Raw genomic sequence first — 113331 nt, forward strand, 5'->3', positions numbered from 1 at the left:
CGAGCGCGGGCTTGAAGGCGGCGTAGATGTCCTGCACCAGGGCGACGTTGGCCAGGCTGGCCTCGACGACGCCGCCGGTCTGCAGGCCCTTGATGATCGCGGCCGGGTTGGCGAGCGTCTGGTCGACGATCAGGTTGGAGATGGTGCGAAGGGTGGAGTCGAACACCATCGAACCGGGATTGTTGGACGGCGCGTACGAGGTCGGTACGGCGGGCGCGCCCGGCGGCAGGAAGTTCGCCGGCACGTTCTGCCCGGCCCTGAAGGTCGGATCCAGCAGTTCGGGGAACTGCTGGTCGGCGGCGCCCCACTTCTCCTGGCCGGGGAGCAGGTTGTTGTAGGTGCCGTCGACGGTGCGCAGACCGACGCTGAGGTTGTAGGACGGAACGGAGCCGGCCTGACCGGCCGCGCCCACGCCGTAGAGCGGCGCGGCGTTCGGATCGAGCGGGTTGGCGATGTAGGCGGCGTGCTTCTCCGCGACCTTGATCTGCGCAAGAATGAAATCGAGATCGCTTCTGATATAGGCAACCATGACGCCCTCACCTGCTACGCCCTGCCGTCGGCGGGCTGCTGAAATTCTTGCCGGGCCGTCCGAACCGGATGACCCCTTATGCGCGCAGGCTAGTTTTTTCCTGGGATGACGGGCGAGGGTCCAAGGTCGGACGACGTGGCCGGACTGAGGTCGGACGGCTTCCCGGACCATGGTCGTAGGACCAAGGTCGGATCACGGGCGTTTCGTTCAACACCGTCGCCAAGCTCTTGATCGACGCTGGTAACGCCTGCGCGGCCTTCCATGACGAGACAGTGCACGGCATTACCGCCAAGTCGATCCGGGCGGACGAAATCTGGTCGTTCAGCTATGCCAAGCAGAAGAACGTCAAGTTCGCCAAGGCCGCCCCAGAAGGCGCTGGCGACGTGTGGACGTGGACGGCAATCGATGCAGATTCCAAGCTGATCGTTTCCTGGCATGTTGGCGACCGCAGCCAGCACACTGGCATTGCGTTCGTGGGGGACTTGAAGGCCCGGCTTGCCAACCGCGTCCAGCTCACCTCGGACGGCCATAAGGCGTATTTGAAGGCCGTGGCGGAAGCGGACTTTGATGCTGACTACGCGATGCTGAACAAGATTTTCGCGACCGATTATGCTGGCGCTGGCCGCTATAGCCCGCCCAGGTGCATCGGCGCGATCAAGATGGGTAACCCCGATCCGGACCTGATCAACACGTCCTTTGCCGAGCACCAGAATCTCACCATGCGCATGTCAATGCGCCGGTTCACTCGCCTGAGCATGGCTGCTCCGACCAATGTCGCGACGTGAAGATTCTTCTTGCCAACCCGGAGCCGTCCACACATGACCCGAAGCCGACGTTGACCGGTTAGGCGTGAATCTCACGACTCCGGGATCGGCACATCGAACGTGTTGAGGGTGACCGACACCATGCAATAGAGTCCGATAAGATAGGACAACTCCGCAGCGCCGTGTTCGCCGAATTGCTCCACCGCGGCTCTATAGGTCAACTCCGGCAATACTCCGCCTGATACGAGCGCCGATGCGAAGTCATAGGCAACGGCTTCTTGTTTTGTGAGATCGACTGGACGCTGGCCCGCTACGATGGTCGCGAGCTTTTCGTCGGATAAGCCTTTCCTCTCGGCTACGATGACGTGGGCGTAAAGTTCGTATGCGGATCTGAAATGCGCTCCCGTCACTAGGATCGCGACCTCCCTGACCGCTGGCGGTAAACTCGGGTTGAACGCCATCGCCTTGGTCAATTCCCAAACAGGTTTGCCGAACTTGGGCTCTCGTAGCCAAGGATTCCAGGGGCCTAATAACGTGCCATCATCGCGGATGTTCACGAATCCCTGGAAGCTCTTGGCTATTCCCTCCTTCATGTCGGCTGCCAAGACCTTCTGTTCATCGCTGAGCCTATCGGGCGGAATGAGGGGCAATCGCATCGCTCTGTTCTCCACTTCGGAACCGTTTGATCGGATAAGTTACAATTTGCGCCCAATCGAACGCTCTAAGTTCAACTAAGCCGCTGCCTTAGAGTTAAATAGTCAGTGCTATGGACTTACTTTTCGTCGGAAGGCGCGCTGGCCCTTGTCGGCGAACGCTAGACTCGGTGGAGTGCGCAAGGCTATCCGCGCGCATCGCTACGAGGAAGCGTTGCTTTGGGCTGAAAAAGCGCTACGCGACCAGCCGAACGCCCCTGACGCAGCGATGGCGGTCGCGCTAGGTAGCGCGTTGGTTGGCGACCTCGAAAAAGCGAAGCGCGCGATGAAGCGTGTGCTTGAGATCGCACCAGGCCGGCGCGTCTCCACAGTCGTGGGTCCGGGACGTCATGGTCGATTTACGGATGCAATGCGAAAGGCGGGAATGCCCGAATGAACTCCCGGCCGGCTAGCAGCGATCGTCGCCGCGGACGTCAGGGCTCTCGTCGATCACCGGCCGTTAAATAGCCGCTTAAGCCTGGCGGTCGAGCAAATCTTTGCCTGCAGTGCACGAGTCTGGAAGTGGCCCGAAGCGTCCCTCGACGATGTCCGCTCAAATGTCGGGCATTCGGGGTGAAGCAGAAATGTTCTGCCCGATCGGAGCATCGCCGGTTTTGGCCCAACTGAGACATTGGCCGCCGAGATTCTCTGTGATGCACAACGCGGCCCTACAACGGTGTGGTAGGGTGCAATCCTCGGACTGAGGGAGCACGCGTGAGGCGACGGGAGTTCATTGCGCTAGTTGGTAGCACCGGAGCCATGACATATTGGCCGCGCTTGTCGCGAGCCCAGCGCACAGAGCCGGTGCGCCGCGTCGGCGTGCTCATGAACTTGGCCGCGGATGATTTAGAAGCCCGCGCTCGGATTTCTGCGTTACAACGAAGCCTTCATGAGCTGGGTTGGTTTGAGCTGCGGAACATCGCTTTCGAGATCAAGTATGCAGACGGGAGGATTGACATTTTACCCCGTCTCGCTTCGGAGCTCGTGGCCGCTAACGTCGACGTCATTGTCGGGGCCGGAACGCCGGCCGTTCGCGCCCTGAAAATGCAAACTAATAGTGTGCCCATAGTCATCGGCGCTGGTGGTGATCCCGTCGGTGCCGGGCTCGTTTCCAGTTTGGCGCGCCCGGGCGGAAACATCACCGGGTTCAGCTTGCAGTCAACGGAAGTAGTCAAGAAGCGCCTCCAACTGAGCGGGGAAATAGTTCCCGGCCTTACCCGCCTTGCATTTCTGTGGGATCCCAACAACGCTAGCATCGCCTTGCAGTTAAAGGAGACGGAGGCTGCAGGGCGCGCAGTAGGCGTCGAAGTCCAGTCAGTCGAAATTACCACTGTCGCTCAAATAGAGGCAGGCATGCTGGCGGCAGCGAAGGCTCGTGCCGATGCCATTTTCGCGTCAAGTGATGCAATTCAAACAACCCACCGGGCGCATGTCGCCGCCCTTGCCATACAGCACAAGCTGCCGCTGAGCGCTGAATTCAAGATCGTCGCGAGCGCTGGAGCGTTGTTCACCTACGGGCCGTCTGTTGCTGATCTCTGGCGACGCGCCGGCGGATATGTGGATCGCATCCTAAAGGGCGAGCAGCCCGGTCAACTGCCCGTGCAGCAGCCTACGACATTCGAGCTCGTGATCAACCTCAGGACCGCGAAGGCGCTCGGCCTCACCGTACCGCCCACGGTGCTCGCCCGCGCCGACGAGGTGATCGAGTAACAGCCCTTCCGCTCTCATGCGTTGTTGCAGAAGGGCGGGACCGGTTTTGGCCCCAAGCAGCTCTGTGGGATGTCTGCTATTCCGCCGCTGTCAGAGGATAAGCAGAGATCCGGCGAACGGGCCAAAACTGACGCGATTGACCCACATCGGACATGGCTCGCAAAGCCAGATCGACAGTATGCTCGAATTGAGCTGGGTGCATAAGGAGCTTGCTCCTTACTGTAATACGCCCTCGATGCATCCTGTGCTGATGATCAGGATGTGATCGTGTTACGTGTTCGTCATCCGGTCCGACGACTGCTATGCGCCGAGGTTCTGGTAGTAAGCAGGGAGCTGTGCGAGGCCACCACCTCGGGCGGCAAGGAACAAAAGCTTGCTCTCGAAACTCGGCTGATGGAAAGCATTCAAGCTGCTCGCGAAAGAACTGTCGGCCGACGGTGGCCGCGATACTGCCATAGCAGGGACCCAATCGGGCTCATTCCGCCATCAAGCTGTTGGCCGGTTGACTCGACCAGCTACTTCCCGGGAGGGCGGCAGCAGATTTCCTCATAAGTGCGGTCGTGCCAGCGGTACATCGAGTATTTGAAGCCCTGGACGTCGCCCTTGCCGTCGAAGGTGATTGGTCCGAGCACGGTCTCGTATGTACCTTCGTGTAATGCCTTCACCAGCGCATCGAGCCCAGACGAGGCAGCCCTCCTGGCAGCCGCGGCAAAGACTTGGATCGCAGCGTAGGCATAGAGGGTATAGCCCTCCGGGCTAAAGCCCTCGGCCTCGAACCTCTTCACCACCTCAGACGCCGACGCCAGCTTGCGCGGCTCCGGGCCGAAGGTCACCAACGTCCCCTCTGCGGCAGAACCAGCGAGGTCCCAGTATTCCTGATTAAACGAGCCGGAGGTCACCATCATCGTAGCGGTCAGACCATACCCGCGCGCTTGGCGTACAAACAGGCCGCTCTCGGTGAAGTAGCCGCCGAAGTAGATCAGACCGATGCCGGCGTCCTTCATCTTCTTGATCAGCTCGCTGAACTCCCTATCACCCTGCCTGACGGCCTCTGACATCGTCTCCCGGACACCGCGCTCGTTTAGCCTCCTCCTAAACTCGTCGGCAATGCCTTTGCCGTATGCGCTCTGATCATGAACAATAGCGATCCTGTCCGCCAGCTTATGGTCGACGACGTAGTCAGCGGCAAACGCGCCTTGCACGTCGTCGCGCCCGCAGACGCGGAAGACGTTCGCAAAGCCCTGGTCGGTGAGCCGCGGGTTGGTCGAACCTGGGCTGATCATCAACACGCCCTTGTCGTGGTAAACCCGCGAGGCCGGGATCGAGGCGCTCGAACAATAATGCCCATCGACGAAAACGATCCCCTGCCTAGCGAGTTCATTCGCGACCTCCACCGCCATCTTGGGGTCGCAGCCCGCGTCGTCGGCGATCACGAGGGTGAGCTTCTGGCCATTGATGCCGCCGCTCTCGTTGACATCCCGCACAGCCAGTTCGGCGCCGCGTCGCAGCTCTTCACCAAACGTCGCGTACTGTGCGGTCATTGGGGAGACGCTCAACGGCCCGGCAACTGCGATTCTCATTTCAGCCCCTGCAACACCGCTGCCCGAGGCGGCGGCGATGGCAAGAAGGGCCAGACCGATGAGAGAGCGGCCGAATAATGCTGAGACGCGCATTTTTCCTCCCTGTTTCATACCGTATGCTTGTCGCCTATCCGGTTTTCCGGAACTATAGCTTAAAAGTAGGGCCCGATGATTTCGTCCTGATTCCTGTTCTCGCAAACGCGACCGAGGGGCTGGCGCGAAGGACAAGACCATGCCGGGACTTGTTAGCGTACGCTGGCGGCTGCTGGTCGCATTCCTCGGCATCAGTGCTTTTGCCGTGCTCGCCGCGGCGGCCTCCATGTGGGCCTTCCTCGAACTCGGCCGGGTCGTTGAGCGGACTACCGAGGAGCGCGCCCCGGCCGCGCTCGCATTGTTGGAGCTGTCGCGCCAAGCCGAGCGGATCGCCACCGCCGCCTCGGCGCTTCTTGCAGCACCGAACGAAGCCGGTCGCGCGAAGGTTGCCGCCGATATTCGCACCCAGCTTGCCAGCCTGGAGGCGATCCTGGCCAAACTGCGTGACACCAGTGCGCCGGCCGTGTTCGGCCCTATTGAGGTCGCGGGGGCGGCGCTCGGCAGCAACCTCGACGCGCTCGACAAGCTCGTGGCCGAGAGGCTCGCGACCGCCCAGACGAAAGCGAAACTCCTTAGCCGGCTCTCGACCACAGTGGTTGGCACGCACCGGCTGGTAGCTCCGGGCATTCTCGTGCTCGACTCCCAAATCGCGGCATGGCGCCGCACGGAAGCTGCGGGTTCTGCTGAGAACCTCGCCCGTACGGTTGCTGGTGTGATTCCGATGCAGAAGGCCCAGCTCGAGATCGCGGCAGCCAATGACAGCCTTCTTAAGGCCGCTGACGCCCCCTCTTTGACGGACCTGTCGCTGCTCGCCTTGTCGCTCAAACGCTCGCTATCCGCGCTCGGGGCGATTGCGACCGAATTCGAGCCCTCACTTCGGGATCGCTTCCTTGACCGAGTGCACGAACTCGGCGCACTCGCCGACGGACCGGAGGGCTTGCCCGCAGCTCGCGAGCGCGAACTCCAGGCGCTTGGCCGGGGCGAGCGGATGCTGGCCGAGAACGCTGCCCTTTCGCGTGGTCTAACCGAGGCGGTAGATCAACTCGTGGCCGGCGCTAAAGCGGACATTGCGGCCGCCAGCGCCGAATCTAGGCGTGTCCGCCAACTGAGCACCGCTGTGCTTGGCGCGATCGTGCTAGCCAGCCTTCTGAGCTCAGCGTTGATCGTCTGGCTCTACGTCGATCGCCAGCTGATCGGCCGGCTGAAGGCTCTCGCCGGCACCATGCTCCAGATCGCTGGCGGCGAGCTCAAGGTACCCCTACCCGCGGCTGGAGAGGACGAGATCGGCCGCATGGCAGACGCGCTCCGCGTGTTCCGCGATACGGCCGTGGAGGTTGAGGAGCAGCGGCTGCGTGAGCGTCAAGTGGTCCTGGATACGATCGACTACGGCGTACTCATCCTCGACCCCGAGTTGCGGGTGAGGATGTACAACCGCGCTTTCCGCGATGTCTGGGAGCTCTCCGATACGGTCCTCCGGGTGCGCCCTACCCTGGAAGAGCTGCTGCTGGGCTACGTCGTCCGCGGCCTGCATGGCGTGCCCGAGGAGGAGTGGGCGAATTATGTTGCCCGTCGCGTGGCTGAGGTGCGCGCGGCATCATCGCCACCGCAAGAATGGCATCGCCCCGACGGGCGCGTGCTCCAGTATGAGGTCGTGCCTCTCCCAGATGGCGGGCGGATGCTCACCTACTTCGACTTGACGCGTCTCAAGCGCGCTGAGGAGGCATTGGTTCATGCGCAGAAGATGGCGGCCCTTGGGCAACTCACCGCCGGCATCGCGCACGAGATCAAAAACCCCTTGAATTTCGTCAACAACTTTGCCGATCTCTCGGTCGAGCTGCTGGACGAGCTCAAAGGATCAACGGCGCAGACAATCGGGCCGCCGGATTCCAACAAACGGGCGGAGATTGTCGAGACGATCGGAATGCTGACGGGGAATCTAAAGAAGATCGTCGAGCACGGTCGTCGCGCCGACGGCATCGTCCGAAGCATGCTGCAGCACTCACGTGGCAGCAGCGACGATTGGCAAGCGACTGACCTCAATGCGCTCGTCGAAGAGGCCTTGAATCTTGCCTATCACGGAGCGCGTGCCCAGGACCAGAGCTTCAGCGTCGCAATGGAGCGCGATTTCGACCGCAATCTCGCGTTGGTCGAGGTGGTACCGCAGGAGCTGACTCGCGTGCTCCTTAACCTCATAGGCAATGGCCTCTATGCCACTAGTAAGCGGAGCCGCGAGGGCGACGGCTCTTACCTCCCAACACTGAAGATCACAACCCGCGGGTTCGGCGAAAGCATCGAAGTCCGGGTACGCGACAATGGCATCGGCATTCCGCCGGAAAACAGGGAAAAACTGTTCCAGCCTTTCTTCACGACCAAGCCGACCGGCGAGGGCACCGGCCTCGGCCTGTCGATCAGCTACGAGATCGTAACGCAACAGCACGGCGGCACCATCACGGTCGATAGCGAAGTCGGCGACTTCACCGAGTTCACTGTGCGGCTACCGTGCCGGCGGCATGCGGTGGCGGGAAGGATGGGATGAGCTTTGGATGTCTGCAGTTGGCCGATACTGTTGAAAAAGTCGAAAATAACGCCACGGCAAAAACCGCGCTTAAGTCAGCTCAGAGCGAGCACCAACAAGAAAAGCCTTCGTAATAAAGCTAGGAAGATCACCGAGCGGTCCTGACTAGATTGGAGTGGTCCCTTACCTCCAGCGGCGTTAAGGCGCATCAGTAGCCCTTAATAATTGGGCCTGCTCAACGCAGAGGACTTTTTCAACAGAATCGGGGTCTAAGCGGAAATGTTCTGCTCAATTAGAGCATTGCGGTTCTTGACCCACAACGGACCTCGCGCGGTGAACAGCGTCGGCCCCCGTGCGCGTTCTGTGGCCCACCATATCAACCCACTTTCACCGAGGATGATCACGCCCAAACCCATCCGGGTATGCCGATGGTGACGACCCGCGCGCCGGGCGCCGGCGCTTATTGAATTGCGGACCCTGTCAGGTGACGTGCACCGCCGTGCTCGCCATAACCACCAAGAGGGCGATGAAGCCAGCGGCCGTTCCGAAGAGCGGAACGACGCAGGCACCAGTGTTGCTCATCGAGTTGATGGTGTAGCCCCTGTGGGGCTGCCCGATGCAACCGCTGGCGAATTGGCTTGGAGTCCGGTTCGGGCGGTGCCTTCGTTCCGGGTGACGATCCGTTTAACATCTTCCTTCAGGAGGTAGACAGAGACGGCGAGCAGCACGAGATCCTTCAGAAGGAAGGCCGAATTATTCGTCATCGCTGGAAAGCCTCCGGCGCCAGCATCCCACGCGTCCGGAACGAACGGAAATGCCGTGAAGGTAGCGATGAAGGTGAAGGTCGAACCGAGGGCGCCGAGCATGCCCGCTTTGTTGTTCCAGAAACCCAGAAGCAGCAACGTGCCGAAGGTCCATTCTGAGGTGCCGAGAAGAATAGCGGTGCCGCGAATGCCCAAAACCGGAATCGTCCAGGAGATAAGCGGGCCGTGGGTAATTATGGGCAGCAGTCCTCTGATCTCCGATTCGAACCATTTATCGTACCCGAACCATGCGAAGATAATCACCATTGCGGCGCGGAGCAGGTGATAATCGAGCTTCAGGAGGCCCGTGCGGGCGAGAAGCTGAGCGATAGCGTTCATTGGATTTTTCCTCAACGAGAAGGCCAAGCAATCCCCGGGATCGCACTCCGAAGCCAAGATCGCATCCGGCTGATGACAACCAATGTCATCATAAGCGTGCGACTGAGATTGATAATGCTTTATGGGCTCAATTATATGCTCCATCGTCTCGCCCGGAGGACTCGGTGAACTGAGCGGCGGTGCCTGACCCAATCACCATCGTCACCCAGAGGTAGAAAAGCAGAACTAAAGGAGCAATGCTTGGAATTGCTCTTACTTGCTCCCAAGTGCTCAATAAATTCAGAGCACAAGTCCGATGTTGGCAGCCGAAGTATGCGCCGGCGGTCGGCATGTCGGCTTTTGGGGGAGACCTGACGCAAGGCCTGAGAGGCGTCGACCGCCGCTGTTGACCCAAGGCGGACATAGGGTCGCAGCGTCTTGGCGAAGATTATTTACCCTTTCTCATTCGTTGGACTGTCGCAAGGTGCTAGGCTTGATGCATTGCACGGGGCAGGGATATGCATCGGCGCGAGTTCGTCACGCTCCTTGGTGGTACGGCGGCTACGTGGCCGATCATTGCGCGCGCTCAGCAGCCTGAGCGGATGAAACGCATCGGCGTGCTTATGGCAATTCGTGAAAACGATCCCCTTCGGCAAAGTTATGCCGACGCACTCGACGATGGACTTCGTGCGGCGGGATGGATCGACGGCAAGAATATCCAATTGGATTATCGTTGGGCCGGTGCTGATGTCGGTCGAATCAAGCAGGCAGCCAAGGAGGTAATGGCTGGCAATCCTAACGTGGTCATCGCCCACACCTCACCGGCAACTATCGCGTTGAAGAGCGAGACGTCGGCCACGCCGATCCTGTTTGTGACTGTAACCGAGCCGTTGGCCCAGGGGTTCGTGAAGAGCCTTGCTAAGCCCGGCGGCAATGTTACAGGATTTTCCAATTTCGAATTTTCCATGGGCGGAAAATGGCTGCAGATTCTCAAGGAGATATTTCCCGACGTCAAACGTGCCAACGTTCTGTTCAATCCTGATACTGCGCCGGGTGCGGGCCAGATCTTTCTTCGTTCGATCGAAGCCGCCGCGAAAGCTCACGCCATCGAGGTCAGTGCGGCTCCCGTCCGCAGCGTCTCGGACATCGAGGCCATCTTCACTTCCAGCAGTCGCTCGCAAGAGGCAGGCGCCATCATCCCGCCCGATATCTTCTTGGTCGTGAACCGGGCCAGCATCATTGAACATGCGGCTCGCTACCGCGTGCCGACCATTTACCAGTACGACTACTTCGCTCGAAACGGCGGATTGGTATCCTACGGGGTAGATGTGCCGGACTTGTTTCGGCGCGTCGCAGGCTATGTCGATCGTGTCCTCAATGGAGCGACGCCAGCAGACCTTCCCGTCCAGTCGCCGGTCAAATTCCAGCTTGTCGTCAACCTCAAGACCGCCACGTCACTCGGCCTCACAGTGCCGCCCACGCTGCTCGCCCAAGCTGACGATGTGATCGAATAGGGCTGCTATTTGCCGCACCGCATGAGTCCGGTTTTCGCCAAAACCGGCCGATGACATTGGGGCAGAGCATGTCCGCTCTGCCCGGGTACATCAGACGTCAACTTGTTCCGCTATCGCGAGCGCGTCATCGACCTCGATGCCAAGGTAACGGTTGCTCGCTCGAGCGTGTATACTAGCGGTCGAGCGCAACAGCGCCAACGATGCTAGCGCGGATCGGGTTCCAGCGGGCGCTGAACCGGCACAAGGTTCGCGAGTTCAATCCAGACAGGGAAGACCACCATTGGGGCAAGCGCAAGCTGAAGAGAGACCAATGACCGTGGGGCTGGTTTATTCCAGCCGCTAATGTTTCGTGAATTGTTGTTCCAAGGCTCCGTAGAAATACTTGTTCTATGGATATCATGGTTTTGATTGCGGGCGGTGTTGGCCTGCTCGCGCTAGGCACGACGTTTGCAATCGTGGTGTATTTGGACGCTCGAGCCGAGCGGCGGCGCCAACAGGAGTAAGCCGCCTCAGTTGGGTCTCATTTCGAACATTGGCATTTGCGAACTAGGACACGGCCGATTGTGACGCAGGATCCGGCCTTCGAAATGCGGCTCCAGCAGGTCAGTCCACTCACCTGTTGGGGCCGATTCATTTCGGGCACGCCGCGCTATTCACTAAGGGATGGAGATCGTGATCCGATAAGCAGCAACAAACTCATTTGTCGCCGTTCTGAGAGTCGCCAGGCGGACGTTCTCCACGGGACCGCGCTTTGTCCACTGGCTGCTCCTGCCCCTTTTCGTCTCGCACGATGCCCTGCTGAGCCGCACTCCGGTTCTCCGGCTTCGGCATGCCCGCCTGTCCGCCGTGCTTTCCGCCCATGTCCTGTCGGCCCTCGAGATCATTTTCTCTCGGCATTGACAACTCCTGTTGGAGCCGTGCCAACCACGGGGCCCCAGGTTTCGTTCCTAGGCTGGGCGAGTTCCCGCCCCGGGCCGCAATAGGACCCAAAAGGCTTCCCTGGCGTTGTTGGCGACCGCCGCCAGTGGCCAAAGGCCCGCCACTATGCTGACTGCCGCAGAATGCCAAAGGCTCGCAAACGAATACAGCAATCTTGCGGAAGAAACGGATATCCCCCCGAAGCGCGCGGTCTTGCTGATCCACATCGCGCAAAGCTTTAGACGTCTCGCAACTCAGCTTGATCGATTGGCCGCTCAGATAAGGGATGGGGGCAAATAGGGCCTGTGTTCAGTATCGCGCGTAGGCGACGCCCGACAAAAACGCGATCAGCAGCGAGGCCAATGGCGTCACACGAGCGACGCGGCTGACTGCGTCGACCGGCATACCGGCACGTCGACCGGCCTCGACGGCATCACCGACCCGATCGACGGCGTCCTTCACCGCGCTCGACATTTCCGCGACGGCGGACCGCGCGCGGCTCGGTTCGGCCCAAGGTAGTGGGAACGTGTCTTCCTCTACGACGCGGACCGGATGCCTCAAGCACCTTTGGCTAGCGCGCGCCAAAAAAGTTATCGACGACTTTATTACCAAGAGAGAGCTTTCCGAAAAGGATTAAGGCCGCCTCTCGGACATTCAATTTGACGTCCGTGATGTCCGCCTTCGAGGGCTAAAGCGGACATGGCCATCATCCTGACTGATGCCGCCTTTTGAACCCGTTGCGGACGTTGGCGGTATTGGGCCGGCGACTCGTTTGCGGTTTGAGAATCAGTGTTCTGTCAGCCCTACCTGTCGAAGAATGTCGCTATAGCAGGCGCGATCCGCCGCTTGAATCAATGTGATGCGCTGCACCTCTGGCGTTAACCATCCGGCGGTTTCTCGTACTGGGCAGCGGACGCTTAATGCTCGTTTAACATTTTCGCACAAAAGATAACGATCAGCGCGGAGATCAATACGCAGAGAGATTACCGGCAGAAATTCATCCTCTAGGGTGATTGCTTGAGAACACCTCTCATCATCGCGCTGGTCGCGACCCTGGTCGGCTGTAGTCGTCAACCACCGCACCAAGCGGCCGTGGAATCGTGCACCGACAAACACGGCTTCGCCTGCTCCAATAGGACGGCTGCCGATCGGCCGGTCAAACTCGCGTCATCCAAAACCAATCGCCGAACAAAACCGGCCAAGTTTACCATTGCGGCAGCCTCTAAAAAGCAGCCGGCTCATCGTGCCCGTGACAGGGCGCGGGCACATCTCGCTACCAAGGCGACAATCACCACCGCCGCAAAGGCAGAGCCTCCGGCAACCGGCGTCCCGCTCCCGCCCCCTTCATTGAAGACGGAACTCGAGAGCAAAGGCAGCCTCCCCGCCGCAGGTCCCGGTACGACTGGGCTAAGCGTCGCGGATCCGCGGTCCACCGTGGGGCCTGCTCCGAATTCCAATAGCAGGACAATACAGGAGCAGGTGGCGGCCGCGACGGCGGTTGCAGAGCGAATGACGGTCTCGGCCGCAACAGCGGCGCGTGACGGGGCGGACCCGATTGCAGGTGCGTCGCCTGACACACAGCCCCTGGTTGCCGTTGTAATCGTTCGACCCGAGATCCCGTCGGTATTCGCCCTCACTGAAAAAAACGTTGCCATCGATGACAGGTATTCCGCATCGAGAGTCGATATCATGATCGCGATCGTGGCAGCAGGAGGTCCCGTGGTTCAACTCAGCGCAGGGCACACGGCGGCGATCGATCGGCTGGTCAATGGCGAGGTGCCGGCTGCGGTCGCGGCCCTGGTGTCCGTGGACGCAGCAGATGCGTTTCCTGAAATAAAAGGCTTCAAGATTCTTCAACTCCCGCTCTCGTCGCGTTATTTGACGCCTCGACCTTAGCCGACGTACCGGTTGCACGAGGAGGCACGTTGCCGTTCGAGCACCTGCCGGTTCCTGTATGGCCGACCGCGTGCAACAGTACGCAAGGCCTGCGTTATCGGCCTGGTGATTCCCGTGTCGTTGCTCATCCGCGCCGACGAGGTGATCGAGTAACTCGCTCTTAGTTGAGACGCATGGGTCCACACCTGGCCCGAGCCGACCTCGCGCAGTGCTTCATCGCACTCCGCTTCCGGGCGTTGCCAGACCTTGAGAAAGCATTGGCGACGTCTGGCAGTGACCCGGCAGCTGACTCTGGATGCAAGCCTGAAGTAGACAGGGCGCTCTAGCAGCCGTCGTCTCCTTCCACGACGGTCGACAGGAAGCTGGTACGAGCCAGATCACATGCAATCGGTTTCGAGAACGAGGTGCCAAACCATCTACTCGTCAACGAACCATCGTTGGTGACCCAGGGGATTGGCGGCAGTTGCGGCAGATAAGATGCATACGGCATCACTTTCGCAAGCGTCACTCTGACCAGATATTTTGCCAGAAACGCCTCGTTCATTCCGCCGTCCAGTCCGCTGTAGATCGGGGCTGCCGGCACGTTGTCATTGAGCAATCGCGCGAATTCGCGTTCGTCGGTGCGTTGCTTCTCAAGCGCCCGCCGCGCAATTTTGGAATCCACGACAAACGCGGGGCATTTATCGGTGGGACTGAACACGAGAGGATACGGCGAATTTGGTGGAGCTTGCGCATCGAACACATAGCGTCGATTGCACACGTCCACCTTAGGTTCGAGATGCGTCGTCTCAAAGTGATCGTTGCCGACTTTGAGCATTTTCCAGAAGGAGAGGTTCGGGCTATTTCGGTGCTGCGCCAGGTTTGCCGGCGTCAGGCGGAATGGATAAGCCTGGACCTGAAAGGACGGTCGGCCGCCGAGGAATGAGTCCCGCGCTAGCGAATAGATCTCGCTTATCTGTTCGTCGGTCATGGCATAGCAACCGCTCGATGAGCAGTCGCCATGGATCATGAGTAAGCTTCCGTCGCGATTGTTTGCCTTGTCGAAGCTGTTGGGAAAGCCGACGTTGATCGCAAGATGGTAATCGGAGTTGGGATTCATCAGCTCGGGAGTAATCGTATAGAACCCCTCTGGAGCCTGACGGTCACCCTCCTTCAGTTTCGGCCCGAGATCCCCCGACCACCGACAGATCGGGTACACCTTGAGGATTTTGAAAAGGCCGGTGGTGTCCTGTTTCCAGACTTCGAGCTCCGCCTCTTGCTTGAAGACGCGCACAAGGATAGGCGAGTATTTTGGCATCTTCTTTTGTCGGAGCAGCGAGAGCAACTCGGGTGGTAGCTCCTTTGTTGCCTTGGCCGGCAAGCGGTTGCTGTTTTCGCCAAGGCAGGTGGCCGGCGACAACGCCGCGAAAAAAGCTGCAGTCAGCACAAGCGCACGGAGTGCCGTGGCGCCGATCATGACCCTACCTCGGGCGTGGAATCTGCTCATTTGGGTAGCGTGTAGTCAGTGGGTTCGTAAGGCAAGCCCAGATGGACGCAGTCACCGGAGAAGTTCGAGCCTATCGTCGGCCCTGGGGATGCCAAGACGCTCGGTCTCGTCGTCCGCTTCTGGACGATACTTTTGAAAAAGTCGAAAATAGCGCCACGGCAAGAACCGCACTTAAATCAGCTCAGAGCGAGCGCCAACAAGAAAAGCCTTCCTAATAAAGCTGGGAAGATCACCCAGCGGTCCTGATTAGATTGGCGTGGTCCCCCACCTCGAGCCGCGTTAAGGCGCATCAGTAGCCCTTAAAGAATGGGCCTGCTCGCCGAAGGACTTTTCCAACAGAATCGGCCCTTCCCGGACGTCGTTCAATGTCTGCTCCCACGCCGCTGTTAGGATTAAAGCGGACATCGCAGATCAAGGTGAAGAACCGCGAACACCCCCGCCTAGATCGGGTGTCGTCGGCTGGCAAAAGCCGGATGGGTCGCGGACGCTGGCAGCTCCGTCGCCGGGGTCGCTTCGATGTGCCCATGCTCCAGCGCCGCAACCGTCATCGGCGATACTGCCCGTTCGCGCCGTTTCGGGCAGCGATGGCCAACAGTATCTCAGCTAAGGGCTTGGAGTATGAGTAGAACGGAAAATGGCTGGCAGGTAACGTGTGGGTATGGGTTTGACTGCCCAGGGCGCTATCGACGGCGGCGATCATGAAGTCCTGGCTCTCGATTGGAATCGCCCATCTTCCAGGCATCGAATGTAATGGCGCGGCACTCGGCCGAAGCGTTCTGCCGTGATGCGCGCCGGTACCGTCAGCACCCCAGCGGGCTCATCGCAGGTCTCACCGGCAAGGGTAGACGAGAAGTCGGCTTCGCTTGCATCGGCACAAAACGCACTCCTCATCAGGGCGCGATATTCGGCATTGTCCGATCGGGGATCAATACGGAGGGCGCCCACCGCTTGTGGATCTGCCAGGAACATGGACGCTACCAGAGAGCCGGCCATGGTTGCATGCTGGACGAGATCGATCGCCATCATGCCCGGTGATTGGAGAAAGGCGGAGATATACACGATCGAGCGCAGCTGGTCCGGGATAGCTTCGGCAACGGCCGTGACGGTCAGACCGCCGAGTGATTGCCCAACGAGAACAATCGGCCTGCCGGTCTCTTGCGCCGTTTGCTCGGCAAGCGCAACAACCGCCCGTGTGCGCTCCTCCTGTGAGACGGCGGCGTTGGGAGAAGGTTCAGTGGCGAAGGCTAAGACATCAAGAGGCCGCTTGTGGTAGGCGATCGGGACCTTGGCGGAAGCGCCTGAACCAGGTAGATCGAGCGACCTAGCCACATGACCTTGAGCTTCGAGAAGTGGTATTACCCGCTGCCAAATTGATCCATCGACCCACGCGCCGTGAACTAAAATAAAGGCCGGTTTCGGGCTAGGCATTGCATGCATCTCCGTCTGAGTGGATGTGCACGAGACGATGCGCGAAGCCGTCGGCCTTCATCAAGTCTGTTTTCCATACTGGACAGACAAGCGCGATTTGAGAAAGGTGCGCGCCAAACTCACGGTGTGCACGAGAAATGGGAATGACGGCGGTTTGGAGCGAGGGACGGAAGTCCGGGTGCACAATCGCGCGAATTATCGAAGATGTCCCACGCGTTTCTTCAGGGAAGTCGTCGGTACAAGACTGCGACAATCGAGCCCCCGCCCTCCAGTTGAAGGCTCCCGAAGAACTGAAGGCCGACTACGACTTCGTCGTGTGCGGCTCAGGATCGTCCGGATCGGTCGTTGCGGGTCGCTTGTCAGCCGATCCCTCGGTCAATGTATTATTACTTGAGGCCGGCGGCACTGATGACGTTCCCGCTGTCATGGACGCCAGTCTATGGCTCTCCAACCTTGGCAGCGAGCGCGACTGGAATTTCGTTGCACAGCCGAATCCGCATCTGAACGGCCGTGCGATCCTGCAAAACATGGGCAAGGTGCTCGGCGGTGGCTCAAGCATTAATCTTATGGGATGGGTGCGCGGACACAAAAACGACTGGGACTACTTCGCCGCCGAGGCGCGCGACCCGGCCTGGAGTCATCAATCGATACTCGATCTGTACAGACGGATCGAAGACTGGCATGGCACACCGGAGGCCGACTATCGTGGCAGCGGCGGCCCCGTGTTCATCCGTCCCGCTCGCGCCAGTCCCGTAAGTCTCGCGTTCGTCGAAGGCGCGCGTGCGGTCGGCATGCCCACCTTTGAAACCTTGAATGGCCGGCTGATGGAAAGTCAGGGAGGCTGCTCGAGAGCGGAACGAATAAACCGCGCAGGCAAACGTCAATCCATCTTTCGCTCTTATGTCGCTCCCCACCTCGCCCGCACCAATCTTACGGTGGTCACGCACGCGCTTGTCACACGCGTGATCCTGGACGGACGGCGGGCCGTGGGCATCGAAATAATTCGAAACGGCAAGGTGCATCGGATCTCCGCCGGACGTGAGATCATCCTGTCGATGGGCGCAATTCACACGCCGAAGGTTCTGATGCAGTCCGGCATTGGTGATGAGTCCGAACTGCGGCGTCTCAATATTCCCGTAGTGCAGCATCTACCGGGCGTCGGACAGAACTTCCAGGATCACTTTCTTCTCGAAGGATGCGTATGGGAAGCCCGCAGGCCGCTGGAGATGCAGGCCGCCGAGGGTGAAGCCCTCTTCTTTTGGAAGAGCGATCCCCATCTCGAAACCCCGGACATACAGGCGCTTCAGCTTGAGGGCGCCCGCACCAATCCTCAGACATCCGGCGTCACGCTCCCGACGAACGCCTGGACGATTTACCCGGGCATCGTGCGGCCGAAAAGTCGGGGACGGCTGCGTCTTACAGGCCCGGGTCCAAACGATCCGATGCAGATCGAGGCCAACACATTGTCCCATCCGGACGACATGAAAGCCATGATGACCGCGGTGGAGATCTGCCGAGGAATCGCGCATTCGGCGCCACTCCGTTCGTTCGTCAAACGCGAAGTTATCCCGGGCAGTCTCAAAGGGCGCGGCCTGGAGCAGTTTCTGCGCAATTCGGTGGTCAGCTATTGGCATCAGAGCTGCACCGCCAAAATGGGAACGGACGACATGTCGGTCGTTGACGGCCGCCTAAGGGTCTACGGCATTGATAATCTACGCATTGCCGACGCCTCCATCATGCCCCGTGTCACGACAGGAAACACGATGGCTCCCTGTGTCGTGATCGGAGAACGAGCCAGCGATATTCTGGCGGAGCAGTCATGATGTATTCATGAGGTCGCTCCTCACACGAGGATTTTATCAGGCGGCTCTGCCGGTTTGATGAGATATCGAGGACTAACGCTAGGAGTCTGCCCGTATGCAAAACCGCGATGCAATATCACGCATCCGCACAGCGAGTGCTGCTCTAGCTGTGCTGTTCCTTCCAATCGATGAACGCGTGATCGCCGCCGATGTAAACCAAGAGTACGTGGCCCTCAAGCAGGCGGCGCTGGACGGCAAGGATCTTCGTATGACGCTTGCTCTGTCAGAATGCCTCCTTCACGGCACGTGGCAGGCCGGTCCAGCGGTGACGGGAGGAATGCGTTTCGACGCTTATATGATTCAAGCTGACCAGACCATCGCGCTTTCGACCACGCATTTCACCATCAGAGCAGACAAGACCCGGTCACCGAGTTTCTGTCGTTCCGGGTCCGTCCAACTGGAGCGGTAGAGGCGCACACGACTTTCCTCGATCCAAAGACCTTCGGGATTCTTCGGGAGTCTACCTTTGACTGCGCCATCGGTAAGGGTGCGGTATTTCATTGGTGAGCGTGATGGTTTGTTAGGCGGGCTCCATGCGTGATGGCTATGGAGGCCGCCGATTTGCAACGACATTCTGATTGCAAACTCGCCATAACCCGAGCATAGCCGGGGGTGGACAGCCTGGGGTTATCTCTCCGTTTGAAACATTTCGCTCTTAGGAATGACGACGATGCTCGCGGAGGGCAGGACGCGCCTGCTCGCCTATCATTTCGCCTGGCCGGGGATCGGCCAAGTGACGAAGCAAGGCGATGGCTTCCGCTACTATCCGGAGGGAATGACTCTGATCCCGACCTGAGGTCCGGAAGACAGAAGCCCGTCGGCGCGTTACCGGAAACGGAATGACATCAGCCATTGGTAGTGTCCTCGCGGTGTCTGCTGTGCCGCCTCAACCAAGCTGCCCTTGCGAATGCGTGTGACGGGAAGCGGTCGGCGTCGTCGTGCCAGACCGCGTACATGCCGTCCTCGTGGCGAATGATCGGGTCCGGAGACTCCATCGCCGGAAGGCCTTCCAGGGCACTTGGAGCCAAAACCCGTTTTTGCCGCTCGGAACGCAAAAGAAGTGCCCTATTCCACGCGGGTCTCTTTCATGCCGTTTTCTTTCGCTCGGTCGCCCGTCTAGCCCTGTCGGCGCAGGACGGTGAGCAGAAGCGGGTAGCGCTCGACACGCGGCGGCCCTTTCGCCACTTCGGGATGGCGTTGGAACAGGCCTCGCACTTGCGCTTGACGGCAGGCTCCATGCCCGCCTCGGACATGATCGCCCGGGTCTCTTCGCGCTCCCGATAGCGGCGCTCGCAGGAGGTGGAGCAACAGCGCAAGCCGAGGCTCTCGAATTCCTTCTGGCAGCCGGCGCAATGGATCTTGAAGCCGGAGGCCGTGGCCTTCATTGGTGCCGTCGGTAGATATCCGGGATTGCCGCCGGCCACGACACGCCAAGCCCCCCTCTCCCTGGGCTGGCCACCATGAGGCCCATTGCCGGCGTCGCACCAGTCCTTGCAGCGCTGGTTACAAAACCGGCCGACCACGGCCTTGCGGAAGAAGGTCAGCCAGCGCTCGCTCGAGCGATACGGGCAATTGCTGCGGACGCACGTCAAGCCGGCGCTGGGCAATGTGCCGTTGCAGAAATTGCGGGCACCGGAGATCGACGCGCTATACGCCAAAATGGCGGAGGCCAAACAGATATCGCCGCGCACACAGCACCATGTTCACACTGTTTTCGGCGCTTGCTTGTCGACCGCCCACCGCAAAGGCCTGATAGCCGCCAACCCGATGGTGCGGGTCGAGCAGATCCCCAGCCCAGAAGGGCACGTCTATGAGACGGAGGAAGTGCCGGAGCCAGATGCAGACGACATCGCGAAGGCCTGACCGACTCCGAACTGGCGGAACTCGTTGCTGGTTTGAAGTCGACAAGCCAATTCCCAATCGTCGCGGGCCGAACTGCTTGGCTTCGGCAGAATCCGGTTTCATGACCTGCGGGGCATCCACAGCACGGCCCTCCTCGACGCCGGCATTCCGGTGCACACGGTCGCCCAGCGGATCGGCGACGATTCCCGCCGCAGCAAGCGCCAACGGCTAAAGCAGGCGGACGAGAAGCTAGCCGGCACCATCGCGGGATTGGCGGCCGGATTCCTCGGATCAAAAGCCATTGGGTAGCAAAATGGTAGCAGGAGCAGCCACCGGCCGCCGTATGCTTCGCTAAATGATTGATTTAATGGCAGGAGTGGCAGGGCTCGAACCTGCGACCCCCGGTTTTGGAGACCGGTGCTCTACCAATTGAGCTACACTCCTGCGGGGAACCGGCGTCGCCGCCGGTTCGCGCCGTTTCAAGCACAGGGCATGGCCGGATTGCAAGGGCGAAGCGGTTAACGTCCTGTTCAACGCAAAGCTTATGCGCCAGACTTTGGCTCCCACCGACCGACGGCACTCCGCCGCAAGAAACAAGAGCACCGGGAGAGATCATGAACGCTCAAACTGCCACCAAGCACGCCGCCAGCCCGAAGACCCCGTCCCTCCCCCTCGCCAAGCCCGAAGCGATCGGACTTTCGAGCACGCGGCTGCAGGCGCTCTCCGACACCCTCAAGCGCGAGGTCGACAAGGCAAACGCACCGGGCGCGACCTTGCTGGTGGCCCGCCGCGGCCAGATCGGCTGGTTCGACGCCATCGGCCGGCAGAACCCGATGGCCGGCGCGCCGATGGCGCATGACACGATCTTCCGCATCTTCTCGATGACGAAGCCGATCGTCTCGGTTGGCATCATGATGCTGCTCGAGGACGGCCACTTCCTGCTCAACGATCCCGTCGCGAAATTCATACCTGAATTCGCCGAGACCAAGGTCGGCGTCGAGCACAACGGCAATCTCGAACTCGTCCCGGCAACACGGCAGATGACGATCCAGGACCTGCTCCGCCATACGTCCGGCCTGACCTACGACCACACCGGCAACGGCCTCGTGCAACGGCTCTACCAGCAATCGCGCCTGCGAAGCCGCAAGATCGCCAACGCCGAGCACGCCACCATGCTCGCCAGCATGCCGCTGATCTGCCAGCCCGGCGCCGAGTGGAACTACAGCCGCTCCACCGACATCCTCGGCCGCATCATCGAGGTCGTCAGCGGCAAGACGCTCGGCGCCTTCCTGACCGAGCGCATCCTCGGGCCGTTGCAGATGAAGGAGACCGCGTTTCACACCGCGGAGGAAAACGCCGGCCGGCTTGCGGAAGCGTTCGCGGCCGATCCCTGGAGCGGGGAGAAGGTCCAGCTCTTCAACATGCTGGAGAAGCCGGCGATGGAATCCGGCGGCGGCGGGCTGGTGTCGACCACGATGGACTACGCGCGCTTCGCGCAGATGCTGCTCAACGGCGGCGCGCTCGACGGCGTCAGGATCATCGGGCGCAAGACGGTGCAGTTCATGGCGTCGGATCACCTCGGAGCCGACGTGAAGATCCAGGGCACGCTGGTTCCCCCCGGCCACAGTTTCGGACTCGGCTTTGCCGTGCGCATGCAGCAGGGCATTGCGCCGTTCTCGGGCTCGGTCGGCCAGTTCTTCTGGAGCGGCATGGCCGGCACCTTCTTCTGGATCGACCCGGCCGAAGACCTGATCGCGGTCTTCATGATGCAGGGCCCCGGCCAGCGCGAATATTTCCGCTCGCTGCTGAGAAACGGGGTCTACGCAGCGGTCGGGTGAGAACCGGGCCGATCGTTCCCCGTCATGGCCGGGACGAGCCCGGCCATGACGGCAACCCGACCTCAACTAACCGTCGCGCCGCCGTCGATCACCACCGTCTGGCCGGTCATGAAGTCACCGGCCTTCGAGCCCATCAGCACCGCGCAGCCGGCGATCTCGTCCGGGATGCCGATGCGCTGCAGCGGCGAGCGCGAGGTCGAGGCCTTCAGATTCTCCGGGTTGTCCCACAGCGCCTTGGCAAAGTCGGTCTTGATCAGGCCCGGCGCAATGCAGTTCACGCGGATATTGTGCTTGCCGTACTCGCAAGCGAGGTTGCGCGCGAGCTGCATGTCGGCGGCCTTCGAGATCGCGTAGGCGCCGAGAATGGTCGAGCCCTTCAGCCCGCCGATCGATGACACGATGATGATCGAGCCGTCCTTGCGCTCGATCATCTGCGGCACCACCATCGAGATCAGCCAGTTGTTGGCGACGATGTTGTTGTCGAGAATTTTCCGGAACTGGTCGTCGGAGATGCCGCCGAGCGGGCCGTAATACGGGTTTGACGCGGCGTTGCAGACCAGTACGTCGATCTTGCCGAAGGCGCGGTTGCTCTCGTCGACCAGGTTCTGCAGGTTTTCCTTCGACGAGATGTTGGCCGCGATCGCGACCGCCGTGCCCTTGCCGAATCTGTCGTTGATCTCGCTCGCCACCTGTTCGCAGACGTCGGCCTTGCGCGAGGAGATAACGACCTTGGCGCCATGCTCGGCCATCCGTTCGGCGATCGCGCGCCCAATGCCGCGCGTCGAGCCGGTAATGACGGCGACTTTTCCCTTCATGTCGAACAAGGTCATGTTTCTCTCCCGGATTGAGTTCGTGTTTGGTGCTGAGCTAAGCAGCGTTGGCCTCTCGCCACAACTGCGTCACGCGAGCTTCACTTCCGGCCCCGCCGGCTGATGCATCGCCGCGTGCCTTGGATCGGCGATCCACGGCTGCTGGTTCACCATCGGCAACCGCCAGGTCGACAGGCCGGGCGCCGTTATATGATCAAGCCGCGTTACCGAGACATTGTCGATGTCGAACGACAGGCCCCGGTCGGGCTGACCGCCGAGCGCCAGGCCCACCGCGGCCTTGATCACGCCGCCATGGCCGACCGCGATCACATCCTTGCCCGCCTCGGCCGCACTGATCCGCACGATCGCGCGGCAGACCCGGGTGTAGAGATCCATGAAACTCTCGCCGCCGGGCGCCGGTTCATTGACGTCGGCAAACCAGGATGTGCCGACCGGACGGCTGGCAAGAAACGCGGCGCGATTCATGCCCTGCCACTCCCCGAGATGCTGCTCCGCGAAGGCCGCGTCCCTGATCATGCTCGCAGGCTTCGGAAAGCCGGCAGCCCAGATCGCTTCCGCAGTCTGATGCGTGCGCTTCAGATTGCTCGCATACCACACCGCGTTACGCGGCAGGATCTTTGCGACCGCCTCGAACACCTCGGTATCGCCGGTATCGCACTCGATATCCTTCTGGCCGTAGATGTTGCCGCCGTCGCTGCGCACCGGCGCGTGGCGTACCCACCACCATCGCGTCACGGTCACCTTGGGTTTGTCTGGGTTGGACATCGCAAACACCCTTCACTACTGTCGCTCGTCGCTGTACGTCAGAGCGCGCACCGTCTCAAGTGCCCCAGACGTTTGAAATTTTGTTTGAATTCCGTCGCGCGGCAGGTGCGCTGCGGACAAGCTGACCAGGGAGAAGCTCATGGGCCGCCTCGAAGGCAAATCTGTCATCATCACGGGCGCTGGAAGCGGCATCGGCCGCGCGGCCTCGTTGCTGTTCACAAAGGAAGGCGCAAAGCTGATCGCAGTCGATCGCACGGAAGGCGTCAATGAAACCGCAAAGCTCGTGCGCGATGCCGGCGGCACCGTCGAAGCGGTGACCGCTGACGCAGGCTCCGAGGCTGACGTGAAGGCCTTCGTCGGCAAGGCGCTGTCGGCCTACGGCAAGCTCGACGCGATCTGGGCCAATGCCGGCGTCAGCGGCGGGCTCGTGCCGCTCGCCGACCAGACCGTGGAGCACTGGCAGGAGGTGCTGCGCATCAATCTGATCGGGCCGTTCCTGGCGATCAAGCATTCGATCCCGCACATGACCAGGCAGGGCGCCGGCTCGATCATCTGCACCGCCTCGGTCGCAGGCCTGAAGTCGGGCGCGAGCGGACACCCTTACGGCGCGAGCAAGGCCGGCGTGATCAGCCTGGTGCAGATCACCGCCTACTCGCTCTCGGGTACCGGCGTGCGCATCAATGCGGTCTGCCCGGGGCTGATCGAGACCGGAATGACCAAGCCGGTGTTCGACCGTGCCAAGGAGCGCGGCACCTCCGACAAGATCGGCCAACTCAATCCGCTGAAGCGCGCCGGCCAACCGCACGAGCTCGCCGCGATGGGACTGTTCCTCGCCAGCGACGAAGCCTCCTATGTCAACGGCCAGGCGATCCCGGTCGACGGCGGCCTCACCGCGTCGATGCCGTACACCGGCAAGCCGATTTAGGTGCCGTAACTCCACGGTCTCAGCCACGACGTCATTGCGAGGAGCGAAGCGACGCTCCAACCGCGTCACTGGAGCGAAGCGAAGCAATCCATCGAGCAGCAGATGCGGGGCGATGGATTGCCACGGCGCTATCGCGTCTTCGCAGTGACGGGGTGAAATTCCGGTTTTGAGTGTCAAACAACGTCGAGAATGTGAGTCCGCGTTCTCGCGACATGATTTGTGTCCGAGCTTTGCGTCATCTTCCGCCCTCTCATCTTGGAGGGCGCAGGGAAAGCCGGGCGCCGATCGCACCCATGGGCCCGGTGCAACAAAAAGCACCGGGGTAGGACCACAGGTGAAACCGGAAACGACCCGGCTTTCCCTGCGCGATGGTTTACGGCTTATACGTGATCTCCTCGGTGAGACCGGGCTTTGTTGCCACCGTCATCAGCAAGAAGCGTTGGCCTCTCGCGGACTTAACACCAGCCACTGGGGCGTCAGGACCACACGACTTCGCCGTCCGCCTTGGCACGTTCGTCTCGTGTGCCGCCGCGTCCACCGCATCTCACCGCAACGTTCGTGACGATCGCGAAGCGCCCCTCAATCGGGTGAGACGGGCGGATTCTTACACCGAGTTGCGTTTCTGAAAAACAGAAATATTGTTTGCGACAAGGCTTGCGCCGTCGGTCAAATCAGTGCCAAGGACCCAACGCGAGGCGGCCATGCGTGGCCGCACCCTCAACCCGGCTGATCCAGCGCCCGCTCGTCCGTCGCATTCGCGGCCCTGCCATGCTCAACCGGGGTCGGCCTCGGCGACGGCCGGCTGAACGACCTTGTTGCTGGCGACAATCGTCTCGAGCCGCGCGATATTCTCCAGCAGGCGATGGCTCGTCAGGACGAGGAAGTAATAGCCGAATTGGGGGTTCTGAAAGTAGATTTCGAGCAGCTTCTCGTAAGTGATCGTCAGCACGTGGCCATCCTCCGTGCATTCGACCGTCGCGGTGCGCCGGTTGTCCGGCGAAAGGAAGCCGAGCTCGCCCATCAGGCGCCCGGGCGGAAGGGTGACTCCGATTTCGGTGACCAGAAAGCTCCCGGTGACCGTGAGGAACATTTCATTGGCTGCATCGCCTTTTTTGAACAGGGTATCGCCCTTGCGATATCTTCGCTGGGTCATGAACGGCTTGAGCCATTCCATCGACATGTCGCCCTCGGTCGCGGTGCGCGCCTTCTTGACGAGAGTGAGCATCTGGCGAAGGCGAACCGCGTTGATCGGAAGCAACAGAAGGTACAGCAGGAAGGTCTTGACGTCTCCGGCGAGCGCGCCGAAGCCGACGAAGAAGGCGCAGCCGGCCATGTTCGCGACGCGCAGCGGCACCATGGTATGCGTGAGCAGCGTGGCGACGAAGAAAATCGCGCCGACCAGGGCAAACATATTGGCCAGCGTGATATTGGCCAGCACGAGTTCCAGAAGGCGGTTGAACAGGGCGTCGTAGGTAATGTTGTTGGGGTCAAGACCAAGCTGAACCAGGATCTTCGCGACCCTGAGATTGTCGGCCGCCGCGTCGAGAATGCGATTAAGCGCGGTGGACAGATCTGCGCTGCTGACGTTCATCGGATCACCCGTAGCGCCCGGAGAAGACTTCAGACCAAGGACTCGGCCAGCCCCAGATAAGGTGCAAACAGAAAGCCGGCAACTGCCTCCCGGGCATCGCTTCGCTCATCGGGCTACAAACTCACAACCCGTCCGGCGGCAGTCCGGGCCCCGTTGCCGCCGGGCGGAGCTTGTCTCGCATGCGCTCGCGGTAGAAGGCATAGAGGCCCGATAGCACGATAATCGCGGCGCCCGCGAGCATAGGGCGATCAGGGGTGTCACCGAAGGCGAGATAGCCGAGCAGCATCGCCCAGAGCAGCGCGAAATAGCGGAATGGCGCGACGGCCGAAATGTCGCCCGTTCGCAGCGCCACGATGATGCATTGATAGCCGATCAGGATCAGCACCGCCGCGAGCGCGAGCAGACCGAGGGCATGGCCGGATGGTGCCGTCCATCCGCCGAGCGGAACAAGAACAAAGGCGCCTGCCATCGTCACCGTCACGGTTGTCAGCAGCGTGATAAACAGCGTCGGCAATTGCTTCGGAATGCGCCGGGTCGCCAGATCGCGTACCGCGCAGAACCCGACCGAGGCCAGGGCCAGCAGCCCGGCCTGGCTGAAGCCTTCCGCGCCTGGCCGCACGATGACGAGAACGCCGATGAAGCCGGCCGCGATGGCAAGCCAGCGCCGCCAGCCGACCGGCTCGCCGAACACAAGCGCCGCGCCGAGCGTGATGACGAGCGGCAGCGCCTGGAAGATCGCCGACGCATTCGCAAGGGGGATCTGCGAGATCGCCGCGACATAACTCAGCGTGCCGCCGATCTCGCCGATGACGCGCAGGGCCACCGGCCCGATCAGCAGCGAACGGAAGCTTCGGAGCGCCTTGCGATGAGCGGCGAGCACAGCGACCAGCACCATTGCGAACAGGCCACGGACGAGGAGAATCTCCCCGACATTGAGCTCCGACGACACCGCCTTGGTGATGGCGTCGTTCATGGTGAAGCTGGCCATGGCCGCAGCCATGAACAGGCTGCCGCGAAGATTCGGCGATAAGTTCAAAATGAAGTCGTCCGATCAGGACAGGGGAGGACGTTGACCGGACTGGCTTTGCCAAGGCCGCGCGCTGAACTCAAGTCACAGATGGCTACAATTGCACATCCTCAATCAAAAGGAAGCGGCGCGACCCTGATGGATCGCGCCGCTCGTATCTCACATTGCGCCGGCCTTCTGGGCGTATTCCCACGACGCCTTCGACAGCGGCACGGTGCGCTTGGCCGACTCGATGGCCTTGGCGTTCGCGGCGGTGCCGTCGCGGATCCGCCCTGCAATACCCTGCGTGATGCCAGCGAGGCGGAAGAGATTGTAGGAGAAGTACCAGTTCAGGTCCGGCACCGGCATGTTGGTGACGTCGCAGTAGGTCTGCGCCGCCTCCTCCATGCTCGGAATGTTGAGCGACTTGAGATGGGCGCCCGCCAGGCCCGGCATGGTCCACTGCATCAAAAGATAGGTGAAGTCCGCCATGGGATCGCCGAGCGTCGACAGCTCCCAGTCAAGCACCGCCTGAACGCGCGGCTCGGTCAAGTGGAAGATCATGTTGTCGAGGCGATAGTCGCCATGCACGATCGAGACGCGCTGCTGCTCCGGCACCGTCTTCGGCAGCCACTCGGCCAGCTTCTCGAATTCCGGAATGTGCTGCGTCTCGGAGGCGCGATACTGCTTGGTCCAGCGATCGACCTGGCGTGCAAAATAGTTGCCGGGCTTGCCAAAATCGGAAAGCCCGATCTTGTCAGGGGCGAGCATGTGCAGCTTCGCCAGCGTCTCGATCTTGCTGTTGAAGATCTTCCGCCGCGCCTCGGGCGCCTGGCTCGGCAGCGTCGGATCCCAGAACACCCGCCCCTCCTCCATCGACATGATGTAGAAGGCAGAGCCGACCACCGCATCGTCGGTGCAGAGCGCATAGGCTTTCGCGACCGGAAAATCCTGCTTGCCGAGCGCCGCGATGACGCGGAACTCGCGATCGACTGCGTGCGCCGACGGCAATAATTTGCCGAACGGCCTGCGCCGCATCACGTAATTGCGGCCAGGTGTTTCGAGCTTGTAGGTGGGGTTGGACTGACCGCCCTTGAATTGCAGAACCTTGAGCGGGCCTTGATAGCCCTCAACGTGTTCCTTCATCCAGGCATCAAGATTCGCCTCGTTGATACGATGGCGTTCCTCGACTTCCCTTGTGCCGGAGAATTCCTCGTCTTTCCTGACGCCGTCCGTCACGATGACGCTCCCTCAACTCATTCTTGGGGAGCGCCATCTGGCGTTCCCGCTACTGACTCTTGTTTGCATACTTCCGAAGTTCAAGTCTGGCAATGGCGCGATTGTGCACCTCGTCCGGACCGTCGGCGAGCCGCAGCGTGCGGATGTGGGCGTAGTCCTTCGCCAGCCCGGCATCGTCGGAGACACCGCCGCCACCATAGGCCTGGATCGCCTGGTCGATGATCTTCAGCGCCATGTTGGGAGCCGCGACCTTGATCATCGCGATCTCGGCCTGCGCGGTCTTGTTGCCGACCTTGTCCATCATGTCGGCGGCCTTGAGGCACAGCAGGCGATTCATCTCGATGTCGGTGCGCGCTTCGCCGATGCGCTGCTCCCACACCGAATGCTCGATGATCTTCTTGCCGAATGCGGTGCGCGAGGCGAGCCGCTTCACCATCTTCTCCAGCGCCTCCTCGGCCTTGCCGATGGTCCGCATGCAGTGATGAATGCGGCCTGGCCCCAACCGGCCCTGCGCGATCTCGAAGCCGCGGCCCTCGCCGAGCAGGATGTTCTCCTTTGGCACGCGGACGTTTTCGAGAAGCACCTGGGCGTGTCCGTGCGGCGCATCGTCGAAGCCGAACACCGGCAGCATCTTCTCGACCTTGATGCCGGGCGTATCGAGCGGCACCAGGATCTGCGACTGCTGCTGATGCTTGGCTGCGGCCGGATCGGTCTTGCCCATCAGGATCGCGATCTTGCAGCGGGGATCGCCGACGCCGGACGACCACCATTTGCGGCCGTTGATGACATAGTGATCGCCGTCACGCTCGATGCGGGTCTCGATGTTGGTGGCGTCGGACGAAGCGACCGCGGGCTCGGTCATCAGGAAGGCGGAGCGGATCTCGCCGTCCATCAGCGGCCGCAGCCACTTTCGCTTCTGCTCCTTGGTGCCGTAGCGGATGAACACTTCCATGTTGCCGGTATCGGGGGCGGAGCAGTTGAAGACTTCCGACGCCCAGGAGATATGGCCCATCTCTTCCGACAGCAGCGCGTATTCGAGGTTGCTCAATCCCGCACCGTGGAATTCGTCGTCCTCGTGCGACGACGGCGGCATGAACATGTTCCAGAGGCCTTCTGCCTTCGCCTTTTTCTTCAGCTCCTCGAGGATCGGAATCACCTTCCAGCGCGGGCCCTCCGCATCCTGCTTCTCGTAGATCGGCACCGCGGGACGGACATGCGTGTTCATGAAGGCCTGAACGCGCCCGAGCCACTCCTTCTGCCTCGCCGACATCGTGAAATCCATGGGACGCTCCTCGTTTCCTAGACTTGGGCCGCACTGTCCACCTCGCGCTCACGCGCCGCAAGGGCCGTTTGCGCGTGAGCGACCGTGGTGTGCCAGAACGCCGCCCGCATCGACTGCGGATTGACATTTCCAGCGGTTCAAACGATAGTTTCATACAATTGTTTGAAATGCAACCGCAGCAACGGGGGGGTGACCCATGTCGAGCGATCAGACCCGGTCCGCCATTCTCGCCGCCGCCGAGCGGCTCTATGCCGAACGCGGGTTCGGCGACGTCACGCTGCGCGACATTGTCGCGGAGGCCAACGTCAATCTCGCCGCGGTGAACTACCATTTCGGTTCCAAGGACGAGTTGATCGCGGAACTGTTCGTTACCCGCAGCATCCAGACCAATCGCGAACGCCTCAATGAATTGAAGGCGGCGGAGGACAAAGGCGGCGGCCGCGCCGCGATCGAGGACATCATCCGCGCCCTGGTCGGCCCGCCGCTGCGCGGCTGCCTCGGCCCCGACCGCGAAGGCTCGACCGCCGCGCGCTTCATGATCCGCGCCTCGATCGAGTCGGTGCCGCCGATCCGCCGCATCAAGAACCGCGAGGTCGACCACCTGCGCAAATTCGCCGCCGCGATGCGCCGCGCGATGCCTGGCCGCGATGACACCGAGCTCTATTGGGGCCTGCACTTCGCGCTCGCGATGGCCCATCACACCATCCGCGAAAAGGAGCGGCTGATCCGCCTGTCGGACGGCAAATGCGACCTCGACGACGTCGCCGGGATCATCGACCGCGTGGTCGCGGTCTCGGTGGTGGCACTGACCGGCGGGGAAGTTGCGAGCAAGTCGCCTGCCCGGCCGGCAGTCGCGCATGGTCGGCTCACGCGACAGGACCTGTAGGCTGCGCTCGCGGCGCGGCACGCGCGCTCAATCGATGAAGTGGTACTTGTTCGGGACTCTGAAGGTCATCTCGGCGTGCCCCCACGAGATCGCTCTTCTGATCGCCGATATCGGCGACCGCTTTATGACCGTCAGAGGAGCGCGCAGCGCGTCTCGAAGGATGCCCGGCCACAAGCGGGGCCGTCGCCCTTCGAGGCCGCTGGAGGAGCGGCCGGGTGATGGTAGAAACGCCGCGCGCAACTGTGAGCGCTACAGGATTCCCTGCGCCTTCAGCCCTTCGACCTTGGCGCCGTCATAGCCGATCGTCGCCAGCACGTCCTTGGTGTCGGCGCCGAGCAGCGGCGGGGCGCGGTATTCCGTGATCGGGGTGCCCGAGAAGGTCAGCGCGTTGCGGATCAGCGAGAGCTCGGGCTCGAAGGGATGATCGACCTTGACCCGCATGCCGCGCGACTGGACGTGCGGGTCGTTGAACACCTGAGAGAAATCGTTGATCGGACCAGACGGGACGCCGGCCTTCTCGAGTTCCTCCAGCCAGTAGGCAACCGGCTTTTTGAGGAACAGGCCGGCGAAGATCGCCATGATCTCCTTGCCATGCACGACACGGTCGTTGTTCTTGATGAACCGTTTGTCGTTCGCGAGCTCCGGCTCGCCGAGCACCGAGCAAGTGCGCTGGAACTGGCCGTCATTGCCGACCACCAGCATCAGTTCGCCGTCGGTGCAGCGGAACACCCCGGCCGGCATGCCGCCATTGCCCCAGGTGCCGCGGCGCGGCGGGGTCTTGCCGTTGACGAGAAAAATCTGGGCGTAGTGCGACAGCGCGGCGATCACCGTGTCGAACAGGCAGACGTCGACATGCTGCCCCTCCCCGCCATTGGCTTTGCGGTGATAGAGCGCGGCGAGGATGCCGATCGAGGCATTCATGCCGGTCATGTAGTCGACGATCGAGGGGCCAACCTTCATTGGTCCCGCGCCAGGCTCGCCGTCGAGATGGCCGGTTACGCTCATCAACCCGCCCATCGCCTGCAGGATCGCGTCATAACCGGCGCGCGGCGCATAGGGGCCGGTCTGGCCGAAGCCCGTCACCGAGCAATAGATGATGCCGGGGTTGAGCTTCCTGATGGTTTCGTAATCGAGCCCGTAGCGCTTGAGGTCGCCGACCTTGTAGTTCTCCATCATCACGTCGACCGACTTGGCGAGTTCGCGGATGATCGCCTGCCCCTCCGGCTTGGCGATATTGACCGTGACCGACTTCTTGTTGCGGTTGGCGCAGAGATAGAACGAGTTGTTGTTGTTCTGCTTGCCGTCGGGATCGGTGAGGTAAGGCGGGCCGAAGGCGCGGGCATCGTCGCCGCCGCCGGGGCGCTCGATCTTGATCACCTCGGCGCCGAGATCCGCGAGCATCTGGGCCGACAGCGGACCCGCAAGCACGCGCGTCAGGTCGAGAATCTTGATGCCCGAGAGTGGCAGAGCCGACATGAAATCTTCCTCCGAGATTCTTGGGTATTGGTGGCGCCGGATCATATCCGCGCGCGGCAGAGCTTCGCGATACACCATTTTGGCGGAGCGAGCACTGCATTGTCGGCATGAAGCCATCCGCCTGCGGCCTATGTGGGACGGCCGGGCGGGCTTGGCGGGGAACCTAGCCGACGGCGGCCGCAACCGGCAAGGCCGGGGGCGCGGGCGAAGCGCGCAGGCGGTGGCTGAGGTAGCGCAGCATCGGCCGCTCGACCAGGTAATGGATGGCGCAGCCGACCGCGACCGACACCAGCACGCCGGCGACGAAGAACATGAATGGCGACCAAGCGCCGTCGATCAGGCGCGCCCAGACGTCACGAAACGGACGCAGCACCAGGGTGTGGCTGAGATAGATGCTGTAGGACGCGTTGCCCAAAACCGTCAGCCAGCCTGTCGCAGCGGAATCCTCGAGCCGCGGACAGAGCACGAGGCCGCCGACGATCAGCATCGCCGGCAGGCCCGCCGAAAACACTGCGGGCCAGTTGAACTCGGGATAGCCGAGCGCGACGCCGGCGAGCACGAAGACGACGGCGGTCGGCCGCGAGAGGCGCCAGCCGCTCTGGTAGATCATACCGAGTTGGATGCCGAGGATGAATTCGAGAATGATGCCGTCGGTCCAGGTGAACAGCATCGGCGTGGAGATATCGAGATTGCGTCCGAGGATGGCAAGCGTCAGGAAGCCGATGGTAAGGATCGCCATGCCGGTGCGGCGCGGCCACAGGATCGCGAATGCAAACGCCGCATAGAAGAACATCTCGTAATCAAGTGTCCAGCCCTGCCCCAGGATCGGACGCAGATCGTCGGCCGTGCGCAGCACGGGAATGAAGAGGTAGGAGCTGACGATGTAGCGCCATTTGTCGGCGGGAAGCTCGAGCGAATGCGGCGACATCAGTACACCCGCGACCATCACCGTCGTAAGCAGCCAGTACAGCGGCACGATGCGGACGAGGCGGCGAGCCAGAAACGATGTCCACGCGCCGGGCTCCCCAAAGCTCCTGGTCGTCAGGATCATGATGAACCCTGAGATCACGAAGAAGATGTGGATTCCGAACGACCACGGAACATGTGCAAACCATGACGACGCGGCACCGACCTTCTCGCGCAGCCATTCGGTGTGAAAATTGAGATGAAGGATCACGACCATCATCGCCGCGATGCCGCGCAACCACTGGACCGATGGAAGGATGACGCTGGAAGGACCGCGGCGGTCCGGATGCGGTTTCTGCACGGACCGCGCCTCCCTGCGACGGCGTCGCAATTTCTGTCGATTGATCCTGGCGAGCCGCAACCTATCCGCGCTGCGACAATTCGCCAACGCGGACCATCTCTTAACGTTAAGGCGTCAATCTTGATCGGGCCGTCGCCTTTGGCCGGCCGGATCAGCCCGAAACCAGCGCCGGCAGCGCCGCGAGTCCGTGCACGCGATGATCGGGCGCGAGGCCGAGTTCGTCCATCTGCATGCGCAGGGCCTTGAACATGGTGAGCGGCGGCACGAGATCGCTCTTGCGGCAGGCCTCCGCCATCGCTTCCGGCGACACCCGCTCGATCCAGACCGAATTCAAGCCAAACGACTTCGCGCCAATGGCATCCCACGGATTGGAGGATACGAACATGACCTCGGCGGGCCTGACGCCGAGGCGCTCTTCGATCAGCGTATAGGTCTGCGGGTTCGGCTTGAAGACCCGTTTCGAGTCGATGCTGATGGTTGCGTCGAGGATCGAATCCAGACCGGTGTTGCGAACGAGAGTGTTCAGCATGTCCGAGCTGCCATTCGACAGAATGGCGCGCTTGTACTGTTTCAGATCGGCCAGCGCCTGCCTCGCATCCGGATAGAGATCGAGGTGCACGTACTTGTCCATGATACGGTCGAACACGCCGGCGTCGTATTTGAGCCCAAGAATCTTCAACGTGAAGGCAAGCGAGTCCCGGGTGACGACGGAGAAATCCTCATAGCGGCCCATCAGGGTGCGCAACCAGGTGTATTCCAGCTGCTTGAGCCGCCAGATCTGCGTGATCATGTCGCCGTGGCCGGGAAATGCCGCGTCGGTGATCGAGGCGACCGACTGGACGTCGTAGAGGGTGCCGTAGGCGTCGAAGACAACTGCTTTGATGGTCATTGGATGAGCTCCCGTTCGGACGATGGGTTTGCGGTCAGTTGGCGCGAAGGCGGTCGGAATTCGGTTGGCTCAATTTGGCTCGACTCTGCCTTCGCGGCGAGTTCATCCCCGGTTGCAGCCGCGGTACGGGGCAAACCGGTTTACGAAGTCAGCGTCAAGCGGCAAAATAAATAATCGTGATGATGAGTATGATGGAACAGGGCCGGCCGTAGCATGTGAGCTTCGTCAGCCCGAGCTTCGACTGCCTCGGATCGGCGGCGATGGAAGGGCTCGGCATCGAGGTGCCGGCTCGTACGGGCGGCGCAGCAATTCCCGCGTGGTCAGCAAGCTTGCGAACTATCTGGCGAACAACCTCGCCGACCCCGCGGCGGCCGCCGCTGCAATCGGCTCAGCCTGAACGCAGGCCGTCAAGGCTTTGGCCATAGCGTCTGAATGCGTTTGATTGTATCGCCGGTGAGAGTTTTGATCGGTGGGACCTTGTCACCGCCCCTCACCTCCAGCTTGTCCGTCTCCGGGTCATCGCGCTTTCCGCTGCGGAGCGCGGGATTTGCCTCGTACAAATCTCCCGCGCCGTGCGTATGGGCCGTCAAACCGACCGCATGGATGAATTCATGAACGGTCCAGCAGCCGAGAACGCCATTGCCGACCCGCCGAGGAAAATCATCTGACTGCGGATTGGGTCTCATCAGGATGACGGCTTTTCGTACCTGTATTTTCACCTGGTCCTTTATGCCGAAATCCCAGACCTGCTTTTCCGTAATGCCCTGCGCAAACGGCTCAGTAGCGAAATCGAGGTTTACGTTTCGCCCGGCTATCGGAAACGTAAACTGCTCCAGCGCCTCCACCCAAATGTCCGCACCGCCGAATTGGAATGATCCCGCTTCGGGTTGTTCCGTCGGCTTGGCCAGCGCAAGGCCGACGTTGAGCTTCAGATTGTTGAAGAGATCGGTGAAGTCCTTGACGGCCTTCGGAACGACGTTGGACCAGATGGGCGAGCTCGTCACGCTCTTACCCTGAAACACCGTCAGGATCCGACGCTTGCTTGTGATGCCGTCGTACCACGGCACATCGGGCCCTGCCACGACTTCACCCGAGTCCTTTCTGATTCCATCGGCAAGCACTGCTGACGACCATGGCTGGCTGATCCAGTTTCTGCATCTCCCGGTCGAGAGAGGCGATGGTCATCTTGCCAACGATGTTATCGGCCTGAGTCTGGTAGCTGAAATTGATGATGCTTCGCTTCTTCTTGTAAGACAGGACCGCAGCGGCAGTGGATGGACCATAGGTCTTGGTGGAGAGCTCGCCGGCACTGATCTCCGCGTCGTCAAGCGCCTTGAGGGCTATCTGAATTTTGGCAACGTGCTCTCCGCGGGCACCGGGAACGACATGCGCGGGATCACTGACCAGGCAGGCCTGAAGTTTCGCATCGTTCTTGAACAGCGTGGACTGTAACGCCATGGCGCGTTCCTCCTCGGTGCGGTCACGGACTTTACGAAAGGCGCCTCCCCCGAGACCTGGCGCAACGCAAAAGCATTTTGGACAAATCGTGAAACAGAAGCTTCAAGTCTCGCAGAAACCCTGGTTTCCCGCAAGCTGGAGCCCAAAGGTGCATGGGTAAGGCCGGGCGGATTGATGATTTCGTCGCCGGTCTAAATGGAGGACGGACCTACGCAGTTGGGCCAACCTTGCGCCCTCATCTGACGTTGTGGCGCCAAAATGCCGTAGTAGCATCAGCCACCCGACCAATCAGACAAGATTTCGAGATGTGAAGCCGTGCCGAGATGAATTGATCTCAACATAGTGAGGAAGACAATGAGAACCGGAAGCTCAATCCTGACGTTCGCTCTATTCTCATCCCTATGCATGCCCGCCTTGGCACAAGAGGCTGCGGCTCCTCCGCTCGTCAAACAGCTCAACAACGGCAACTGGCTGCCGCAGAAGGAAGCCGAGGACCTGCGCGACGAGTTGTTCTACCAGCGCGCCATTCACGCCTATATGACGATGCTGCCCGCGCTCAACACCATCGGGATGAAGGATGGATCGGAGGCGGCCTTCGGCAAGGGCTACAACGTCCTGCCGATCTGGAAGGACCGGATGGACGCGCGCACCTGGGTGCCGACGCCCAATGCCGACGTCATCTACTCCATGAGCTATCTCGACCTGAAGGAGACCGGGCCGCTCGTCGTCGCCGCGCCGGCGAACGTCATCGGGATGTTCACCGACTTCTTCCAACGCACGATCACCGACGTTGGCCTGATCGGACCGGATCGTGCGCGCGGTGGCCTCTATCTTCTGCTGCCGCCGGACTATGGCGGCGATATCCCGCAGGGCTACTTCGCGTTCAAATCGCAAACCTACAATGTCCTGCTCTTCTTCCGCACCGTCATGAAGAAAGGCGAGAACGCGCCGGATCCGAAGGAAGCCGTCGCGGCCGCCGAGCAGACCCGCGTCTATCCGCTGTGGACGCCGGAGAAGGACGTCAAGCCGATGCAGTTTCCGAACGCAAGCGGCAAGCGCATCAACATGATGTATCCGGTCGACAATGCGTTCTGGACCAAGCTCAAGGCGTTCATCGACTACGAACCGGCCTCCGCCATCGATCCCGAGCTGCGCGGCGTGCTGGCCTCGATCGGGATGATCAAGGGACAGCCGTTCAACCCGAACCAGAAGCAGCAGGCGCTGCTGCAAAAGGCGGTCGAGACCGCGCCCAGGATGATCCTGGCGATGCGGCAGCTCGGCCGGCCGGACGAGCGGGACAGGTACTACAGGGACAGGCAGTATCTGAACACGTGGGCCGCCGGCACAGCGGAGTGGCTGCAGGACGGCTATCTCGATGTGAACCAGCGCGCGAGCTACTTCCAGATCGCGTTTTCGACGGCGTCCGCGATGGTCATGAGGACGCTGGGCGCCGGCTCAAAGTATCCGTTCACGCTGCGCGATGCGAATGGCGACTTCCTCATGGGCTCGAATACCTACAGACTGCACCTGCCGCCAAATCCGCCGGCCGCGCTGTTCTGGGCCGTCACCGCCTACAACGTCACCGACGGAACGATGGTCGAAGCGCCGCAGCTCCTGCCCTCGATCAACAGCCTCGGCAAGGTGGCGACGAACAGCGACGGGTCGATCGATATCTGGTTCGGTCCCGCGAAACCCGCCGAAGCCGCCGATACGAACTTCATTCAGACTGTCAACGGGCGGAATTTCCTGGCGGCCGTGCGCCTTTACGGCACCGGCGTCGAGTTCTTCGACCAGACCTGGAAACCAGACGACGTCGTGAAGGTGAAGTGATGTTGCGCGGGGTCGTGGCTCAATTGAGAACTGCGATCCCGGACGTCTCAATCAAAAAGGGGAGTGCGCAATGAGGACGACATCGACCAATGATCTTGTTTCCACGCGACGCGACGCGCTGAAGAGTGGCATTGGCGCGGCATCACTCGCTGTGTCGGCCGGCAGAGCGGCTGTTCCGGTCGCGGTGTCGACAGCATCGGTCGCCGTCACGACCACGACGGCCCAGGCTCAGCAGGCCATTGCCACGACGTCCGACGTGACGGAGCCGGCAACGGGCATAGTGATGTTCCCGGACTATGCAAAGGCGGTCGCGCAGATGGCCTACATCTGGGGCTGGCCCATCATCAACATGATCAACCGCAGGGCCGCCATCACGCAAGCACCGCAGCCTGGTCATCTCAACGGTGTGCTGCCTGCCGCCCCGCGCGGCCAGATTGCGATGCTCGCCGACTACATCGAGCCTTCCGAGACCTTCGTGACTTGTCCCAATCAGGACGTGGTTTATGGCCTTGGCTTCTTCTCACTCGATGAGGAGCCGGTGGTGATCCAGGTGCCGGATTTCGGCGGCCGCTTCTGGGTCTATGCCCTCTATGATGCGCGCACCGACCAGTTCGGCGAGCTCGGCAAGCCCTACAACACGCGGCCGGGATTTTATCTGCTTGCAGGCCCGAACTGGAAGGGCCTCAAGCCATACGGCATCAGCGAAGTGGTCCGGTGCTCCACTTCGCTGGCCAACGCCATTCCGCGCGTCTTCCAGGACGATACGCCGGAGGACAAGAAGGCGATCCAGCCGGTCATCAACCAGATTGTCGCTTACCCGCTGAAGGATTTCACCGGCAAGATGAAGACGATCGAATGGAGCAAGGCGCCAACCATCCAAGGGCCGAAATCGACCGGCGAGGAAACGAAGTGGGTAATCCCGGAGAAGTTCTTCGATCAGTTCGGCGAAGCCCTCGACATCGTCGATCCCCTGCCCGGCGAGCAAGCCATGTACGGCCAGTTCCGCTTGCTGCTCGATGCAGCCGCTAAGGACCCCGAACTGAAGAAGGTGCTGGTCGCGAGCGCTATCGACACGGAAGACAAGATCATCAAGGCGTTCTTCCAGTGGAAGCACAATGGTCGTCCGGCGGGTAACGGATGGAATCGCTCGACCAACAATGCGCAGTTTGGCATCGACTACTTCAATCGCACGGGCACGGCGAAGTCGAATATGTTCGACAACAGGCCGACGGAGACGCAATATTTCTACACCGACAATGATGGCGCAGGTGGTGAGCTCACTGGCGGCGGCAGCTACGAGATCACGTTCCCGGCGGGGCAAGAGCCGCCGGTCAATGGCTTCTGGTCGTTGACGCTCTACAACGACAAGCACCTCTTCCACGCGAATGATCTCAAGCGTTATTCTCTCGGCACCAAGAACAAGAACCTCAAGCGCGACGCCGACGGCTCGCTCACGCTCTACGTCGGCGCCAAATCGCCCGGAGGAGACAAGCAAGCGAACTGGCTGCCGGCGCCGGATGGGCATTTCTCGCTCTACATCCGCGCCTACTGGGGCAAGGAGGGCATCCTCGACGGCTCATGGCAGCCGCCGGTCATCAAGAAAGTGACGTGACGCGCCGCGGCCGCAATTCACACGTGGTCCAGCGAACTTGCGAATGATCTGACGGACAGTCTCGCCCAGACCGGCGTTTCGCCCTGGGCCTCGGCTAACAAATTTGCCCGCTATTAACTTTTGTGAGTGTCCGCGTGCGGGACGTGGCGTAAGTCGCTTTGCATCAGCGAGTGGATTGGCTCGCCGGGTCTGGGGGCGCCGAAATGACCGCTTCGTCCGAAAAGATCTCTCCTCTCCGCAGGCACGCTGCCGATGCGCTTCGTCGCGCGCGTAGACTTCCGATCGGTCCCGCCAGAAACGATCTGCGGCAACTCGCGCTTGGCCTGCGATGGCTCGAAAGAAACGGTTATACAGCCAAGGTCGAAGCCCGGATCGAAGCGATTGCAAAGTGACCCGCCGCGGCGCTTCGGAACGGCAGGTCCGCAAGTGAGATAGTTTGGCCGGCACGGTTGGCGCGAGTAAGGCTACTCGAGGCCTCGGCTTCAGTCTGAAAGGCCAGGATTCGGCCGGTGCGTATCTGTCCCTCGATGTCGATACAAGTACCTCGGTTTCGCCGGGCGAACTGTTTAGCGAGTGCCCGTTCGACCGACGTCGGCAAGTCCCTGGACCTGTCGCACTTTGGCTCGCCGGACGTCCCGGCCGGAACCGAAGGAACCGCGCAGCGGGTTGGGTCTTATCCCACGCAATCGTCGGGCCATAAAATCAGGGAGAAACAATCCATGCGCCAGCAACTCACGCTCGCCGCTATGGCGTTGCTGATCGGGACGTCATCGTCATGGGCTCAAGGGCATATGGGTAGTCCGCAGGAGCAGCAGGCCTGCAGGCGAGACGCACAGCGCTTCTGCCGGCAGCAAATGGCCGATGACAACGCGGTTCAGCAATGCTTGCAGCAAAATCGCGCGAAGCTGAGCAAGAGCTGCTCGAAGGTATTCCAGAGCCACGGGATGTAGTCGCGTCCTCAAGGAGACGACGGAATCGCTGCGCTGCAGCCACCAGCCGGTACTGTTGAATGACTGCGAAGCATGAACTCGCGCGGCACCAGCGCAGATTGTTCTATTGCGGCGAAGGTGTTATGATAAGGAATTCTACCATTAATAGCAAAATCGACTCGACCTGCAACTCTTGCTGGTGTAGTTATCTCAGGTAGAAAAAACCCGACCAAGGGGGCAACCTGGTCGGGTCTCTTCGACGCCAGCTACTTAGGAGTCTTCCCCCTCTGAGAAAGGGGGTCTTCAGGCTTAAGAGCCGCCAGCACCGGGGGTTAGGGCGGTTTCGATCTTGCCGAAGTTGGTAATCAACTGCGAACCGACACCCTTAACAGCTCCGATGATGGCGATTGCGATGCCAGCGGCAATCAAGCCGTATTCGATCGCGGTAGCGCCGGATTCGTCGGCAATGAACTTAGTGAGAACGTTACGCAACTTGCTATCTCCCTGTGGTTTGCGTTGGGCAACCCAACCGTGCACAATATATAAATTGGAATCTAAGGTTGTATTACCGCAAACGCCAACCTTCCTAAAAGTTGTTAACCTTTATTATTTCAATCCTGAGTAGGCAATCCATTGGATGCACGAGCCCGATCCGACGAGAGGCCATGAAGCTCGATTGGAAAGCTCGAAATGCCGACTGAGGCCGAAGGCGTTCGCGCCCTGTCCCAGGCGGACGCGCTCCCAGCCTGTGGGATGAGGAGCCTTCGCTGCAAGTGCGTCCGGGGTCCATGAACAACCCGCAGAAGAAGGCGCCATCACCTGCCCTCCTCACCGCCCCCTGCCTGTTCTGGTGCCGGAGTTATCCACAGAACATCCACCGGTGGCCCGCAACAGATTGGCAACCAAGCAAGAACCTGACACGAAACCGCCACCCCCGCGTCACTCTTCTCCAGCCAGCCGCCGAGGGGCCAACGGGCAAAAAAGATGAAGAGCCTCAACCTCCCGACGCCCTTAAGCTTCGCAAGGCTCCGATGCCGGACATTCTCAACCGCTGCGGTTCATGACCGCCGCCAAAAGGTCGCCCGACGCGCATGGCAGTGCACGCCGGGCCAAGGTTCACTTGAACTGGAATCGCCAGGATCGGCCGGCTCAGGGTGAACGCTGGACGGGCGATTGGTGGGAAACTTGATTTGGGTCAAGCTCTAGGAACTTTTTCACGGCCCGACAACGAGAGCCGCACATGCGGCAGGCGCGGCGCTGACGCACGGCCTGACTTCCGTTGGAATCGGTCGACCGTCCCCAGCCATGGGCTACCGGATGACGGTCCAGCGTCCTATCTTGGAACGAAACCCCAAAGCCCGAATAGTTTCAGTTTGCGTGGAGTGGAGTGATGCGTCGCTCGCGTTCGATGTTCCATTCTTTGATGATGTTGGCGATCGAGGCAAACCAGGTGGTTGGTCTCCGCACGATGAAGCTCATGCGCGGCGGTAGAGGTGCCCGGCGCGAAGCCGAGCTGATGGTCCGAGAGAAAATGGATGCGGCTTTGGATGCAACCGCCAGAGTCATGGCGGGCGCTTCCGGCGATGCGATCGTTCGCCGATACCGGCGGCGCGTGGCGGCAAACGCCAAGCGGCTCAAAAAACCAGTATCGATCCGAAAGCGGAGCCGACGCCGCAGATAATCTTGCGGGGCGAGACTTTCGAGCGTGGCAATGAGGTGGCCGGCCGGCCAGCGGAACCGGCGAGCCGGATCGTTCAAAGTTTCCGGCGACAGCGCTCAAGCCACCAGTGCGGACCGCACCCTCCCCTTGGAGGCTATCTGCTCGCACGCCACTACTCCGCCGCGACTCAGGATTTGGTTCTCCCTCGGGTCTGGTGGCTTGTCGAGTGGAGACCGCGCTATGCGTGGAACGGCCATGCAATTCGTGCGCGTCGTCAGTCGCGTCGAGCAAATGGAAATATGGAACGCGAACAGAAACGGCTTTTCGTTCGTAATCAGCTATGAGAGCCACGGCGGCTCCGGCCTTCAGGGACGAACCGGCTACGTGGCGTCGTGGCGCCCGATCAATCGCAACAGGTCCGCGATCAGGGTTGGCGGCTCGCCCTTCAAAACGCTCGCTGAAGCCGAAGAAGCCTGCGAGGCCATGCTTGGCCACCTGACGGCAAACGGGCCCATACCGGGAGAAGAGCGATGAGAGTCCTTGCCGCGACGCTTACTTTGCTTGTTTCGAATGCCGCCGCCGCTCAACAGTGCCAGACTTGCTCAACGGCCGACGCCTGCATAAAGGCATATGTCAAGTCCACGTCGGACGCCCAAAGCGCGACCAAGCAGGCAATCCGGGATTGGAAGCAGAATCTGGACAGAAAGGCCTCTGCTGAATTGTCCAGCAGAGGCGCACTCGCGTTGCAAGACGCCATGGAAGCGCAAGTCCGTGCGGAGCTTGAACGTCTGAAGGAGTGCCTGGCCAACATCAGGTAGCCGCCCGGCGACACGTAACACACAACGGCGGATTCGCAATCGCCGGCCACAATGCCGGTCCGCCGACGCCGCCAGGCCGCACCCGCAAGACTAATTGCTATCTTCAACAGAAGCCGGCGCTCTGCTTCGTACCTCCTCGCTTTTGGGGGTGGGGGCTCCTGTGGATCTATTTCGGGCTGAAAAGGTTGCGACTCTCGAGGACCAATCTGACAAAAAGTGCCATGCCTGCACTGGAAAACTCATTCTTGTCAGAACGATCGTTGAATCCGATAGCGGCGCTTTACTTCATATGTTCGAGTGCGAATGCGGCGCGCGCACCTGGTCCGACTAAGCGATGACAGGCGGCCCGCCCGGATCAAACCGGGCAGGCTTTGATTTTGTTGGCAATCGAGCCTGAGGGGTCGTCGCTTCCGGGTACGCCGGCGGCGTTCGCCTGCCCCTGACAAACGCCAGACATAAAGTCCACTGAAACCCGGCGGCACAGCAGGGCAAGGCCCCGCTGCTTACTGCGCGGTCAGCCCACCGTCGACCACCATTGCCGATCCGGTCATGAAGCCCGCATCGTCGGACGCCAGGAACACAATGGCGAGCGCGATGTCCTCGGCGACGCCAAGCCGGCCAATCGGGTGCGCCTTCATCGCAACATTGCGAGCACTCTCAACATCTTTGCCGGCCCGCGCGGCCCGCACCGCGAAGGTCTGCGCGCCCATATCCGTCTCGATCACGCCGGGATGGACCGAGTTGACACGAATTTTCCACCCCTTGCCGGCAAAGGAAAGGGCAGCCGACTTGGTGAACAGCGTCACGCCACCCTTTGTCATCGAGTAGAGTGAGTCGAGCTGCGAGCCCACGATACCGGCGACCGACGAAAGGTTCACGATTGCCGAGCCGTGCCGGCTCGAGCTGCCGCTCTCGGCGAGCGCGGGAGCACACACCTTCGTGCCGAGCCAGACGCCCGTCATGTTGACGGCGACGAGGCGATTCCAATCCTCCATGGTGGCGTCCATCAGGTCCTTGCCCAGGAACATGCCGGCGTTGTTCACGAGAATGTCGAGTTTGCCGAACTGTTTGGTTGCTTCAGCAACAGCAGCCGCCCAGGCGGCCTCCGTGGTTACGTCAAGAGCGAGCGCGAACGCCTTGCCGCCCGCGTTGGATATTTCGCTGGCTGTCTGCCGCAGGCTATCGGCCAGCACGTCACCGATGATGACCGTGGCACCTGCCGCGGCCATCTTGCGCGCCGTTTCGGCGCCGATGCCGCGCGCGGCACCTGAGATCAATGCGACCTTTCCATCCAAACGGTTCATGTCGGCCCTCCTCCCCGCTCGCCGCGTGCAAGCGCATCGTATCACATAGATCGCGCCGATATGCCGGGACCGTCTTCAGTGCGTCCGAGGATTGTGTCATCGCGCGCACAAGGCGGTGCGCGCCAAGCCGCAGGCGCCTGGCGCGGCGCGGCAAGTGGCCGTTCAGGATGTGCAGCCGGCGCGCGGCGATCTCCTCGCGCTTATGCTCGTTGGGCTCGGCACAGGCGCGCATATCCTACATGAACGCGCGCGACCTTGGACGGAAGTTCGGGCTGCCTGGATGTATCGATCGCGGCTTGGTCCTACGACCGTCACCGTTCGCGCTTCGCCCGCATCGCGGCGGCGAATGTCCTGCCCTCGTTCACCCACATATCGAGCGGCAGGTCGTTGAGGTGCTTAACGTAGATGCGATGGGTGTCACACAGCCCGTCGTCATCGAACGCAAAATACCAATAGCTTTTCCCATGCCGGTACAGCTTCAGGCAGGGGTCGCCGATCAGGTGGACGACCGTCTTTGTGTTGAACATCGTCAGTTGTTGCTTCGTTCGATAACCCGGACGCCCGCGTCACGGGCGGTCGTGGTGTTGCCACTTGCAGCGACAGGAAGCCGCCTAAGTAATACGTGATTTCAAATTGGACATTGACCGCCTGCCCCTCTTCGAACCGCACGAGGTCAACCCTGGAAGCCATCTCGACATCGAAGCCGCACCGATTGGGCGACTTCCGGTGTCTTCGGACCTCGAACCAAGCAATTGGAAAAGGTGTGCCGTAGCCCGCAGGCTGCACGATCCCAGCAGTCAGTGATATAGCAACGACCCGGCGCAAATCTCTTGGGAATTTTCGCCATTTATTTGTTGTTTCGCGCCAGTCGGCAGCATGTGAGACTGGAGAACGGCGCGGTCACCGCGTTGGTACACAAAGGCGGTGCGCGATGTGGCGCGACGCCGTCGTCCGACATCGTCGAAGTCGGTGTCCCTTCCGACCCTTAGTGCACCCCGTTTTCGGCGCAATCGGACGAAGTCTTCAAAAGGGCCAGGAGCGAGCATTAATGGTCGATAAGTGGCGAAGACCGCCCGAAAGCGATCTTCGCTTGGGAAGGAAAAGCCTTCCGTCAGACGTCAACCTGGATGGAAATGTTGGAGCGTACCCAATCCGATTGCCCGGCCTTCAGCCGCTTGGCTTGAAATTCTGCGAAAGCTGGATCGGCACCAATTGAGGCCAGGGTGCGCCCATAAGCCTCTATACTATCGAAACGAGCGACGAAGGCGTAGTTTCCGACCTCGCCACCGATCACTGACCAATAGCTAACGTCGGCCCCGTGTTTCCTCCAAAGCACCGCACCGTCCTTTGCAAGCTGTAAGACGGTCGCAAGATCGCTACCGGGCTTTGGATGCGAAACGAACTGCATAACAACTGCAGGCATCTTCCCCTCCATTGATAAATTATGCGCCAAACAACCTGATAGGTCATCTAACGCCAAGGAGGGTTTCAAACGGGGCCGCCTCAGGCTTGATCTGGATCAATCCTTGTTCCAGCTTGGCTGGCAACTCGCGAGTTGGACGAGCAGCAAGGGGCGCACCACACATCGTTTTTCTGCCGAGAGATCTTCGCGTTCAAAAGCCGACATCTCAGCGTTGTCACGGCGAAGACGACAAGCCAGCTACTTTTCGGCTGAAAACAGGTCGCACGATCCCTGAATTCCCTTAGGACTGAACGAGCCCCGCTGCGCAAATTTCAGTCCAGCTCCCGCGTCTGACCGGATGAGTCGATCTTTTCAGAGCTCCGTCGAACTTTGCGGTCGGCAACATCCGGACAGAGTCGATCAGTTGCCGAAAGACCGGTGTGATGCTGCCGGTACGCCAGATGGCGCGCCTCGGCCGACCGACGCACAGGTTCCGAGCCTGCAGGCGACGGATCGCCCGGTGACCGGCGCCCCATCGCGGCCGCATCGGCGCGTGATGGCGCAATGATCTCCCTGTGATCGCGCGGTGACCGGCGGCGCGCAGAGTATTCGCAGTGTGCGTGTCCCCGGGCACGCCGGCTGCACCAGCGCCGAAGCTCGCGAATCCAGGAGAAGGCCAATGCCGCTCATTCGTGCCAACCGTGAGTCCGTCGACGATCGCTTCAGCGTGCTCGGCTTCACCGTGCGCACCGAGAGCCCGCTGTTCGAAGTCGGAGTTGCGACCGATCCGCAGCTGTTCCGCGCCGAGAACCGCGGCCGTCGCAGCCGGCGCAATTTCTATTCCAGCCGCTCGGTCGGCGCGGTGCGGGCACGCCGCGGCGAGGCCGTATATTTGGTGCCGCCCGACGTGCTGGCGAATTTCATCGGACAGCCCAAGCTCTATTTCGGGCTTGCGACCTATCGGGAGGACTCGGGCGGCCTGCCGGACTGGGTGCAAGCGCCAACCGAAGGCCACATGTATGTCGACTTGAGCGGCCTCACCGAGCGCGGACTGCGCCGCCTTGCCGGACGCGCGAGCGCGGTGGGCACCTATGGCGCCAACAATGGTCACGACCCGAGCCTCGACTGGGGCGGCGACGCGCAGCCGCAGGCGCCCGCGGCCGCGCGGCCGGCAAATGGCAAGACGGCCGCGGCGCCCGCCAACGGCAAGGCGGCTGCGGCACTACCGCCCGCGCCAAGCCAGCCCTATGACGACGGCTTCGGCGCGTTTCCCGCCACCAAGCCAACGCCTGCGGATACGAGCGCGGCCCCCGCCAAGCCGCCAGCGGCGGTCGCGCAGGCCTACCGCTCGGCACGCGCGCTTGACGACGGCGACGAGACCTACGGCATCGAAGGTCCGATCCCCGACGACGAGGCGACGGCGCAGGCGCAGGCTCTGCGCAGCCGCACGCTGGATACACCCGCGCCCGAATATCCCGGCGCGAGCCGCTTCGCGCCGGCGCATTCGTCGAACTATCGCGCGGTGAAGGCGCCGCGTGAAATCGACAAGGTCGTCATTCACATCACTGACGGTGGCAGCCGCATCACCGGCACCATTGGCTGGTTCCAGAATCCGAACCAGCGCAACGCCCGCAACCAGCCGATTCACGTGAGCGCGCACTACGTCGTTGGCCGCGACGGCGAGGTGGTGCAGATGGTGCGCCACAACGACATCGCATGGCACGCGGGCACCGCGAACAGCCACAGCATCGGCATCGAGCACGTCGCCAATACGCGCGGCCTGGTGCCGACCGAGGAGGAATATCGCGGCTCGGCCGCGCTGGTCGCCTGGCTCTGCAACTGCTTCAGCCTGCCGATCGACCGCACCCACATCCTCGGCCACGCCGAGGCCGATCCGCACACCAGCCACACGGATTGTCCGAACGCCGTGTGGGACTGGGACCACTACATGGATCTGGTGCGCGATGCAGCCGCCGGTCCGGCCGCCGCCACCGAACCCGCGCCGGCCGCGCAGAGCCTCGGCCGTGGCCGGCAAGTGGGCGCTGGCGCCTATGCGCGCGCGCAGGAAATCATCGAGCCGTTCTACGACCAGTCGAATCCGATGAGCGCGCTGACCTGCCAGGACAACGCGTTCAGCCTCGCGCGCGAGGAGTGGTTCATGGGGGTGGGCGACACCACGCAATTTCCGCACTCGGCGATTTGCCAGCTGCGCATGACCGGCCCGGACGGCAAACGCTACGCCGGCACCGGCTTCTACATCGGGGCGAACCGCATCCTCACCTGCGCGCACAATCTCGACGGCATGGCGAGCGTGACCATCATCCCGGGCCGCAATGGCACCGACCAGCCATTCGGTGACTGCACGGTGCAGAGTTCGTCCTGGCGCATCGCACGCCCGCCCTATACGGGCGAAGGCAACTGGGAGAACGACCTTGCGGTGATCGACAACGTGCCGCTTGAAGCGCCGAACGGCCACTGGTTCGGCTTCCTCAATGCCACGCCTTCGGACCAGTTGCCGATCGTGGTCTGCGGCTATTCCAAGGGCTCGCGCAAGATCCCCGAGCTGACCCAGGCGATCGACGGCGACAAGCAGCACCTGCACGGCGGCTATGCGACCAGTCAAAGCAATGGCGAGGTGATCGAGTATCCGATCCTGGCGCTGCGCGGCAACAGCGGCTCCCCGGTATATCACCTCAGCGACAGCAGCGGCACGCTGCAGGCGCTGGTCTGCGCCGTTCACGTGACCGGTGAGCCGGCAGCGCAGGGCCTCAATCGCGGCTGCTTCATCACACCCAACAAGATCGACTGGATCGAGGGCCGCGCGACCGCCTTTGCGCTCGGCACGAGCGCGCCGCAGCGCCAGAGCGCGCGCAAGCGCAACGCAGCCGCGCGGTCGGCGGGCTCGAAAGCCCTGTCGGCAGACACCTTCTCCTGGCCGGCCGGAATGGCTCCGGCCAGCTATCTCGTTGCCGATTTCATCGACGCCTACAACGCACGCATCGCGGCCGGCGTGACCTGGGCGCCGGCTCCAGATCCGACCCGCTATGACAGCGCGGCGAATGCGGCCGACGCCTCGGCGCGGCAAGAGACACTCAGCCACGCCATTGCGCGGATCGCCAGCGAGCTGCAATCCGACAGCGGGCGGCAGGAAGTCAGCCGCGCGATCCTGCAGGTCACTACCGCTGTCTCGATGCAGGTGCTCGACGAGATCCGCGGTCGACTGCCGCGAAGCCTCTACCAGGTCATTCTGGCTGGCGATCCGGCGCCGGCGCAGAATCCGGACCTGGTGCTGCCGCGCGCGCTGACCTATCTCAGCCGGCGTGTCGGCATGTTCATGGCCTGGGTCGATATCGCGATCCAACAGGCCACGAGCGACACCGCCGCGCGCCTCAACGCTCAGAGGGAGCAGTGGGACGCGCTGATCGGCGCTGCCGACGCGGGCGCGACCGTGTTCGGGCTGGCCCCGGGTGCCGGCGAGGTCGCGACCATCGTCGGGCTCGTGGTGCACGCGGTGCTGGAGGCCGAAGCGCCCAAGTTCGAGCGCGAGTATGCCTCATTCGATGCCGCGATGCGCGAGATCAGGCGTTCGTACACGGCTCTGCCGGCAGCCGTGCTGCGCGGCCTGATCACCAATGCACTGGGCGAGAAATTCACCCTCGACGAAGCGCTGATCCACCCCGACGTGCGGGCCTATCTCGATGCGCATTCCGCCTATTCCCTGCAGGGCTGGGAACAGGAGCTCGCATTCCTCGGCTACGCGGCGGCCGGCGTTCGCGCGCAGGCGGCCGCGTTGCAGGCACGGCAATCCGGTAAGCCCGTCGCACGTGCGCGCGCGCTCATCATCGGCCCCGAGGACGTCGAGCAGGCGCAGCGCTACGCGCCGCGCTGGGCCGACCTGTTCAACTGGAGCGTCCCGGACTGGATCCCCGGCTACCTCGCCGGCCGCGAGATGAGCGTGCAGCGCATCGCGGACGCGGCCGGCGCACTCAATCTCGACCGCTACGAGGTGAGCATTACGGCCGTGCCGTCAGGCTACACCGACGTGTCGTTGCTCGACTACGTGCGCGTCCATCTCAACGACTTCCTCGACACCGGCAACAGCGAATTCATTCCCTATACGATGGGCGACGACGACGTGAAATGGACGTCCGCCTCGCCCGTCGGCACGGTGTTCAAGATCGACATCATCGGCCCCGACAACGCCGCCGTGGTCGCGAGCCTGGTGGAAGAGCGCCGCTGGCGCTTCACTACCGTCCACACGCCGTGGTCGGGCGACCATCCGGTGAGCGGCCATCGCGAATTCGGCGTGCGCGCCGAAGCTGACGGAGCGATCGTGGTCTATACCCGCGGCGCCGACCGCGCGACCGACGGACTCGGCGAGAGCATCGCGTTCTTCGGCGCCGACCATCTCTGGCGCAGCTTCCAGGGCAAGCTCACCGAATGGGTCGCAGCGAATGGCGGCAGCGCGACCGCCCTTCCGCCGTTCAGCGAGCGCTTCCATCCCAAGGTGGTAGACATCCTCTATGGCCACGGCACGGTCGCGCAATCGCTTGCGGCCGCGCCAGCGCGCGCCAGGGATGCGCGGCACATCGTCATGGCGCCGAAGCGAAGCAGCGCATACGCGCTCGGTACCGAGACCATCGAGTATCCGGTGCAGCTGGTGCCGCAGCCGAACAAACTGGCCTGTTGGGCCGCCTCGATGGCGATGCTGCTTTCATTCCGCAACAACGCATCCTACGAGCCTGAGACGCTCGCCAACGAGGTGGGCAGTTCGCTGATGTCGAGCTACGGCTGGGACCTGCTTCAGGCGGTGCGCGACCGCTACGGCTTCACGGCGATCGACGTCCCCTCCAACACCAGCCTGTACTACTCCGCCGCACAATGGGCGAAGTGGTTGCGCGATCTCGGCCCGCTCTGGGTGGTAATCGTCGGCATGCCGCATGCCGTGGTGGTCAGCGGACTGCGCGGCGATACCGACGATCCCGACCATTGCGAAGTCAAGCTGCTCAATCCGTGGGACACGCGTGTCAGCTTCGACAACGATCCGGTCGATTTCCACCCGGCCAATGCCGGTTACGCGGACTGGCTGCCGTTCCGGCAGTTCGCGTCCGACTTCGGCAACATGGCGGCGCCCGACTACGGCAATTGGCGTGTGCTGCACCTGCCGCCGCAGCAGGCCGCCGCGGCTGGAACCTCCGCGCAGGCGCTTGCGGCACGCGCCAGGTCGCGCGGCCTCGCCGCGCCGCCGAAACCGGTGCGCGCCTTCGCGCTCGATGCCGCTGTCCCGCCGGACGAGCCCATCGAGCCTTCGCGCGTGATCGGCACGACGATGCGGCGCACGCGCGGCAACCGCGCGCGCCTGACCTGGGCGCTCGATCAGCTCGACGGCGTCAAGGTGCCCGATCCCGCCGCCGCAATGGTGCCGGCGCTGATACCGACCACCATCACGCTCGACCGCTGGCCCTGCGTCGGCGGCGACGCGATGCCGCTGCCGCTCACCGTGCGCTTCGACGCCGGCGGCGGCGCGTTGGGCAATGTGCGCATCGCGCCCGGAACCGCGGCCGAGCTCCCCTATGACGTGACCGTCACGGCGACGATCGAGGACGACGCCAGAGCGCTGCCCGGCACGAGCCCGCAAGCCGCGCTGCGCGTCACCATCGACTACGACTTCACCGGCGCGCCCGGCGGCGACGCCTCGGCGCGGATTGCGCTGCGGCTCGTCGGCAATGGCCGCTACGACATGGACAGCAACTGGCAGTGAAACATCCGGCAGCGATCGGTCGACCATGAACGAACGCACGCGCAGTTCAATATTTCCGCCGCAACCGAACGGAGCGCGCGCGCGGGCGCTCGCCGACCCGGCTCCTGCGTCGCCGCCCGCTCCGGCACAGCAGCCGAAGCCACCGGCCACCGAGACGCTGGCGCAACGCACCGGCGCGCTGGTCAACGAGATCGACTTCCCTGGCTTCGTCGCAGGGCTTGTGCACGGCACCTTCGACGCCATCACGGACGCCGCGATCCGCCAGATGGAGAGCTATTCCAGTCTCGTGTCGGCGGTGGCGAAAACGGTCGAGCAGTTCACCGAGGAGAACGTCACGCCGAACCAGGCGCGCGACTGGCTGGCGCAGCGCTATCCCGGCGAGGTGCGCGTCGCGGCGCCGACCGCCGAGCAGCCCGCACCGGTGCTGGTGCCGATCGCAGAGGGCCTGACGCCCGCCTGGCTCGCCGACTATGGCATCGAGGGCGAGGAGCTGACCAGCGAGCTGCTGGAGGAGCGCGTGCTACCGCAGGTCCGCACGCGCGTCGGCGCGGACCGGCAGCAATTGCTCGCCACCATGGTGGTGCTCGGCATGAACCGCGTCGCGGTGCGCGACGGCTCGATCACCGCCAAGGTGATGTTCCGCGCGACCGCAAACGACGCCGCGAAGGTCGGCTACGCCACCGGCAGCGATCCGAAGAGTGTGGCCGACTGGGGCGAGCGCGGCAGCCTCACCTATGGGGGCGCGAATTCCACGATGGTGTCGACGCTCGGCGTCAACGCGCAAAGCGACAGCACGCTGCGTGCCGACCTGTTCGGTGAGGTCAGGCTCAATTTCGTGAGCGAGACGCTGCCGCTCGACCGGCTCGCCGACCCAGTGAAGCTCTCGCTGGTGCAGCGCAATGCCGCGCCCGTGTCGCGCGCCCCGGCGGCGCCCGGCTCGACGCCCGCGGCCGCACCGGCGGCTGCACCGTCCGCACCCGCTCCGCACGGAGGCGCGTGATGCTTCGTGACCTCGCCACCATGCTGGAAGACCTGCAGGGCGGCATGCAGACGCTGGCGCAGCAATCCGCTGTGCGCCTGACGCAGGCCGAAATGACCCTGCCGGTCGATGTCGCGCTGGTGCTCAAGGACGGCAGCTGCGCGCTGCTCGCCGACGCGCCGCGCAACGCCGCCGACGCGCCGTGGTGGCAGGCGCAGTCGCGCCTCACCGTGAGCTTCGATGCCGTGCCGACGGAGTGGCTGCCATGAACCCGGCGCTACCGCCTCTCATGCAGGAATCCGGCGTGCCGTTCGACGTGTTCATCACGTCGCTCACCGAGCAACTCGACCGCGCGCAGGCCTCGATGGCGCTGAAGGCGCGGGTCGCCAAGCTGCCGCTGACCTTCGCCGTGAAGGACGTTTCGCTCGACGTGCGCGCCTTCGTGCAGTTGGTCGATGACGACGTGTTCGTGCGCCCGGCCGGTCCGGGCGACACCGAGGCGAGTACCATCAAGCTGACCCTCACCACTGTCACGCGGTCGATGGTCGAGGAGAACGCGGTCGATTTCAAGTCCGAGGACCCGCAGTTCTCGCTGCGCGAGGCGATGCACGGCCAGCTCAGCGACGAGGACCAGCGCCGACTCGAGCGCATCGGCGTGCGCACCGTCGAGCAGCTGACCGACCTGCGCAAGACCGCTGGCGCCGACGTGGTGGCGCGGCTCGCGCGCATGCCCGTGAACCGGCTGCAGCAGGCCCTGCTCGCGGCCGCCGCACCACGCGTCACGCAGGTCGAGGCGCCGGCGCCCGAAGCCGGATCGGAACGCGGCGCGGCCGCGCGCGTGCATCTGCGCGCACCCGGCCTGCGCGCCGGGCGCATCCCGTTCGTGCGCGCGGCCGGGCAGAACGTGCCAGTGGTCGAGTCGCATGACGGCCGCATGGTGCTGGCGCCACATGCGGGCCAGCTTGGCCTCGATGCCGAGATCGACTTCGGCGACGGCGAAATCGCGCGGGTGCCGCTCGCACAGGGCGGCATCGGACGCTGGGCATCCGGGAGCACCGCATGATCACACTACGCCCGATCGCCCCGCATGTGCCGCGCCGGCTGGTGCTCACGCTCAAGCTCGGCGAAATGCCCGAGCATGTGCCGAGCCTGCGCGAGGTGCGCCAGGAAGGCGCTCCGCGCGCCACGCGGATCGACGGCGGACCGATCGATCGACTCTTGTTGCATCACGGCGGCGCCGCGCGCAGCGTGCGGCTGCACAGCGCGCGCGTCACCCGCAGGATGCGGCCAGGCGTGCCCGGTGTGCGCCGCTTCGACGACGTCGAGCAGCTTTCCGGCGTCGCGCGCGTGCTGCGCGTCGAGGTCGCCGACGACAGCGCCTTGCACGCGCTGGTGCAGTCGCTCGCCCAGGTGCCACAGGTCGAGCGGGTCTCGCGCGATCTCGTCTGCGCGACCCCCTTCGATGCGCGTTCGCGCACGCATCTCGCGCTCGACCCGGTCGCGGCGCGCCGCTCGCGCGCCGTGATCCGCCTGCCGCAGGCGCTCGCGCTGCAGCGCGGCGATCCTTCCGTCGTGGTCGGCCTCGCCGACACCGGCGTCGCACAGGACCATGAGGAGCTCGCGCGCCGTCTGCGGCGCGGCTTCGACACCGTCGATCTCGACGCCGCGACGCTCGGCGATCTGACGCTGATCGGCGACAACAGCGCGCGCGACGAGGATCCGACAGACGAGGTCGGGCACGGCTCGGCCTGCGCCGGCATCCTGCGCGCCAGCGGGACGGGCATGCCGGCCGGCGGCGCCGGACTGTGCGGGCTCACCCCGGTGCGCGTGCTCGGCGCCGCGCTGCAGGGGGACAAGCGCGTCGGCGTCGGCGCGCTCGCCAATATAGATGCCGGCATGAAGCGGCTGATCGATCTCGGCGTGCAGGTGATCAACATGAGCTTTGGCACGCCGGAGTCCGCGCTCGGGGCGGACGATCCGCGCCCGCATGCCGAGGTGGTGCGCTACGCCGCGGCGCGCGGCGTGCTGCTGGTGGCGGCGAGCGGCAATTCCGGTCAGGTGGAACGCTATTATCCGGCCGCGTATGACGCGGTGATCGCGGTCGGCGCGATCGACGACACGCTCACCCCCAGCGCGTTCAGCACGCGCGGCGCGCATGTCGATCTGTGCGCGCCCGGCCGCGACATCTGGACGTGCGGGCTCTCGGGCTACACCCGCGTCAGCGGCACCAGTTTCGCAGCGCCGTTCGTCTCCGCGGTCTGCGCCCTGTTGGTGGCGCACGCCGAAAGCCGCGCCTGGCCGCTCGATCCTGCGACCGCGCGCGACATCCTCACCGTCAGCGCACGGCCGTTCGCGGCCGGCGCCGACACCGAGGGATGCGGTGCCGGCGTGCTAGACGCCTGGGCGGCGCTGACGCTGCTCGACCGCACCATCGACACAGAGCTGCAGGCCTGAGGAACGTCGCCATGACCAGACCAGCACGCAACCGCACATCCGGCTCCACCCGAGGGGGAAGTCAACCTCTCGCTTTCACCCCGCAGAACTCCCAACCCCTTCAGGAGGTTCGAACATGAAGCGCATCCTGTTAATTGATCTGAGCGAGCGCGAGCTGAAAGAGCGCGTCAAGCTACATGAACGGCACGACCAGCTCGTCGCCGCGAAGCGCATCGGGGGCCAGACTGGAGGTCTCACCGACGCGCAGGAAGCCGACCTCGTGCGCATCGCTGCCGCGCTCGACAGCGACTACCCGGTCGATCCGTTCTTCCAAAGCGTTGCCGCCGCAGTGACGCATACGCCCTGGACGGACCTAATCAAGAACCGGGACAGCGTGGTCGCGATGTACGGCCTGTTCGGCTCGCAGTGGCAGAGGCCCAATGAGGCAGATGAGGAACTGACCGAGGAGGAGAAGGAGGTTGCCTTTGTCTGCGGCCTCCTGGAACTGGACAATATCACCCTCGCGAGCGCGCCCGACTTCATCAAGAAGGTGAGTGAGGCGCACGGCGAGCTGCGTCAGAACGAAGCGCTGTTCCGCGCCGCCTACACTACCTTCAGCCGGCGTTACGAGACCGACGTGCAGAGACAGATCGACCAGGGACTGGTCGACCGCGACATCCTTGGCTGCATCGATCCAGACGGATCGATCAACCAGGATCCTGACCAGGGCAACAAGCCCTACCGCCGCGACGTGAAGGGCGATCCGCACCCCGCCGACATGCCCGGCTGGGAGCCGTTCCCGACCGACATCGTCAACGTGATGTCGGCGAAGAACATCGCGGCAGTGGTGCGCAAGCTGGTCAACGACCGCGTGACGGCGAACGATCCCTGGATCAGCAGCCGCCTGGAAAGCGCCTACAACATGACCACCGGCGTGGTGGAAGGCGCGCCGCCCTCGACCATCGAGATCATGCTGCCCGATCTCGAGGAAGCGATCGACATCGAGATCGTCAAGGGCAACGTCGAAGCCTCCCAGGGCATCTACTTCTGCTGGCAGCTCGACGAGGGCGTGCGGCTGTTCCAGGTGGTCGAGCGCATCGTCGACCTGTTCCGTCAGGGCCTGGTGCCGGTCGGACGCGGCAAGGTCGGCGACTTCCTGTTCGGCTACTACAAGAAGGCGGCCGAGCGCCTCACAGAGGCGGAGCGGCGCGACCTCTATCTGCGCATGTTCGGCGCGCCGGGCGGCAACCCGGCGAGCGAGCCGAACCGTGACTTCAACGAACTGTGGCTGCGCTTCGTTTCGGCGGTCTCAAGCTTTGCGCGTCAACTCACCGTGGAGCGCCTGCTGCGCAATTCCGTGCCAATGGCGGTGAGCCAGGAACAGGTGCGCAAGGCGGCGCGTGATCTCGGCGCCAACCTGTCGCGCAATGGCTACGGCATCGGCTACTACGCCGCCACCGAGCTGCAGCAGACCATCATCGAGTTCCGCGACATCCTGCAGGACAGCGAGCTGCGCAACGCCTTCGGGGCACGCGACATGTGGCAGGTGATCGACATGGTCAACGTCAACTATCTCGGCGGCGCGCGAAACACCCACCGCTATCGCACCCAAAGCCGCGCCGGCGCGGTGATCATCCGCTGGGTCGCCGACAACGTGCAGCGCCTCGCCAATATCGGCGGCGACGTCATCGACCCCGACGCGATCGTCAATCCGCGGCTGCGAATCGTCAACGCCTCCGCCAATCCGCTGCTCAAACCGAGCGATTGGGATCTGGTCAATGCCTGCGAACAGTGGCTCGCGGTCGGCGGCGTACAGGAGCAGAGCATCGAGCAGTATTCGCAGCCGATCGAGGCTCCGACCATGACCAGCCGGCCGATCGACATTCCGCAGGTCGCTCGCGACGTGCTCGGCGGCATGGGGATCGGACTGAACGGCTCCGGTTCGCCGACCAACATCGGGCTGCCGTCGCTATGAGACAGAGGAGAACACGATGCAACGCCAACAAGCCCACGCGCAGCCGATGGCGGCGCATGTCAAGCAATCACTGAAGCAGGCCGCGCACTCGCTCGGCGTGCGCGACCCGCTGCCGATCATGGGACCGCTGATCGACCGCACCTTCTACCGGCCCGATGACGACGTAGCCTATGCGGACAACCGCCTCACCCCAGGGGCGGTGCCGTTCGAGCCCTCGTTCTCCGAGGCCGAGCCCGACACCCTCCGATTCACTATCGAGCCGCTCGGGCCCGATGCCTCGCCGGTCGACCGGCGCAACGAAGCGACCAACGAGATGCGCCGCTTGATCGCTCCGCTGTTCGGGCGCGAGGCGCTCAATTGGTTCGATGCGCGCAGCGAGGAATGGCGCGGCTTCGGCGGGCTCGGCTGGATGTCCTACGGCGCCTGGTTCGGCAGCGCTTTCGACGAAGACGGCCTCTACGGCGCGAAGATCTACTACGAGATCGCGCCCTCGCAGATCGACGCGCTCGCGCCGAACCTCGCGCGACTCACACGGCTTGCGATGAGCGTGATGCCCGGCCTGATGCCGATCTTCACCTCGATCGGCTGCAAGCGCGACGCCGGGACACAGCGCGTCACCTTCATGCATCGCGGGCCGCTCGCGCTCTCCGCGCTAGGGCCGCTGATGAACCGGCTCGGCATCGGCCACCAGCTCCCAAGCCTGATGCGCGTGGTCGGGGTCGCGCTCGGCGGCCGCTTCGAACTGCCTAACGGCGGCGTGCTGGTCGGGCTGCGCGATACGCCGGCCGGCGTCGAGATGAAGCTCGAAGCGCTGCTCGCCGCGGTGCCGGACCTGCCGAGCCGCTTCCTCGACCTGCTGCGGCTAGGCCTTGCGGAACGACCGCGCCAGGTCGCGGCGCTCGAGCGCTGGCTCTCGGCGTTCGGGGTCGATGACGCGAACGAGCCCGGCCACTTCTCGGTGCTGTCGGTGACGGTGACGCCGAACGCGCAGGCGCGCATCAACCTCTATGTGCGGCCGATCGAATTCCAGATCTCCGACGCCCTCGACGAGCAGCGCGTGCAGAACTGAGGAGGCCCGAGATGCCAAGCGTATTCCCGTCGACTGCGCTCCGGCGCGCTGCGCCGCAACTGCCTCCTGCCCGTTCGCGCGTCAGTCCGCAGACGCTGCAGGCAACGCGGGTCGCGGTGCACGACCTGCTGCGGCAGACCCAGGCCTTCAATGCGCTGCCCGAGAACAAGCGGCGCGAGCTCGCCAACGGCCTGGTGCAGATCGGCACCTATCTGGCCGAGCCCGACGGGATGCGCCTGAAGCGGCAGAGCCCGCAGGTGCGCGCCCTCGCCGGCGATGACCCGCCCAAATTCGGCACTGCCATCGCGACCGGAGTCGAGCAGGCCAAGGCCTTCATCGAGGGAGTAAATTTTCCAGAATTCGTCTCTGGGTTGATTCAGGGAGTGTTTCACAGCATCGTACAGAGCTCGATCGAGCAGATGGAGGCCTATGCCAAGCTGGTGGCCGACGTCTCCAAGAGCCTGAACCAGTTCCGCGACGACAACACCACCGACAACCAGGGCCGCGATCACCTGGTCGACCAGTTCCCCGACCTGTTCGAGCTGAGCATGGCGGGCGGGGACGATGCCTTCGGCGATTTCGGCGGTGACGACAATGCGCCGCCGCAGCCCAAGGTCACGCTGCGCGATGGCATCGACGAGAAGTCCGCTATCGACCGGCTCAACCGCTCGCTGCCGCTCGACAGGCCGCTGACCGGGCTCGACGACGAACTGGTCGAAGCGCTGCTGGTTCCGGCAGCGCGCACCCAGATCGCCACAGGCCGCCAGCAGTTGCTCGCCACCATGGTAATGCTGGGCATCAACCGCATCGTGGTCACCGACGGCAAGATTTCGGCCAAGGTGGTATTCGACTTCAAGGCTTCCGACAGCCGCAAATATGCGCGTAGTGCGACCCGCTTCGACCACGAGAAAGATGCTTCCGGCAACCTGCAGATGACGAGCACCTATTCGGGCGACTACGAGGGCAAGAGCGAAGGCGGCAGCTACAGCAAGAGTTCGGATTCGGAGGAACGGCGCGACGGCAGCTACTACTCCAAGGGAAACTACCGTTATTCGCAGCAACCCGTGCTCAACATGATGAGCACCTCGAAGCTGATGGACGACTCGCAACTCAGCGCCAAGGCACAACTTGTAGGTGCAGTTGAGGTGAACTTCAAGAGTGACTTTCTGCCGCTTGAAAAAATGGCGAACCCGGAAAACATCGCGGCGATCCAGATGAACGCGCAACCGGGCATGGTGAAGACCATGGCGGGCCGTCCGCAGACAGCGACACCTGCCTCCGCTGCGCCCGCGCCGGCAGCCACCGCACCGGCACCCGCGACCGCCACACCTGCCACGCCGGCACCCGCGGCGCGGTGATCGTACACAGAGGGCCCGAGTATGACGACAAAGGCCTGGCTCGACGACGAGACGCTTGCGGTGGTGCGTCCGCAGGTCCGCCAATTGCTGGAGTCCTCGCAGGGCTTTCGTGCCCTGCCGACCGAACAGCAGCGCGACATGGCGCGCACCATGGTGCGGGTTGCATCCTATATGGCGAACCCGGACGGACTCGCCAAGCAGGAGCTCACCCCGGGGCGCGCGCTGCTCGCGCATGCGCACGGCGCTGTCGATCCCCATGCTGCCGCGCGCGGGCAGCCCGCGAGCCGGCCGCTGGCGCGTGCCCAGGATGCCGCGGTCGATGCCGCCGGCCGCAAGGCGTCCGACAAGATCGGCACCTTCGCGGGCGCCGACTTCCAGGCCGGCGCGGTGCGCCAGGGGGTCGAGCAGTACAAGAACCTGATCGGCTCGGTCGATTTCGCGAGCTTCGTGGGCGGGTTGATTCGGAATGTATTCCAAGCGATCGTGAACGCATCGATTCAGCAGATGAATGCCTATGGCGAGCTGCTCAAATCGGTCGCGCAGACCGTCGACCAGTTCGCGCAGGACAATATCAGCACGAACAATGCACGGGACTGGCTGGTCGATAAGTTTCCCGACGCGATCGACATAGATGAGGAAGGCGCGGACGAGGAAGGCGGCCAGCCCAAGCTCGTGCTCAAGGGAGAGGACAACGACGCAGCGCTCGCGCGCATCAACGGCGAGATCGGTATGGCCGAGCCCATCACAGACCTGTCCGATCCCGAGCAGGAGACCCGCCTGGTGATGGCGGCGCGGCTGCAGATGGCGCGAAGCCGCCAGCAGCTACTCTCCTCGATGGTGCTCCTTGGCATCAACCGCATCGTGGTCACCGACGGCGCGATCAACGCCAAGGTCGTGTTCGACCTCAAGGCCAGCGACCAGGCGCAGCGCCAGGCGCGCGCCTCACTCTACGACAGCCAGTCGAGCATGAACCGCAACACCAGCGCCGCCGGGGTGCACTTCGGTTGGGGCGCGGCCGGCAGCGTCAATGTCAACGAGCAGCGCCATATCACCACGGTCGGCTCGGCAGTCGACGAGAGCTCGGAATCGAAGGCGGAGGTGAAAGCGAAGCTCAGTGGCGAGGTGCGGGTGAACTTCAAATCGGATTATTTTCCTATGGAAAAGCTAGCCACCCCCGGCATGATCGCAGCAATCCAAGGCAACTCGCTCCCGGTGGATCCGAACGTGAAGCCGTCGGCTAAATGACCGCGCCATTGCGGAGATCGGTAACCGCCATGCGCATCGGCTCCGATATCTTTCCAATTGAGGCGCGCGCGCCGCGCCGCATCGATCCGCGGCTACTGCAGGTGCTGGCGCAGTCGCTGGCGACCACGCGACGTGTCGCGCTGCGGCGCGCCGCGCGCGCTGCCGCGCTCGCCGAGCTCGGCGATATCGAACTGCCCGACTCGGCGCCGACCGCGGAGGACGCCGCGCATCTCGAGGTGATCGCGCCGCTCTATCTCGCCTGCGAGCTCGAACATGCCGGCCTGTTGCGCACCGCCGAGCTGGTCGCCGGCCTGTTCGCCAGCGGCGCGCTCACCCAGCCGCTCGGCGCGACCGCGCAGCTGATCATGGAATTCTGGAAGGGACGGCGCGAGCGCCTCGCCACGCCCGAGCGCGAGCAGCTGTTCGCACAGGTGTTCGAGCCGCAGGCTTTCTACCCGATGATGCAGGCGCTGTGCGACGCGCTCGCCGACCAGCTCGACGATCCGCCGCGTGCGAGTGATATCCATGCCCGCGTCGCCCTGCAGCAGGCGGCCGATGTGCTCGCCGGCTGGCTCTCACCGCGCGCCGTCGGCATGGCGACGTTCGCCGCGAATGACATCGTGCAGGCGCTGTCGCAGGCGACGCATTTCCTGCGCGACCGACTGCTGCAGACCGCGTTCGGCGTGCACGACCTGTGGGGTCTCCTGAATGTCGTCGGCAGCCAGCAGGGCACTGGCAGCGGCGATATTCGGGGTCGCATCGACCTCGGCCGCGAGGGCGCGACCGTGCTCGCCTGGTTGGCCGCCGCGGTGCCGCAGCGCTATGCGTTCGACCCGGCGGCGCCGGAGGGCCAGCAGCTGATGGCCGCAGCCGAAGCCTGGCGCGGGGCGTGGCGAGCGGTGCAAGGCGCCGGACACGGCTCCTCGGCGCCGCCGGACATGCGCCTGTCCCGCAGCCCGGCCGCGCCGGAAACCGTCGCGGGATTGGCGCTGTGACCGCGCTGCGCACCACGCCGCCGCCCGACTGGCTGCGCCATACGGTGCGCGGCGTGCTCGAGCAGTCGCCCGGCTACCGCGGGCTGCAGCCGGATGCGCAGCGCGCGCTCGCCCAGGCGATGGTGAAGGTGAGCACACTTGCCGCCGCGCTGATCGCCGAGGAGGCCGAGGCCGACGCGGCGATCGCGCGCCCCGCCCTGCCCCGCGATCGCGCTGCGCCGCGCCGCGCGCCGCTCGCGCGCGCGCAGGACGCGCCGGAGTTCGGCACAGCCGCGAACCGCATCGCCGGCATCACGGGCAACGTGCTCAATGCGGTGTCGTTTCCCCGCTTTGTCACGGATCTCATAAGCGGCGTGTTCAAATCAATGTTGGACAGCAATGCGCAGCAGATGCAGCTCTATGTCAAGCTGCTCAATGATGTCTCGGCCTCGGCCGAGGGCTTCGAGCATTCGCAGTTCAGCATCGTCGGCGTGCGCGGCTGGGTGGCGGAGCATTTTCCCGACCAGATCGAATACGACCTGCCCGAGGTCGAGCCGGGCGACGATCCGCCCGACCCGGAGGAGCTCGCCAGCATCACGTTGCGGCTGAAGCCAAACGCCAGCATGCCGGAGCCGGATGCCCTGCGCGCGGTGCTCGGCCTCGGTCCGGAGGAGAGCGTAGAGGCCGGCAATCCCGAGCAGCTCGTGCCGCTTGCGCGTCGCGCGATCGCGCGCCAGCGCCAGCAGATGCTCGCGACCATGGTGATGCTCGGCATGCAGCGCATCGTCATCGACAGCGGCCGGATCAATGCCTCGATGCGCTTTCACATCGACACGCGCAGCGCCGCGAGCGAGGACCGCGGCAGCCAGTTCGGCATGCAGAACCGCGTCAAGGCCGCCGGAAGCTTCGGCTACGGGCCGTGGGGCGCGAGCGCCGAGGTGGAGAACACCATCAGCTACGTGTCGACCCAGCGCTCGCAGAACACCGAGGAGATCAACACCGACCTCGAGCTCAATTCCTCGGTCGAGCTCGTGTTCAAGACTGACTACCTGCCGCTCGAGCGGCTTGCCGGCGGGCCGCAAATCGAGCGCATCAAAGTGAACACGCTTAGTCCCGAGGCCGAGATGAAGGCCGCGACCGACGCGCGCACCGCGCGCGACAAGGCGAATCGCGAAGCGGAGGCGAAGCGCGCCGAGGCGACCACCAAGGCCTTCGCGCCGGCGCTGTCACCGCCGCAGGCGGGCGGAAGAGGCACCGTCGAAGATGCCGACCGGGCGCGCGCCGATGCGGCCAAGAAGGAGAAGGAGAAGGAGAAGGAGAGGACGCAGCAGCCCAGGGAGAAGGAAAAGCCCAAGGAGCAGGAGAAGCCGAAGGACAAGGCCGCCAAGGCGCAGGCGCTCGCGGCGCAGGATGCCGCACGCGAGCCCGACGTCGTGTTCGTGCCGACGCAGCCCGAGGCGATCGACACGATGCTCACACTCGCGGCGCCGCGCCGCGGCGAGACGCTGATCGACCTCGGCTGTGGTGACGGGCGCATCGTGGTTGCGGCCGCGCTGCGCAGCGGCTGCCGCGCGATCGGCTATGACATTGATCCGCAGCGCGTTGCCGAGGCGCGCGCGCGCATCGCGGCCGCCGGCGTCGGCGATGTTGCGCGCGTCGAGCAGCGCGACCTGTTCGCCGTCGACCTGAGCCAGGCCGACGTGGTGACGCTTTACCTGTTGCCGCAGCTTAACGTGAAGCTGATCCCGCAGCTGTTGCGGTTGCGGCCGGGCGCGCGCGTCGTGTCGCACGATTTCGCGATCGCCGGCGTCAGCCCGGATCGCGTAGTGCAGGACTACCTGCCGCGAACCGGCATGCTGAAGACCTATTTCCTGTTCACCGCGCCGCTGCGATTACATGGCGCGCCGGTGCATCAGTGGCGCGAATCCGCCCACATGCCTTGGGAAGAAGCGGCAGCTTGATCTCCGGCTGCATCCCTCGCGCTGTCATCCCGGCCGAAGCGCTACCGCGAAGCACCGGGACTCATCCACCATGATGCTTGGGGCGTTCGGGATGCTTGGCTCCCGGGTCGTGCTGGGCGAGTCCGGGATGATGGCATCGATCTGGCCAGTTCACTTCCGCAGGCGCGCGCGCCGGCGCAGCCGCGCGAGCCAGCCCTCCTCGCGCTCCGCCCGCTTCTCGACCGCCGCCGTATCCGGCGGCAGCTCAAGCGCGCGGCGCACGAAGGCGAATGCCTCCTCCGGGCTGGCGACGGCTTTCGGCTTCTCGCCAGGCTGCTGCTGCTCGTGCCAGATCGTGCCGCGCCATTGCTGCGGCCCGGCCTCGCCCGACTCGTGCCAGAACCTGAGCCAGAAGGATTGCACGATCCGGGTGGGTGAGTGCTGCATTGCGCGCCGTGTCCTGCGTCGTGATGAGAAGAGCCTAAACGACGGCGACCACCGGCGCATCGCGGCGGCCTCGCGCTGCGATTTCGCCGAAGGCCGGCAGCGGTCACGGGGAAATCACGAGGCCTCGATCATCGGGCCTTCAGGAGTCTATGCGCACGCCGAACTGGGCCCGCGCATAGTCGTCGAGGCGCGCGAAGATCGCGTCCGACACGATATCATGGTGGAGCTGCTTGGTTTCCGGCGCGGGCTCAATGTCGAGCTCGGAGCGCAGCAGCTGCCGCAGCCGCTGATAGGCGCGGATCGCCTCCGCGCGCTGGCCGTTCAGCACCAGGAGCAGCATCACGTCGCGCTGCGTGTTCTCGCGCAGCGCATCGGTCGCGAGGATCCGCCGTCCGTAGTCGAGCGCGCGCTCGTACTGGCAGCGCAGCGCGGCGCTGCGCATCAGTTCGAAAGTCGAGCGCACGAACATGCAATGCAGCCGCTCGCGTTCCTGCAGCACCCAGTCGCTGTCGTAACCCTCGAGGAACGGTCCGCCATAGCCGTCGACCGCCGCGCTGATCTCTCGCTCGTCCTGCTCCGACAGGGCGCTGCCGTTCGGATGTCTCGGCACGCGCTTGCAGGCTTCCTGGAGCTGATGCGTATCGACCTGCACCGCTTGCGACTGCTCGAAGATGACGTCGCTGCCGACCGTGATCAGCTGCCGAGCGGTCTCCTTGCCGTCGAGCTCGAGCAGCTTGCGGATACGCCAGATCGCCGTGTTCAGCGCCGAGCGTGCCTTGGCGGGATCAGCATCGCTCCAGAACAGCTCGGCGAGCTGCTCGCGCCGGTGCGGCCGGCCGAAGAACTCGAACAGATAGCAGGCGAGCAGCCGCCCGCCCGTACCGAGATCGGATCGCACCATTGCGCCGTTGACCAAGAAGGATGCCGCGCCGAACAGATGGACGGTAAGCATGCAACCTCCACTCGATAGAACACCTCGTCAACTTCAATTGATTGCAACTGATGTACTCAACCTATCTTTGCACTCAATCGCTGCAGTCACGGCACGCTCACGGGGATATAGAACTGTCGATAGACCAATCCGGGTGGTTGAGCGACTGAAACGGCGGCATAAAATGGGGAAAGCGGACTGAACGGTCCCACCTGTGTCTGCTCCGCTTTTTCAATGCGGGGTTGCCAGGGATGATCTCTTTGCTTCGTCTCTATTCCTCTTCCGATGAACAGTTCGAATCGCAAGCCCTGAGGCTTCTCGGGGTCCTTCGACGTCTCGTCCTACGGGTTGAAGACCGAACCGGGTTCCTTGTCGCGCCCCGAAACTGATCGGGATGGCGCCGATGAATTCTCCCCGACCTTCATGTCTGCCGAGAACTGCGCGTAGGGGAAAAGATGAATCCGCTTAACCGGTCCGACAATTCCGTCAATCTTGGTCCGGTTGAGCCGCTGAAGCTCGCGGACCACGGCGTCCGTTTTTGGTCCGAAAATGTTGTCGATGTTCAATCGCGCAATACGCGGCTTGGTTGTTATATTGACCGGCGGCAGCACCCGCTTGTTCGGCACGTCCTGGACGCGCCGGACTCCAAGGCCTCGACAGCTCCTCGACAGGAGATTTTCTGCCATTGATGCCCCCCTCACGGACACCCCGGCCGGGGCTGATCTGCGTCGGGATCGGGTTCAACGCAGCCAGACCGGGGGCGGAGCATATGCTGGGGAGTAGAGTGACGCCAGAGAGCAAAGTGACGCAAGCCCTATCCCAGGATGTGTCGAGCGAAGGTGCCCTTTTTCGTTCCCGGTGAGCCTCAGGTTGTGCCTCCGGTCTCTTGATTGACTCTCTCCACGCACGCTTCTGTGCCGAAAAATGAGCCGAGCTGCACAAACTGGCGGACCGCGGGATCATGGCGCAAGGTAGGCGGCGATAAGAAGCGCACCACGAAGCAAATCATCACCAGCACGAAAAAGCGGCGGGGCGGCGCGAAAAAGAACTGATCAGGATTCCGAGTGAGCGGCAGTCATTCCGAATGAAGAAGCGGATCTGCGCTAACTGATTGAAAACATTGGAGCGGGTGAAGGGAATCGAACCCTCGTATTCAGCTTGGAAGGCTGCTGCTCTACCATTGAGCTACACCCGCGTCGGCGGTGACCTAACACGGCCGGGCGGCGGCCTCAACCGTCCCGCTAACGTCCTTGTTCCCCGCAAACTATGCTTCGCGAAGGTGAGTCCGTGTTGCCCTGGTCCCCCTGCCGCCTCTGGCCTTAACAAGGGCGGCCCCACCGCCTATATTGGCGCTTCCATTAACAACGAAAGGAGGTGATCCAGTGTCTTATCTCAAGCGCTGTCACCTCGCTGGGATCGCCCGCTAGGCCTTGACCACAAGCCTGGCATCGGGGCGCTCTCAGCCCTGGACCAGCGAGACAACAAATCGGGCGCGGCGGGAGCGATCCCGCCGCGCCTTTTGCTTGTGCGAGGCCTCGCGCTTCGCCGGCCCATCGTGGCCGGAAGCCTCGCGCGCCGACGTGAAGGCTGAGCCGCCGCAAGAACATAGGCCGTTTTCCGCAAGTGGTTTCGCGGGCCCTTCGACCGCAGCACAAACCGCTTGCGAATTCGCTGGAATGAAATGTCGGCGATGGCGATGCGGCGGCGTCCTTTGGCTAAAGCATTCGCGGTTCTGATTGAATTAGAAATCGAAGCTCTAGATTCTTGTCTTGACGCGTTTTCTTCCCGCAAACCCGAATCCACTTGGCTCGAAAACGCTATTGCCATGCCCAAACAAGGAGATGTCGATGCTTTATGCCATCCTGGCCTATCACGTCGAAGCCGAGGTCATGTCGTGGACGGACGAACAGGACGCTTCCGTCATGGCCGGCCTCAGGCAGGTCCATGAGCGGCTGAAGGGCCAGCTCGGTCCCGCCGCGCGGCTCGGCGAGACCCGCAAGGCGCGCACCCTGCGGGGACCGGGGCACGGCGTGGTCATCGACGGCCCGTTTGCCGAGACCAAGGAGCAGTTGCTCGGGCTCTATGTGATCGATTGCCCCAATGAAGACGCCGCCATCGCGGCCGCGCGCGATCTGCGCAGCGCCAATCCTTCGGCGGTTTACGAGATCCGCGCGATCAGGGTCTATCTGCCGGGCGCGCCATTTCCGGTGACGGAGGACCCGAGCGACGCTTGAGCTGATCCTCGCCATGACATCCGGAGGCGTAACAACCCCGGCTCAGCGCCAGCGGCTCGACAGCTTCGGCAACCTGCTGAGGGCGAATTTCGGCAAGCACGAATTCGCTTCCGGCTCGGTCTCGGCCTGCCGGCTGAGAATGAGCGTCGCCTCGAACGCGATCCCGGGCGCCGCGTCGGCGGTTCCCTTGCAGGTCGCGATGGTGCCGTTTGACTCGCCTTCGAGCCTTATCACGAGGTCATCGATGCCGAACACCGTCGCATGGCCTTCGGTGTGCCGCTTGGCCGTGACGACAGCCGAGAATCGCTCGCCGGCAACTTGATAGTTGCCGCTGTAGAGCATGATGCTGTCGCGGCCCCAGACTTTGCCGTCGACGAAATGAACGATGCCTGTGCCCTCGCCGAGCGGCGTCCTGAACCAGGCCGCGTAGGTGCCGTCCTTGAGCATGGAGGCGCTCTCCATTCCCTCGCGTTACGTCGCTCACGATGGTCACCGTCCGTTAACATGCGGTGAAAAGTCGACGGCGCTGCGCTGACATTCACTGGCCGCCGTCAATCTGCCGCCCCATGATCGCGATCGCCTTCTGATAAACCGGTGCCGCGTTCCACGCCTCGATTGCCGCGAAGTTCGGCTCGCCTGGCTGGTAACCGGCTCCAGCACGCCAGCCATGGGAACGCAGGAAGTTTGCCGTCGAGCTCAATGCATTTGCGGCAACGTCGAGATTGCCGGTGCCATAGGCGAGGATGTTCTTCGGCATGAACTGGGTCTGGCCGACCTCGCCATGCATGGAGCCCCGCGTGCCCGCCGACAGCGAACCGCGATCGATCAGTTTCAACGCGGCATAGAGCTGGTCGGTGAAGAATTCCGGACGGCGGCAGTCGTAGGCGAGCGATGCGATCGAGGACAGCATGTTCTGATTGCCGCGCTGGCTGCCGAAGGCGGTCTCCATGCCCCAGATCGCAATCAGCGGTCCAGGCGGGACGCCGTAGCGCTGCTGGATCGACGCAAACATCGCCGCCTGCGACTGCTTCAGCGAACGACCGCGCGCCACGATGCTCGACGCGCCGCGCTTGGCCATGAACTGATCGAGCGACAGGCGGAAGCTATGCTGGCTGCGATCGGCGGCAATGGTCGCGCTGGCGTAGTGCGCCTGCATCAGCGCCGCGACGCCGGTTGCGCCGATGCCCTTGGCCCTCGCCTCCTCGGAGAACTGCTGCTTCCAGCTCTCGAAGCCAGCCGGCCCGTTGCCGCAACTTGCGGCACTTGCTCCCGCCTTCATCATTGCAAGGATCGAGAGTGTGGCGAGAGCCGACGTCGCGATCTGCCTGCCCCTGGTCATCCGAAACCTCCCTCACATTATGCATCTCGCCTTGGCGCACCACTGGCGTTGGCCGAAGGCGCGACGAATGGTCGGCCCGATCCTGCCCTCATGATCAAACGGCGGGCAGGATGCGGACCAAAATCGAAGGATATTTCGAGAAAATGCGATTGGCCATCCCGGTCACTGGGCGACGCCCAGGGAAAGCGTGCTCGCGCCATCGCAATGGCCGGCGCGATGGCGGCGTCAGACTGGTTAGCGCTCAGTTAACGCCCTCGCCCACACGTTGCATGGACAGCACAGCGCGCTCTGTTCCGCCTGGAGTAACGAGCCCGTTTGTTGACCGGATCACACTAGGTCACATAGCGTCGCGACCAACAACAACTCCGCTGTCGATGAACGCTGACCGGACAACGATCCGGCAGTCGGGGACGCGGCAACAACACCAACAATATGGGGCTGGGCACCATGCGCAAATGCATCGGGGCTGCGACGATCTCACGACAAACGGATGACAAGCGACACTTGGGTCCACACAGGACTCGCTCATCTCCGTCCCGCACGCGCGCTCAACTCCACCGCATGCTGCTGATGAGCGTCTCAGTGACCGCGCTCTCGGCGCTATTGCCGCGATCTGCGGCGGCGCAGACATGGACCGGAGCCACCAGCAACGACTGGACGGTCGGTTCGAACTGGACAGGTGGAACGGCCCCTGCGGGCGGTGCAGTATCCATTGCTTCGGGTTCAACCGTCATCCTCGGCGTGAGCGGCCCGGCGACCGGCACAACCGGCACCATCAATGTGCGCGCGTCGGCCGGAGCGACGACCAACCTCACAATTCAAAACGGCAGCACACTGACAAGCACTGGTACGATGGCGATCGGCGACACCGCAGCCGGCACCGCCATCGTAACCGTAACCGGAGCCGGGTCGCAGTGGATTGCCAACGGCACGCTCACCGTCGGTACTTCAGGCACGGGCATCCTCAACATCGAGAACGGCACAACCGTCGTCGCGACAAGGACCGTAGTCGGCACCACGATCAATACCGGCACGCTCAACATCAGCGGTGGCACGCTGGAGACGCCCAGCATTAGTATCGGGACCAAGGGTCAGGCGAATTACGACAATGCCATTGTCCGGGCCACCGCCGATAACGCCGCTTTCTTTGGCGGCACTCTCAACCAGAACAACATCGCCGCGGGCGGACTGACGTTTGATACCAACGGCCACAACATCGGCTCGCTTGGATTGAGCGGCGTTGGTGGATTGACCAAGACCGGCGCAGGGACCCTTACGTTCCGCGCCGGCAGCACTTACACCGGCGAAACGGTGATCCAACAGGGCACGCTTGCGCTGGCAGGAGCTGCCGGCTCTTCCGCCGATGCCCTCGCCAACTCGCGCCGGGTGGTCACGAACGCAACGTTCGACATTTCGCAGATCACGGGCGCCGGCGCCCACATCCAGAGCCTGGCAGGCAACGGCACCGTCGCGCTCGGCGCCAAGGACCTGATCATCACCAACGCAAACGATATGTTCGCGGGCGCCATCAACGGCACCGGCGGGTTGACGATCACGAGCGGCTCGCAGACGCTGTCGGGCGCCAACACCTATGGCGGCACGACCACGCTGACCGGCGGTGCGCTGCGCGCCGGCGCTGCGGGCGCATTCAGCGCCGCCTCCGCCTTTGTGACCAACTCCGGCGCAACGCTCGACCTGAACGGCTTCAACCAGACCGTGGCCTCTCTGGATAATGCCGGCACCGTGCGGTTCGGCGCCACGCCGGGGACCACGCTGACGGTGGCCAGCAACTATGTCGGCAACGGCGGCACGCTCCTCTTCAACACCATTCTCGGCGGCGACAATTCGGCGACCGACCGTCTGATCGTGAACGGGAGCACGTCGGGCGCATCGATCGTGCGGATCAACAATGTCGGCGGCACCGGCGCGCCGACGGCCGACGGCATCAAGGTGGTCGACGTCGCCGGCGCCTCGAACGGCAGCTTTGCGCTCGTCGGAGATTATGTGCTGAAGGGGCAGCAGGCGGTCGTGGCCGGCGCCTATGCCTACACCCTGCAGAAGAACGGCATCTCGACGCCGGCCGATGGCGACTGGTACCTGCGCTCCAGTCTCATCAATCCACCGCCGGGCGCTCCGACCCAGTCGTCAGCCGCCGCGGGCCCGCTCTACCAGGCCGGCGTGTCGGTCTACGAGAATTATGCCGCGGTGCTGCTCGGCATGAACGAGCTGCCGTCGCTGCAGCAGCGCGTCGGCAACCGCTACTGGGACGGCAGCGAGGCGATGGCGCGCGCGGGCGCCAACACGGCGACAGAGGCGGACGGATCCTGGACGCAATCGGCATTCTGGGGCCGGATCGAAGGTGGCCAGGCCGCGTTGCAGCCCTCGAACACCACGGGCTCAACCTATAATGCGGACCAGATGAAGGCGCAGACCGGCCTCGATGGACTTGCGCTCGACAATGACCGCGGGCGCCTGATCGTCGGTCTCACCGCGCAATACGGGCTGACGACGGCGTATGTCAGCTCGTTCTTCGGCAATGGCCGCATCCGCGCCGAGGGATCAGGCGTCGGGGCGACGGCCACCTGGTATGGCCATGACGGCTTCTACGTGGACGGCCAGGCGCAGACCATGTTCTACCACAGCGACCTGTCATCGGAGCTCGCAGGCAACCTGACCCATGGCAATGAAGGTTTCGGTTACGCCTTCAGTATCGAGGGCGGCAAGCGGATTGCGGTCGGCAATGGCTTCTGGCTGGCGCCGCAGGCTCAGCTCGCCTACTCGAAAGTCGATTTCGACGCCTTTACCGATCGCTTCGGTGCGCTGGTTTCTCTCCAAAATGCCGACAGCCTGCTCGGCCGCGTCGGGCTGTTGCTCAACCATCAACTAACATGGAACGACGGCTCGGGCATCGTCCGCTCCGACGTCTACGCGATCGGCAATCTCCACTACGAGTTTCTCGACGGCACCCGGACCGATGTCTCCGGCACGGGCTTCGCCAATTCCAACGATCGGCTGTGGGGCAGCATCGGGGGCGGCGGCAGCTATAGCTGGGCCAACGGCCGCTACACCATTTACGGCGAAGCGACTTATCGCGCGAGCCTCGAAGATGCTACCGCGAACCACAGCTACAAGGGCACCGGCGGCCTCCGGGTAGTGTGGTGAGAGACGCCGCCACAATAATCGATGGCTTGCGGCGGCTGATGCGCTACATCCCGTACAGGATCTTCAGGTCGCCGCTTGCGCGCAGGGCGATCACGACACCGTCGGCGGGCAGATTGACCTTCTCGAGCCTGGCCGAGGAGAGATGCCCTTCCATGCGGAAGCCGTCCTTCAGCGGCCGGTTGAGCTTGGCATTGGCGGCGTTCAGCAGGTTCTCATAGGCGATACCATAGTCGACATTCACCTTCGACGCGAGTTGCGCGGCGATCGGATTGATCACCGGTGCAAGGCCCTCGTCACTGGTCGCTACGCCGACATCGGACAGCCGGATGGCATGGCCGTCAGCATCGACCTGGATCGCGCCCGAGAGATAGACCCAGGTCCCGGCCGCGGGATCCGTCTCGGACGCCTTTGCCAGGCGCAGACCAATCACGAGCTTGCCGTTCGATGGATAGACGTCCACGTCGCGAACGGCGATGCCGGCCGCAAGCGGCATCGCCGCAATAGCCTGCTTGAGCTTGTCCTTGAGCACGTCATAGCCGACCCGGACCGGGAGGATGACGTCGAGCTCGCCGGGCGTACCGACGTCGTGGCCGAGCGAGGGCAACTCCGTCGGCGTCACGGGCGACGGGTTCTGGCCGACGATGGTTTCGGCCGTCCCGGACAGTTCGAGCGAGCCGCGTAGCACCCTTGAATCCGCCCGCACGCCGGCAAATGCAGCGGCCTGCGGTGTCATCTGCAGCCAGACCTGCGGATTGTCGGAGAGCTGCACCGGCTCGAAGGCGTGCCGCCACGCCGTCTCCGCCTTGTCGTGCAGGTCAAGGCGCCGGGCCGCGGCCAGAGCGCGCGACCTGACCAAAGCGAGCTGGCTGTGGATTCGGGGCTCGGCATATTTCGCCAGCGGAATCGCCCTGCCCATCACACGCAGGACTGGCGGCTCGTCCCAGTGGAAGGCGTCGCTGATATTGAGGTCGAGCGACCAGTCGCGGCTGAGCTGCGGACGAGCCTCGACTTCCACCGTGGCGCTGGCCTCGGTCTCGCCATGGATGCGCGACGTGAAGCGGTTGGCGCCCTGCCCTTCGAGCGCGCCGTAGATCGGCAGCGAGCCATAGACGCGATCGCCGCGGCCATAGAGCGACACCCCGCCCCGCTCGACATAGCCCCACACATCGCAATTGGCGTTGACGCGGAAGAACAGGACGCGCCGGTGCACGCAACTGACGCGTTCGTCGATGCTGGCAAGCCGCCGCGGGATGTCCTTCTCGATGTCGTCGGCAAGCGCGCGCAGACCGAACTCGACGGTCGCCGATATCCGCGACTCCGTACTGAACGGAGCAACGGTATCGGGCGCCAGCGGCGGCCTGTCGGCCGCCGACGCCACCGAGCAAAAGCCGACGACACCGATTGCAGCCGCGCAGGCAGCGAGCGATCCCCCGTTGAAGACATGTGCCAAAGCTTTGCTCGCGGTACGGGTACTATCAACCGTAATCATTTTCATTAAGATCTCCGTCGTCGGTAACGGCGGCGGGCGGCATCCGGTCTAGCCCCTCAACGCAGCCGGCGGTCGAAAACAAATACGGCTTCAATATGCAGCTATCGGCCCGCGCTATATCCGTCTCCGCAGGGCCCGAAAGGTTAAGAAGAATCCTCAAAAAAGCAGTCGGAACGCTGAACGGGCCTGCGGCGCGCATTCAGGTGGCCGGGAAGGCTCAGAGGAATCCTTGTGACCTCTGCGCCTTAAATGCCGAGCGCGAAGCCGCGCCACTTTTGGCGCGACCCCTGCCTACCTCCGCCGCAAGGGACCGCTTCCGGCTAATCCGGCGATACCAAGAGCGAGGCGAGATATCCGTAGTAGGCAGTTACCGCCAGCGCTAGTGCAATCGCACCACCAGCGACGATGTCCGCTGCCACGCGAGAATTCATGCCCTTCATGAGTCTGCAAGCGAACAGCGGACCGTTTGTTCCTCGGCCGGTCTGTCGTCGGAATGTCAGACCCGCTCGCCCTGCTCCATGGCGAGTTCGGCGCGCAGACTGTCCAGGTCGCGGTAGATCGAGGCGACGGCCAACACGCGGCCCTTGCTCTTGTAGCGTAGCAGGCAGTCCCTGCCCTTGATGTCGCCGTCGATGGCGATCTCGTCCCATGTTTCGGCGTGCCCGACATAGTTGATCGGCACGTCGTAATGCTGGCTCCAGAAAAACGGCACGGCGTCGAAGACCTCGCGCCGGCCGAGCATGTTGCGGGCTGCGAGCTGGCCCTGACGCTCGGCGACCACCCAATGCTCGACACGGATGTCGCCGCCCGAATGGCGGTCCGGCCAGCGTGCGATGTCGCCCGCGGCATAGATGCCGGGTACGCTGGTCTCAAGCTGGGCATTCACCGCCACGCCCCGATCGATTTTGAGCCCCGCCTGCTCGGCGAGCGCGAGCCGCGGGCGCACGCCAACTCCGACGACGACCAGTTCGGCCTCCAATGTCGCGCCGCTCTTCAAGGCGGCGCGCTTGCCGTCGATGGTGGCGACGGTGTCGCCGAGATGGAAGACCACGCCGTGCTCCTCATGGAGGGCGCGCACGAAGTCTCCCATGTCGGGTCCGAGGATGCGTTCCATCGGGCGTGCCTCGGGTGCCACGACATGAACCTCGAGATCGCGCGCACGCAAGGCCGCCGCAGCCTCGAGCCCGATGAAGCTCGCGCCGATGACGATGGCGCGGCGCGCGTTCTTGGCCGCCGCGATGATCGCGCGGCTGTCGGCGAGCGAGCGTAACGTGTGGACATGCGGCTGATCGGCCCCCGGGATCAGCAACCGCACCGGCTCGGCGCCGGTTGCAAGCAGCAGGCGGTCGTAAGGCACCGTCTTGCCGTCGGCAAGCGCGACCTGGTTCGCATTGGCGACAATCGCGGTCACGTTGGTCGCAAGGCGAAGATCGATGTTCGAGTCGCGATAGAACTCGTCCGGCCGTAATGGCACCCACTCTTCCGGCGCACTGCCCGCGAGATAGTCCTTCGACAAATTGGGACGATCGACCGGCGGCGCTGCATCGCTGCTGAGCATCGTGATATCGCCACCGAACCCCTCGCGTCTCAGCATTTCCGCGGCAGTGAAGCCTGCGGCGCCACCGCCGACAACGACGATCCGCTTCGGCGCATCCGCCGCCGATGGCTTTGAAGCATGCCGAGGCGCCTGCTTGTCGGGCTGCGCCTGCCTGGCCTTGACGACGACACGGTCATCGCCCTGCTCCACCTTCCACACCGAGAGCGGCGACAGCGCTGGCGCACGTGTCGCTTCGCCAGTGCGCAAATCGAAGCAGGCGTGGTGCCAGGGGCAGCGGATGCTGTCGCCGACCACGAGCCCGTCGGAAAGCGGACCGTGATAGTGGCTGCAATGCGCATCGATGGCGAAGATCTCGGCACCCTTGCGGACCAGTAGCACCTCGTCCTCGCCGACATGGCCGAGCAGCATGTCGTTCTCGAAGGCGCTGAGGGCGACGCCTTGCGTGAGGTCAGGACCGGCAGGTCCCTTGTTCTCTTCGGCCATTCGCGTTTCCTCCCTGAGGACGCGCCAATGGCAACCAAAGCACATCTTCGCCTTCGGTTCCAATCAGAAAGACACACTGGCTGTCGTGTTAGGGCATCGACGCGGATCAGATCGATTTCACTTCGTTGCCGTCCATTCGCACCGCGTTGCCGGTCATCCAGCGCGCTCCAGGCGAGACCAGGAAGGCCATGAGTTCGGCGATCTCCTCGGGGCGGCCGTAGCGTTCGATGCCCGCCTCTTTCGGAAACTTGATCAGGGCTTCTTCAATGGTCATCCCATGCGCCGGCGCCCATTTCGCGAGGTAGGATTCCCGCCGTCCGGTCATCACAGCCCCAGGCAGGACGCTGTTGACCTGGATGCCGTCAGCGATGCCCTTGTCAGCGAACGCCTTGGCAAGCGCCACGATCGCAGCGTTTATCGTGCCTACCGCCGCGTAGCCGGCCTTGGGAAAGAGCGCCGAATTCCCCGACATCAGGATGACCGATCCGCGCGACTTCTTCAGGGCCTCCCACGCCCGAATGGTGAGACGTCGGGCGCCGTGAAGCTTTAGCTCCGCACCCGCATTCCATTGCTCATCGGTCATCTCGAGAATATCGATTTGCGGCACCGCCCCGGCGATGTTCAAGAGCGCATCGATCCGGCCGAATCTGTCGAGGGTGGTTGCGATGACGGTATCGGCAGCCGAGGGTTGACTGAGATCCAGCTCGAGTGCGAGTGCGACAGCGCCGGCTTTCTCGACTTGCTTCGCCGTCTCCCGAAGGTTCGCTCCGTTTCGCGCAACAAGAACAAGTTTCGAGAAATCCCTCGCCAGACGGACAGCGGTGGCGCGCCCGATACCCTGGCTTGCACCTGTTACGATCGCTACGGAGTCACTCATTTTCTTCTTCCTTTGCTTCTATCGATCACTGGCCCGCCCGTTGCACACCATCGAAATTTGACCATGGGCGCTGGCTTCCAATGAGCCATGAAGCGTCATGCCCATCTGCGAGATGACGATGGGCTCACTGGCCGCCGCCAGGTCGACGCCCAGCACACCAAAAATCATACTAACCTGATTGCAACCGTATTAAAGGTTATCGACGACGTCAACTTGGTGAAGCGCCTCAACGTTGCCGGCCTTCTCGTCCGCATGCATCGCTTTGCAGTTTTCCTGTGGCGGACATAGTTCTGCCGCGCACATTGCGCAAAAATATCCGGCTGCGATTGCTCCCGGGGTGAACTGAAATGAAAAAGGCCGATGTAACGTGCCCGCATTGCGGGGCGGGTTTCCGACGGCTTGAATTGTCAACCGCATCTGGCGACAAGGGCGAATATCATTGCCCGGTCTGCGATACCGCGCTCGAGCAATTCGACGGCGACAAGCTCATCGCCTATCGTTTGACGATTCAACCTTCGATTCGCGGCATCAGGGACTAGTGGAGCATCGGTTCTGAACAGGATCAGAACCGATGCTCTGGATTCTCGTTTTGGCGCGTTGTGACGCTCCTCTGTTATTTCTGTTCATTCGGAGATTGTGCGCGCGTCTTGCTATTGCAGCGCCCTTCGGCTGCCCTACGCCTTCAGCAAATTGGCATCGGCCGGCATCTTGCGCAGGCGCTTACCCGTTGCGGCGAAGATCGCGTTGGCGACCGCTGGAACGATTGCCGACGTCCCGTTCTCGCCAAGGCCACCTGGCGGCTCTGTGCTGCTTACGACATGAACCTCGACCGCCGGCGCTTCGTTGATTCGGATGATCTGATAGGTGTCGAAGTTTGCCTGTTCGACACGGCCGTTCTTGACGGTGATCTCCCCGTAGAGCGCCGCCGTCGCGCCGAACATGATCCCGCTCTGGATCTGCGCCTGGACCGTATCAGGATTGACGACGGTGCCGCAGTCGATCGCGCAGACGACGCGACGAACACGGACCGTGCCGTCCTTTGCCACCTCCACCTCGGCAACCTGCGCCATGTAGCTGCCGAACACGTTCTGCAGCGAGACACCGCGGCCCACTCGCTCCGGCAATTTCTGTCCCCAGCCGGCTTTTTCCGCGGCAAGATCGAGCACGGCCTTGGCGCGCGGCGCCTTGTCGAGCAACCCGCGGCGATAGGCGACCGGATCCTGCTTTGCTGCGAACGCCAATTCGTCGATGAAGCTCTCGGTGACGAAGACATTGTGCGACGGCCCGACGCTGCGCCAGAACGCGGTCGGGATTCCGGGCGGCTCGACACGCACAAACTCCACATGGAAGTTCGGCAGGTCGTAGACGAGGTCGATCGCGCCTTCGGTCGAATCGGGATCCAGCCCCTTGTTGAAGGCCGGAGGCAGCCATCTTGCGAGCACCGAAGAGCCCGCAAATCGGTTCTTCCAGGCCACCGGCTTGCCCTCCGCGTCCAAGGCTGCGGAAATGCGGTCGAACCAGTAAGGGCGGTACATATCGTGCTGGATGTCTTCCTCGCGCGTCCACACGACCTTCACCGGACCATCGACATGTTGCGCGATCTGAACGGCGCGGACCGCGCCATCGGCTTCGAGCCGGCGGCCAAATCCGCCGCCGAGCAGGTGATTGTGAACGATGACCTTCTCCGGCGGCAGGTCTGCGGCTTTTGCGGCCATGTTCTGGACCCGCGCCATCGCCTGGCTGCCGATCCATATCTCGCATTCATCCTTCCGGAAGTGCACCGTGCAATTCATTGGCTCCATTGTCGCATGGGCAAGGAACGGCACTTGATAGCTCGCCTCGACCTTGGTCGCGGCACCGGCCATGGCCTTGTCAACATCGCCGACGGTCTGGGCCACCGCGCCTGGACCAAGCGTCGCCTGATCAAGTTTGCGGACGACTTCATCCGTGCCGAGCCCTGCGTGGGCGCCCTCGTCCCATTCGATCTTGAGCGCCGCCAAGCCCTTCTTCGCAGCCCCCATGTGATCGGCCACGACCGCGACGGCGTCATCGAGCCGGACGATCTGGCGGACACCGTTGACGGCCTTTGCCGCCGTATCATCGACACTCCTGACGCGCCCGCCGAACACAGGCGACTGGGCGAGTGTCGCAATCTTCACACCGGCCGGCCGAACATCGATGCCATAGATCGCCGTGCCGTTGACCTTTCCTGGAGCGTCGAGTCGCTTTGCCCGCGTACCGATCAGCCTGAAATCGGCGGCCGACTTCAGCGTCACATTCGACGGTACCGGCAGTTGGGCGGCCTCGGAAGCAAGCTCGCCATAGGCAAGACGGCGTCCGCTCGGCGCGTGAATCACGGCACCATCCTGCGCCTGACAGGTGCTTGGATCGAGGCCCCATCGCTTGGCGGCCGCGGTGACCAACATCGTCCTGGCAGTCGCACCCGCCTCGCGCATCGGCTTCCACGCGCCGCGCATCGCGTTCGAATTGCCTGTCGCCTGCACGCCGAGCAGCGGGTTGGCGTACAGCTTTTCATTGGGCGGAGCATGCTCCAGACGCACTTGCTTCAGGCTCACTTCGAGCTCTTCGGCAATCAGCATCGGGATCGATGTGTAGGTGCCCTGCCCCATTTCGACGTAAGGCATGGTCAGGACGACCTGGCCGTCGTTGCCGATACGGATGAACGCGTTTGGCGTAAAGCCGTCGGATGGAGCGGCATCGCTCGCGCCGAAAGGCAGGCTCAAACTCAGCATCAACCCGCCGCCGACGGCCACGCCGGTGGCGAGGAAGCTGCGCCGCGAGAGATTTGTGTCAGGAGCGGGGGAATCGACGTGATCGGGGATCATGATCAGCCCTCCTTGCTCGATTGCGCGGCAAGCTTGATCGCTTCGCGGATGCGGACATAGGTTCCGCAGCGGCAGATGTTGCCGCTCATCGCATCGTCGATATCGGCGTCCGTCGGACGCGGGTTGCTTGCCAGCAGTGCGGACGCCGACATGATCTGCCCGGACTGGCAGTAGCCGCACTGGACGACCTCATGGTCGAGCCAGGCTTTTTGTATTTTCGCGCCGGCCGGTGACGCACCGATCGCCTCAATGGTCGTGACCATCGACTTGTCCAAACTATCGACGCTGGTGATGCAGGACCGGGTCGCGGCCCCGTCGATATGCACGGTGCACGCACCGCACAGCGCCATGCCGCAGCCGAATTTCGTTCCGGTCATCCCCAACACGTCACGCAGCACCCAGAGAAGCGAAGTGTCGCCGTCGACGTCGACACTGTGCGACGTTCCGTTGATGTTGATGGTAAAGGCCATGTGCCCTCTCCCTCGACGGTTTACCCGCCGGCCCACGCCGCACGGGATGCGTTAGACCAAAACCTGTGCTCGTTCGCTTCTTGTTCGACAGCCGCGCCCGTTTATATGATAAATATAATGTTACGTCCCTTCACAAACCGATGATTTCCGGTGGCGACCTTGGTCCTGCCGCGATCACCGCAGGGGACAGGCATCCCTTGCGCGGTTACGTCAACATGCACCCTGCTCGGGCACAATCCATCAAGTTCGTCCGGAAAGACGCCCACACGGGCTCGATCGGTGAGGAACCCATCGTAACTGCAGGTTCTCGTTACCTGGATGCGGGCATCACAATTGTCACGCGCGTGCCGGCACGCCCGCCCTCGGCATGAACCCGCGCGCGGATGCTTCGCGCGAGGCCTTGCAGAATACGGCCGCCAGTTCCCCGAAGCGGCTCAGTTGCGCCGGTGCCATTGTCCGTTACCGTGCACGACCAGCGACCTTCGCGGTTGCACACCTCGATCCGGATTAATCCGCCGCTCTTGTTCGGAAAGGCGTGCTTGGCAGCGTTGGTGACCAGTTCCGTTAGCATGAGCCCCAGCCGATGACATTGCGGCGCAGGAAGTACGCCGCTCTCGACCGCCGCCTCGCAGCGAATCCCGGCTGGCTCCAGCACTGCCTCCGACAATGCCCGGCACACCGCTCCGAAAAACTCGCCAGCGGAGACGGTCATAACTTCGGCATCGCTCGACAGGAGATTATAGAGCCTGCCGAAGGCAACGACACGCCGCTCGAATCGATCGACCGCCACCGAAAGGTCTTCCGACTTTCGTCGCAAGAAATCCCGACGGAGCGACACCCCCAGCAGGGTCAGCGTGTTCTTCATCCGGTGATGGCTTTCACGGAGCACAAGTTCCCAGTCGCTGTCCTGCGCATCGTGCTCAAGCGCGTCAACGAAGTCGTCGCCTGGTCTTGCGTCAGTATCGAGCATCGTAACCTTCCGATCGGACGTTGCCTTCAAACCGCTGCCAATAGTGCTTCAGATACACGATTTTGGCTTGTTAAACGTTGCGAGATTCTGTTATCGGCCTTGCTCGACAGCGACGTGCAGGCGCTTTGCGCCAAGCGCCTTTGGCGTTGGGCTCGGGCGCCTCGAAATCTTCCTAAGCGCCTGCTATCGAGCAACAATACGTCGCCAACGAGCGGCTGGAAGCGGCAGGCCGGCGCATGGCCACACTGCACCCAGCCGGTTTACTCGTAGGTTCGTTCTGGTAAATCAGGGCCGCAATATCCGGACCTCCATTGGACGAGTAACGGCGCGTGTCGGACGACGACAATCATGACTCGGCCACCTTTGGACCATTTCGGCTGCTTCCGAAGGCCAGGCTGTTGGAGAAAGATGGCGCTCCGGTGCACATCGGAGGCCGCGCCCTCGACATTCTGATCTGCCTCGCCGAGCGCCCGGGCGAGGTCATCGACAAGCGAGAACTGGTTAAGCGGGTCTGGGCCGATCTGAATGTGGACGAGGGAAGCCTCCGCTTTCACATCACGGCCCTGCGCAAGGCCATCGGCGACGGGGCCGAGGGGCCCGCCCGGTACATCGTCAACGTTCCCGGGCGCGGCTATTGTTTTGCCGCACCCCTTGCGTCGGCGCCACCATCGAGCCCGCCGCCTCGGGGCGCCACGACACCTTCTCGCTATCTGCCCGCTCCACCCGCGAAGATGGTCGGCCGAGCCGATGCGATCGAAAGGATTTCGACCGACCTCTCACTCCATCGCTTTGTCACGATCGTTGGCCCCGGTGGCATCGGCAAGACCTCGGTTGCGCTTGCCGTGGCGCATCGGCAACTGCTCGCTTTCGGTGGCGAGGTTTACTTCGTTGATTTCGGTGCGCTCAGGGATCCCGCGCTTGTCCCGGGGACGATCGCATCAGCGCTTGGACTAACCGTCAGTGCGGAGGATCCGGTTCCCGGCCTGCTCACCTTCCTGCGCGCCCACGGCTTGCTCCTCGTCTTCGATAGCTGCGAGCATATGGTTGACGCACTGGCGCCGCTCGCCGAACGCATGGTTCGCGAGGCGCCAAAGCTGCACGTTCTCGCGACCAGCCGCGAATCCTTTCGCGCCGAAGGCGAACGTGTCTATCGGCTGTTTCCGCTGGACTGCCCGCCGCAACGGGAGGGTCTTGGCGTTGCGGATGTGCTTGCCTATCCCGCAGCTCAGCTCTTCATCGAACGCATCAGCGAGAATCTGAGCGGATTTGAGCTCGGCGAACACGAAGCGCCGCTGGTTGCCGAGATATGCAGGCGCCTGGACGGCATTGCGCTTGCGATCGAGCTTGCCGCCGGACGGGTCAACGCCTATGGCATCGCCGGCACCGCTTCGCTGCTCGATAGCCGCTTTTCCCTATTATGGCGCGGGCGACGCACAGCGATCCCAAGACATCAGACCCTGAGCGCGGCACTCGGCTGGAGCTACGACCTGCTGCCTGCGGTCGAGAGCGCCACATTACGCCGACTGTCGGTATTCGTCGGCCCGTTCACGCTGGAGGCGGCGATCAAGGTGACATCCTACGACGGGATCAGCGAAGCCGAGGCCGTCGAGGCGATCTCGAACCTGCTCTCAAAATCCCTCATCGCGACGTCTGCGGCCGGGCCGTCGTTGCGATATCGCCTGCTGGATACGACCCGCGCGTTCGCTGCGGATAAGCTTGCCGGGAGTGGAGAATCCGATCAAGCTGCCCGCGCCCATGCAGAGTATTTTCGTGATCTCCTGAACAGCATCGCCATCAAGTCGGCCGGTCCGCAAAGCGGCGGCGGCTTCCTTCCCTATGCCGATCACCTTTCGAACGTGCGAGCCGCACTCGATTGGAGCTTTTCAGATCGCGGCGACCGCACGATCGGCATGGATTTGGCCGCCTCGGCGGCGCAGTTCTTCATCGAGCTGTCATTGCTGACGGAGTGCTACAGCTGGACGAACCAGGCGCTGGCCGCCTCCGAGAAGCATGCGCTGGACAGCCGCCGGGAGATGCAGCTGCAGACCGCACTCGGCGTGTCCATCATGTTCACGCAGGGCAACACGGAGGCCGTCCACTCCGCTTTCACGCGAAGCCTGCACCTCGCCGAGGAGCTGAGTGATCTGCACTGGCAGCTATGGCTCCTGCGCGGGCTGCACATCTACCTGACCCGGATCGGAGATTTTCACGGCGCGCTTCGCACGGGCGAACAGGGAAAAGCCGTCGCGCGGAAGCTGAATGATCCCGCCAGCACGCTGAACGTGGAGTGGATGCTGGGCGTCGCGCATCATTTGATCGGCCATCAGGACAAAGCCGTCGGGCTCTGCGAGAGCGCGATGGTGCAGAACCCGGGCCTCCAACGGCTCAACATCGGTCATCTCGGCTATGACGACCGGATCGTCGCGCTGGTCGCACTTGCGCGCGGGCTCTGGCTCATCGGCCGGCCGGACCGCGCGATCGAGGTGGCAAGATACACCGTACGTGAGGCGGAACAGCTCGAACAGCCGTTGACGCTGGGCATCGCATTGATCTGGACGATCTATGTCTTTCTCTGGGTCGGCGACTGGGTCAGCGCCGAAAGTATGATCGAAAGGCTGGTCGATCATTCGGCGCGGCATTTCCTCGGCCCCTACCAGGCGGTCGGCGTCGGGCAGAAGGGAGAGCTGCTACTGCGCCGCGGGGATATCCCGGGCGGCCTCGATCATCTTCGCCGCAGCCAGGCGACGTTATACGCAACGCGCCACCGGATCATGACGACCGTATTCGCAACGGCGCAGGCGGAGGCCATGACCCTGGCCGGTCAACTCGCGGCGGCGCTGCGCGTGATCGACGAGGCGATCGTCCAGATCGGCAACCACGGCGAATCCTTCGATATGCCGGAGATGCTGCGGGTCAAGGGCGACATTCTGGCGCGCAGCGGCCGCTTTGCGGAGGCCGAGAGCTGCCTTGGCAAGTCGCTCGACCTGGCGCGCAGGCAGTGTGCCCTTGGCTGGGAGCTACGAGGCGCGCTGACGCTCGGACGCCATTGGCAGGACAGGGGCCGCGGCGAAGAAGCCCGCGCTCTGATCGAGCCGCTGTGTGCGCGGTACGAGGAAGGCTTCGAGAGCCTGGACATGGTTCGCGCGAGGGACTTTCTCGCTGGTCTAAACTGCTAGTGTCTTCAATAGGATAATGGACTCGCAAGTCCTAACAACTTCTAACAAGCCAAGCCGCCGATACCCCGTCATCCTGAAGTGCACGATCCCGGGCCCGACGAAGCATGGCACTTCTTGATGACGCGATTGAAGCCAGCGGCGGCTTGGCGCGATGGAACAAATTGAAGCGCTTCACGCTCCACCTCTCGATCGGAGGCACGCTGCTTTCCCGAACCGGGCAGATTGGTCAATTCAAGGACCTGATTGCGGAAGGCTCGATCTGGACGCAGTCCGTGCGATTTACCGGGATCACCGGCGGCAAGATGTCCGGCACGTTTCAGCCCGATGCGGTGACAATTGAAAGCCTCGACGGAGAGGTTCTGCGCACTTGGCGCAATCCGACGTCGGCATTTTCCAGTTACTCGAACGTTCAGCCCGGAGACGAACTGCATCTGGTCTTTCTATGCGGCTTCGCAATCTGGAACTATCTGACCACTCCGTTTCTTCTTGCCCGTTCTGATGTCGAGGTCGAGGAACTACCGCCGCGAGCGGGCAACGCCGAGCCTTGGCGGCGCCTGCGGGCGCGTTTCCCGCCTGATATCGTCACCCACTGTCCCGAGCAGATCTTCTACTTCGACGACAAGGCTCTGCAGCGACGGACCGATCACGATTTCCTGGCAACGCGGATTGCCCATTATTCGTGGGCACACCAGGCATTCTGCGGCATCGTCGTGCCGACACTTCGGCGGTCGATGGTCCTCGGCGCCGATGGAGCACTCGTCCCAAGACCCGTCCTCGACGTCGAGATCTTTGACGCGATGTTTGAATAGGAGCGAGCTTCTCCGGGCATTTTGCGCAATGCTCCAAGATCCTCTTTCGTACAAATACCAGGAGAAACGAATGTCCGACCAGGTCAATGCCAATCGGCGGCGCTTCCTCCGTAATGTCGCCATGACGGCGGCCGCCGCCTCGTTCGCGATCAACACGCCTGACAAGACGCAAGCAGCGCAGCAAAAGACGTTGGACACAACCAACTTCAAGGTCGGAACCAACACGAGATTCGCATCGCTGAAGCAGATTGACGCAGGGCTTCTGAACGTGGGCTATGCCGAGGCGGGCCCCGCCGACGGAGAACCCGTTATCCTGCTGCATGGCTGGCCGTACGACATCTACAGCTTCGTCGATGTTGCTCCCCTGCTCGCCGCGGCCGGATATCGCGTCATCGTGCCGTATCTGCGCGGTTACGGCACAACGCGCTTCCTCTCCGACGCGACGTTCCGCAACGGCCAGCCTTCAGCCATCGCCGTCGACATCATCGCGCTGATGGACGCGCTCAAGATCGAAAAGGCAACGGTTGCCGGCTTCGATTGGGGCGCTCGTACCGCCAACATCATGGCAGCCCTATGGCCGCAGCGCTGCAGGGCAATGGTCTCGGTGAGCGGCTATCTGATCGGCAACCAGGCTGCGGGGAAGGCTCCATTGTCGCCGAAGGCCGAGCTGCAATGGTGGTATCAATTCTACTTCGCGACCGAACGCGGCCGCGCCGGCTACGACAAATATCGGCATGATTTCTCGAGGCTGATCTGGCAGCTCGCTTCACCGAAATGGAATTTTGACGACGCCACCTTTGACCGCAGCGCGAAGGCGCTCGACAATCCGGATCACGTCGAGATCGTGATCCATAACTACCGCTGGCGGCTTGGCCTTGCCGAGGGCGAAGCGAAATACGACGAGCTGGAGCAGCGGCTCGCCCAAAGCCCGGTGATTACCACCCCGACCATCACCATGGAGGGCGACGCCAATGGCGCGCCGCATCCGGAGCCTGCCGCCTATGCAAAGAAGTTCTCGGGAAAATACTCGCACCGAACCATCAACGGCGGCATTGGGCACAATCTGCCGCAGGAAGCGCCCCAGGCGTTCGCCGAAGCGATCGTCGATGTCATAGCCGAAGCTGATCGGCGCTGAGACAACCGGATGCGCACGGCGTCTTCAGTAGCTCCTTGACGTCGACCAGTGGGATCCGCGGTCATACTGTCCGGCGGTATTGACGACGAGGTGTTGCTGCCCCTGACAGGCCAGGCGATTGGTGTCCATTGGACAATGCGACGGGCCGCGCGCCGCGGCGAAGAAGACAGAGATGGCAATCGCGATTCCGCAATTCCGGGCGAATGCAACCACGCAGAGCGACACCATCCTGCTTCTGGCCATCCCGCGGGACTGCACAGTCGTATACCGACACGCTGTGTCAATGTCGGCGGCGATGGCAGCAATGAGTGCGGCTACCGGTTTGTCTATCATGTCCATCACCTTCCTCCAAAAAATTCTGCTCACTTCACGTTTTGATACTCCTGCTTCCACCGGGCCGGTGACATACCGGTGAAGCGCTTGAACACGGTCGAGAAATGTGCCTGCGCATTGAATCCGACCGAGAACGCGACCTCCACAAGGGGCATGGTGGTCTGCAGCATCGCCGCCTTGGCGTGCTCGACGCGCTTGAGAAGCAGGTACTCATGCGGCCGGAAGCCCGTCGCGGCGCGGAACTGGGCGGCAAAATGCATCTTTGAGAGCCCGGCCACGGCAGCCATGTCGCCCAGGCTGATGGGCCTGTGGATGTTGGCCGAGAGATACTGCTCGAGCCTCTTCATTCGCCATTTCGGCAGCTCGCTGCAGCGTCTTGCGTTCTCTGGACGCGCCATCGCGCGCATCACGATCGCCTTGCCGACGCTTTCAACATAGTGACGGCGGCATGGCTCGCTCGAGCCGTTAAGCAGCGACCGGCTTAGCGCTTCCACGAGCGGGTCGCGCAACAACGGCACCGCGGTGGCGAGACTATCCCTGCTGGCGAGCCCAGCCTCGTCGAGAAAGTTGTTGTCGACATGGAGATGAAGAAAATCGAACGGCGGTACGAATTGAGCCCTCAGGTGTTGACCGGGTGCACTGATATGGATCGTCCCCGGAGCCATCGATCCCTCGAACAACAGTCGTGAATCGGCCGAGAGCGAAAGCCGTGAGGCCTTGAGCGCCACGGTTATGATATGACACCATTCGGGCGTGATCGCCTGTTCATTCCTCAGACCACCGACAACCGTCGCCCAGCGCGACACCGTGATGTCTGGCGCAATCCTGCGATCGGCTGCGATCGCCTTCGGCTCTCGCCAGCGAACTTCTTCGAAAATGCCTGCTTCGTCATCGAGACCGCGGACCTGACCTCGAGCAAGACCGTCGGATGGGTCGGACTGGCGCCGGCGATTGGCCAAGGCTGCACCATGATCAACGAACCAAGACATCGTGTCGGTCATATCCAGTTCCTCCAGCGACGATCTCCGGCGGAAATTCCTGCGTTGGCGGCAGATGGGAACGTGCCGACGCTCGCGATCGTAGCGAGGGATCGTCCGGTGACGAGTGAAGAGATGTTAAATGAGGTTAGTTCCGTGAGGGCGCGCGTCAGCCGGCCGCGTATGGCATTGAAATACCAAAACAAAGGCCGCTTCAGCGAGCTGGGGTCAGAGTTCGGCGGGAAGCAACTCTGGACTGGCTGTTTAACGCGTGTGAAGCGACCACTTCAGAGCGACCGGCGAGCCGCCGGCGATCTCGACCTCTCGCCCCCCGCCCACCGGTGGCCCTTTAACACGGCTCCTCGGGCGGAAATCAGTGCTGCTTGAGCCCGAGCGCGCGCGGGACGCAGGCCGGATCCCTCGTCGGCTCAGATAGAGCCGACAAGGAGCAACTGAGCCTTGGCGAGACGATCCACAAGTTCACCGGGAACCCGATACGTTTCCAGCAACTGTGCAATCGGATGGAACCCAATCAGCGTCTTGCCTTGATCATCTTCACGAATCAAGACGCGCAGCGGAAGATCCAGCGCCGCTCTCGGCGCCGCCTGCATGACCGGAGTGCCGCCCTTCGCATTGCCATAGATCAATACGATCGCGGGCGGCATGGTTATGCCAACTGCCTTGGCACCGGCAGCATGGTCAATCCTCGCGAACACGGTCATGCCGACTTTCTCGATCGTCGTCACCAGATGATCCACCGTTTCAGCAAAGCCGAGACTGCTCCTGTGTTCGACGTAGCTGCTTTCTTGCGCGTTCATGTCGTGCCTCTCCTGTTCACGTATCACCATCGACCGGTTATGTCCTCAACGGGACGGCAGCTAGCGCGCGCTAGGCACGCGTGTCTTACATGAGGCGGGCGCATTTCCACAATCGCAGACAAGCCGGAGCTCCGCCGTCCGTGTGAGCTTTGTGATGCCAACGCCGCACGACAGCTCTCCGAGTAACCCGTCCGCGGTGTGGCGTGCGATTTTGATAAACTCATGCGCCGATGAAAGAAGGCGAAACGCCCCGCCATCTAACCTTCGAGATCCAGGATCGAGATAAGAGGAAGTCCAGCGAGCCGTGCCGGGGCGCCCTCAGGCCACGTTGGGCTGCCTCACCGCGCCCGTCTCGAGCCCCCGCGTGAAGCATCTCCCACGGCGCGAGCAGCAAGAGCCATGCCCAGCATCATCACCAGGGACGGCGTCGAGATCTTCTACAAGGACTGGGGATCCGGGCAGCCGATCGTGTTCAGCCACGGCTGGCCGTTGTCCTCGGATGATTGGGATGTGCAGATGCTGTTTTTTCTCGCTCACGGCTATCGCGTCATCGCCCATGACCGCCGCGGCCACGGCCGCTCGACCCAGGTCGCCGACGGCCACGACATGGATCACTATGCCGACGACCTTGCCGCGCTCACAGCCCACCTCGATTTGAAGGACGCTATCCATGTCGGCCATTCCACCGGCGGCGGCGAGGTCGTTCGCTATCTGGCGCGGCATGGCGAGGGGCGGACAAGCAGGGCCGCGATCATCTCGGCGGTGCCGCCGCTGATGATGAAGACCCCCGCCAATCCAGGTGGCCTGCCGAAGAGCGTCTTCGACGGCCTTCAGGCGCAGCTCGCCGCCGAGCGTTCGCAATTCTACCGCGATCTCGCGGCCGGACCGTTCTATGGCTACAACCGGCCGGGCGCAAAGCCATCGGAAGCCGTCATCCAAAGCTGGTGGCGGCAGGGTATGATGGGTGGTGCGAAAGCGCATTATGACGGGATCGTTGCATTCTCGCAGACCGACTTCACTTCGGATCTAAAAAAGATCTCCCTGCCCGTCCTGGTGATGCATGGCGACGACGATCAGATCGTACCATACGCCGACTCGGCGCTTCTGTCGGCCAAGCTTCTGAAGAACGGGTTGCTCAAGACCTACAAGGGCTTTCCGCACGGCATGCCGACCACGGAAGCGGCCGTCATCAATGCCGATCTGCTGGCGTTCTTCAGACCATGAGATCACGGCGCCAGTTGCGCAAGCAGCGCTTTTGCCGTCTTGGTGTCGGCGGTTGCAAAGCCCTCGGTGAGCTTGCCGTAAACCGGCGCGAGAACCTCGTACGCGTCGGCGCAACGATCCTGCTCCATCCTCAAACGCGCCAGAGCCATACCGTTCCGCAATTCCCAGAATAGTGCCCCCTGACCGCGCGCCAGTTCAATCGCGCTGGTAAAGCATTGTTCGGCAGTCGAAGTTGACCGGTACTCGCTTCCGCGCAGCAGCAACTCGCCTTTGATCCGCAGCAGCTCTGCCTGGTACCATCGTTCGTCCCTCGCCTCGCAGCGGGCGAGCGCTTCATCCACGGTCGCAAGCCCCTGCGCAACCTCACCGATGAGCCCGAGGGACGCCGCCAGCTCGCCGAGTGGCAGCAAGAAGCGCGGCAGGAATCTGGCGTCACCTGCCGCCTCCAGCTCGCTGCGAAGGATCTTTAGCCCGCCGGCGACATCCCCACGCTTTGCCAACACCATCCCGTTGAACACGCGCGCCCACAGATTCCAAAGCCGGATCGGATGCCGTTCCGTGTGATCGAGCAACGTCGCACAGTAGCGTTCCGCGGCATCGAGATCGCCGCTGAAGAACGCGATCGGGCACGCCGCTTGGCCGAGAACACTGCAAAACGTCAGCGCATGCCCGGCGGCGCGCCCCTCCTCGATATTCCGCGCGACGACGTTTAGCGCCTGATCGATCGACCCGGAAAGCCAAAGGATACGCGCCTGGAAGTAATGTGCAGAGACCCGCAGATCGAAGCGGAAGCGGACGATCTGTGGCTTCGGCGTCAAATCGGCCAGGCGCGACAACGTGCGTTCGATGTGGTGACGGGCGCCGGTCTGGTCGCCCAGGAAGTGCAACGTCGTCGCGAGAAGGCGATCGGCCATCATGAGGTCGATCGTCTGATCGCCGTCTGCCACAACCTCTGCAAAGCGGTTCGCAAATTCGAGCGCTTTGCGAAACTCTCCATTGTTGAACTGGTCGATGCAGAGGCCCCAGAGCCCGCGCAGCCGATAGTCGCGGTCGTCGAGGTCTTCCGCGAGACGCAAGGTGGTCGACCACGCGGGCCCAGCTTCCCGGGCACGGCCCACGCCGTACATAAGCGACCAGGCGAGTGCCGCCGAGAGCTGCATCCGGACCCTCGCCGCATCGCTGGCGCTCTCGTCGAGCCTTGTGAGCGCCAATTGGGTCCGCTCCCGGCATTCGCCGAGCAGGGAAAGCTGGACCCAAAGCGGGACCGCCACAGCCGTCAAGGCGACTCCGATACTGGCGTCTCCGTCGGGCGAGAATGCCCAATCCAGGCTCGCGCGCACACTGTCGATATGCCGTCCGTAGTCGGCGAGCCATTCTGTTTGCGATCTCAGCTCGCTTTCAGCCTCCGCGTGCATGAAGAATGCGCGGTAATATTCCGCATGACGCCGTGCCGCCGGATTGAACTCTCCGCAGCCGCGAAGCTTTTCCATCGCGTAGGCACGCGTTGTGTCGAGCAACCGGTAGTGCGGACGGTGGCCCCGAATGTCGGCAGCAACCAGCGACTTGGCGACGAGATTGGCCAGATGATCGGTCACCTCGTACGCGACTTCCTCCCCGACGACGGCAATCGCGGCTTCGAGAAGGAAATCGCCCGCGAAAATGCCGAGGTGACGCAACACCCGCGCTTCGGTCTCCGGCAGCAGATCATAACTCCAATCAAGCGCCGCGCGGAGCGTCTGGTGCCGTGGCAGCGCGGTCCTCCGGCCCGTGGTGAGAAACTTGAAGCGGTCGTCAAGCAGCGCAGCGATCCTCGCAGGTCCGAGCAATGCCGCACGCGCGGCGGCAAATTCGATTGCCAAAGGAATCCCGTCGAGCCGCCGGCAAATCGAGACGATCGCGTTGAGATTTTCCTCGCTCAGCTGGAAGTCCGCGCCCAGGGCCTTCGCCCTTGCCATGAACAACTGAACCGCGGTGTGTTCGAAAATCACCTCCGCTTCGACGCGCCCCGCGGGCGGCACGCTAAGCGGAAGGACGCGATAGACTTGCTCGCCGACAATGCGAAGCGGCTCGCGGCTTGTCACCAGAAAGGAGATCCCAGGACAGCGGCTCACGATGGTTTCGGTGAGCTCCGCCACGGCATCGACGAGATGCTCACAATTGTCGAGAAAGATCAGGAGTTGTCTCGTCCCGATCGCGCGCGCGATGGCCTCGGGCGAGATCTCTTCGCCCTCGAGCTTGATCCCCATGACGCTGGCAAGGACGGACGGTACCAGCGTCGGGTTCGACAGCGACGCCAACTCGACGAGCAAGCTCTCCGTCTGCTGGCTGGCCAACACCAATCTGGTCAGTTCAAGCCCAAGAGCCGTCTTGCCGATCCCGCCAGGACCCGCGAGCGTGACGACCCGATACGCCGACATCAGGTCTTGCACATAGGACATGGCGGAGTCCCGGCCGACAAGGGCATATGTCGCGGCGGGAACGTTCGTCGAGATCGCTCCGACCACCGCCTTCATCGGCTCGAGACCGGCCGATTGCGCCGACGCGCCGGCCTCGCGGATCTTCCACGTCCCCAACAGGCGATAGCCGCGACCAACCGTCGTGCTCAGCATTTCGCGATCGGAACCGAACGCCTTGCGGATCGCGGCGATGTGGACGCGAACCGCGCTCTCATCGACAAAGATTCCAGGCCAAACCTTCTCGATCAGCTTGTTTTTCGGTACCAGTTCGCCTTCTGCCTGGACCAGTTCGGCCACGATCTCAAACGCACGACCACCCAGGGGCACCGAGACCCCCATCGAGCGCAGCTCTCGTCGGGCGAGATCAATCTCCCACCCTGCGGACTCATATACGGGTCGTTGGCTGACTTCCTGAGCCATTCCGACCATCCCCCGAACTCTTAGGTATTTCCCTGTTCCCGATCCTAGCCCACCCACGAGGCCACAATATAGCTTCGGTCGGCTCAGACCTTCGCCGAATTTCTCTCCCATGGAATAACTACAGCGGGGCGCGTTGAGCACAGTCCGGAGGGTTGACGCAGGCATGAATGAGGCGGCGACACCCTGAAGCGCGATGCGCAGCCTTGTTGACTGCGTTCGCTCTGCAACTGGGCTACAGTGCAGGAGCTGGCCTGATCGTCGGTCACCTCGGGAGCCTGCATGTCTATAGCAATCTCGGTACTCGGCGGCGTAGGTCTCTTCCTGCTTGGCATGACCGTGATGACGGAAGGCCTGAAGGCGCTGGCAGGCTCCGCCCTGCGCACGGTGCTCAGCAGGGCAGCAGCGACGCCCCTGCACGGCTCCTTCTGGGGCGCTATCGTCACGCTTCTGGTGCAGTCCTCCAGTGCAACGACCATGACGACGATCGGTCTCGTCAGCGCGGGCTTGCTGACGTTCCAGCAAGGGTTGGGCCTCGTCTTCGGCGCGAACATCGGCACCACGGGGACCGGCTGGCTGGTCGCGCTCATCGGCGTCCGCGTCTCGCTCACGGCCGCGGCACTGCCGATGATCTTCGTTGGAGCGTTGACCAAGCTTCTGGCGCGCGGGCGAATATCCGGGATGGGAGCCGCTCTCGCCGGGTTCGGGCTTGTGCTTTTTGGGCTGACGACCTTGCAGCAGGGCATGGGCGGATTGGCCGAACAAGTACACCCGGCGGACCTGCCCGCCGTGCTCGCAGGTCCCGACGGGCGATGGTGGTCGGGCCTGTTCGGCGTCCTGGTGCTGGTCGTGACCGGGCTCGTGATGACCGCGGTGATGCAGTCGTCAACGGCCGCAGTTGCCGTCACGCTGTCTGCCTATCATGCGGGTGCGGTCGGACTGGATCAGGGCTGTGCCCTGATCATCGGCCAGAACATCGGAACAGCGACAAGTTCTGCCTTGGCCGCAATCGGCGCAAGCACGACCGCCAAGCGGCTGGCCATCGCTTATGTCCTTTTCAAGCTTATCGCCGCACTCATCGCGTTGGTGCTTTTTCCTGTCGTCATCCCCCTGCTCGTGGGCGCCTCGAACAACATCGATGGCGTCACGTTGCTGGCTGCGTATCACACCGCGTACAACGTCGTCGGCGTGGTGGTCCTGCTGCCGCTAATCGACTGGTTCACGCGGCTGGTCGAACGCATTTTGCCCGAGCGTGGCTCGCCGCTTACGCGGTGCCTTGATCCCTCGGCGCTTGCGACGCCGATTGTAGCAGTGGAAGCGGTGCGGCGAACCATCGCGCGCGCGCTCGCAACGGTATGCGGCTCGATCGAGACGGCGCTGGCCGGCCGCGCCGAACCAATCCGTTTGGGGAAGGACTCCGTATCGGTGCAGGACGCGGCCGACGCCTTGGGCCAGGCACAGATATTTCTGTCTGATGTGGCCGGACCGCCTGACACCGAAGAGGAGCAACGGCGCCTCACGAGCACACTGCACGCACTCGACCACGCATCGCGACTAACGGATGCGATGAATGGAGGCATCAAATTCGGTTCGGTGGGTGACGGACCGGAGGAAATCCGTGCCGGAGAGCTCTGCGCGGAGGCGATGCGAAGCGCAGCAGCGATCGCGCGCGGAGTGGCGGCACCGCCCCGCGCCGCTGGATCGCCGCAGGTCGTGCCGGCCTCACTTGGCCACGACGCCATGGCCGGTCCGCGCGCGATCTCGACTGACGAGGCGCTCGCCGAGCTCGAGCGGTGTGCGACGCAACTTGGCGAAATCCTGCGCACCCACCGCAGCACGACGCTCAACGCGGTCGCCAATGGAACGCTTACCGTCGAGGCAGCGCTCGTTCGCGCCGAAACGGTCCGAAGCCTCGAAGCACTGTCGCATCACGCTTGGCGCTCTGCGGCCCATCTTATCGGTCGCGGCTAGAGAGCATTACCGGCTCTGATTGAATCAGAACCGAAGCTCCGGATTCCTGTCTTGACGCGTTTGCTTCACGCAATCCGTATCCACCTCGGCCGAAAACGCCATGGCAGTCCCGGTCAAGGCCGCCAGAGCCGAGATGACGGCAGCGTCCATCAGAAGCTCCCTGGCGACAGCAGGAAGTGGTTTTGAAGCTGGGGTCATGCGACCTCGCCCCGCGAGCGGGGCGAGGTTGATGTTGATCAAGTCAAGTACCTTCGAACTTGAATGACACGTTTAGCTTGGCGCGATAGGACTCGACCTTGCCCTTGGCGTCCAGTTGCATATCGAGTTTGACAACTTCTGCGACACGAAGATCCCGGAGAGTTTTGGCGGCCTGCTCCACCGCATTGGCAGCGGCTCTTTCCCAGGAATCGCTGCTGGTACCGATCAGTTCAATGACCTTGTAGACGCTCTCAGGCATGTCGTCCTCCCGTTCGGTATGAAACAGGGAGCAGGTACTCCCTGACGCCATCAACCTAGCACCTGAATATCGGCGCTGAAAGGACGCGGCGTGGTAGCGGACTGCACCGCCAGCGCCAAAAGCGATAAGGGGCGCGACCATACAGGTCGGCAAGACGGACGATTGAGGCAAATTTGAACAAGCCCTTTGCCAACGGACGGGATCAGATCGCGGCATGCCTCCGACGCTTGTTGCTGCTCGCCGACTGACTACATCAATGAAGTCTCGGAGAGATGGCGATGAAACGGCTTTGGCTGCACGCAATGGCGGCTAGCTGCATTATAGCCGCGGCGCCCGCTGCGCACGCGCGATCGGCCTATGATGGCTCCTGGAACCTGTTGTTCGTGACGCAGAAAGGCCTCTGCGATCCGGCCTACAACTTCACGGTCAATGTTGCGAATGGCGTCGTGAGTCATCCGACCCTGGTGAAGTTCAGAGGGTACGTCGCGAAATCCGGTGCAGTCCGTGCAACGGTGACCGTTCACGACAAATACGCCTCGGGCTCGGGCCGGCTCTCCATCACGTCGGGCCATGGTACATGGCGCGGCCATTCCGGAAGTGCGCAGTGCTCGGGCTATTGGACCGCACAACGGAATTGACGTCTACGAGGGCGCGTCTGGCCCGTGCCACCGCGCGCTGTGGCCGACGAATACGCCGCTTCGCAATCAACCGGGGCAGACCTTGCCGAGCATCAGCGTGTTCGACAACACCTCGCACGCTCGCATCGGCGCGGTACCGCTGCACCATCGCGAGCAATGCCCAGTGCTCGGCCTGGTCCGTAAGCATTTGGCCAATCGGCGATATTTGGAGACGCGTCGGATGCATCAGGTCGCGGCAAACATCGATACTTCGCAACACTTAAGACCCGGCGATCCGGCTTCCTGAGCATGCTCCATCGCTCGCTGGTGAGTTGAATCGTCGCCATCGCAGTCTGGCATCAGGAGTCCGGCCGTGGATGCACGTGTCGTCCCCGAAACCCGGGCTGCGGCCTGCCTCGCAGACCCAGCGAACGCGGCTCCAATGAAGGCGGACTTAGTTCTGTCCCTGCTGGGCAGCAGCCGAACGGCCAAGGCTTGCCCCTCCCCTTGAAGCATTCGTTGCTGCGTCGCCCACTCAGTTGGTCGCCGCGTCACCCAGACATGATGGCGGGCCGACTACCATCGTGCGTGGCGGCTCGCGAAATGGCAGATGCACCGCGTCACGCCCTACATCGGTTCACATCTTGACCATCAGGTGGATCTGGTCGAGCTGGCCGCCATCGTGAGCCTCGGTGCCGGCCATTTCCGGCGTGCGTTCAGTGCCGAGCGTCTGGCGACGCGCGAGCGGCGGTGATACGATGTGTAGTAGTTGCGCGGCCGCATAGCGCTTTCCTTCCGCAACCGCGTCCTGCAAAATCCCGGCAAGGACGTCCTCGGTTCGGCAATAGGTTTCGCGAAGCCGGCTGCCGCCGAGATCAGAACTGCGCGGGGACAGTCGCATGATCGCCCAATTGACCCTCACCGAACGCCAGCACGCGATCATGATCAGCGCCGCCGTCGCCGTCCTCGGCGCCCTGATGATCCTGGTCGGACAGGATGACGCGATGAGTATTCACGGCGTCCTGGTTTTTGTTGCAAGCGCGATCATGATCTTCCGCATCGGCGGGAGCTACTATGCGCCGCTTCCTTCAGATGATCGCCTGGCGCATTACTATGACGATCCAAGCAAGGTCGGAATCGTTCTCTCGATGATCTGGGTCGTTGTCGGGCTCGCGGTCGGCGATTGGGTCGCCTGGCAATTGGTCAATCCCGATCTGACGTTCGGGCCAGGCTGGTCGAGCTTTGGACGGTTGCGGCCCGTGCACACCACCTCCGTGATCTTCGGATTCGGCGGCAATGCACTGATCGCGACGTCGTTTTACGTGCTGCAGCGAACGTCGCGCGCCCGCCTGCCCGACCAGGTGAGCCCGTGGTTCGTGCTGTACGGCTACAACCTGTTCTGCCTGCTCGCCGTCACCGGCTACCTGATGGGCGTTACCCAGTCCAAGGAATATGCCGAGCCGGAATGGTATAACGATTTCTGGCTCGTCGTGGTGTGGGTCACCTATTTCGTCATCTACCTGCGCACACTGGCGCGACGCAAGGAGCCCCACATCTACGTCTCGAACTGGTACTACATGGCGTTCATCCTGGTGGTGGCGATCCTGCACATCGTCAACAACCTCGCCGTGCCGATCTCGCTCGGCCACACCAAGAGCTACTCCGCCTTCTCCGGCGTGCAGGACGCGATGACGCAGTGGTGGTATGGGCACAACGCCGTCGCGTTCTTCCTGACCGCCGGCTTCCTCGGCATGATGTACTACTTCCTGCCGATGCGGGCGGGCCGGCCGATCTATTCCTACCGGATGTCGATCATCAGCTTCTGGGGCATCACATTCTTCTACATGTGGGCCGGATCGCATCACCTGCACTACACCGCGCTGCCGCAATGGGTGCAGACGCTCGGCATGACATTCTCGCTGATGCTCCTGATCCCGTCCTGGGCCTCGGCCGGCAACGTGCTGCTGACGCTGAACGGCGCCTGGGACAAGGTCCGTGACGATGCCACGCTGCGCTTCATGATGGTGGCAGGCGTGTTCTACGGCCTGACCACCTTCGAGGGATCGTTCATGGCGATCCGCACGGTAAATTCGCTCTCGCACTATACCGATTGGACCGTCGGCCACGTCCATGCCGGCGCGCTCGGCTGGGTCGCCATGATCACCTTCGGGTCGATCTACGCCTCGGTGCCGTGGCTGTGGAAGCGCCAGCAGATGTATTCGCCGAAGCTCGTCGAAGCGCATTTCTGGCTCGCGCTTGCCGGCACCGTCATCTACGTCTTCGCGATGTGGAATTCCGGCATCGTGCAGGGGCTGATGTGGCGGACCTACACTGAAAGCGGCACGCTTGCCTATTCCTTCGTCGACACGCTTGTCGCGATGCACCCCTACTATATCGCGCGGGCGGTCGGCGGATTGCTGTTCCTGATCGGCGGATGCATCGGTGCCTACAACATCTGGAAGACGATCAGGATCTCCGGCGCCGCCGCGGAGCAGGCGAGCGATGTTCCCCAGCCGGCCGTGGTCGGCGCTGGCACCCTGCAGCCGGCGGAGTGAAGATCATGTCGCTGTTCGGATTTCACTACCGGCTGGAACGCAAGGCGATCGGCCTGACGCTTGCCATCATCCTCGTCGCGAGCATCGGCGGCCTGGTCGAGATCGCGCCATTGTTCACCATCCATCAAACGGTGGAAGACGCGCCCGACATGCGGGTCTACACGCCGCTCGAGCTTGCCGGCCGCAACATCTACATCCGCGAAGGCTGCTACGCCTGCCATTCGCAGATGATCCGCACGCTGCGCGACGAGGTCGATCGCTACGGCCCCTATTCGCTCGCAGTCGAGTCCAAATACGACCACCCGATGCTGTGGGGATCGAAGCGCACCGGCCCCGACCTCGCCCGGATCGGCGAGAAATATTCCGACCAATGGCACGTCGCCCATATGAACAACCCGCGCGACGTGGTCCCGGTCTCCGTCATGCCGGCCTACGGATGGTTGCTCACGACCGAATTGCGCACCGATGATCTCGGCCTTCACCTGAAAGCCATGCGCAGGGTCGGCGTGCCCTATACCGACGACATGATCGCCAACGCGGCCGTCGATGCCTATGCGCAGTCGAATCCGGACTCGCCGCTCGCCGACGGTGTCACCAAGCGCTACGGCAAGGCGACCACGCTGCGGGCGTTCGACGGCCAGCCCGGCCGTCTGACCGAGATGGACGCAATGGTCGCCTATCTCCAGGTGCTCGGGCGCCTCACCGACGCGGCAACCAAGTCGACTGCACGGGCGGAGGCCGGCCAATGATTGAACATGCCTTCCTGGTCGGCTTCTCGAAATCGTTCGGTCTGTTCTACCTGATCGCGCTGTCGATCGCTGTCGTGATCTACGCGATGAAGCCATCGAACAAGAAGCAGTTCGACGAGGCGGCCCAATCGATCTTTCGCGACGAGGCAGGACCATGGCGGTAGAGCAACCAGAGCGAGACAGCTATACCGGCTATCTCACGACCGGCCATGAATGGAATGGCCTGAAGGAGCTGAACACGCCGGTCCCACGCGCGGTCTATTTCTTCCTGATACTGACCTTCGTGTTCTCGGTCGGCTACTGGGTGCTGATGCCTGCCTGGCCGCTTGGCGTCACCTACACCAAGGGCCTGCTCGGCATCGACCAGCGGAACCTGGTGGCGGCCTCGCTCCAGGATGCTGCGCAGGAGCGCAGCGTCTGGACCAAGCGGATCGAGACCGAGAGTTTTGCCGCGATTCAGTCCGACGCGCGCCTGATGGCAATCGTGCGCGAGACCGGTCACACGCTGTTCGGCAACAACTGCGCGGCCTGCCATGGCGCCGATGCCAAGGGCGGTCCGGGCTTTCCGAACCTGACGACCGGTTCGTGGCTGTGGGGCGGCAAGCCGGAGGATATCTTCAACACCATCCGCGTCGGCATCAACTCGACGCATCCCGACACGCATGTCGGGCAAATGCCGGCATTCGGCCGCGACCAGATGCTGCCGCGCCAGGACGTGATCAAGGTGGTGAGTTACGTCTACTCCCTGTCACATCCGGGCGCCACCGACGTCGATCCGGCGAAGGTCGAGGCCGGCAAAGCGATCTTCGCCGCCAATTGCGTGGCCTGCCACGGAGCCGACGCCAAGGGCAATCCGGAACTCGGCGCGCCCAACCTGACCGATCGCGACTGGATCTATGGCGGCGACTTCAACGCTATTGACACCACCGTATGGGGCGGCCGACAGGGCCACATGCCGACCTGGGAAGGCCGGCTCTCCGCGCTCGACCGCAAGATCCTGACGCTCTACCTCGTGGACAAGAGGACACCTCGTCCATGACCGACCTTGTCTTCCAGCGACGACGGACCGGCAGGGTCGGGCTCTGGCTCCTGATCGCCTGCGGCGTGATCGCGGTCCTCGCCGCCAACGCCCACCTCCTGTATGTCGCGTCGATCTCGCAGCCGGCCTGCGTCGACCACCTGCGCCAGGACGAAACTGCCGGCGCGTCGGGCCTCTACCGCGCGGCGAAATCGTCCTGCTCGCCATCCGCGATTCGTTCTTCTGCACAAGGAAACGAGCGATGACGATCCTCCCTTCCGTGGCGCCGCCGCTCCCGACGGTCAACAAATGGGCCCGGCCATTGACGATGGCCGATCCCGTCAAATGGCTGGCGCAGGGCTGGAGCGATTTTAAAACGCAGATGCCGATGAGCCTTGCCTACGGCGTGCTGATCCTTGCCATCTCTCTCACCCTGGTGTCGGGCCTGATCGCGCTCAAGCGCGATTACATCCTGTTTCCGATGTTCGCGGGCTTCATGGTGATCGGCCCGATCCTCGCCGTTGGACTCTACGAGAAGAGCCGCCGTATCGAGGAGGGCCTGCCTGTACGCTGGGAGAACCTATTTTTCGTCAGGCCGCGATCCGGCGGCCAGATCCTGTTTACCGGTGTCCTGCTCTGCCTGCTGATGATCGTCTGGATCCGCGCGGCCGTGCTGATCTATGCATTGTTCTTTGGCATGGTGGCGTTTCCCGGCCTCGACCATATCGCGTCGATGCTGTTCACGACAGTCACCGGCTGGGCGATGCTCATTGTCGGCACGCTCGTCGGCGGACTGTTCGCAGCGTTCTCCTTCGCAATCAGCGCATTCTCGATTCCGATGCTGCTCGATCAGCGCACCGACGCCTTCACGGCGATGGGCTCAAGCATGGCGCTGGTCTGGTACAATCTGCGAGTCCTTCTGATGTGGGCCGCGATCGTGCTCGCGCTGTTTCTGGCGAGCCTTGCCACCGGCATGCTCGGACTGGTCGTGATCTATCCGCTGCTTGGTCACGCCACATGGCACGCCTACCGCGCCGTGCAGCCTGAAGCGGAAGTGCCCGCTGAGTGACGGAGCTGGTTCATGAGCTGTTGCGCCCCCGGCGCCGAGCTTTGCCTTCATCAGGCCAGTCCAGCTGATGACGAGATCCTGCTTGCCAGCCGGGCCGTCCACGATGGGCTGCGCCAGACCGACCTGTCGGCGCCCGACATCCGTTGCGGTGGATGTCTGCAGCAGATCGAGACGGCGCTTCGCAGGCTCGAGGGCGTGGCGGAAGCAAGAGCCAATCTCTCGAACCGCCGCGTCAGGGTGCTTTGGCGCGGCGATGTCCCCCCACCCCTGATCCCGACACTTCGGGCCATCGGGTATCCGGCCCATGTCAATGACGTGGACGCCGGCGAGAGGGACGAGGTCCGGACGCAGTTGCTGCGCGCTCTCGCAGTCGCAGGCTTCGCCTCCAGCAATATCATGCTCCTGTCGGTTTCGGTTTGGGCGGGAGCGGAGGCCGAGACGCGCGATCTCTTCCACTGGATATCGGCGCTGATCGCGCTTCCGACGCTGCTCTATTCGGGCCGCATCTTCTTACGCTCCGCCTGGCGCAGCCTGAAATACGGCCGAACCAATATGGACGTCCCGATCTCGATCGGCGTTCTGCTCACCTTCGGCATGAGTCTGTACGAGACCATTCATCACGGTCCCTATGCCTATTTCGACGCCGCGGTCTCACTCCTGTTTTTTCTCCTGATCGGCCGAACGCTGGACCACGTCATGCGGGAACGCGCGCGGCAGGCTGTTGGCGGACTGGCAAGGTTCGCGGCCCGCGGCGCGCTCGTCTTGCGGCCCGACGGCACCCGCGCCTACCTGCCGGTCGACGAGATCGAGCCTGGAATGACCATCCTGCTGGCGGCCGGCGATCGCGTCCCGGTCAATGCGCGTGTCCTCAAGGGAACGTCCGAGCTGGACCATTCCCTGGTCTCAGGCGAAAGCGCGCCACAACAGGCTTTCGAAGGGGCCGAGCTTCAGGCCGGCATCCTCAATCTGACCGCACCATTGACGATCGTCGCGACCGCCACGGCGGATCATTCGTTCCTCGCCGACATGCGGCGGATGATGGAGGCCGCGGAGACCGGCCGGTCGGCCTATCGCCGGATCGCCGATCGCGCCGCACGGCTCTACGCACCTCTTGTTCACTCGGTTGCGTTTCTAAGCTTCCTCGGCTGGATGCTTGCGACCGGCGATGCACACCGCGCCATCACGATTGCGATCGCCGTCCTGATTGTCACCTGCCCGTGTGCACTCGGTCTCGCCGTTCCCATGGTCCATGTCGTCGCCGCCCGCAGGCTGTTCGACCAGGGCATCATGATCAAGCACGGCAGCGCGCTGGAGCGGCTTGCCAAGATCGACGTCGTGATCTTCGACAAGACCGGCACGCTGACCGCCGGCCAGCCGCGGATCACCGCGAGCGGCACGACCGATGCCGATACGCTTGGTCTCGCCGCTACGCTCGCGTCGCATTCGCGCCATCCCTATGCGCAAGCAGTGGCCGCGCTTGGCCCCGACCATCAGCAGATCACCTTCGACCGGGTGTCTGAGTATCCGGGCAAGGGCGTCGAAGCGCGGCGCGGCGGCAACGTTTACCGCCTGGGGCGTCCGGACTGGGCCGCTTCTGACGGCGAAAGCGCTGATATTTGCGATGCGACGGTCAGCTTTGCGATCAATGGCGTCGGCGCAACCCATTTTCGGCTCGACGACACATTGCGGACTGGCGCACCGGAGGCCGTGGCCACGATCAGACAATCGGGAGTGCTCGTGGAAATTCTGTCCGGCGACCGGGAACAGCGCGTACGCGACATTGCGCGGCAACTTGGTTTGACCTGGAAGTCCAACGCCAGACCGTCGGACAAGGTGAGCCACGTCTCGGCGTTGAAGCAGACCGGCAAGACGGTGCTGATGGTCGGCGACGGATTGAACGACGCACCTGCGCTGCGCGCGGCTGACGTGTCGATGGCACCGGCCTCGGCGTCGGATATCGGACGCAATGCTGCCGACCTGGTGTTCCTGCGCGACAGTCTTGAGGCCGTCCCTCAGGCCATTGCGATCTCGCGCGCGGCGCACGCGCTGGTCCGACAGAATTTTGCGTTGGCGATCGCCTACAACATCGTTGCCATCCCGCTCGCCGTTCTCGGCGTGGTGACGCCGCTGCTCGCGGCAATCGCAATGTCGCTTTCGTCGGTGACGGTCGTCGCCAATGCGCTGCGGCTCGATGGCCGGGTGCAGCGCGAGCCGCGCGATTCCCATCGGGCCGCAGAGCCCGTGATGCTCGGGGTGCTGAAATGATCGACTTCTTCTTCCTCGTGCCGATTGCAATCGGTCTGGGACTTGCGGGCCTCGCCTCATTCATGTGGACGCTCAAGAGCGGCCAGTATGATGACCTCGAAGGCGCGGCCGAACGAATTCTGTTCGAAGGCGAGCTGGGTCCGGGTTCTGACTGACTCCGGTGTTGGCGCTTTTTCTTCACGCAGACCGGCATCCACTTCGCTCGAAAACTGTCGCGGTCTCGAGGCTTGCCCAGCCGAAGCGAGAAGGTAGATTGCGGCTTGCCTAGCCGGTAGCTCGCGGCCACAGCCCGCCTTCGCCCTTTGGGCTTCGGCGTGGCAGCCTTCCCTCGCTTCGCGAGCGAAGGCTGGTGGGGGAGGTAGGACTCGAACCTACGAAGTCATAAGACGGCTGATTTACAGTCAGCTCCCTTTGCCACTCGGGACACTCCCCCGTCCAACAGCGCCAGACACCAACCGCCCCAAGGTGGCGGCGGACAGGGTCATGAGGATGACGCTGATAACCGCGTCGACCCGGTCCGGGGGCGCGGTCGGGCGCGTTTATGGGCGAAGGGACCGGCCAAAGTCAACCAAGCCGGCGCGCAATTTGCGCGACTTTTGCAAGTTGCCGGAAGTACCGCTTCCAGATTGATCAGTTCGGCGCCTAGATTGCTGATTTTGACCCGTTTTCTTTGCTCGAACCTGTGGCCAATTCATTCGAAAACGCCGTGAAAATTGCCATTATCCCGTCCGCGTGACACAAGCCTCTCATGAGCGACCGCGACCGCAAACCCAGTTTCCGAAGCAAGGGTGGTAAGCCCTTTGAAAAAGGGCGAAAATTCGTTCGTTCCCCAAGTTGGCGGGAGCGCGAATCCGGTTCCGACGGACCGGTGATTCTCTATGGCTGGCACACGGTCTCGGCCGCACTTGCGAACCCTGCGCGCCAGATCCGGAAGCTTTATCTGACCGAGAACGCTGCGCGGCGGCTGGCCGAGGAGAATATCGACACCCGCGTCACACCGGAGATCGTCCGCCCTAACGCGATCGACCAGCGGCTCGGCCCCGATGCGGTGCACCAGGGCCTATTGGCAGAAGCCGATCCCCTGCCCTCACCCGGCATCGACGCGCTGGCGGCGGAGGGCATCGTGCTGGTGCTCGACCAGATCACCGATCCGCACAATGTCGGCGCCATCATGCGCTCGGCCGCGGCCTTTGCGGTGAAGGCGATCGTCACGACAGCGCGGCACAGTCCGGAGGCGACCGGCGTCCTGGCGAAGTCGGCCTCGGGCGCGCTCGAGCTGGTGCCGCTTGTCACCGTGCAGAATCTGGCTCGTGCGCTGAACGAGTTGAACGACCGCGGCTTCATGACCGTCGGGCTCGACAGCCAGGGTGCAGCGGATCTGGGCCAAGTGGAATTGCACCAGCCGCTGGCGCTGGTGCTCGGCGCCGAAGGCAAGGGCCTTCGACAGTTGACGCGCGAGACCTGCCGCGCCGTCGCACGGCTCGACACGCCCGGCGAGATCAAGAGCCTCAACGTGTCGAACGCCGCCGTGCTGGCGCTCTATATCGGTGCGACCCGGCTTGGGTTGATGTAGGGCAATGGCGCCTTCAAGACGCCCGCTCGCAGGGACGCGAAGAGGCGCTTCCATTCCCGGCCGATTGTCGGATCAGTAGTAACGGCGCAGCACCCGGTGGCCGTGGTAATAGCCTCGAGCGTAGGCACGACGCGTGGCATAGCCGTAGCGGGGATAGGTTCCCTCATAGACCGGGCGCGGTGCCCAGTTGCCGGGACCAGTGTAGGTCGGGCCCTGATTTATATAATAGTATTGCTGCACCGGGTCGGGCAGACGCTCGACCGCCCAGCCGCCGCAACCGGTGTTGCAGCCGGAATAGACATAGCCATAGTTCACGATCGGCGCAGAATAGACGGGCGCGGCGTAGTAGCCCGGTGCGGCGCAAGCGCCGAAGCCACACGCCATGGCGGGCGCGGTCGCCATGGCGGCGACGGCCACGACCAGACCTTTCATCAACTGACGCATTACTCTCTCCTGTAGGTGTTGTAGTTGGCGTAGGCTTCTCGAAGGCGCATGATACGGCTTTCCTCCGCGACAAACGCGAAGCATTTTCGCGAAGATCATGCTCAAACAAGGAGCTGAAGTCCGATGATGATTCATTCTGACCTCATCGCACCTCAGCGCGGAATTCGCGGGCGTGGCGGATGCGGTGGACGTGGCGGACGCGGATCAGAACCAGCGCCGTTGAACTCGGGCGCATAGATCACCGCCGGCGGATCGACCGGCACGTTGGATTGCGCCGGCAGCGGCGCAGACTGCTCTGACCATGACTCGTGATAGCTTTCGGCCGGCCGCGGCAATCTGCGGTTCGCCGGCGGTTCGATTTCGAGGCGGCCATAGCCCGGCACGTGGCCCAGGCTTGGATAGTAGTGGCCGACACCAGGCGTGGGATCAACGTTGCGGCCATCATAGATGTAGCGGCCGCCATAGATGGTTGGCTGCACCTGCCAGTTCTGGCCGAGTCCCCATTCGCCCTCGATGACGGCGTAGGAGGCGTCGATACCATTGATGATGATGGGTACGCCCGGGCGGTAGGGAACGACGATATCGAAGCCGCCACCGGCCAGAGCCGTCGAGGTCGTGGCAGCCAAAATCGCCAGTGTTACGCCGACGCGCATGTCACCCAGCCCCTGTTGTTGGCCGTGAATCTAATCCAATGCGTGCTCGCAAGGGTTAAGGAGACGGGCCAAACTGCCGGTAAGCCTAACGCGTAAGCATCAGCGCTCGTTCAATTGCGAGGAAACGGGATCAGGAATTGTTAACGCCGCGCGCCGCGACGCCTCGCCTCAGGCAAACGCATTCTCGATAATCGCCTGGAGGCCGATCGCGATGGTGACGAGGCCGACCGCGAGCTGGAGTACCCGATTGGCCCAGGTGAGCCAGCGCGCGGAAATCGCAAGCGGCACCGCGATCACGCTCGACAGCGCGCCCATTCCGATCATCGAGCCCATGCCAAACAGGGCGACATACCCTAATCCGACGATCGGGCTCGGCGCCTGCGACACCGTCAGCACCAGAAGCGCCGCCGAGCCGGCCATGCCGTGCATCAACCCGACCAGCAGCGTGCGCCAGCGAAATCCGTGCTCATGGGCATGCGCGGCGCGTGCGTGCGGCATCGTTTCGCCGGCATGGCTGTGCGCGTGCAAATGCAGCGTGCCGTCCGCATGGCTGTGTTGGTGGAAATGCACGCGGTCGCGCCACAGCCGCCACAGTACATGCGCGCCGAGACCAAGCAGCATGACGCCAACAGCGGTCTCGATCGGTTGCGCCACCGTCGCCGGGATTGCGCGTCCCAGCAGGATCGCGGCGCCTGCGAAAATGAACAGCGTCAGCGTATGGCCGAGCCCCCACGTCAAGCCGTGCTTGACGATGTCGCCGACATGGCTGCGGCGGACGGCAATGCTCGACACCGCCGCGATGTGATCGGGCTCGAGCGCGTGCTGCATGCCGAGCAGAAAACCAAGCCCCAGAATTCCGAACATCAATCCCCTGCCCACAAGATATCGGATCAAACACCAGATCGCGGCTGTTGTCAGGCCAGCACCTCGTCAAACAGGCCATGCATCGCCGCCCAGGAGCGGCGGTCGGCCTGCGCATTGTAGAACGCGGTGCGCAGCATCGTGCCGTCGGCGGCGGGATTGGTGAAGCCGTGCAGCGCGTTGCCGTAGCTGATCACCTGCCAGTCGGAGACCATCGCCGCGCGCATCTCGTCCTCGAACGCCGCGACCTGTTCGGGCGGCGCCAGCGGATCCTCCGCACCGGTCAAGACCAGCACGCTCGCCTTCACCGCGCCTTTAGCCGCCGGCAGCTTGGTCGAGAGACCGCCGTGGAAGCTGACGACAGCCTTGAGCTCGGCGCCGTCGCGCGCAAGCTCCAGCACGACCGAGCCGCCGAAGCAGAATCCGATCGCGACGCATCTGTTGGCATCGACCTCAGGCAGCGCCGCGAGCGCGCCCAGCGCGGCGCGGCCGCGGGCGCGCAAAGTCGCCGGCTCGGCGCGGAGGCCGCCCAGGACCCTGCTGATCTCCTCGAGATTGGTTGCCTGCCGGCGGTCGCCGAACATGTCGGCTGCGAGCGCCACATAACCGTGTTCGGCAAGCCTGCGCGCGCGCTCCATTACGAATTCGCCGAGCCCGACCCCTTCGTGAAACACCAGCACGCCGGGCCGCTTTCCGCCCGCTTCTCCGAAAGCGACGTAGCCGCGGAGATTGGTCTCGCCGCAGCGGTAATCGAGATCGCGTGTCTGCATGTCATTCTCGCAACGACGGAAGAAGCGCGGAACTTCACACCGGCTTGCAAGCGACACAAGCCGAAATCGGAGCGCCTCCGCCGCCGGCGCGCTTGGGTGTGGCAACCACCGAAGAAGACCTATTATCGGTTCTGATTGAATTACAACCGACAATGATCTAGGCACGGTGCGTGGTTCTGGCCCTCGCCCGGCAGGTCTGCTATGCGAGCGCGCGAAATCCCATTCATTTGCCGGCTTAGCTCAGCGGTAGAGCAGCAGTTTTGTAAACTGAAGGTCGGGGGTTCAATCCCCTCAGCCGGCACCAGTACCTAGGCCTGTGCCGCCTCAGCGGGGCAAACCGCGTCGGTAGTCGTGGCCAAGCCACAGACCGTTTGCCACAAGGGCATCGTCCTCAGGACTGTCCTTCAAATGGAGGATGCGCAGGACAGCGAGGTCATGCTTGGGTGCCGCCTCGCATCCCGATTGTCGTCGTGCAAAAGAGGATCACGATGATTGACGAAAGACAGGCTCGCCAGCGCGCACACTCCAACAATATCGAACGGTATCGCCGGCTGCTCCAGACCCTGCTTTCGGACGTCGAGCACCAATTCATCGAGAGGCGCCTAGCGGAAGAACAGGCGGCCCTGACGAAGCTAGCCGGGCAGAATCCCAGCCCCGCGCCTTCCTTCTGAACGCGAGAGCGATTCCACGATCGCTCTCCTCGCCCATTCGTCTCGCTGTCTCATGGTCCCCCATTACCCTCTGCCATGCGAGTTCACCCTTAACCTGTGGCACGTTTCACGCAGCGAGAGGTGATTCGGCGACCAGATCGCCGCATATCGGATTGCTTCTGTCAATGCCGGTCAAAGGCGTGTATGGATGTGGTGGGTGGATCAAGCGATGACCTATTTCATTCTAGCGCGGGACGGCACCAGCCGGATTGTCCTGAAGCGCGACAGCGAGGACGCTGCCGAGAAGAAGGCGCGCGAGCTGAAGGAGATGGGCTGGTTCGAGGTCGAGATCCGGGAGGACAATCCCTACGCGGGACCGGTCGTGCCGGGCACCCATTCACGAACGCTTCAATGAACCTTTGCAGGCGGCCTCACACATATTGGTGAGGTGCCACATGTCCGACACAGCACATTACCGGTTCCAATCCGATCAGGCGAGACGGCTGGCCCGCCAAGTCACCGATGCCGCGATTCGCGAAAAACTGCTCGAAATGGCCGAAGAATACGGCCGCTACGCCGACATGATCGAGGCGCGCACCGCCGAGCGAGTCGCCCTCGAGCCCGTCGCCTAGAGCCATTGCCGGCAAGCGTCCCTCCCGGACCGCCGGATCGCCCCTGCCGGTGTCACTCTTTTGTCACCGCGTTGGCAAAACGAATGTCTTCGTCAACCATCATCATGGTGAACGCTTGATTCCGCAAAACTGCTTTGCTGGAATCTGAACCTGCTAAGGTGCGCCATGAAGTGGATGAAAGAACGCGATCTGCTGATCGCGCAGACGATGGCCTTCGTCCAATCGGTGACGGGCAAGCGGCCCAGCGCCGAAGTGCCGATCGCCGCCCCGCGGATTGAGAATCCCGCTGCCGCGCCGCCGCCATTGCCGGTGGTGGCAGAAGCTCCGCCCACCATCGTGCCGGGTCCGGCGGTCGCAGCGAGCGCCCAGGAGCCTGCGACGACCGGCGCGCAGCCGGTATTCGCCAAGCTCGACATCCGCGGTGACTTCCAGTCCGAGGTGCAGGCGCGGGTTGCGAATTTCCGCGCCAATCAGGAGCGCTTCATCAGGGAGCGCGAGGCGTACAGCAACGCCACCATGGCGAAGGTTCGAGCCACGTTGCGCGACAATGGTGAGCTGCCCCGCTCCGGCGAGTAAGGCTCCAATTCCTGCCTCTATCCCGCTGGCCGTCCGCGGCGGCCGGCCTTGCTATGGCTCCCGGCGATGGGAAACGAGCCGGCTGTTCGAGCGATCAAAGCCACGCGTAGACCAATGCCAGATTGGCCGCACATGCCGCCAGCAGCGCAACCGTCAGCGTGAATTGCACGCGGTCGTCAGGGGTCTGGCGGATCACTCTCATGCGCTGAAGCATCCGGCGATTCTACCCGTGGAGTCCCGGAGATTCTTTTTTCCGGGATTTACCCCTCGTTAAAGACTCCAAAGAGCGCGCAGCCAAAAGGACCGAAATGATCCTTATTTTCAAGCGCTTGCTTTGAAGGTCTTCTCACGGCTGCGTGAACGAGGCAGCACGCCCTTCCCCTGAACCTCACAGGCGCTCTCGCGTTGTCGGGTTATCGCGGAGCGATCGATGCCCTACGCGCTGTTTTATCAGGACGCCAAGCTGAGCAAGGCCTACCCATCCGAAGCCGATGTTTGGAAATTGGCCAGGAGGTCCGGCCTGGTCGTTGATGCCGTCTCGGAAGAGGAGAAGCAGTCTCCCCGTCCGGTGCTGGACAACGACTACGAAATTCGGCCGTGCCAACTCGAGCCGAACGAAGACCCCGCCAAGAACAAGGCTGATGCCGAGCGCGAAGCGCGCCTGCAGCCGCGGTTGAATTCATGAAGATTTTGTCCGCTCAGCCCCCATGTTGGCCGGATGCGGTAATGGCAGTAGCCAGCAACCTACGGTGTGGCCGTCACCAGCGACGCTTGTTCGGAGGCAAGCGAGACGCACACCTTCCGTCGATGCAGACCACGGATCGCACCAGTCACCTTGAGCACCTTGCCGATCGGGCAGGATGGATCCTGCACGAAGGCTACCTCATAGGGGGAGAGGATCAGGGGCTCGGATTTCAGTACGGTCTGGGCAAGAGACGGCACAGCGACCGCAGAAAAGATCAGCCCTAACGCAAGAGCACGCATGTTTTTTTGTCCACCAACCCCGGCCTTTGCATAATAACGCATCGTCAGTGAAAGTTCCGTGCAGTGCAGGGATTATTTTTGCATTGCGCGAATGCCGCCGATGCAGGCCTGAGGGGTCAGCCTTGCGCCAAACAAAAAGGCCGGCTGAAAGCCGGCCTTCCGCGTCGATAGAACAAGCTCCTATCAGTACCTGGCGGCAGCCGGGCCACCCCAGCCGAAGCGGTAGTTGACGCCCAGTTTGACTGTGTGCTCGTCGTTCCGGAAGCTTGAGCCGACGATGTCGGCCGGGCCGGACGTGAATGTCGTCTTGCCGAAATTGTAGTACTGATATTCGGCCTTGGCCGACCAGTTCGGGGCGAACATGTATTCGAGGCCGGCGCCGACCGTGTAGCCGTCCTTGTGATTGCCGTCTGTAGTAAAGCCCGCCGGGACGCCTGCGGCCGAGACGCCAATATTGTTGTTGTCGCGCCAGGCGTAGCCGCCCTTGGCGTAAAGCAACGCTGGCCCCCAAGTGTAGCCAAGCCGGCCGGTGACAGAACCAATCTGGTCGGTGTTGCCGGTCACCAGCGTACCCGCCGGGAACAGCACGCCGTTGTTCGAACCGCCAGTCAGCCAGCTGTACTGAGCTTCGATACCCAACACCCAGTTAGGGGCAAACTGATAGTCGAAACCGCCCTGCACGCCGCCCATGAAGCGGGAGTCGCTGCCCATCAGATTGGTACCGTCGGTGAAAGCGCCGCCGATATGACCGCCGAGGTAGAAACCGGTCCAGTTGTAGATCAGCGCAGGCGCTGTTGGCGGAGGCGCCTTGGTGTACGCTCGGGCCGGGATATCCGCCGCGAAGGCGGGACTCGCCAAAGCAACCAAGGCGAAAGTGCCGAACAAAAACTTCTTCATCTCTTCATCCCCATTCCGAGCGCTCCGGTATCAATCCAAACAACGTGACGTCAATTGGGTTGCATTGGGTGATGCCGGAACTGTGATGTTCCCAGGCTGTGACAGCGCGGCAACAGAGCCGGTTTGTTCCATGTCACGGAAGGCTTTTTCGCCCGTTAAAAGACCATTATGTGGGTCGCGGATGGCTAAGGGCCGGTTCAATGCTCCCTGAAAAGTGATCGCGCCTTGTTAATAGTCCGATCACTTAGCGCGACATCTTCTCCAGCTCGGAAAATGGCGCATAGCTGACGCCCGCGCAGGGCTCGGCGGCGTTCTCGATGGTGCGATCGAGGCGCCCATCGACGAACAGGATGCCGCGCTCGCGCGCCGGACGATAGCTGCCGTCGGATTCGCGCGGGCTGTAGCGCAGGCAGACGACGTATCGCTGCCGCCCGCCGACCGTGCGCTGCACGGGTTCGGCGATCACGGCATCGTGCACACCGGCGGGGTTGTTGAGATAGGTTCGCATGAACGCCAAAATCTCGGGGCGGTAGTCGTTTGGAAAAGGCTGCACCGCGGCGCCACTGGTGAACGAAATTGGCGAGCTACTCTCGTCGCTGCTGGCGCAGCCGGCGAGCACGATCGGCACCAGCACCGTCGCCGCTGACACTGCCAATCTGCCCAATTGTCGCTGTCCCATCACTGGCCCCGCGGTCTCATAGACCAGCGGCTGCCGGCTATCAATCTCTCTGGACGGCGCTTCCTGCACGCGAGCTAGACCGCCTCTCGTCTTGCGAGAAGCGCTCCGGCCCGCCGCCATTGGGGAAGCAATGGCAAGCGGGCCGGGTCTGATATCCGCTGACGCGGCGGGGCAATGTGAATCGTACCGCGTCCGGCGGATCAGATTCAGCCGCGCTTGAAGGGCGCGACGTGCTTGACCGCAACCTTCGGCGTCAGGTGCCTGGAGGCGTGCTTCGGCGTCCCCTTCAGCTTCAGCATGCCCATATGCGTGTGGTGGTGATGACGATAGTGCTTGTGGTGATGGCCCATCTTTGCATTCGCGTTCAGGAGCTTCGACGCCGCGCGCTCACTCTTGATCACAGGCGCGCGAGTTGTGGTCTGGCCGTAGCCCGCGGCGAATGCCGGGGCAGCGATAACGGACACGGCAAGCAGCGCTGCGGAAATCGTCTTCAACATGGTGGTCTCCTCTTGCACGGGATCGCAAGGCGGCCGGATGGTCGGCCTTGCCGATCAATGCGGGCGACCTTACGGATAGCGCGCTGAACCCGCTCTGAAGCGCGGCGACAGACTTCGTTCATCTGGATGACCTTCTGGTCATGTTCCCGGCTGCTGCAATCACGCGGAATCGCTGGCGCGGTTGGGAATGTTCTGATGCCTTGGGTGTTCAAGTCGGCAGGCTTCGGTGTAGGGTTGCCGAGCACGATCAGAAACGATCAGGAGCGACGAAGAATGAGCAAAAAGACGACACGGCTTTTGACCTTGGCGGCGCTGTCGATGGCGATCACTGCCGGGCCCGTCATCTCGGCTTACGCCGCGGGCGGCGACAATCCCTCGCCGCCGGCCTCCGACAGCGGCAGCAAGGGCAAGAAGGCTAAGAAGGATAGAAGCTCTGCAATCGACGATCAGAAGTTTCTGGCCGGCTATCACGCCGCCTACGCCACGATCTACGATCGCCATGACTATGCGGCCGCCATCGAGCAGTTGAAAGCGCTCGGCCACGATGACCGCGCCGACGTCGCAAACCTCATCGGATACTCCTATCGCAAACTCGGCGACTACAAGGTCTCGCAGATCTGGTATGAGCGCGCGCTGAAGGCAGATCCCGCCCACGTGCGCACCTGGCAATATTACGGCCTCTGGCAGGTCGAACAGGGCAATCGCGACCAGGCGCAATATCACCTGAACCGTATCGCCCAACTCGCCGGCACCAATAGCGGCGAATACCGCTCGCTCGCCGCTGCGCTCGAGAAGCCGCCGGGGACCGGCCTCGTCTACTGACGAAAACGATCTGAACGCATTAAGCCGGCGCAGTCAAAACGACTGCGCCGGCTTCGTTTTGCTTCATTTGCAGACGGTCAGCCAGTCGCCGAACTCGACCTTCCCAGGCCCGGGGCGCGATCCGGAAAAGTGTATAGCGGCTTTTCCTCGCGACAAACGCGTAATGTTTGGTCCGAGATCGTGCTCAAACTAAAGAGATACGATCATGATGTAATTCGGCATAACCGCATCATGCGTCATGATTTAGGGATAGTGCTCCTCGCGCTTGGGCTTTTGCGGGCGGGTCGCCCCAACGGTGGCGCCATCCGATCCTGCATCCGGTTTGGCCGGACGGGCCGCCCTCTCGATCGGCGGGCTACTGTCGCCGGTCTTCCTGTTGCTGTTCAGCGCCTGGCCCGTCGTGGTCATGTTGGCGCCCTGTCCTTCAGCGGGGCCGCCGGCGGACGGGCCAGAGCTCTGCGCCAACACCGTTCCCGACAGCACCAGCGCAGCCATGAGCATTGCCGCGTTGAGTTTCATGGGGGCCTTTCTGTGCGCTGTATGCTTTGCAACGCACAGGCACGAATGGCGTTCCTTGCCGGCCGCGTTTCCCTCAGGTGAGGGAAAAATCAGAGACCTGGCTCCGTAGCAGCACCATGGCCGGTGTCATCGGTCACCCCGCTGGCTGTCCCGGGCCGCAGTTCGGCTCGCTTACCCTGCGCGTCACGCGGCCGAGCGCGTTGCTCCGTCTCCTCGGCTGCTCTTCGGCCCCAGATTTCTGCTGCTGCCGGCGGGCGACAACCCAACCCCCTTCACGATGGCGAAGATTGCCGGAATCACGATCAGCGTCAGCAAGGTCGAGGAGATCATGCCGCCGATCATCGGAACCGCGATGCGCTGCATGATCTCGGACCCCGTTCCGGTGCTCCACAGGATCGGCAATAGTCCCGCCATGATGGCGACCACTGTCATCAACTTCGGCCGAACCCGCTCCGCAGCGCCTTCAATGATCGCGGCGTAAAGGTCCTCGCGTCCGATCGGGCGCCCCTCGGCGAGCCGGCGTGCCGTGATCTCTGCCAGCGCATTGTTGAGGTAGATCAGCATCACCACGCCAGTCTCCGCCGCGACGCCGGCGAGCGCGATGAAGCCGACCGTAACCGCAACAGACAGGTTGAAGCCGAGCGCCCACATCAGCCAGAGGCCTCCGACCAGCGCAAACGGCAGCGAGAGCATGACGATCATGGTCTCGGCGACCGAACGGAAATTGAGATAGAGCAGCAGGAAGATGATGGATAGCGTCACCGGCACGACGATCTTCAGCCGCGCCGTTGCGCGTTCGAGATATTCATATTGTCCACTCCAGACCAGGTAATAGCCCGGCGGAAACTGGACGCTCGCCCGCACCGCGTTCCGCGCATCCGCGACATAACCGCCGAGATCGCGATCACGGATGTCGACATAGATGTAGGTCGCAAGTTGTCCGTTCTCGGTCCTGATCGAGGTCGGCCCGCGCGCGGGTGTTACATCAGCGACCTCGCCGAGCGGAACCGCCCCGCCGGCCGGCATCGGCACCAGGATGTCGCTGGCGATGGTCTTCGGATTGTCGCGGAGGTCGCGCGGATAGCGCATATTGACGGTGAAACGCTGCCGTCCCTCCACCGTAGTGGTCACGGTCTGGCCGCCGAGAGCGGCAGCGATCGTGTCCTGCACGTCCTGCACCATGATGCCGTAGCGTGACAGGGCCTCGCGGTTCGGCGTGATCTCGAGGTAG

Annotated in this window: 104 protein-coding genes, 4 tRNA genes and 1 pseudogene (2 of these 109 running past the window's edge); 56 read left to right on the forward strand and 53 right to left on the reverse strand. The window is 63.0% G+C overall.

All coding sequences use genetic code 11. The features are described from left to right. Window positions 1–529 carry the 5' portion of a peroxidase family protein gene (locus tag JQ553_RS05555; RefSeq protein ID WP_212498914.1) on the reverse strand. The gene continues 8432 nt to the left of window position 1, outside the view, so the window shows 529 of its 8961 coding nt (coding positions 1–529); it begins with the start codon at window positions 527–529; its stop codon lies off the left edge, out of view. 188 nt (window positions 530–717) lie between these two features. Here JQ553_RS05555 and JQ553_RS05560 point away from each other — a divergent pair. Beyond that, window positions 718–1290, forward strand: a pseudogene (locus JQ553_RS05560) (IS1 family transposase); the annotation flags it as partial. A 95-nt stretch (window positions 1291–1385) separates the two neighbouring features. On the opposite strand, the gene JQ553_RS05565 reads toward JQ553_RS05560, so the two are convergent. Beyond that, complete coding sequence (locus JQ553_RS05565; RefSeq protein ID WP_212498916.1) at window positions 1386–1949, reverse strand: carboxymuconolactone decarboxylase family protein; 564 nt, start codon at window positions 1947–1949, stop codon at window positions 1386–1388. A gap of 172 nt (window positions 1950–2121) precedes the next feature. Here JQ553_RS05565 and JQ553_RS05570 point away from each other — a divergent pair, with 172 nt between their 5' ends. Together JQ553_RS05570 and JQ553_RS05575 are read left to right on the forward strand one after the other, a co-directional pair. Further along, on the forward strand, window positions 2122–2382 hold the full coding sequence (locus JQ553_RS05570) for a hypothetical protein (protein ID WP_212498917.1): 261 nt from the start codon (window positions 2122–2124) through the stop codon (window positions 2380–2382). Window positions 2383–2744: 362 nt separating this feature from the next. Then, window positions 2745–3695 carry an ABC transporter substrate-binding protein gene (locus JQ553_RS05575; RefSeq protein WP_212498918.1) on the forward strand — a complete coding sequence of 317 codons (951 nt, stop codon included), beginning with the start codon at window positions 2745–2747 and terminating at the stop codon, window positions 3693–3695. 515 nt (window positions 3696–4210) lie between these two features. Here the strand turns inward: JQ553_RS05575 and JQ553_RS05580 are convergent. Further along, complete coding sequence (locus JQ553_RS05580; RefSeq protein WP_212498919.1) at window positions 4211–5368, reverse strand: branched-chain amino acid ABC transporter substrate-binding protein; 1158 nt, start codon at window positions 5366–5368, stop codon at window positions 4211–4213. 139 nt (window positions 5369–5507) lie between these two features. On the opposite strand from JQ553_RS05580, the gene JQ553_RS34300 reads away from it, so the two are divergent. Then, window positions 5508–7904, forward strand: coding sequence for an ATP-binding protein (locus JQ553_RS34300; protein ID WP_249143995.1), 2397 nt, complete (start codon window positions 5508–5510; stop codon window positions 7902–7904). Window positions 7905–8461: 557 nt separating this feature from the next. Here JQ553_RS34300 and JQ553_RS05590 read toward each other — a convergent pair. Next, complete coding sequence (locus tag JQ553_RS05590; RefSeq protein WP_212498920.1) at window positions 8462–9025, reverse strand: YkgB family protein; 564 nt, start codon at window positions 9023–9025, stop codon at window positions 8462–8464. Window positions 9026–9606: 581 nt separating this feature from the next. Here JQ553_RS05590 and JQ553_RS05595 point away from each other — a divergent pair. Next, window positions 9607–10518 carry an ABC transporter substrate-binding protein gene (locus JQ553_RS05595; protein WP_212498921.1) on the forward strand — a complete coding sequence of 304 codons (912 nt, stop codon included), beginning with the start codon at window positions 9607–9609 and terminating at the stop codon, window positions 10516–10518. Between the two features lie 1227 nt (window positions 10519–11745). On the opposite strand, the gene JQ553_RS34305 is transcribed toward JQ553_RS05595, so the two are convergent. Then, window positions 11746–11898: a hypothetical protein gene (locus tag JQ553_RS34305; RefSeq protein WP_249143996.1), complete on the reverse strand. Its 153-nt coding sequence runs from the start codon at window positions 11896–11898 to the stop codon at window positions 11746–11748. Between the two features lie 1047 nt (window positions 11899–12945). Between JQ553_RS34305 and JQ553_RS05605 the strand changes: the two genes are divergently transcribed. After that, on the forward strand, window positions 12946–13332 hold the full coding sequence (locus tag JQ553_RS05605; RefSeq protein ID WP_249143997.1) for a hypothetical protein: 387 nt from the start codon (window positions 12946–12948) through the stop codon (window positions 13330–13332). Between the two features lie 322 nt (window positions 13333–13654). On the opposite strand, the gene JQ553_RS05610 is transcribed toward JQ553_RS05605, so the two are convergent. Both JQ553_RS05610 and JQ553_RS05615 read right to left on the reverse strand, forming a co-directional pair. Continuing rightward, window positions 13655–14788: a murein L,D-transpeptidase family protein gene (locus tag JQ553_RS05610; protein WP_212498924.1), complete on the reverse strand. Its 1134-nt coding sequence runs from the start codon at window positions 14786–14788 to the stop codon at window positions 13655–13657. A gap of 726 nt (window positions 14789–15514) precedes the next feature. Next, a complete protein-coding gene (locus JQ553_RS05615; protein ID WP_212498925.1) occupies window positions 15515–16246 on the reverse strand; it encodes an alpha/beta hydrolase in 732 nt (243 codons plus the stop codon). A gap of 143 nt (window positions 16247–16389) precedes the next feature. Here JQ553_RS05615 and JQ553_RS05620 point away from each other — a divergent pair, with 143 nt between their 5' ends. The 3 genes from JQ553_RS05620 (at window position 16390) to JQ553_RS05630 (ending at window position 18904) form a co-directional block, all read left to right on the forward strand. After that, complete coding sequence (locus tag JQ553_RS05620) at window positions 16390–18069, forward strand: GMC family oxidoreductase (protein WP_212498926.1); 1680 nt, start codon at window positions 16390–16392, stop codon at window positions 18067–18069. A gap of 94 nt (window positions 18070–18163) precedes the next feature. Beyond that, window positions 18164–18517, forward strand: a complete 354-nt coding sequence (locus JQ553_RS05625; protein ID WP_212498927.1) for a VirK family protein — start codon at window positions 18164–18166, stop codon at window positions 18515–18517. Window positions 18518–18778: 261 nt separating this feature from the next. Beyond that, on the forward strand, window positions 18779–18904 hold the full coding sequence (locus JQ553_RS05630; RefSeq protein WP_312015090.1) for a hypothetical protein: 126 nt from the start codon (window positions 18779–18781) through the stop codon (window positions 18902–18904). A 289-nt stretch (window positions 18905–19193) separates the two neighbouring features. Here JQ553_RS05630 and JQ553_RS05635 read toward each other — a convergent pair whose 3' ends face one another. Next, complete coding sequence (locus JQ553_RS05635; RefSeq protein WP_212498928.1) at window positions 19194–19493, reverse strand: hypothetical protein; 300 nt, start codon at window positions 19491–19493, stop codon at window positions 19194–19196. A gap of 85 nt (window positions 19494–19578) precedes the next feature. Here JQ553_RS05635 and JQ553_RS05640 point away from each other — a divergent pair, with 85 nt between their 5' ends. After that, a complete protein-coding gene (locus JQ553_RS05640) occupies window positions 19579–19971 on the forward strand; it encodes a hypothetical protein (protein ID WP_212498929.1) in 393 nt (130 codons plus the stop codon). 347 nt (window positions 19972–20318) lie between these two features. On the opposite strand, the gene JQ553_RS05645 is transcribed toward JQ553_RS05640, so the two are convergent. Beyond that, window positions 20319–20394 (reverse strand) — tRNA-Trp (locus JQ553_RS05645). Between the two features lie 170 nt (window positions 20395–20564). Here JQ553_RS05645 and JQ553_RS05650 point away from each other — a divergent pair. Next, on the forward strand, window positions 20565–21788 hold the full coding sequence (locus JQ553_RS05650) for a serine hydrolase (RefSeq protein ID WP_212498930.1): 1224 nt from the start codon (window positions 20565–20567) through the stop codon (window positions 21786–21788). 62 nt (window positions 21789–21850) lie between these two features. Here the strand turns inward: JQ553_RS05650 and JQ553_RS05655 are convergent, their stop codons facing one another. Then, window positions 21851–22618 (reverse strand): SDR family NAD(P)-dependent oxidoreductase, encoded by a 768-nt coding sequence (locus JQ553_RS05655; protein ID WP_212498931.1) that lies wholly within the window; start codon window positions 22616–22618, stop codon window positions 21851–21853. A gap of 69 nt (window positions 22619–22687) precedes the next feature. Then, on the reverse strand, window positions 22688–23383 hold the full coding sequence (locus tag JQ553_RS05660) for a histidine phosphatase family protein (RefSeq protein ID WP_212498932.1): 696 nt from the start codon (window positions 23381–23383) through the stop codon (window positions 22688–22690). 139 nt (window positions 23384–23522) lie between these two features. Between JQ553_RS05660 and JQ553_RS05665 the strand changes: the two genes are divergently transcribed. Then, window positions 23523–24308 (forward strand): SDR family NAD(P)-dependent oxidoreductase, encoded by a 786-nt coding sequence (locus JQ553_RS05665; protein ID WP_212498933.1) that lies wholly within the window; start codon window positions 23523–23525, stop codon window positions 24306–24308. Between the two features lie 772 nt (window positions 24309–25080). Here JQ553_RS05665 and JQ553_RS05670 read toward each other — a convergent pair. The 4 genes from JQ553_RS05670 to JQ553_RS05685 all read right to left on the reverse strand — a co-directional run bounded on the left by JQ553_RS05670 (window position 25081) and on the right by JQ553_RS05685 (window position 29426). Beyond that, a complete protein-coding gene (locus JQ553_RS05670; RefSeq protein ID WP_212498934.1) occupies window positions 25081–25899 on the reverse strand; it encodes a Crp/Fnr family transcriptional regulator in 819 nt (272 codons plus the stop codon). 121 nt (window positions 25900–26020) lie between these two features. Next, the gene (locus tag JQ553_RS05675) at window positions 26021–26935 is read right to left on the reverse strand and encodes a DMT family transporter (RefSeq protein WP_212498935.1); all 915 of its coding nucleotides are present in this window, start codon (window positions 26933–26935) and stop codon (window positions 26021–26023) included. A gap of 150 nt (window positions 26936–27085) precedes the next feature. After that, window positions 27086–28144 (reverse strand): phosphotransferase family protein, encoded by a 1059-nt coding sequence (locus JQ553_RS05680; protein ID WP_212498936.1) that lies wholly within the window; start codon window positions 28142–28144, stop codon window positions 27086–27088. Window positions 28145–28193: 49 nt separating this feature from the next. After that, window positions 28194–29426: an acyl-CoA dehydrogenase family protein gene (locus JQ553_RS05685; RefSeq protein WP_212498937.1), complete on the reverse strand. Its 1233-nt coding sequence runs from the start codon at window positions 29424–29426 to the stop codon at window positions 28194–28196. Between the two features lie 196 nt (window positions 29427–29622). Here JQ553_RS05685 and JQ553_RS05690 point away from each other — a divergent pair, with 196 nt between their 5' ends. Continuing rightward, window positions 29623–30312 carry a TetR/AcrR family transcriptional regulator gene (locus JQ553_RS05690; RefSeq protein ID WP_212498938.1) on the forward strand — a complete coding sequence of 230 codons (690 nt, stop codon included), beginning with the start codon at window positions 29623–29625 and terminating at the stop codon, window positions 30310–30312. 249 nt (window positions 30313–30561) lie between these two features. Here JQ553_RS05690 and JQ553_RS05695 read toward each other — a convergent pair whose 3' ends face one another. The 5 genes from JQ553_RS05695 to JQ553_RS05715 form a co-directional block, all read right to left on the reverse strand. Further along, window positions 30562–31788 carry a CaiB/BaiF CoA-transferase family protein gene (locus JQ553_RS05695; protein ID WP_212498939.1) on the reverse strand — a complete coding sequence of 409 codons (1227 nt, stop codon included), beginning with the start codon at window positions 31786–31788 and terminating at the stop codon, window positions 30562–30564. 163 nt (window positions 31789–31951) lie between these two features. Beyond that, window positions 31952–33055 carry an acyltransferase gene (locus JQ553_RS05700; RefSeq protein WP_212498940.1) on the reverse strand — a complete coding sequence of 368 codons (1104 nt, stop codon included), beginning with the start codon at window positions 33053–33055 and terminating at the stop codon, window positions 31952–31954. Window positions 33056–33206: 151 nt separating this feature from the next. After that, a complete protein-coding gene (locus JQ553_RS05705) occupies window positions 33207–33944 on the reverse strand; it encodes a haloacid dehalogenase type II (RefSeq protein ID WP_212498941.1) in 738 nt (245 codons plus the stop codon). A gap of 407 nt (window positions 33945–34351) precedes the next feature. Further along, window positions 34352–35026 carry a hypothetical protein gene (locus JQ553_RS05710; RefSeq protein ID WP_212498942.1) on the reverse strand — a complete coding sequence of 225 codons (675 nt, stop codon included), beginning with the start codon at window positions 35024–35026 and terminating at the stop codon, window positions 34352–34354. Window positions 35027–35030: 4 nt separating this feature from the next. Continuing rightward, window positions 35031–35402 carry a peptidoglycan-binding protein gene (locus tag JQ553_RS05715; protein ID WP_212498943.1) on the reverse strand — a complete coding sequence of 124 codons (372 nt, stop codon included), beginning with the start codon at window positions 35400–35402 and terminating at the stop codon, window positions 35031–35033. Window positions 35403–35807: 405 nt separating this feature from the next. Here JQ553_RS05715 and JQ553_RS05720 point away from each other — a divergent pair, with 405 nt between their 5' ends. From JQ553_RS05720 to JQ553_RS05730, 3 genes are all read left to right on the forward strand, one after another. Beyond that, a complete protein-coding gene (locus JQ553_RS05720) occupies window positions 35808–37232 on the forward strand; it encodes a DUF1254 domain-containing protein (protein ID WP_409363034.1) in 1425 nt (474 codons plus the stop codon). Window positions 37233–37302: 70 nt separating this feature from the next. After that, complete coding sequence (locus JQ553_RS05725; RefSeq protein ID WP_212498945.1) at window positions 37303–38844, forward strand: DUF1254 domain-containing protein; 1542 nt, start codon at window positions 37303–37305, stop codon at window positions 38842–38844. A gap of 719 nt (window positions 38845–39563) precedes the next feature. Next, the gene (locus JQ553_RS05730) at window positions 39564–39794 is read left to right on the forward strand and encodes a cysteine rich repeat-containing protein (protein ID WP_212498946.1); all 231 of its coding nucleotides are present in this window, start codon (window positions 39564–39566) and stop codon (window positions 39792–39794) included. 288 nt (window positions 39795–40082) lie between these two features. On the opposite strand, the gene JQ553_RS05735 is transcribed toward JQ553_RS05730, so the two are convergent. Beyond that, the gene (locus tag JQ553_RS05735; protein WP_212498947.1) at window positions 40083–40265 is read right to left on the reverse strand and encodes a Flp family type IVb pilin; all 183 of its coding nucleotides are present in this window, start codon (window positions 40263–40265) and stop codon (window positions 40083–40085) included. Between the two features lie 898 nt (window positions 40266–41163). Between JQ553_RS05735 and JQ553_RS05740 the strand changes: the two genes are divergently transcribed. The 3 genes from JQ553_RS05740 (at window position 41164) to JQ553_RS05750 (ending at window position 42251) form a co-directional block, all read left to right on the forward strand. Then, window positions 41164–41454 (forward strand): hypothetical protein, encoded by a 291-nt coding sequence (locus JQ553_RS05740; RefSeq protein ID WP_249143999.1) that lies wholly within the window; start codon window positions 41164–41166, stop codon window positions 41452–41454. Window positions 41455–41673: 219 nt separating this feature from the next. Next, on the forward strand, window positions 41674–41967 hold the full coding sequence (locus JQ553_RS05745) for a hypothetical protein (protein ID WP_212498948.1): 294 nt from the start codon (window positions 41674–41676) through the stop codon (window positions 41965–41967). Next, entirely contained in the window at window positions 41964–42251 is a 288-nt protein-coding gene (locus JQ553_RS05750) for a hypothetical protein (RefSeq protein WP_212498949.1), read from the forward strand. The genes JQ553_RS05745 and JQ553_RS05750 overlap by 4 nt, the downstream gene beginning before the upstream one ends. A 503-nt stretch (window positions 42252–42754) precedes the next feature. On the opposite strand, the gene JQ553_RS05755 is transcribed toward JQ553_RS05750, so the two are convergent. The 3 genes from JQ553_RS05755 to JQ553_RS05765 all read right to left on the reverse strand — a co-directional run bounded on the left by JQ553_RS05755 (window position 42755) and on the right by JQ553_RS05765 (window position 44978). Then, a complete protein-coding gene (locus JQ553_RS05755) occupies window positions 42755–43555 on the reverse strand; it encodes an SDR family NAD(P)-dependent oxidoreductase (RefSeq protein ID WP_212498950.1) in 801 nt (266 codons plus the stop codon). Window positions 43556–43866: 311 nt separating this feature from the next. After that, complete coding sequence (locus tag JQ553_RS05760; protein WP_212498951.1) at window positions 43867–44082, reverse strand: hypothetical protein; 216 nt, start codon at window positions 44080–44082, stop codon at window positions 43867–43869. A gap of 584 nt (window positions 44083–44666) precedes the next feature. After that, complete coding sequence (locus tag JQ553_RS05765; protein WP_249144000.1) at window positions 44667–44978, reverse strand: hypothetical protein; 312 nt, start codon at window positions 44976–44978, stop codon at window positions 44667–44669. Between the two features lie 658 nt (window positions 44979–45636). On the opposite strand from JQ553_RS05765, the gene JQ553_RS05770 reads away from it, so the two are divergent. The 11 genes from JQ553_RS05770 to JQ553_RS05820 all read left to right on the forward strand — a co-directional run bounded on the left by JQ553_RS05770 (window position 45637) and on the right by JQ553_RS05820 (window position 62712). Next, the gene (locus JQ553_RS05770; RefSeq protein WP_212498952.1) at window positions 45637–50718 is read left to right on the forward strand and encodes an N-acetylmuramoyl-L-alanine amidase; all 5082 of its coding nucleotides are present in this window, start codon (window positions 45637–45639) and stop codon (window positions 50716–50718) included. Between the two features lie 25 nt (window positions 50719–50743). Continuing rightward, window positions 50744–51718, forward strand: a complete 975-nt coding sequence (locus JQ553_RS05775) for a hypothetical protein (protein ID WP_212498953.1) — start codon at window positions 50744–50746, stop codon at window positions 51716–51718. Continuing rightward, a complete protein-coding gene (locus JQ553_RS05780) occupies window positions 51718–51966 on the forward strand; it encodes a hypothetical protein (protein ID WP_212498954.1) in 249 nt (82 codons plus the stop codon). Before JQ553_RS05775 ends, JQ553_RS05780 begins: the two co-directional genes overlap by 1 nt. Then, complete coding sequence (locus JQ553_RS05785; protein WP_212498955.1) at window positions 51963–52760, forward strand: hypothetical protein; 798 nt, start codon at window positions 51963–51965, stop codon at window positions 52758–52760. The genes JQ553_RS05780 and JQ553_RS05785 overlap by 4 nt, the downstream gene beginning before the upstream one ends. Beyond that, window positions 52757–54151 (forward strand): S8 family serine peptidase, encoded by a 1395-nt coding sequence (locus JQ553_RS05790; protein ID WP_212498956.1) that lies wholly within the window; start codon window positions 52757–52759, stop codon window positions 54149–54151. Before JQ553_RS05785 ends, JQ553_RS05790 begins: the two co-directional genes overlap by 4 nt. A gap of 115 nt (window positions 54152–54266) precedes the next feature. Continuing rightward, complete coding sequence (locus tag JQ553_RS05795; protein ID WP_212498957.1) at window positions 54267–56105, forward strand: hypothetical protein; 1839 nt, start codon at window positions 54267–54269, stop codon at window positions 56103–56105. 16 nt (window positions 56106–56121) lie between these two features. After that, on the forward strand, window positions 56122–57174 hold the full coding sequence (locus JQ553_RS05800) for a hypothetical protein (RefSeq protein ID WP_212498958.1): 1053 nt from the start codon (window positions 56122–56124) through the stop codon (window positions 57172–57174). A gap of 11 nt (window positions 57175–57185) precedes the next feature. Further along, window positions 57186–58532: a hypothetical protein gene (locus JQ553_RS05805; protein ID WP_212498959.1), complete on the forward strand. Its 1347-nt coding sequence runs from the start codon at window positions 57186–57188 to the stop codon at window positions 58530–58532. 21 nt (window positions 58533–58553) lie between these two features. Then, window positions 58554–59777 (forward strand): hypothetical protein, encoded by a 1224-nt coding sequence (locus tag JQ553_RS05810; protein ID WP_212498960.1) that lies wholly within the window; start codon window positions 58554–58556, stop codon window positions 59775–59777. A gap of 29 nt (window positions 59778–59806) precedes the next feature. Beyond that, window positions 59807–60772, forward strand: coding sequence for a hypothetical protein (locus tag JQ553_RS05815; RefSeq protein WP_212498961.1), 966 nt, complete (start codon window positions 59807–59809; stop codon window positions 60770–60772). Further along, window positions 60769–62712 (forward strand): methyltransferase domain-containing protein, encoded by a 1944-nt coding sequence (locus JQ553_RS05820; RefSeq protein ID WP_212498962.1) that lies wholly within the window; start codon window positions 60769–60771, stop codon window positions 62710–62712. Before JQ553_RS05815 ends, JQ553_RS05820 begins: the two co-directional genes overlap by 4 nt. A gap of 150 nt (window positions 62713–62862) precedes the next feature. On the opposite strand, the gene JQ553_RS05825 is transcribed toward JQ553_RS05820, so the two are convergent. From JQ553_RS05825 to JQ553_RS05840, 4 genes are all read right to left on the reverse strand, one after another. Next, window positions 62863–63138 (reverse strand): hypothetical protein, encoded by a 276-nt coding sequence (locus JQ553_RS05825; protein WP_212498963.1) that lies wholly within the window; start codon window positions 63136–63138, stop codon window positions 62863–62865. 139 nt (window positions 63139–63277) lie between these two features. Continuing rightward, window positions 63278–64090: a BTAD domain-containing putative transcriptional regulator gene (locus tag JQ553_RS05830; protein ID WP_212498964.1), complete on the reverse strand. Its 813-nt coding sequence runs from the start codon at window positions 64088–64090 to the stop codon at window positions 63278–63280. Window positions 64091–64410: 320 nt separating this feature from the next. After that, window positions 64411–64695, reverse strand: a complete 285-nt coding sequence (locus JQ553_RS05835) for a peptidoglycan-binding domain-containing protein (protein WP_212498965.1) — start codon at window positions 64693–64695, stop codon at window positions 64411–64413. 495 nt (window positions 64696–65190) lie between these two features. Further along, a tRNA-Gly gene (locus JQ553_RS05840) sits at window positions 65191–65264 on the reverse strand. Between the two features lie 652 nt (window positions 65265–65916). On the opposite strand from JQ553_RS05840, the gene JQ553_RS05845 reads away from it, so the two are divergent. Continuing rightward, window positions 65917–66303, forward strand: a complete 387-nt coding sequence (locus JQ553_RS05845) for a YciI family protein (protein WP_212498966.1) — start codon at window positions 65917–65919, stop codon at window positions 66301–66303. Window positions 66304–66345: 42 nt separating this feature from the next. Here the strand turns inward: JQ553_RS05845 and JQ553_RS05850 are convergent, their stop codons facing one another. Together JQ553_RS05850 and JQ553_RS05855 are read right to left on the reverse strand one after the other, a co-directional pair. Next, window positions 66346–66750: a hypothetical protein gene (locus tag JQ553_RS05850; protein WP_212498967.1), complete on the reverse strand. Its 405-nt coding sequence runs from the start codon at window positions 66748–66750 to the stop codon at window positions 66346–66348. A gap of 91 nt (window positions 66751–66841) precedes the next feature. Further along, window positions 66842–67642 (reverse strand): lytic transglycosylase domain-containing protein, encoded by an 801-nt coding sequence (locus tag JQ553_RS05855; protein WP_212498968.1) that lies wholly within the window; start codon window positions 67640–67642, stop codon window positions 66842–66844. Between the two features lie 570 nt (window positions 67643–68212). Between JQ553_RS05855 and JQ553_RS05860 the strand changes: the two genes are divergently transcribed. Continuing rightward, window positions 68213–70804 carry an autotransporter outer membrane beta-barrel domain-containing protein gene (locus JQ553_RS05860; protein WP_212498969.1) on the forward strand — a complete coding sequence of 864 codons (2592 nt, stop codon included), beginning with the start codon at window positions 68213–68215 and terminating at the stop codon, window positions 70802–70804. Between the two features lie 43 nt (window positions 70805–70847). Here JQ553_RS05860 and JQ553_RS05865 read toward each other — a convergent pair whose 3' ends face one another. The 3 genes from JQ553_RS05865 to JQ553_RS05875 all read right to left on the reverse strand — a co-directional run bounded on the left by JQ553_RS05865 (window position 70848) and on the right by JQ553_RS05875 (window position 75211). After that, entirely contained in the window at window positions 70848–72299 is a 1452-nt protein-coding gene (locus JQ553_RS05865) for a DUF4403 family protein (protein WP_249144001.1), read from the reverse strand. 490 nt (window positions 72300–72789) lie between these two features. Next, window positions 72790–74334: an FAD-dependent oxidoreductase gene (locus JQ553_RS05870; protein WP_212498970.1), complete on the reverse strand. Its 1545-nt coding sequence runs from the start codon at window positions 74332–74334 to the stop codon at window positions 72790–72792. Between the two features lie 106 nt (window positions 74335–74440). After that, entirely contained in the window at window positions 74441–75211 is a 771-nt protein-coding gene (locus tag JQ553_RS05875) for an SDR family oxidoreductase (protein WP_212498971.1), read from the reverse strand. Window positions 75212–75298: 87 nt separating this feature from the next. Between JQ553_RS05875 and JQ553_RS05880 the strand changes: the two genes are divergently transcribed. Both JQ553_RS05880 and JQ553_RS34850 read left to right on the forward strand, forming a co-directional pair. Then, window positions 75299–75499, forward strand: coding sequence for a hypothetical protein (locus tag JQ553_RS05880; protein WP_212498972.1), 201 nt, complete (start codon window positions 75299–75301; stop codon window positions 75497–75499). A gap of 116 nt (window positions 75500–75615) precedes the next feature. Then, window positions 75616–75750: a hypothetical protein gene (locus JQ553_RS34850; protein WP_283817225.1), complete on the forward strand. Its 135-nt coding sequence runs from the start codon at window positions 75616–75618 to the stop codon at window positions 75748–75750. Window positions 75751–75885: 135 nt separating this feature from the next. Here the strand turns inward: JQ553_RS34850 and JQ553_RS05890 are convergent, their stop codons facing one another. The 3 genes from JQ553_RS05890 to JQ553_RS05900 all read right to left on the reverse strand — a co-directional run bounded on the left by JQ553_RS05890 (window position 75886) and on the right by JQ553_RS05900 (window position 79497). Next, a complete protein-coding gene (locus tag JQ553_RS05890; RefSeq protein WP_212498974.1) occupies window positions 75886–78057 on the reverse strand; it encodes a xanthine dehydrogenase family protein molybdopterin-binding subunit in 2172 nt (723 codons plus the stop codon). A gap of 2 nt (window positions 78058–78059) precedes the next feature. Beyond that, complete coding sequence (locus tag JQ553_RS05895) at window positions 78060–78527, reverse strand: (2Fe-2S)-binding protein (protein WP_212498975.1); 468 nt, start codon at window positions 78525–78527, stop codon at window positions 78060–78062. 310 nt (window positions 78528–78837) lie between these two features. Beyond that, the gene (locus JQ553_RS05900) at window positions 78838–79497 is read right to left on the reverse strand and encodes a sensor histidine kinase (RefSeq protein WP_212498976.1); all 660 of its coding nucleotides are present in this window, start codon (window positions 79495–79497) and stop codon (window positions 78838–78840) included. A 329-nt stretch (window positions 79498–79826) separates the two neighbouring features. On the opposite strand from JQ553_RS05900, the gene JQ553_RS05905 reads away from it, so the two are divergent. The 3 genes from JQ553_RS05905 (at window position 79827) to JQ553_RS05915 (ending at window position 84617) form a co-directional block, all read left to right on the forward strand. Then, window positions 79827–82673: a winged helix-turn-helix domain-containing protein gene (locus JQ553_RS05905; RefSeq protein ID WP_212498977.1), complete on the forward strand. Its 2847-nt coding sequence runs from the start codon at window positions 79827–79829 to the stop codon at window positions 82671–82673. A 104-nt stretch (window positions 82674–82777) separates the two neighbouring features. After that, window positions 82778–83482, forward strand: coding sequence for a hypothetical protein (locus JQ553_RS05910; RefSeq protein WP_212498978.1), 705 nt, complete (start codon window positions 82778–82780; stop codon window positions 83480–83482). A 70-nt stretch (window positions 83483–83552) separates the two neighbouring features. Next, window positions 83553–84617, forward strand: a complete 1065-nt coding sequence (locus JQ553_RS05915; protein WP_212498979.1) for an alpha/beta fold hydrolase — start codon at window positions 83553–83555, stop codon at window positions 84615–84617. Between the two features lie 362 nt (window positions 84618–84979). Here the strand turns inward: JQ553_RS05915 and JQ553_RS05920 are convergent, their stop codons facing one another. Together JQ553_RS05920 and JQ553_RS05925 are read right to left on the reverse strand one after the other, a co-directional pair. Further along, window positions 84980–85951 (reverse strand): helix-turn-helix domain-containing protein, encoded by a 972-nt coding sequence (locus tag JQ553_RS05920; protein ID WP_212498980.1) that lies wholly within the window; start codon window positions 85949–85951, stop codon window positions 84980–84982. 404 nt (window positions 85952–86355) lie between these two features. Beyond that, window positions 86356–86745, reverse strand: a complete 390-nt coding sequence (locus JQ553_RS05925; RefSeq protein WP_249144002.1) for a DUF302 domain-containing protein — start codon at window positions 86743–86745, stop codon at window positions 86356–86358. 399 nt (window positions 86746–87144) lie between these two features. Between JQ553_RS05925 and JQ553_RS05930 the strand changes: the two genes are divergently transcribed. Continuing rightward, window positions 87145–87969, forward strand: coding sequence for an alpha/beta fold hydrolase (locus JQ553_RS05930; protein WP_212498982.1), 825 nt, complete (start codon window positions 87145–87147; stop codon window positions 87967–87969). Window positions 87970–87971: 2 nt separating this feature from the next. On the opposite strand, the gene JQ553_RS05935 is transcribed toward JQ553_RS05930, so the two are convergent. Next, the gene (locus JQ553_RS05935; protein WP_249144003.1) at window positions 87972–90845 is read right to left on the reverse strand and encodes a winged helix-turn-helix domain-containing protein; all 2874 of its coding nucleotides are present in this window, start codon (window positions 90843–90845) and stop codon (window positions 87972–87974) included. Window positions 90846–91124: 279 nt separating this feature from the next. On the opposite strand from JQ553_RS05935, the gene JQ553_RS05940 reads away from it, so the two are divergent. Then, a complete protein-coding gene (locus tag JQ553_RS05940; protein WP_212498983.1) occupies window positions 91125–92813 on the forward strand; it encodes a Na/Pi cotransporter family protein in 1689 nt (562 codons plus the stop codon). A gap of 24 nt (window positions 92814–92837) precedes the next feature. Here the strand turns inward: JQ553_RS05940 and JQ553_RS34855 are convergent, their stop codons facing one another. Together JQ553_RS34855 and JQ553_RS05945 are read right to left on the reverse strand one after the other, a co-directional pair. Beyond that, window positions 92838–92963, reverse strand: a complete 126-nt coding sequence (locus tag JQ553_RS34855; protein ID WP_283817226.1) for a hypothetical protein — start codon at window positions 92961–92963, stop codon at window positions 92838–92840. A gap of 91 nt (window positions 92964–93054) precedes the next feature. Beyond that, on the reverse strand, window positions 93055–93270 hold the full coding sequence (locus JQ553_RS05945; RefSeq protein WP_212498984.1) for a dodecin family protein: 216 nt from the start codon (window positions 93268–93270) through the stop codon (window positions 93055–93057). Between the two features lie 278 nt (window positions 93271–93548). On the opposite strand from JQ553_RS05945, the gene JQ553_RS05950 reads away from it, so the two are divergent. Continuing rightward, window positions 93549–93908, forward strand: a complete 360-nt coding sequence (locus JQ553_RS05950; RefSeq protein WP_212498985.1) for a hypothetical protein — start codon at window positions 93549–93551, stop codon at window positions 93906–93908. Window positions 93909–94524: 616 nt separating this feature from the next. Here the strand turns inward: JQ553_RS05950 and JQ553_RS05955 are convergent. Beyond that, the gene (locus tag JQ553_RS05955; protein ID WP_212498986.1) at window positions 94525–94788 is read right to left on the reverse strand and encodes a hypothetical protein; all 264 of its coding nucleotides are present in this window, start codon (window positions 94786–94788) and stop codon (window positions 94525–94527) included. Between JQ553_RS05955 and ccoN the strand changes: the two genes are divergently transcribed. Genes ccoN through ccoS form a run of 8 tightly spaced genes read left to right on the forward strand, consistent with a single transcriptional unit; the run spans window position 94787 to window position 101698 of the window. Next, a complete protein-coding gene (ccoN, locus tag JQ553_RS05960) occupies window positions 94787–96442 on the forward strand; it encodes a cytochrome-c oxidase, cbb3-type subunit I (protein ID WP_212498987.1) in 1656 nt (551 codons plus the stop codon). The genes JQ553_RS05955 and ccoN overlap by 2 nt on opposite strands. Window positions 96443–96447: 5 nt before the next feature. Continuing rightward, window positions 96448–97191 carry a cytochrome-c oxidase, cbb3-type subunit II gene (gene ccoO / locus JQ553_RS05965; protein ID WP_212498988.1) on the forward strand — a complete coding sequence of 248 codons (744 nt, stop codon included), beginning with the start codon at window positions 96448–96450 and terminating at the stop codon, window positions 97189–97191. After that, window positions 97188–97355 carry a cbb3-type cytochrome c oxidase subunit 3 gene (locus JQ553_RS05970; RefSeq protein WP_212498989.1) on the forward strand — a complete coding sequence of 56 codons (168 nt, stop codon included), beginning with the start codon at window positions 97188–97190 and terminating at the stop codon, window positions 97353–97355. The genes ccoO and JQ553_RS05970 overlap by 4 nt, the downstream gene beginning before the upstream one ends. Continuing rightward, window positions 97346–98230: a cytochrome-c oxidase, cbb3-type subunit III gene (gene ccoP / locus JQ553_RS05975; RefSeq protein ID WP_212498990.1), complete on the forward strand. Its 885-nt coding sequence runs from the start codon at window positions 97346–97348 to the stop codon at window positions 98228–98230. Before JQ553_RS05970 ends, ccoP begins: the two co-directional genes overlap by 10 nt. Further along, window positions 98227–98475, forward strand: a complete 249-nt coding sequence (locus JQ553_RS05980) for a hypothetical protein (protein ID WP_212498991.1) — start codon at window positions 98227–98229, stop codon at window positions 98473–98475. The genes ccoP and JQ553_RS05980 overlap by 4 nt, the downstream gene beginning before the upstream one ends. Next, window positions 98472–99278, forward strand: a complete 807-nt coding sequence (locus JQ553_RS05985) for a DUF2189 domain-containing protein (RefSeq protein WP_212498992.1) — start codon at window positions 98472–98474, stop codon at window positions 99276–99278. Before JQ553_RS05980 ends, JQ553_RS05985 begins: the two co-directional genes overlap by 4 nt. A 12-nt stretch (window positions 99279–99290) precedes the next feature. Beyond that, window positions 99291–101543, forward strand: coding sequence for a cation-translocating P-type ATPase (locus tag JQ553_RS05990; RefSeq protein ID WP_212498993.1), 2253 nt, complete (start codon window positions 99291–99293; stop codon window positions 101541–101543). Further along, window positions 101540–101698, forward strand: coding sequence for a cbb3-type cytochrome oxidase assembly protein CcoS (ccoS, locus tag JQ553_RS05995; protein WP_212498994.1), 159 nt, complete (start codon window positions 101540–101542; stop codon window positions 101696–101698). Before JQ553_RS05990 ends, ccoS begins: the two co-directional genes overlap by 4 nt. A 192-nt stretch (window positions 101699–101890) precedes the next feature. Here ccoS and JQ553_RS06000 read toward each other — a convergent pair. Then, window positions 101891–101976: transfer RNA gene (locus JQ553_RS06000), tRNA-Tyr, on the reverse strand. 315 nt (window positions 101977–102291) lie between these two features. Between JQ553_RS06000 and rlmB the strand changes: the two genes are divergently transcribed. Then, window positions 102292–103116, forward strand: coding sequence for a 23S rRNA (guanosine(2251)-2'-O)-methyltransferase RlmB (gene rlmB, locus JQ553_RS06005; RefSeq protein ID WP_212498995.1), 825 nt, complete (start codon window positions 102292–102294; stop codon window positions 103114–103116). A gap of 72 nt (window positions 103117–103188) precedes the next feature. On the opposite strand, the gene JQ553_RS06010 is transcribed toward rlmB, so the two are convergent. The 4 genes from JQ553_RS06010 to JQ553_RS06025 form a co-directional block, all read right to left on the reverse strand. After that, complete coding sequence (locus JQ553_RS06010; RefSeq protein WP_212498996.1) at window positions 103189–103560, reverse strand: hypothetical protein; 372 nt, start codon at window positions 103558–103560, stop codon at window positions 103189–103191. Window positions 103561–103712: 152 nt separating this feature from the next. Further along, window positions 103713–104213 carry a hypothetical protein gene (locus JQ553_RS06015; protein ID WP_212498997.1) on the reverse strand — a complete coding sequence of 167 codons (501 nt, stop codon included), beginning with the start codon at window positions 104211–104213 and terminating at the stop codon, window positions 103713–103715. Between the two features lie 168 nt (window positions 104214–104381). After that, a complete protein-coding gene (locus JQ553_RS06020; RefSeq protein WP_212498998.1) occupies window positions 104382–105077 on the reverse strand; it encodes an urease accessory protein in 696 nt (231 codons plus the stop codon). A gap of 50 nt (window positions 105078–105127) precedes the next feature. Beyond that, complete coding sequence (locus JQ553_RS06025; RefSeq protein ID WP_212498999.1) at window positions 105128–105844, reverse strand: dienelactone hydrolase family protein; 717 nt, start codon at window positions 105842–105844, stop codon at window positions 105128–105130. A 229-nt stretch (window positions 105845–106073) separates the two neighbouring features. Here JQ553_RS06025 and JQ553_RS06030 point away from each other — a divergent pair. The 6 genes from JQ553_RS06030 to JQ553_RS06055 all read left to right on the forward strand — a co-directional run bounded on the left by JQ553_RS06030 (window position 106074) and on the right by JQ553_RS06055 (window position 108387). Further along, window positions 106074–106148: transfer RNA gene (locus JQ553_RS06030), tRNA-Thr, on the forward strand. Between the two features lie 184 nt (window positions 106149–106332). Then, window positions 106333–106515 carry a hypothetical protein gene (locus JQ553_RS06035; RefSeq protein ID WP_212499000.1) on the forward strand — a complete coding sequence of 61 codons (183 nt, stop codon included), beginning with the start codon at window positions 106333–106335 and terminating at the stop codon, window positions 106513–106515. A 208-nt stretch (window positions 106516–106723) separates the two neighbouring features. Beyond that, window positions 106724–106909 carry a hypothetical protein gene (locus tag JQ553_RS06040; RefSeq protein WP_212499001.1) on the forward strand — a complete coding sequence of 62 codons (186 nt, stop codon included), beginning with the start codon at window positions 106724–106726 and terminating at the stop codon, window positions 106907–106909. A 40-nt stretch (window positions 106910–106949) separates the two neighbouring features. Continuing rightward, entirely contained in the window at window positions 106950–107126 is a 177-nt protein-coding gene (locus JQ553_RS06045) for a hypothetical protein (protein WP_212499002.1), read from the forward strand. 165 nt (window positions 107127–107291) lie between these two features. Further along, on the forward strand, window positions 107292–107702 hold the full coding sequence (locus JQ553_RS06050; protein WP_212499003.1) for a hypothetical protein: 411 nt from the start codon (window positions 107292–107294) through the stop codon (window positions 107700–107702). Window positions 107703–108132: 430 nt separating this feature from the next. Continuing rightward, complete coding sequence (locus tag JQ553_RS06055; protein WP_212499004.1) at window positions 108133–108387, forward strand: hypothetical protein; 255 nt, start codon at window positions 108133–108135, stop codon at window positions 108385–108387. A gap of 59 nt (window positions 108388–108446) precedes the next feature. Here JQ553_RS06055 and JQ553_RS06060 read toward each other — a convergent pair whose 3' ends face one another. From JQ553_RS06060 to JQ553_RS06075, 4 genes are all read right to left on the reverse strand, one after another. Beyond that, window positions 108447–108728 carry a DUF6719 family protein gene (locus JQ553_RS06060; RefSeq protein WP_249144005.1) on the reverse strand — a complete coding sequence of 94 codons (282 nt, stop codon included), beginning with the start codon at window positions 108726–108728 and terminating at the stop codon, window positions 108447–108449. A 141-nt stretch (window positions 108729–108869) separates the two neighbouring features. Beyond that, entirely contained in the window at window positions 108870–109583 is a 714-nt protein-coding gene (locus JQ553_RS06065; RefSeq protein ID WP_212499005.1) for an outer membrane protein, read from the reverse strand. 244 nt (window positions 109584–109827) lie between these two features. Beyond that, window positions 109828–110262 carry a hypothetical protein gene (locus JQ553_RS06070; RefSeq protein WP_212499006.1) on the reverse strand — a complete coding sequence of 145 codons (435 nt, stop codon included), beginning with the start codon at window positions 110260–110262 and terminating at the stop codon, window positions 109828–109830. A gap of 206 nt (window positions 110263–110468) precedes the next feature. After that, complete coding sequence (locus JQ553_RS06075) at window positions 110469–110759, reverse strand: His-rich protein BRANT (RefSeq protein ID WP_212499007.1); 291 nt, start codon at window positions 110757–110759, stop codon at window positions 110469–110471. 273 nt (window positions 110760–111032) lie between these two features. Between JQ553_RS06075 and JQ553_RS06080 the strand changes: the two genes are divergently transcribed. Beyond that, window positions 111033–111581: a lipopolysaccharide assembly protein LapB gene (locus JQ553_RS06080; protein ID WP_212499008.1), complete on the forward strand. Its 549-nt coding sequence runs from the start codon at window positions 111033–111035 to the stop codon at window positions 111579–111581. A gap of 243 nt (window positions 111582–111824) precedes the next feature. On the opposite strand, the gene JQ553_RS06085 is transcribed toward JQ553_RS06080, so the two are convergent. Further along, window positions 111825–112100 carry a hypothetical protein gene (locus JQ553_RS06085; protein WP_212499009.1) on the reverse strand — a complete coding sequence of 92 codons (276 nt, stop codon included), beginning with the start codon at window positions 112098–112100 and terminating at the stop codon, window positions 111825–111827. Between the two features lie 183 nt (window positions 112101–112283). After that, a protein-coding gene (locus JQ553_RS06090) for an efflux RND transporter permease subunit (RefSeq protein WP_249144006.1) crosses the window boundary here: on the reverse strand, window positions 112284–113331 show its end. It continues 2132 nt past the right edge of the window; 1048 of the gene's 3180 nt are visible here — the last part of the coding sequence; its start codon lies beyond the right edge, outside the window; the stop codon is at window positions 112284–112286.

This window comes from Bradyrhizobium lablabi (assembly GCF_018131005.1).
Classification (GTDB): Bacteria; Pseudomonadota; Alphaproteobacteria; order Rhizobiales; family Xanthobacteraceae; genus Bradyrhizobium; species Bradyrhizobium lablabi_D.

What these genes read in the sequence shown, in the direction of transcription:
- ccoS (WP_212498994.1), top strand. Translation starts at nt 101,540, where the DNA reads ATGATCGACTTCTTCTTCCTCGTGCCGATTGCAATCGGTCTGGGACTT.
- JQ553_RS05870 (WP_212498970.1), bottom strand. Translation starts at nt 74,334, where the DNA reads ATGGCCGAAGAGAACAAGGGACCTGCCGGTCCTGACCTCACGCAAGGC.
- JQ553_RS05940 (WP_212498983.1), top strand. Translation starts at nt 91,125, where the DNA reads ATGTCTATAGCAATCTCGGTACTCGGCGGCGTAGGTCTCTTCCTGCTT.
- JQ553_RS05950 (WP_212498985.1), top strand. Translation starts at nt 93,549, where the DNA reads ATGAAACGGCTTTGGCTGCACGCAATGGCGGCTAGCTGCATTATAGCC.
- JQ553_RS05765 (WP_249144000.1), bottom strand. Translation starts at nt 44,978, where the DNA reads ATGCCTGCAGTTGTTATGCAGTTCGTTTCGCATCCAAAGCCCGGTAGC.
- JQ553_RS05650 (WP_212498930.1), top strand. Translation starts at nt 20,565, where the DNA reads ATGAACGCTCAAACTGCCACCAAGCACGCCGCCAGCCCGAAGACCCCG.
- JQ553_RS05900 (WP_212498976.1), bottom strand. Translation starts at nt 79,497, where the DNA reads ATGCTCGATACTGACGCAAGACCAGGCGACGACTTCGTTGACGCGCTT.
- JQ553_RS05955 (WP_212498986.1), bottom strand. Translation starts at nt 94,788, where the DNA reads ATGCGACTGTCCCCGCGCAGTTCTGATCTCGGCGGCAGCCGGCTTCGC.
- JQ553_RS34300 (WP_249143995.1), top strand. Translation starts at nt 5,508, where the DNA reads ATGCCGGGACTTGTTAGCGTACGCTGGCGGCTGCTGGTCGCATTCCTC.
- JQ553_RS05745 (WP_212498948.1), top strand. Translation starts at nt 41,674, where the DNA reads ATGCGTGGAACGGCCATGCAATTCGTGCGCGTCGTCAGTCGCGTCGAG.
- JQ553_RS05915 (WP_212498979.1), top strand. Translation starts at nt 83,553, where the DNA reads ATGTCCGACCAGGTCAATGCCAATCGGCGGCGCTTCCTCCGTAATGTC.
- JQ553_RS05785 (WP_212498955.1), top strand. Translation starts at nt 51,963, where the DNA reads ATGAACCCGGCGCTACCGCCTCTCATGCAGGAATCCGGCGTGCCGTTC.
- JQ553_RS05685 (WP_212498937.1), bottom strand. Translation starts at nt 29,426, where the DNA reads ATGGATTTCACGATGTCGGCGAGGCAGAAGGAGTGGCTCGGGCGCGTT.
- JQ553_RS05720 (WP_409363034.1), top strand. Translation starts at nt 35,808, where the DNA reads ATGCCCGCCTTGGCACAAGAGGCTGCGGCTCCTCCGCTCGTCAAACAG.
- JQ553_RS05775 (WP_212498953.1), top strand. Translation starts at nt 50,744, where the DNA reads ATGAACGAACGCACGCGCAGTTCAATATTTCCGCCGCAACCGAACGGA.
- JQ553_RS05790 (WP_212498956.1), top strand. Translation starts at nt 52,757, where the DNA reads ATGATCACACTACGCCCGATCGCCCCGCATGTGCCGCGCCGGCTGGTG.
- JQ553_RS05985 (WP_212498992.1), top strand. Translation starts at nt 98,472, where the DNA reads ATGACGATCCTCCCTTCCGTGGCGCCGCCGCTCCCGACGGTCAACAAA.
- JQ553_RS06035 (WP_212499000.1), top strand. Translation starts at nt 106,333, where the DNA reads ATGATTGACGAAAGACAGGCTCGCCAGCGCGCACACTCCAACAATATC.
- JQ553_RS05595 (WP_212498921.1), top strand. Translation starts at nt 9,607, where the DNA reads ATGAAACGCATCGGCGTGCTTATGGCAATTCGTGAAAACGATCCCCTT.
- JQ553_RS05875 (WP_212498971.1), bottom strand. Translation starts at nt 75,211, where the DNA reads ATGAGTGACTCCGTAGCGATCGTAACAGGTGCAAGCCAGGGTATCGGG.
- JQ553_RS05630 (WP_312015090.1), top strand. Translation starts at nt 18,779, where the DNA reads ATGCTCGCGGAGGGCAGGACGCGCCTGCTCGCCTATCATTTCGCCTGG.
- ccoN (WP_212498987.1), top strand. Translation starts at nt 94,787, where the DNA reads ATGATCGCCCAATTGACCCTCACCGAACGCCAGCACGCGATCATGATC.
- JQ553_RS06075 (WP_212499007.1), bottom strand. Translation starts at nt 110,759, where the DNA reads ATGTTGAAGACGATTTCCGCAGCGCTGCTTGCCGTGTCCGTTATCGCT.
- JQ553_RS05935 (WP_249144003.1), bottom strand. Translation starts at nt 90,845, where the DNA reads ATGGCTCAGGAAGTCAGCCAACGACCCGTATATGAGTCCGCAGGGTGG.
- JQ553_RS06080 (WP_212499008.1), top strand. Translation starts at nt 111,033, where the DNA reads ATGAGCAAAAAGACGACACGGCTTTTGACCTTGGCGGCGCTGTCGATG.
- JQ553_RS05990 (WP_212498993.1), top strand. Translation starts at nt 99,291, where the DNA reads ATGAGCTGTTGCGCCCCCGGCGCCGAGCTTTGCCTTCATCAGGCCAGT.
- JQ553_RS05660 (WP_212498932.1), bottom strand. Translation starts at nt 23,383, where the DNA reads ATGTCCAACCCAGACAAACCCAAGGTGACCGTGACGCGATGGTGGTGG.
- JQ553_RS05860 (WP_212498969.1), top strand. Translation starts at nt 68,213, where the DNA reads ATGAGCGTCTCAGTGACCGCGCTCTCGGCGCTATTGCCGCGATCTGCG.
- JQ553_RS06045 (WP_212499002.1), top strand. Translation starts at nt 106,950, where the DNA reads ATGTCCGACACAGCACATTACCGGTTCCAATCCGATCAGGCGAGACGG.
- JQ553_RS05635 (WP_212498928.1), bottom strand. Translation starts at nt 19,493, where the DNA reads ATGAAGGCCACGGCCTCCGGCTTCAAGATCCATTGCGCCGGCTGCCAG.
- JQ553_RS06020 (WP_212498998.1), bottom strand. Translation starts at nt 105,077, where the DNA reads ATGTTCGGAATTCTGGGGCTTGGTTTTCTGCTCGGCATGCAGCACGCG.
- JQ553_RS05755 (WP_212498950.1), bottom strand. Translation starts at nt 43,555, where the DNA reads ATGAACCGTTTGGATGGAAAGGTCGCATTGATCTCAGGTGCCGCGCGC.
- JQ553_RS05665 (WP_212498933.1), top strand. Translation starts at nt 23,523, where the DNA reads ATGGGCCGCCTCGAAGGCAAATCTGTCATCATCACGGGCGCTGGAAGC.
- JQ553_RS05810 (WP_212498960.1), top strand. Translation starts at nt 58,554, where the DNA reads ATGACGACAAAGGCCTGGCTCGACGACGAGACGCTTGCGGTGGTGCGT.
- rlmB (WP_212498995.1), top strand. Translation starts at nt 102,292, where the DNA reads ATGAGCGACCGCGACCGCAAACCCAGTTTCCGAAGCAAGGGTGGTAAG.
- JQ553_RS05925 (WP_249144002.1), bottom strand. Translation starts at nt 86,745, where the DNA reads ATGAACGCGCAAGAAAGCAGCTACGTCGAACACAGGAGCAGTCTCGGC.
- JQ553_RS05670 (WP_212498934.1), bottom strand. Translation starts at nt 25,899, where the DNA reads ATGAACGTCAGCAGCGCAGATCTGTCCACCGCGCTTAATCGCATTCTC.
- JQ553_RS05970 (WP_212498989.1), top strand. Translation starts at nt 97,188, where the DNA reads ATGATTGAACATGCCTTCCTGGTCGGCTTCTCGAAATCGTTCGGTCTG.
- JQ553_RS05580 (WP_212498919.1), bottom strand. Translation starts at nt 5,368, where the DNA reads ATGCGCGTCTCAGCATTATTCGGCCGCTCTCTCATCGGTCTGGCCCTT.
- JQ553_RS05690 (WP_212498938.1), top strand. Translation starts at nt 29,623, where the DNA reads ATGTCGAGCGATCAGACCCGGTCCGCCATTCTCGCCGCCGCCGAGCGG.
- JQ553_RS05855 (WP_212498968.1), bottom strand. Translation starts at nt 67,642, where the DNA reads ATGACCAGGGGCAGGCAGATCGCGACGTCGGCTCTCGCCACACTCTCG.
- JQ553_RS05590 (WP_212498920.1), bottom strand. Translation starts at nt 9,025, where the DNA reads ATGAACGCTATCGCTCAGCTTCTCGCCCGCACGGGCCTCCTGAAGCTC.
- JQ553_RS05695 (WP_212498939.1), bottom strand. Translation starts at nt 31,788, where the DNA reads ATGTCGGCTCTGCCACTCTCGGGCATCAAGATTCTCGACCTGACGCGC.
- JQ553_RS05865 (WP_249144001.1), bottom strand. Translation starts at nt 72,299, where the DNA reads ATGAAAATGATTACGGTTGATAGTACCCGTACCGCGAGCAAAGCTTTG.
- JQ553_RS05760 (WP_212498951.1), bottom strand. Translation starts at nt 44,082, where the DNA reads ATGTTCAACACAAAGACGGTCGTCCACCTGATCGGCGACCCCTGCCTG.
- JQ553_RS05815 (WP_212498961.1), top strand. Translation starts at nt 59,807, where the DNA reads ATGCGCATCGGCTCCGATATCTTTCCAATTGAGGCGCGCGCGCCGCGC.
- JQ553_RS05705 (WP_212498941.1), bottom strand. Translation starts at nt 33,944, where the DNA reads ATGACCATCAAAGCAGTTGTCTTCGACGCCTACGGCACCCTCTACGAC.
- JQ553_RS05740 (WP_249143999.1), top strand. Translation starts at nt 41,164, where the DNA reads ATGCGTCGCTCGCGTTCGATGTTCCATTCTTTGATGATGTTGGCGATC.
- JQ553_RS05850 (WP_212498967.1), bottom strand. Translation starts at nt 66,750, where the DNA reads ATGCTCAAGGACGGCACCTACGCGGCCTGGTTCAGGACGCCGCTCGGC.
- JQ553_RS05895 (WP_212498975.1), bottom strand. Translation starts at nt 78,527, where the DNA reads ATGGCCTTTACCATCAACATCAACGGAACGTCGCACAGTGTCGACGTC.
- JQ553_RS05945 (WP_212498984.1), bottom strand. Translation starts at nt 93,270, where the DNA reads ATGCCTGAGAGCGTCTACAAGGTCATTGAACTGATCGGTACCAGCAGC.
- JQ553_RS05620 (WP_212498926.1), top strand. Translation starts at nt 16,390, where the DNA reads ATGACGGCGGTTTGGAGCGAGGGACGGAAGTCCGGGTGCACAATCGCG.
- JQ553_RS05800 (WP_212498958.1), top strand. Translation starts at nt 56,122, where the DNA reads ATGCAACGCCAACAAGCCCACGCGCAGCCGATGGCGGCGCATGTCAAG.
- JQ553_RS06060 (WP_249144005.1), bottom strand. Translation starts at nt 108,728, where the DNA reads ATGCGTTATTATGCAAAGGCCGGGGTTGGTGGACAAAAAAACATGCGT.
- JQ553_RS05725 (WP_212498945.1), top strand. Translation starts at nt 37,303, where the DNA reads ATGAGGACGACATCGACCAATGATCTTGTTTCCACGCGACGCGACGCG.
- JQ553_RS06050 (WP_212499003.1), top strand. Translation starts at nt 107,292, where the DNA reads ATGAAGTGGATGAAAGAACGCGATCTGCTGATCGCGCAGACGATGGCC.
- JQ553_RS05770 (WP_212498952.1), top strand. Translation starts at nt 45,637, where the DNA reads ATGCCGCTCATTCGTGCCAACCGTGAGTCCGTCGACGATCGCTTCAGC.
- JQ553_RS05730 (WP_212498946.1), top strand. Translation starts at nt 39,564, where the DNA reads ATGCGCCAGCAACTCACGCTCGCCGCTATGGCGTTGCTGATCGGGACG.
- JQ553_RS05575 (WP_212498918.1), top strand. Translation starts at nt 2,745, where the DNA reads ATGACATATTGGCCGCGCTTGTCGCGAGCCCAGCGCACAGAGCCGGTG.
- JQ553_RS34855 (WP_283817226.1), bottom strand. Translation starts at nt 92,963, where the DNA reads ATGGACGCTGCCGTCATCTCGGCTCTGGCGGCCTTGACCGGGACTGCC.
- JQ553_RS05845 (WP_212498966.1), top strand. Translation starts at nt 65,917, where the DNA reads ATGCTTTATGCCATCCTGGCCTATCACGTCGAAGCCGAGGTCATGTCG.
- JQ553_RS05780 (WP_212498954.1), top strand. Translation starts at nt 51,718, where the DNA reads ATGCTTCGTGACCTCGCCACCATGCTGGAAGACCTGCAGGGCGGCATG.
- JQ553_RS05655 (WP_212498931.1), bottom strand. Translation starts at nt 22,618, where the DNA reads ATGACCTTGTTCGACATGAAGGGAAAAGTCGCCGTCATTACCGGCTCG.
- JQ553_RS06065 (WP_212499005.1), bottom strand. Translation starts at nt 109,583, where the DNA reads ATGAAGAAGTTTTTGTTCGGCACTTTCGCCTTGGTTGCTTTGGCGAGT.
- JQ553_RS05715 (WP_212498943.1), bottom strand. Translation starts at nt 35,402, where the DNA reads ATGGCGTTACAGTCCACGCTGTTCAAGAACGATGCGAAACTTCAGGCC.
- JQ553_RS05750 (WP_212498949.1), top strand. Translation starts at nt 41,964, where the DNA reads ATGAGAGTCCTTGCCGCGACGCTTACTTTGCTTGTTTCGAATGCCGCC.
- JQ553_RS06040 (WP_212499001.1), top strand. Translation starts at nt 106,724, where the DNA reads ATGACCTATTTCATTCTAGCGCGGGACGGCACCAGCCGGATTGTCCTG.
- JQ553_RS05910 (WP_212498978.1), top strand. Translation starts at nt 82,778, where the DNA reads ATGGCACTTCTTGATGACGCGATTGAAGCCAGCGGCGGCTTGGCGCGA.
- JQ553_RS06025 (WP_212498999.1), bottom strand. Translation starts at nt 105,844, where the DNA reads ATGCAGACACGCGATCTCGATTACCGCTGCGGCGAGACCAATCTCCGC.
- JQ553_RS05610 (WP_212498924.1), bottom strand. Translation starts at nt 14,788, where the DNA reads ATGATCGGCGCCACGGCACTCCGTGCGCTTGTGCTGACTGCAGCTTTT.
- JQ553_RS06070 (WP_212499006.1), bottom strand. Translation starts at nt 110,262, where the DNA reads ATGGGACAGCGACAATTGGGCAGATTGGCAGTGTCAGCGGCGACGGTG.
- JQ553_RS06015 (WP_212498997.1), bottom strand. Translation starts at nt 104,213, where the DNA reads ATGCGCGTCGGCGTAACACTGGCGATTTTGGCTGCCACGACCTCGACG.
- ccoP (WP_212498990.1), top strand. Translation starts at nt 97,346, where the DNA reads ATGGCGGTAGAGCAACCAGAGCGAGACAGCTATACCGGCTATCTCACG.
- JQ553_RS05805 (WP_212498959.1), top strand. Translation starts at nt 57,186, where the DNA reads ATGCCAAGCGTATTCCCGTCGACTGCGCTCCGGCGCGCTGCGCCGCAA.
- JQ553_RS06055 (WP_212499004.1), top strand. Translation starts at nt 108,133, where the DNA reads ATGCCCTACGCGCTGTTTTATCAGGACGCCAAGCTGAGCAAGGCCTAC.
- JQ553_RS05605 (WP_249143997.1), top strand. Translation starts at nt 12,946, where the DNA reads ATGACGGTCTCGGCCGCAACAGCGGCGCGTGACGGGGCGGACCCGATT.
- ccoO (WP_212498988.1), top strand. Translation starts at nt 96,448, where the DNA reads ATGTCGCTGTTCGGATTTCACTACCGGCTGGAACGCAAGGCGATCGGC.
- JQ553_RS06085 (WP_212499009.1), bottom strand. Translation starts at nt 112,100, where the DNA reads ATGAAACTCAACGCGGCAATGCTCATGGCTGCGCTGGTGCTGTCGGGA.
- JQ553_RS05980 (WP_212498991.1), top strand. Translation starts at nt 98,227, where the DNA reads ATGACCGACCTTGTCTTCCAGCGACGACGGACCGGCAGGGTCGGGCTC.
- JQ553_RS05880 (WP_212498972.1), top strand. Translation starts at nt 75,299, where the DNA reads ATGAAGCGTCATGCCCATCTGCGAGATGACGATGGGCTCACTGGCCGC.
- JQ553_RS05615 (WP_212498925.1), bottom strand. Translation starts at nt 16,246, where the DNA reads ATGCCTAGCCCGAAACCGGCCTTTATTTTAGTTCACGGCGCGTGGGTC.
- JQ553_RS05565 (WP_212498916.1), bottom strand. Translation starts at nt 1,949, where the DNA reads ATGCGATTGCCCCTCATTCCGCCCGATAGGCTCAGCGATGAACAGAAG.
- JQ553_RS06010 (WP_212498996.1), bottom strand. Translation starts at nt 103,560, where the DNA reads ATGCGTCAGTTGATGAAAGGTCTGGTCGTGGCCGTCGCCGCCATGGCG.
- JQ553_RS05830 (WP_212498964.1), bottom strand. Translation starts at nt 64,090, where the DNA reads ATGCTTACCGTCCATCTGTTCGGCGCGGCATCCTTCTTGGTCAACGGC.
- JQ553_RS05920 (WP_212498980.1), bottom strand. Translation starts at nt 85,951, where the DNA reads ATGACCGACACGATGTCTTGGTTCGTTGATCATGGTGCAGCCTTGGCC.
- JQ553_RS05930 (WP_212498982.1), top strand. Translation starts at nt 87,145, where the DNA reads ATGCCCAGCATCATCACCAGGGACGGCGTCGAGATCTTCTACAAGGAC.
- JQ553_RS05795 (WP_212498957.1), top strand. Translation starts at nt 54,267, where the DNA reads ATGAAGCGCATCCTGTTAATTGATCTGAGCGAGCGCGAGCTGAAAGAG.
- JQ553_RS05825 (WP_212498963.1), bottom strand. Translation starts at nt 63,138, where the DNA reads ATGCAGCACTCACCCACCCGGATCGTGCAATCCTTCTGGCTCAGGTTC.
- JQ553_RS05625 (WP_212498927.1), top strand. Translation starts at nt 18,164, where the DNA reads ATGCAAAACCGCGATGCAATATCACGCATCCGCACAGCGAGTGCTGCT.
- JQ553_RS05890 (WP_212498974.1), bottom strand. Translation starts at nt 78,057, where the DNA reads ATGATCCCCGATCACGTCGATTCCCCCGCTCCTGACACAAATCTCTCG.